General features: G+C 32.7%; 88 protein-coding genes, 1 tRNA gene and 1 pseudogene (1 of these 90 cut by a window edge). 50 read left to right on the top strand and 40 right to left on the bottom strand.

What is annotated here, in order from left to right:
- Positions 1-394: 394 nt before the first annotated feature.
- The 13 genes and pseudogenes from IPK88_09255 (at position 395) to IPK88_09195 (ending at position 10,792) form a co-directional block, all read left to right on the top strand.
- Complete coding sequence (locus IPK88_09255) at positions 395-1,519, top strand: hypothetical protein (protein MBK8243601.1); 1,125 nt, start codon at positions 395-397, stop codon at positions 1,517-1,519.
- Positions 1,520-1,840: 321 nt separating this feature from the next.
- Complete coding sequence (locus IPK88_09250; GenBank protein ID MBK8243600.1) at positions 1,841-2,287, top strand: hypothetical protein; 447 nt, start codon at positions 1,841-1,843, stop codon at positions 2,285-2,287.
- A 233-nt stretch (positions 2,288-2,520) separates the two neighbouring features.
- A complete protein-coding gene (locus tag IPK88_09245; protein ID MBK8243599.1) occupies positions 2,521-2,934 on the top strand; it encodes a VOC family protein in 414 nt (137 codons plus the stop codon).
- Between the two features lie 248 nt (positions 2,935-3,182).
- Positions 3,183-3,557, top strand: coding sequence for a cupin domain-containing protein (locus tag IPK88_09240; GenBank protein ID MBK8243598.1), 375 nt, complete (start codon positions 3,183-3,185; stop codon positions 3,555-3,557).
- 189 nt (positions 3,558-3,746) lie between these two features.
- Positions 3,747-4,796 carry a hypothetical protein gene (locus IPK88_09235; GenBank protein ID MBK8243597.1) on the top strand — a complete coding sequence of 350 codons (1,050 nt, stop codon included), beginning with the start codon at positions 3,747-3,749 and terminating at the stop codon, positions 4,794-4,796.
- Positions 4,797-5,110: 314 nt separating this feature from the next.
- Positions 5,111-6,040, top strand: a complete 930-nt coding sequence (locus IPK88_09230; protein MBK8243596.1) for an alpha/beta hydrolase — start codon at positions 5,111-5,113, stop codon at positions 6,038-6,040.
- A 174-nt stretch (positions 6,041-6,214) separates the two neighbouring features.
- A complete protein-coding gene (locus IPK88_09225) occupies positions 6,215-6,709 on the top strand; it encodes a DUF1905 domain-containing protein (protein MBK8243595.1) in 495 nt (164 codons plus the stop codon).
- Positions 6,710-6,713: 4 nt separating this feature from the next.
- Positions 6,714-7,135: pseudogene (locus IPK88_09220) on the top strand (HTH domain-containing protein).
- 201 nt (positions 7,136-7,336) lie between these two features.
- The gene (locus tag IPK88_09215; protein MBK8243594.1) at positions 7,337-8,218 is read left to right on the top strand and encodes a helix-turn-helix domain-containing protein; all 882 of its coding nucleotides are present in this window, start codon (positions 7,337-7,339) and stop codon (positions 8,216-8,218) included.
- Positions 8,219-8,283: 65 nt separating this feature from the next.
- Positions 8,284-9,021, top strand: coding sequence for an SDR family oxidoreductase (locus IPK88_09210; GenBank protein ID MBK8243593.1), 738 nt, complete (start codon positions 8,284-8,286; stop codon positions 9,019-9,021).
- 196 nt (positions 9,022-9,217) lie between these two features.
- Positions 9,218-9,664: an SRPBCC domain-containing protein gene (locus IPK88_09205; GenBank protein MBK8243592.1), complete on the top strand. Its 447-nt coding sequence runs from the start codon at positions 9,218-9,220 to the stop codon at positions 9,662-9,664.
- 7 nt (positions 9,665-9,671) lie between these two features.
- A complete protein-coding gene (locus tag IPK88_09200; protein MBK8243591.1) occupies positions 9,672-10,049 on the top strand; it encodes a VOC family protein in 378 nt (125 codons plus the stop codon).
- A gap of 152 nt (positions 10,050-10,201) precedes the next feature.
- A complete protein-coding gene (locus tag IPK88_09195) occupies positions 10,202-10,792 on the top strand; it encodes a DUF998 domain-containing protein (protein ID MBK8243590.1) in 591 nt (196 codons plus the stop codon).
- A gap of 18 nt (positions 10,793-10,810) precedes the next feature.
- Here IPK88_09195 and IPK88_09190 read toward each other — a convergent pair whose 3' ends face one another.
- Together IPK88_09190 and IPK88_09185 are read right to left on the bottom strand one after the other, a co-directional pair.
- Positions 10,811-11,767 (bottom strand): aldo/keto reductase, encoded by a 957-nt coding sequence (locus IPK88_09190; protein ID MBK8243589.1) that lies wholly within the window; start codon positions 11,765-11,767, stop codon positions 10,811-10,813.
- Positions 11,768-11,852: 85 nt separating this feature from the next.
- Complete coding sequence (locus IPK88_09185; protein ID MBK8243588.1) at positions 11,853-12,782, bottom strand: helix-turn-helix transcriptional regulator; 930 nt, start codon at positions 12,780-12,782, stop codon at positions 11,853-11,855.
- Positions 12,783-13,108: 326 nt separating this feature from the next.
- On the opposite strand from IPK88_09185, the gene IPK88_09180 reads away from it, so the two are divergent.
- The 9 genes from IPK88_09180 (at position 13,109) to IPK88_09140 (ending at position 23,299) form a co-directional block, all read left to right on the top strand.
- Positions 13,109-14,224, top strand: coding sequence for a regulator (locus IPK88_09180; protein MBK8243587.1), 1,116 nt, complete (start codon positions 13,109-13,111; stop codon positions 14,222-14,224).
- Between the two features lie 238 nt (positions 14,225-14,462).
- Positions 14,463-15,848 carry a beta-lactamase family protein gene (locus IPK88_09175; GenBank protein MBK8243586.1) on the top strand — a complete coding sequence of 462 codons (1,386 nt, stop codon included), beginning with the start codon at positions 14,463-14,465 and terminating at the stop codon, positions 15,846-15,848.
- Between the two features lie 183 nt (positions 15,849-16,031).
- On the top strand, positions 16,032-16,502 hold the full coding sequence (locus tag IPK88_09170; GenBank protein MBK8243585.1) for a hypothetical protein: 471 nt from the start codon (positions 16,032-16,034) through the stop codon (positions 16,500-16,502).
- A gap of 679 nt (positions 16,503-17,181) precedes the next feature.
- Entirely contained in the window at positions 17,182-17,640 is a 459-nt protein-coding gene (locus tag IPK88_09165) for an SRPBCC domain-containing protein (GenBank protein ID MBK8243584.1), read from the top strand.
- 328 nt (positions 17,641-17,968) lie between these two features.
- Positions 17,969-18,667 carry a hypothetical protein gene (locus IPK88_09160; protein ID MBK8243583.1) on the top strand — a complete coding sequence of 233 codons (699 nt, stop codon included), beginning with the start codon at positions 17,969-17,971 and terminating at the stop codon, positions 18,665-18,667.
- A gap of 308 nt (positions 18,668-18,975) precedes the next feature.
- Positions 18,976-20,373 carry a hypothetical protein gene (locus tag IPK88_09155; GenBank protein ID MBK8243582.1) on the top strand — a complete coding sequence of 466 codons (1,398 nt, stop codon included), beginning with the start codon at positions 18,976-18,978 and terminating at the stop codon, positions 20,371-20,373.
- Between the two features lie 179 nt (positions 20,374-20,552).
- A complete protein-coding gene (locus tag IPK88_09150; protein MBK8243581.1) occupies positions 20,553-21,080 on the top strand; it encodes a lipocalin family protein in 528 nt (175 codons plus the stop codon).
- A 188-nt stretch (positions 21,081-21,268) separates the two neighbouring features.
- Positions 21,269-22,066 carry an alpha/beta hydrolase gene (locus tag IPK88_09145; GenBank protein MBK8243580.1) on the top strand — a complete coding sequence of 266 codons (798 nt, stop codon included), beginning with the start codon at positions 21,269-21,271 and terminating at the stop codon, positions 22,064-22,066.
- 57 nt (positions 22,067-22,123) lie between these two features.
- Positions 22,124-23,299, top strand: coding sequence for a T9SS type A sorting domain-containing protein (locus tag IPK88_09140; GenBank protein MBK8243579.1), 1,176 nt, complete (start codon positions 22,124-22,126; stop codon positions 23,297-23,299).
- 178 nt (positions 23,300-23,477) lie between these two features.
- On the opposite strand, the gene IPK88_09135 is transcribed toward IPK88_09140, so the two are convergent.
- Both IPK88_09135 and IPK88_09130 read right to left on the bottom strand, forming a co-directional pair.
- Positions 23,478-24,083 carry an HmuY family protein gene (locus IPK88_09135; GenBank protein ID MBK8243578.1) on the bottom strand — a complete coding sequence of 202 codons (606 nt, stop codon included), beginning with the start codon at positions 24,081-24,083 and terminating at the stop codon, positions 23,478-23,480.
- On the bottom strand, positions 24,080-26,215 hold the full coding sequence (locus IPK88_09130) for a TonB-dependent receptor (protein ID MBK8243577.1): 2,136 nt from the start codon (positions 26,213-26,215) through the stop codon (positions 24,080-24,082). The genes IPK88_09135 and IPK88_09130 overlap by 4 nt, the downstream gene beginning before the upstream one ends.
- A gap of 157 nt (positions 26,216-26,372) precedes the next feature.
- Between IPK88_09130 and IPK88_09125 the strand changes: the two genes are divergently transcribed.
- Positions 26,373-27,239 (top strand): helix-turn-helix transcriptional regulator, encoded by an 867-nt coding sequence (locus tag IPK88_09125; GenBank protein MBK8243576.1) that lies wholly within the window; start codon positions 26,373-26,375, stop codon positions 27,237-27,239.
- Between the two features lie 61 nt (positions 27,240-27,300).
- On the opposite strand, the gene IPK88_09120 is transcribed toward IPK88_09125, so the two are convergent.
- A complete protein-coding gene (locus tag IPK88_09120; protein ID MBK8243575.1) occupies positions 27,301-28,143 on the bottom strand; it encodes a TerC family protein in 843 nt (280 codons plus the stop codon).
- 319 nt (positions 28,144-28,462) lie between these two features.
- Between IPK88_09120 and IPK88_09115 the strand changes: the two genes are divergently transcribed.
- Positions 28,463-28,537 (top strand) — tRNA-Val (locus IPK88_09115).
- 23 nt (positions 28,538-28,560) lie between these two features.
- On the opposite strand, the gene mnmG is transcribed toward IPK88_09115, so the two are convergent.
- From mnmG to IPK88_09090, 5 genes are all read right to left on the bottom strand, one after another.
- Positions 28,561-30,426: a tRNA uridine-5-carboxymethylaminomethyl(34) synthesis enzyme MnmG gene (gene mnmG, locus IPK88_09110; protein MBK8243574.1), complete on the bottom strand. Its 1,866-nt coding sequence runs from the start codon at positions 30,424-30,426 to the stop codon at positions 28,561-28,563.
- 59 nt (positions 30,427-30,485) lie between these two features.
- A complete protein-coding gene (locus tag IPK88_09105) occupies positions 30,486-33,302 on the bottom strand; it encodes a TonB-dependent receptor (protein ID MBK8243573.1) in 2,817 nt (938 codons plus the stop codon).
- A 10-nt stretch (positions 33,303-33,312) separates the two neighbouring features.
- Positions 33,313-34,563, bottom strand: coding sequence for a hypothetical protein (locus IPK88_09100; protein MBK8243572.1), 1,251 nt, complete (start codon positions 34,561-34,563; stop codon positions 33,313-33,315).
- Positions 34,564-34,685: 122 nt separating this feature from the next.
- Complete coding sequence (locus IPK88_09095; GenBank protein ID MBK8243571.1) at positions 34,686-35,705, bottom strand: HlyD family efflux transporter periplasmic adaptor subunit; 1,020 nt, start codon at positions 35,703-35,705, stop codon at positions 34,686-34,688.
- 13 nt (positions 35,706-35,718) lie between these two features.
- Complete coding sequence (locus IPK88_09090) at positions 35,719-36,408, bottom strand: DUF4956 domain-containing protein (GenBank protein ID MBK8243570.1); 690 nt, start codon at positions 36,406-36,408, stop codon at positions 35,719-35,721.
- 135 nt (positions 36,409-36,543) lie between these two features.
- Here IPK88_09090 and IPK88_09085 point away from each other — a divergent pair, with 135 nt between their 5' ends.
- The 9 genes from IPK88_09085 (at position 36,544) to IPK88_09045 (ending at position 48,238) form a co-directional block, all read left to right on the top strand.
- Entirely contained in the window at positions 36,544-37,782 is a 1,239-nt protein-coding gene (locus IPK88_09085) for a CinA family nicotinamide mononucleotide deamidase-related protein (protein MBK8243569.1), read from the top strand.
- Between the two features lie 99 nt (positions 37,783-37,881).
- Positions 37,882-39,189, top strand: a complete 1,308-nt coding sequence (locus tag IPK88_09080) for a 2-oxo acid dehydrogenase subunit E2 (GenBank protein ID MBK8243568.1) — start codon at positions 37,882-37,884, stop codon at positions 39,187-39,189.
- Between the two features lie 10 nt (positions 39,190-39,199).
- Positions 39,200-41,374, top strand: coding sequence for a PD40 domain-containing protein (locus tag IPK88_09075; GenBank protein ID MBK8243567.1), 2,175 nt, complete (start codon positions 39,200-39,202; stop codon positions 41,372-41,374).
- A gap of 9 nt (positions 41,375-41,383) precedes the next feature.
- Entirely contained in the window at positions 41,384-41,935 is a 552-nt protein-coding gene (locus IPK88_09070; GenBank protein MBK8243566.1) for a ribose ABC transporter permease, read from the top strand.
- A gap of 68 nt (positions 41,936-42,003) precedes the next feature.
- The gene (locus IPK88_09065; GenBank protein ID MBK8243565.1) at positions 42,004-44,259 is read left to right on the top strand and encodes a peptidoglycan DD-metalloendopeptidase family protein; all 2,256 of its coding nucleotides are present in this window, start codon (positions 42,004-42,006) and stop codon (positions 44,257-44,259) included.
- A 92-nt stretch (positions 44,260-44,351) separates the two neighbouring features.
- Positions 44,352-44,810, top strand: a complete 459-nt coding sequence (locus IPK88_09060; protein ID MBK8243564.1) for a DUF1569 domain-containing protein — start codon at positions 44,352-44,354, stop codon at positions 44,808-44,810.
- 160 nt (positions 44,811-44,970) lie between these two features.
- Positions 44,971-47,079, top strand: a complete 2,109-nt coding sequence (locus IPK88_09055) for a M3 family metallopeptidase (GenBank protein MBK8243563.1) — start codon at positions 44,971-44,973, stop codon at positions 47,077-47,079.
- 170 nt (positions 47,080-47,249) lie between these two features.
- Entirely contained in the window at positions 47,250-47,618 is a 369-nt protein-coding gene (locus IPK88_09050) for a DoxX family protein (GenBank protein MBK8243562.1), read from the top strand.
- A 62-nt stretch (positions 47,619-47,680) separates the two neighbouring features.
- Complete coding sequence (locus IPK88_09045; protein MBK8243561.1) at positions 47,681-48,238, top strand: hypothetical protein; 558 nt, start codon at positions 47,681-47,683, stop codon at positions 48,236-48,238.
- A 46-nt stretch (positions 48,239-48,284) separates the two neighbouring features.
- Here IPK88_09045 and IPK88_09040 read toward each other — a convergent pair whose 3' ends face one another.
- Positions 48,285-49,130, bottom strand: coding sequence for a hypothetical protein (locus IPK88_09040; protein ID MBK8243560.1), 846 nt, complete (start codon positions 49,128-49,130; stop codon positions 48,285-48,287).
- 143 nt (positions 49,131-49,273) lie between these two features.
- On the opposite strand from IPK88_09040, the gene sucB reads away from it, so the two are divergent.
- Positions 49,274-50,398 (top strand): dihydrolipoyllysine-residue succinyltransferase, encoded by a 1,125-nt coding sequence (sucB, locus tag IPK88_09035; GenBank protein MBK8243559.1) that lies wholly within the window; start codon positions 49,274-49,276, stop codon positions 50,396-50,398.
- A gap of 9 nt (positions 50,399-50,407) precedes the next feature.
- A complete protein-coding gene (locus tag IPK88_09030) occupies positions 50,408-50,911 on the top strand; it encodes a hypothetical protein (GenBank protein ID MBK8243558.1) in 504 nt (167 codons plus the stop codon).
- 2 nt (positions 50,912-50,913) lie between these two features.
- On the opposite strand, the gene IPK88_09025 is transcribed toward IPK88_09030, so the two are convergent.
- Entirely contained in the window at positions 50,914-52,152 is a 1,239-nt protein-coding gene (locus tag IPK88_09025; protein MBK8243557.1) for an ABC transporter permease, read from the bottom strand.
- A 93-nt stretch (positions 52,153-52,245) separates the two neighbouring features.
- Here IPK88_09025 and prfA point away from each other — a divergent pair, with 93 nt between their 5' ends.
- Positions 52,246-53,331: a peptide chain release factor 1 gene (prfA, locus tag IPK88_09020; GenBank protein MBK8243556.1), complete on the top strand. Its 1,086-nt coding sequence runs from the start codon at positions 52,246-52,248 to the stop codon at positions 53,329-53,331.
- Positions 53,332-53,404: 73 nt separating this feature from the next.
- Here the strand turns inward: prfA and IPK88_09015 are convergent, their stop codons facing one another.
- Both IPK88_09015 and IPK88_09010 read right to left on the bottom strand, forming a co-directional pair.
- Positions 53,405-54,310 carry a hypothetical protein gene (locus IPK88_09015; GenBank protein ID MBK8243555.1) on the bottom strand — a complete coding sequence of 302 codons (906 nt, stop codon included), beginning with the start codon at positions 54,308-54,310 and terminating at the stop codon, positions 53,405-53,407.
- A gap of 31 nt (positions 54,311-54,341) precedes the next feature.
- The gene (locus tag IPK88_09010) at positions 54,342-54,899 is read right to left on the bottom strand and encodes a hypothetical protein (protein MBK8243554.1); all 558 of its coding nucleotides are present in this window, start codon (positions 54,897-54,899) and stop codon (positions 54,342-54,344) included.
- A gap of 208 nt (positions 54,900-55,107) precedes the next feature.
- Between IPK88_09010 and IPK88_09005 the strand changes: the two genes are divergently transcribed.
- Positions 55,108-56,193, top strand: a complete 1,086-nt coding sequence (locus IPK88_09005; protein ID MBK8243553.1) for an anhydro-N-acetylmuramic acid kinase — start codon at positions 55,108-55,110, stop codon at positions 56,191-56,193.
- A 147-nt stretch (positions 56,194-56,340) separates the two neighbouring features.
- The gene (locus tag IPK88_09000; GenBank protein MBK8243552.1) at positions 56,341-57,507 is read left to right on the top strand and encodes an alpha/beta hydrolase; all 1,167 of its coding nucleotides are present in this window, start codon (positions 56,341-56,343) and stop codon (positions 57,505-57,507) included.
- A gap of 331 nt (positions 57,508-57,838) precedes the next feature.
- Here the strand turns inward: IPK88_09000 and IPK88_08995 are convergent, their stop codons facing one another.
- The 7 genes from IPK88_08995 to IPK88_08965 form a co-directional block, all read right to left on the bottom strand.
- Positions 57,839-59,689 (bottom strand): T9SS type A sorting domain-containing protein, encoded by a 1,851-nt coding sequence (locus IPK88_08995; GenBank protein ID MBK8243551.1) that lies wholly within the window; start codon positions 59,687-59,689, stop codon positions 57,839-57,841.
- Between the two features lie 10 nt (positions 59,690-59,699).
- A complete protein-coding gene (locus tag IPK88_08990) occupies positions 59,700-63,203 on the bottom strand; it encodes a M36 family metallopeptidase (protein MBK8243550.1) in 3,504 nt (1,167 codons plus the stop codon).
- 62 nt (positions 63,204-63,265) lie between these two features.
- On the bottom strand, positions 63,266-64,795 hold the full coding sequence (locus IPK88_08985) for a serine hydrolase (GenBank protein ID MBK8243549.1): 1,530 nt from the start codon (positions 64,793-64,795) through the stop codon (positions 63,266-63,268).
- A gap of 708 nt (positions 64,796-65,503) precedes the next feature.
- Entirely contained in the window at positions 65,504-66,394 is an 891-nt protein-coding gene (locus IPK88_08980) for a hypothetical protein (protein MBK8243548.1), read from the bottom strand.
- 4 nt (positions 66,395-66,398) lie between these two features.
- A complete protein-coding gene (locus IPK88_08975; GenBank protein MBK8243547.1) occupies positions 66,399-66,992 on the bottom strand; it encodes a sigma-70 family RNA polymerase sigma factor in 594 nt (197 codons plus the stop codon).
- Between the two features lie 371 nt (positions 66,993-67,363).
- Positions 67,364-69,952, bottom strand: a complete 2,589-nt coding sequence (locus tag IPK88_08970; protein MBK8243546.1) for a tetratricopeptide repeat protein — start codon at positions 69,950-69,952, stop codon at positions 67,364-67,366.
- A gap of 272 nt (positions 69,953-70,224) precedes the next feature.
- Positions 70,225-70,680, bottom strand: a complete 456-nt coding sequence (locus IPK88_08965; GenBank protein MBK8243545.1) for a 3-oxoacyl-ACP synthase — start codon at positions 70,678-70,680, stop codon at positions 70,225-70,227.
- A 791-nt stretch (positions 70,681-71,471) separates the two neighbouring features.
- Between IPK88_08965 and IPK88_08960 the strand changes: the two genes are divergently transcribed.
- The 5 genes from IPK88_08960 (at position 71,472) to IPK88_08940 (ending at position 74,744) form a co-directional block, all read left to right on the top strand.
- The gene (locus IPK88_08960) at positions 71,472-72,278 is read left to right on the top strand and encodes a hypothetical protein (GenBank protein ID MBK8243544.1); all 807 of its coding nucleotides are present in this window, start codon (positions 71,472-71,474) and stop codon (positions 72,276-72,278) included.
- 9 nt (positions 72,279-72,287) lie between these two features.
- A complete protein-coding gene (locus IPK88_08955) occupies positions 72,288-72,620 on the top strand; it encodes a hypothetical protein (protein MBK8243543.1) in 333 nt (110 codons plus the stop codon).
- Positions 72,621-72,831: 211 nt separating this feature from the next.
- On the top strand, positions 72,832-73,383 hold the full coding sequence (locus IPK88_08950; protein ID MBK8243542.1) for a DUF1003 domain-containing protein: 552 nt from the start codon (positions 72,832-72,834) through the stop codon (positions 73,381-73,383).
- Between the two features lie 156 nt (positions 73,384-73,539).
- A complete protein-coding gene (locus IPK88_08945; protein MBK8243541.1) occupies positions 73,540-73,947 on the top strand; it encodes a hypothetical protein in 408 nt (135 codons plus the stop codon).
- A 50-nt stretch (positions 73,948-73,997) separates the two neighbouring features.
- Positions 73,998-74,744 (top strand): T9SS type A sorting domain-containing protein, encoded by a 747-nt coding sequence (locus tag IPK88_08940; protein MBK8243540.1) that lies wholly within the window; start codon positions 73,998-74,000, stop codon positions 74,742-74,744.
- A gap of 75 nt (positions 74,745-74,819) precedes the next feature.
- On the opposite strand, the gene IPK88_08935 is transcribed toward IPK88_08940, so the two are convergent.
- Positions 74,820-75,371 carry a YceI family protein gene (locus IPK88_08935; protein MBK8243539.1) on the bottom strand — a complete coding sequence of 184 codons (552 nt, stop codon included), beginning with the start codon at positions 75,369-75,371 and terminating at the stop codon, positions 74,820-74,822.
- Positions 75,372-75,527: 156 nt separating this feature from the next.
- Complete coding sequence (gene ruvC, locus IPK88_08930; protein MBK8243538.1) at positions 75,528-76,094, bottom strand: crossover junction endodeoxyribonuclease RuvC; 567 nt, start codon at positions 76,092-76,094, stop codon at positions 75,528-75,530.
- A gap of 76 nt (positions 76,095-76,170) precedes the next feature.
- Here ruvC and IPK88_08925 point away from each other — a divergent pair, with 76 nt between their 5' ends.
- The 3 genes from IPK88_08925 (at position 76,171) to IPK88_08915 (ending at position 78,615) form a co-directional block, all read left to right on the top strand.
- Positions 76,171-77,136, top strand: a complete 966-nt coding sequence (locus IPK88_08925; protein ID MBK8243537.1) for a hypothetical protein — start codon at positions 76,171-76,173, stop codon at positions 77,134-77,136.
- Between the two features lie 8 nt (positions 77,137-77,144).
- Positions 77,145-77,945 carry a DUF3108 domain-containing protein gene (locus tag IPK88_08920; GenBank protein MBK8243536.1) on the top strand — a complete coding sequence of 267 codons (801 nt, stop codon included), beginning with the start codon at positions 77,145-77,147 and terminating at the stop codon, positions 77,943-77,945.
- Between the two features lie 70 nt (positions 77,946-78,015).
- Positions 78,016-78,615, top strand: coding sequence for a DUF4230 domain-containing protein (locus IPK88_08915; GenBank protein MBK8243535.1), 600 nt, complete (start codon positions 78,016-78,018; stop codon positions 78,613-78,615).
- A gap of 179 nt (positions 78,616-78,794) precedes the next feature.
- Here IPK88_08915 and IPK88_08910 read toward each other — a convergent pair whose 3' ends face one another.
- On the bottom strand, positions 78,795-82,715 hold the full coding sequence (locus IPK88_08910; GenBank protein ID MBK8243534.1) for a gliding motility-associated C-terminal domain-containing protein: 3,921 nt from the start codon (positions 82,713-82,715) through the stop codon (positions 78,795-78,797).
- A 136-nt stretch (positions 82,716-82,851) separates the two neighbouring features.
- Positions 82,852-85,695 carry a T9SS type A sorting domain-containing protein gene (locus tag IPK88_08905; protein MBK8243533.1) on the bottom strand — a complete coding sequence of 948 codons (2,844 nt, stop codon included), beginning with the start codon at positions 85,693-85,695 and terminating at the stop codon, positions 82,852-82,854.
- 336 nt (positions 85,696-86,031) lie between these two features.
- On the opposite strand from IPK88_08905, the gene IPK88_08900 reads away from it, so the two are divergent.
- Genes IPK88_08900 through IPK88_08890 form a run of 3 tightly spaced genes read left to right on the top strand, consistent with a single transcriptional unit; the run spans position 86,032 to position 88,851 of the window.
- Complete coding sequence (locus IPK88_08900) at positions 86,032-87,171, top strand: BtaA family protein (protein MBK8243532.1); 1,140 nt, start codon at positions 86,032-86,034, stop codon at positions 87,169-87,171.
- Between the two features lie 10 nt (positions 87,172-87,181).
- On the top strand, positions 87,182-87,808 hold the full coding sequence (locus tag IPK88_08895) for a methyltransferase domain-containing protein (protein MBK8243531.1): 627 nt from the start codon (positions 87,182-87,184) through the stop codon (positions 87,806-87,808).
- 11 nt (positions 87,809-87,819) lie between these two features.
- Positions 87,820-88,851, top strand: coding sequence for a glycosyl transferase (locus tag IPK88_08890; GenBank protein ID MBK8243530.1), 1,032 nt, complete (start codon positions 87,820-87,822; stop codon positions 88,849-88,851).
- A 73-nt stretch (positions 88,852-88,924) separates the two neighbouring features.
- Here the strand turns inward: IPK88_08890 and IPK88_08885 are convergent, their stop codons facing one another.
- From IPK88_08885 to IPK88_08870, 4 genes are all read right to left on the bottom strand, one after another.
- Positions 88,925-89,251: a hypothetical protein gene (locus IPK88_08885; GenBank protein MBK8243529.1), complete on the bottom strand. Its 327-nt coding sequence runs from the start codon at positions 89,249-89,251 to the stop codon at positions 88,925-88,927.
- Between the two features lie 121 nt (positions 89,252-89,372).
- On the bottom strand, positions 89,373-90,167 hold the full coding sequence (locus IPK88_08880) for a UDP-2,3-diacylglucosamine diphosphatase (protein ID MBK8243528.1): 795 nt from the start codon (positions 90,165-90,167) through the stop codon (positions 89,373-89,375).
- A gap of 177 nt (positions 90,168-90,344) precedes the next feature.
- Positions 90,345-92,165 carry a T9SS type A sorting domain-containing protein gene (locus IPK88_08875; GenBank protein MBK8243527.1) on the bottom strand — a complete coding sequence of 607 codons (1,821 nt, stop codon included), beginning with the start codon at positions 92,163-92,165 and terminating at the stop codon, positions 90,345-90,347.
- A 37-nt stretch (positions 92,166-92,202) separates the two neighbouring features.
- Positions 92,203-94,995, bottom strand: coding sequence for a carboxypeptidase-like regulatory domain-containing protein (locus IPK88_08870; GenBank protein MBK8243526.1), 2,793 nt, complete (start codon positions 94,993-94,995; stop codon positions 92,203-92,205).
- Positions 94,996-95,274: 279 nt separating this feature from the next.
- Here IPK88_08870 and IPK88_08865 point away from each other — a divergent pair, with 279 nt between their 5' ends.
- Positions 95,275-96,384 carry an alkaline phosphatase family protein gene (locus tag IPK88_08865; protein MBK8243525.1) on the top strand — a complete coding sequence of 370 codons (1,110 nt, stop codon included), beginning with the start codon at positions 95,275-95,277 and terminating at the stop codon, positions 96,382-96,384.
- 85 nt (positions 96,385-96,469) lie between these two features.
- Here the strand turns inward: IPK88_08865 and IPK88_08860 are convergent, their stop codons facing one another.
- The 11 genes from IPK88_08860 to IPK88_08810 form a co-directional block, all read right to left on the bottom strand.
- Positions 96,470-98,017, bottom strand: a complete 1,548-nt coding sequence (locus IPK88_08860) for a GH3 auxin-responsive promoter family protein (GenBank protein MBK8243524.1) — start codon at positions 98,015-98,017, stop codon at positions 96,470-96,472.
- Between the two features lie 267 nt (positions 98,018-98,284).
- Entirely contained in the window at positions 98,285-101,689 is a 3,405-nt protein-coding gene (locus tag IPK88_08855) for a T9SS type A sorting domain-containing protein (GenBank protein MBK8243523.1), read from the bottom strand.
- Positions 101,690-101,721: 32 nt separating this feature from the next.
- Positions 101,722-103,359, bottom strand: a complete 1,638-nt coding sequence (locus tag IPK88_08850) for a hypothetical protein (protein ID MBK8243522.1) — start codon at positions 103,357-103,359, stop codon at positions 101,722-101,724.
- Positions 103,360-103,675: 316 nt separating this feature from the next.
- Positions 103,676-104,401 carry a fibrobacter succinogenes major paralogous domain-containing protein gene (locus IPK88_08845; protein MBK8243521.1) on the bottom strand — a complete coding sequence of 242 codons (726 nt, stop codon included), beginning with the start codon at positions 104,399-104,401 and terminating at the stop codon, positions 103,676-103,678.
- Positions 104,402-104,439: 38 nt separating this feature from the next.
- Complete coding sequence (locus tag IPK88_08840; GenBank protein MBK8243520.1) at positions 104,440-105,783, bottom strand: T9SS type A sorting domain-containing protein; 1,344 nt, start codon at positions 105,781-105,783, stop codon at positions 104,440-104,442.
- Between the two features lie 13 nt (positions 105,784-105,796).
- Positions 105,797-108,853: a carboxypeptidase-like regulatory domain-containing protein gene (locus IPK88_08835; GenBank protein ID MBK8243519.1), complete on the bottom strand. Its 3,057-nt coding sequence runs from the start codon at positions 108,851-108,853 to the stop codon at positions 105,797-105,799.
- Positions 108,854-108,901: 48 nt separating this feature from the next.
- Positions 108,902-109,981 (bottom strand): T9SS type A sorting domain-containing protein, encoded by a 1,080-nt coding sequence (locus tag IPK88_08830; protein MBK8243518.1) that lies wholly within the window; start codon positions 109,979-109,981, stop codon positions 108,902-108,904.
- 49 nt (positions 109,982-110,030) lie between these two features.
- A complete protein-coding gene (locus IPK88_08825; GenBank protein MBK8243517.1) occupies positions 110,031-110,750 on the bottom strand; it encodes a T9SS type A sorting domain-containing protein in 720 nt (239 codons plus the stop codon).
- A 695-nt stretch (positions 110,751-111,445) separates the two neighbouring features.
- On the bottom strand, positions 111,446-112,696 hold the full coding sequence (locus IPK88_08820) for a hypothetical protein (GenBank protein ID MBK8243516.1): 1,251 nt from the start codon (positions 112,694-112,696) through the stop codon (positions 111,446-111,448).
- Positions 112,697-112,894: 198 nt separating this feature from the next.
- Positions 112,895-114,709, bottom strand: coding sequence for a hypothetical protein (locus IPK88_08815; protein MBK8243515.1), 1,815 nt, complete (start codon positions 114,707-114,709; stop codon positions 112,895-112,897).
- Between the two features lie 537 nt (positions 114,710-115,246).
- Positions 115,247-115,343: the 3' end of a T9SS type A sorting domain-containing protein gene (locus IPK88_08810; protein MBK8243514.1), read on the bottom strand. The gene runs 758 nt beyond the window's last position; 97 of the gene's 855 nt are visible here — the last part of the coding sequence; the start codon falls outside the window, past its right edge; the stop codon is at positions 115,247-115,249.

Genomic DNA, 115,343 nt, shown 5'->3' with positions numbered 1-115,343 from the left:
GGTTTCATGAATTGGCGGTTAATGTTTAGGCAGGAAACCGATTTTCCACTGGTAAATCATATATTAGCAGAAACAAAATTACTCATGAAGTCCTCACTTCATGATGTCACGTGACTTTCAATGCAATGAAAAAATGCCCCGTTCATTAATTAAAGAATAGGGCGATGGACCATGAGCTAAAGAAATGAAAAAATAAAATATTAACTTTCAAAGTTACCACGCTTTAAAATATAAAATTTCACTCCTTAATATTTCACTTAATTCTTTTTTATATTTACACGTTTTTACGGATATAAAAAGTTTTCCTTTAAAACGCAACAATGTCTAACTTAGACAAGAATTATACTTCCATAAAGACTCTTGGTAAAACATTTTTCATTTTTTTAGTAAAATAATGGCATATATTTCTTACGTATTAACGCTTCTGTTTTTTTTCGGGATAAGCCTTATCAATGGTTATTTTTCAAAGCCTCACAGGGGGGAGGATGGGATAGCCCTTGGTATGATGCTCCAAGTCGTAGTCATTGGCTTCACAATCTGTAGCTTGATTTTAACTCTTTCTATCTGGTGGAAAGGCGGTTTTGATTGGGTATCTCCCCAAGGCAGGACACGTAATATTTTGGTAGGTATCGGTTGGTTATGTATGGTGGTTGCGATTTTTGATTCTTCATTCTTCGAATCAGGATGGTATCATGATTTACCGGACTTTTTCCGTTTGTTGATTAAGCGTATCGGACAGATATGGATGCCCTTATTGGTGTTTGCATCCTGTTTTTTTCTTTTAAATACAGAGTTAAAAGCACGTGTTTCACCTTATTTCTATAAAACTCCTATGGCGATTGCCTTTGGATTAGCAGCTTTAATGGTATTAGGAATATTGTTTGGTTGGGCACGAAGACAAATAGAGCACAAGATAGCTGTGCGTGAAGCCAGGCAGGAGGAAATTCGCAAGTATGGAGGTGATCGGTCCTGGTATTTTAAAACCTCGATGGATTTTATTAATGCACATAACGACACAACAATAACACGACTACTATCCTACGCAGTTATGGATAGGGATAGGGATAAAGGTGAAAATGACGAAATTCGTAAGGCAGCAGTCGCTAAAATAAAATCATATGAACATTGGGAAACCAACTTGATACGGATTTTGGAAAGTAAAGATATAGGTGATATTTTCAATGCGTATGGATTTTTAGAGGCTAATACATTAGAACATCCTAAAGAATTCATTATACCTATCAAAAACAGCATTACTTATGTAACCACTGTCTCTAATGAATCTATTAAAAACCCAGATAATTTTTTCTTAGGTTCTACCAATATTGGCGCATTGTGTCATATACTGGAGGCGCAATTTAAAGGCGATGCTGCAGATTTTAGACCAAACATGGTAAACCTTCAAAAAGTTTTAGATATACCGCCTGCAAAACGCAGTGATAAAAAATATGCACAAGGGTTTGATGAAATTCTTCAAAAATCTCGCCTTGTTGTTAAAAATTGGTTAGAAGCCAATTAATAGATTGCGTATTATTAATTTAAAGTTCATAAATCATTGAAAAAAATACTGCATCGAACAATGTATTTGCGTCCATGCTGCCCAAACACATGGCTCGACAAGGCAGCAAAGGTATAAATACAAACGTTAACAGAGACATTTATGAAAACCTTATTACTATCAATAATCGTTTTTTGTTTTCCACTCCTTATGATCGGTCAAATTCGTTTATTCACAAATAATGCTACCAATTCAGATACCTTAGAAAGTATTGTATTTAAGGAGTTCTCGAAAAAATATGACTTTTTAATGAGTTATTCTGCAAATAGTTTTTGGTGAAGATTGAGAACTAGAAATATCATCATTGCGAACAAAAAGAATAAATGGTCATTAATTTTTTATGATAGATTTTATTCTGAAGATACATCAGGTTATATAATTAAATCGCAGCCAATTAAAACTAAAATATATAAGAAAAGTATAAACAAAAGAAAGGCAAACGAACTTTTGCTTACTTTCGATGCTGAAAGAATTTGGAGTTTTGATACTGACTCTTTGAATATAATGGAAAGAAAGATAAATGATTCTATGTCAACTTTTATTTCAATGACACATGGTGTATCACATAGATTTGAATTCATTAACAAAGATGGTTACCGCATAGTAAAATGTTACAATCCGGAAGGTTATCTGGAGGAATTACCAGAAATAGTATTAAGACAAAATTTTATCAATTGTATCGAGAAATTTTGGAAAGTGACAAATAGTAGAAAAAAATACCTCCGGTAACTATAGTTTTGGATCAGTAGGGCTTTAAGTACAGGGGTGAACATTATTACTTTCTATTTACTTTTGTGCTAAATTTAAGCTATAGTACTTTATACTACACACAGCATGCAAAACCACAAAACGTTACGGTCATGGTATACTAACACAAATCTGATAAAGTACAGAAGGTTTGGACAATAATTTTTTCCAAAAATGAGCAGCCAAAACAAATCCATAAAAGTAAAACTGAATATATGTATCAAAGAATAGCACATATTGCATTAATAGTAGACAATTACGATGATGCTATTGAATTCTACACCCAAAAACTCGACTTTCAAGTAATCGAAGACACCAAGCTAAGTGAAGAAAAGAGGTGGGTAATGATATCACCCAAAGGAGCAAAAGAATGTTGCTTATTACTTGCTAAAGCTGCCAACGATAGACAGACAAAAAGTATTGGTAATCAAACTGGCGGACGAGTTGCTTTTTTTCTCTTTACAGATGATTTTTGGAGAGATTACAATAAAATGATAGACAGACAAATAAAGTTTGTAAGACCTCCTGAAACCTTTGAATATGGAACAGTCGCTGTATTTGAAGATTTATATGGGAATTTGTGGGACTTAATTGAACCCAATGAAAATAACAAAGGAATAATCAATTGACAGATAGAATACCTAAAATCACAAAACAATGTCAGTCCTAATTCTATTAACCATAAAAAAAAACCATTAACATGGGTTTGGTAATATGGCGGCTGAAGTGCTTCAACAAAACATTTCTGCAAAGTTCAAACGTAGTAAATCTTTTGAACTTTAGTGTTAAATACCACCCACATTACCAAGCCCAGAATCGTTATTGGTCATTGTTAAAATCGACACCTAATTAAGAATAATATTAAAATTCAAAGAATATGAAAGAAATCAATTCTATTAACATTATGGAGAAGTTTTCTCTATTTGAAAACGAATGGACACCACATATAATTGGTGAACTTAATGAACAATATGTAAAACTATGCAAACTTAAGAACGACTTCGTTTGGCACAGTCATGAGAACGAGGACGAACTTTTTATGGTATTCAAAGGAACATTATTGATGGACTTTCGAGATGGGAGAACTGTTGAAGTTAAGGAAGGCGAAATTTTAATTGTTCCAAAAGGTGTAGAACATAGACCACACACAAATGGAGAAATTGTATTTAATCTTCTCTTTGAACCAAAGGCAACTTTGCATACAGGGGCTATAGAAAGTGAAATGACAGTAAAAGAATTAGGTTGGATTTAGAATAACAAAAACTACGAACCACTAACAAGCGTTTGGCAAAAAAGCGGTTTCATTGGTTAAATAAAGATATTGCTACGAATATTGATTATCTAAAAAATTTACTTAATACTACTATATCCAATTATTCGCCAAGTGCCAAAACGTTAGTGGTAACTTTATGCCAACATTTCAAACACTAATCAGATGACAATGAAATTGAACTTACATTTATTTTTTAGCATGTTAACTTTATTGACATCGTGCAATGGGCAGACCTCTACTCATAAAAATAACACAAAACAGTCTAATGAAAAGCTTGTAAAGGGCGACACCTTAAATGAACTTGGCAGCAGTATAATGGTTGTTTATCAGGACAAAAATAATATTTATTGGTTTGAAAGCTGGGAGACTGGGGTGTATAGATATGATGGAAAGACATTGATTAATTATACCACAAAACATGGCTTACCAAACAATAGAGTAGATGAAATTAAAGAAGATAATTCTGGCAACATTTATTTCAATGGTTGCTATCCGAATTCGACAATAACTAAGTTTGACGGATATACATTTACTATGTTATCCCCAATCCCGAGTAATGATTGGAAATTCCAATCCAATGATTTGTGGTTTAAGCATTCATATCAAACTGAAAAAGTATTTCAATATGACGGTATTACTTTATATGAGTTACCTATTCCAAAGCCCCCGAAACTTTCCAATCCATTCGAAATCTACAGCATCTATCAGGACAGTAAAGGAAACATTTGGTTTGGCACTAATCCATCAGGTGTATGTCGATATAACGGAAAATCATTTGAATGGATTACAGAAAATGATGTGACTGAATTTGGTGATGGCGGGGCAAATGGAGTTCGTGCAATTACTGAAGATAAAAATGGAGACTTATGGTTCAATACCGCATTTCGGTATACTGTTTACGACAGTGTTACAGTAAATAGCACAAAATTTTACAAACGACAAGAAAGCATAGGCAGTTTAGACGGGAAGAAGGACGGTAGTATAAACGAATATTTATCCATTGTAAAGGACAACAATAATAACTTGTGGATTGCAACATTTCGCAATGGCGTTTGGAAATATGACGGAACAAAAGTCACACATTATCCTGTTCAGCAAAACGCTAAAGACATTACGATTTTTAGTATTTACAAAGACAACAGCGGAGAACTATGGCTTGGAACACACGAAAACGGAGCCTATAAATTTAATGGGACAACATTTAAAAAGTTCAAATAATGACAAACGGAAGAAGAGTTACCGCTAAAAGCACATTTGCAATAGAAGGGGTTTCGTGCTCCGAAAACAGCTTTGTAGTATAAGAACGTTCAGTTATTCGCATCAACATTTGATTTGAATAAACATCCCAGCGCAAATCTGCAAAATGTCAGGTTGTGCAAAAACCGCCTAATAGGTTTAATTTATTTGCATACCTATCTGAGAAATTTTCTATTATTGCATTCTAACCTCATTGGATTTAGGTATTTTCACACTCTGACGTTAGCACAAATTATAGATTACAAACAACCACATAAAAACTAATAGACAACAGAATGAAAACAATCATCACATCGACAATTATTCTTTTAACAACAATGTTTGCAAACAGCCAAAATATTTATACCAAAACTTTTGGTAAAAGTAAAGATAAGCCAATTATCTTTCTTCATGGTGGACCTGGCTACAATTGTGTAAACTTTGAAGGTACAACAGCACAACAACTTGCTGACCATGGCTTTTTTGTAATTGTTTACGACAGACGCGGAGAAGGACGAAGCATTGATCCAAATTCAAAATTTACTTTCAAAGAAACTTTTGAAGACTTAAACAACATATATCTAAAATATAGTCTGACAAAAGCAACTTTAATTGGACACAGTTTTGGCGGGGTTGTTGCCACACTTTTTGCTGAAACTTATCCTAAAAAAGTTCAATCAATTATTCTTGTAGGTGCACCTGTTTCTTTGCAATCGACTTTCAAGAACATTATCTCAAAATGTAAAAGTATTTATCAAACAAAAAAAGACAGCCTTAACTTAAATTACATTTCAATGCTTGAACATATGGACATAGCCAGTATTGAATATAGTTCCTATTGTTTTGGACACGCTATGTTAAACGGTTTCTATACTCCCAAAAATCCATCGGAAGAAGCTAAAAATATTTATTCAAAATTCAGATCTGATACCTTATTGACAAAATATGCAACTCAAATGTCTTTTGCAGCACCACAAGGTTTTTGGAAAAATGAAAATTACACAACTATTGACTTGACAAAAAATTTGCAAGCATTACAAAAAAAGAAAATTCGACTGTTTGGACTTTATGGCAAAGATGATGGCCTTTACTCAATACAACAAGTAGCTGACTTACAATCACTATTAGGTTCTAATAACTTAAAGTACTATGACAACTGTTCTCATAATGTTTTCATAGATCAACAGACACAATTTATTGAACAAATAAAAACGTGGTCAAAATAAAAACTGGTGCTAATAAGGGTTTGGCAAAAGGCGGGCTGAAGTGCTTCTTAGAAACGTTTGTGGTTAAACAGACATTTGTCCTTCATATAAACATTTGTACTAAAAATCTCACCCTTAACCAAGCTTCAAAACGTTATCTATCATTCAAAAACACCATCCATAATACTAAAGCGTATGGAATTTAAAAAGTATAAATTTAATGCAAAAATAGAAATCATCGGAGTCAACCCGTTTGTTTTTGTGCCTAAAGACATACTTCAACAAATTTTTATACAAGCTAACAAAGACATTGGACATATTCCAATAAAGGGTACAATTAATAACAAGCCCTATAAGCAGTCTTTAGTTAGATATAGTAGAGAATGGCGACTTTATATAAATACAAGTATGCTAAAACATTCACCTAAACATATAGGTGAAACCATTGAAATTACAATTTCTTTTGACGCAGAAAGTAGGGATATTTTACCACCAAAGAAATTCATAACGGCTTTGACAGAAAATGAACTAGCCAAAACTGTTTATGACCGTTTATCAGCATCAAAAAAATTAGAAATAGTAAGATATTTGGCACGCCTTAAAACAGAAGAAAGTTTGGAAAAAAATATTAAAAGAGCAATCAATTTTTTATTAGGTAATGAAAGATTTGTAGGTAGAGATAAACCATAATAAAATGAACAAGTTTGATAGAATTACAGCAATACTCATTCACTTACAATCAAAAAAATTAGTAAGGCAAAAGAACTTTCTGATAGATTTGAAGTGAGTTTACGAACTATCTATAGAGACATTGAAACGCTTATAAATGTTGGTGTTCCAATTATTGGAGAAGTGGGTGTCGGTTATTCCATTATGGAAGACTATCGCCTGCCACCAATAATGTTTACGCAAGAGGAAGCAATCGCTTTTATAATGGCAGAGAAAATAGAGGAAAAATTTGTGGATACTCAGAATATAAAGAATTTTGAAACTGCACTATTTAAAGTAAAATCAGTTTTAAGAAATTCCGAAAAAAAAAACAACGGAAGAGATGAACAATTGGGGAGCTTTACAATACTTTCATACAAATCATCATTTGACACAATTTTCAGCTAGATAAACGACTCTATTAAATGTAAAGTTGTTAACAACAATTCTAAGAAATTGGGATTTAAGGCATATTTTAAAGTTTGTTTTGTATTTTTGGCTTTCGATGCTATTCGAAAATTTTGGACTTAAAAATTCATATCATCTTAAAGCTTGGAAACATTAGTGTTCATTGTAAAACGACACACTGCAAACATTGAATAGATAAAAATGCAAGAAACAAAAGGATTACTCGACAAAATAAAACAGCACGAAAAACTTGCGATTAGGGCAAACTCTAATTCAAATAATAATTTGTCTGCTGATGTAATGAGAATGCTTACCCAACCTCACAGAAAAGCAAATTATTTTTTTGTGTTTGTTGAAAGAGGTTCATTAACTCATAAGGTTGACTTAAATGATTTGACCATTACAAATCGGCAATTGTTTTTTGTTTTACCTAATCAAATTCATTCTGTACCTGCTCAGAATAAAGACGACATTGAATGTTTCAAAATGAGCTTTGACCAAAACTGCTTATCTTTACTTCCAAAACCATTTTCCTTTTTAATCAATCCATTAAATTCACAAATCATTTCATTTGACATTGATTCAAAACAAAGAGTAAAAATACTTTTTGAAATACTGAACAAAATTTTGCATTCAGACAATGACAAAAAAGATGCTGAAATTATTTTGGCTCATCTTAATTCGCTTTTGACAGAAATAAACAATGCATACTTTAAAAGTGTTGCAAAAGAAAAATCAGAACCAAATAAACTTTCAAAATACATTGAGTTTAAAATTGCAGTTGAAACTCATTTGACAGAACAACCTTCTATTAACACAATTGCCGGCAACCTTTCAATTACGACAAATAATCTGTACAACATTGTAAAAGAGTTTTCTGGAGTTTCGCCAAAAGAATTTATCACAAACCGCTTGATATTAGAGGCACAGCGAAAACTATTCTATTCCGAAACATCGGTAAAGGAATTAGCTTATGACTTGGGTTTTAACGACCCCGATTATTTTTCAAAGATTTTCAAAAAGAATACTGGAAAAAGTGTTACACAATTTGTAGAAAGCATTCAAGATTTGTCAAGAAATTAAAGTGAATCGTCCATCTCACTTGATTTTGCGCTACCGAATTTTGCGGTTCATCAAAAAATATAATAATGAAATCAGCATTAGTAACAGGAGCTAACAAAAGCATCGGTTTTGAAGTTGCGCGACAACTTGCTCAAAAAGGGATATATGTCTATCTTGGCTGTCGAAATTTGGAGCGTGGTATAGAAGCCCTTAACAAATTAAAAGCAGAGGGATTAAACAATGTAGAAGTCATTCAGCTTGACATTACAAACGACGAATCTGTAAAAAATGCCCGAGCAGAAATTGGCAAGAAAACGCAAGTATTGGACATACTAATTAACAATGCAGGCATCTTTGGTGGCTATCCACAACAAGCCCTTAATACAACAATTGACCAATTCAAAGCCACTTACGATTCAAATGTGTATGGTGTCGTAAGAGTTACGCAGGCATTTATTGATTTATTGAAATTATCAACTGAACCGCGTATTGTAAATGTAAGTTCAAGTCAAGGTTCTGTAACTTTGCATAGTGACCCTTCCTACAAATATTACGATTACAAAGCTGCTGCTTATCTTTCTTCAAAAGCAGCCATGAATATGTACACAGTTGTATTAGCTTACGAACTGAGAGACAGCAACTTTAAAGTGAATTCGGTTTGTCCTGGATATACCAAGACAGATTTTAACGGACATCGAGGACCTGGAACCGTTGAAGATGCCGGAAAACGAATTATAAAGTATGCTTTGATTGATAAAGATGGCCCGACAGGGAAATTTTTTAGTGAAGAAAATAATCCAGAAACGGGAGAGATTGCTTGGTAATAGAGAAAAACAATTACCACGAACGCGGGTTTGCCAAAATGGCGAGTAATGTGCTTCGTCAAAACATTTTTTCTATATTTGCAGTGTGTGTTTCATAGGAACATTTGTGGTAAAAATCCGCCGCTATGTCAAGCCAGGAATGAGCGGTCATTATAAAAGGAAAACCTAAACAATTAACAGACGAATAAAATACACCATGCAAAATCAAAATTTTAACATTACATTTTTATTAGACCAAACACCAATTGAAGTTTTTAATGCAATTAATAATGTTCGTGGTTGGTGGTCAGAAGAGTTGGAAGGTGATTCCGAAAAACTGAATGACGAATTTATTTATCGCCATGGTGATTTTCATTATTCAAAACACAAATTGACAGAAGTAATTCCCAATGAAAAGATTGTTTGGCTTACATTAGAAAGTAAACTAAGCTTTGTTGAAAAACAAAACGAATGGAACGGAACAAAAATGATTTTTGAAATTTCAAAACAAGGAGATAAAACCAAGTTGGACATAACTCATTCGGGTTTAGTTCCAGGCCTTCAATGTTATGATGGTTGTTCAAAAGGTTGGACCCATTACTTGAAAAATAGTTTATTACCATTAATTACAATAGGACAAGGTAAACCTGACCTTAAAAAATAGTTTCAAAATGAATACAATCGGTTATTTTGAAATTCAATCTTCAAGTCCGAAAAGAGAAATTGAATTCTACAAAAATATTTTTAATTGGACATTTATAAGAGAGTATAATGTGCCCATTGAATATTACAGAATTGAAACAAATAGTATTAATGGAGGTCTTTTTGCCAGACCTGCAAAAACGCCACCAACTGAATTTGGCACAAATGCATTTACTTGCTCTATAGAAGTGGAAGATTTTGAAGAAACAGCAAAAAAGATATTAGACAATGGTGGTAAAATTGCAATCCCAAAATTTGCAATTCCGACACGTTGTTGGCAAGGGTATTTTATAGACTTAGATAATAATACATTTGGTATTTTTTCAGTTGATGAAGATGCAAAATAGAAATGACCAACCGTTAACATCTAAATGGTAATAGTGGTGAGGACCGTTGTAAACTCACCATTTGTAATACAATCGGACATTTGTGTAAATGTTAGACTAGAACATTTCAAATACTCCATCATCGCCAATATTTAAACATTTTGCATCACCCAATGACCGACCATCAAAATAAAGACTGGCAACAAAAAATAGACTACATAAAAAGCAATTACAACATCATCTCGACCGCAATTTTCGTACTGGCAATTGTGGTAGCTCATATTTTTTCAACTAACAATTACGACTGGACAAAAAATACGATTAGCGACTTGGGTTCACAAGGCTATGACAAAAAACTAATTATGCAATTTGGATTTTTAGCGTTTGGACTGACATTATCGGCAGGAATTTTAGCCAACAATTTAATATGGCGGACAACACCCATTTTAATCTTTGGCTTGTTTGTTGGTTTGACAGGTATTTTTTGCACGAAACCTTTCTTCCCCCAAGACAACTATTCTGCCATACAGGCTTCAATTCACTCTGCATCAGCTCAAATTGCAGGTGCTGCTTTTACGTTTGGTATTGTATTACAACTATTTTACTCAACTGCCAAAAGTGAAAAATGGATTCACTTTGTGTTTTTCATTTTGGTTGTTGGTCTTTCTGCATCATTCGGACTTTTGAAAAATTACCAAGGCATTGCTCAAAGACTTTTATATTTGATAAGTTTTATTTGGCTCATCAAATTTTATAAACCTTAAAACAAAAAAGGTTTATTATTAGTATCGACTTCCAATGGTTATTTCAGGTATGGATGTCTCAATAAGTTCCATATCGGCTTGAGTTAGCACAACATTATAAGCGCCTAAATTTTCCTCGAGACGATGAATTTTTCTTGTACCGGGAATGGCTGTAATTTCATCATTATGACTCAATATCCAAGACAAGGCAATCTGTGCTATTGTTACTCCTTTGGCTTTAGCTAATTGGTCAATTACTTCTACAAATTTGATATTTTCATTGATTGCTTTTTCTGTAAATCTTGGGTTGCTTAATCTAAAATCACCAGCCTCAAAATCAGAACGATTTTTAATTGTTCCTGTTAAAAAACCTCGTCCTAATGGACTATATGAAACGAAAGTAATTCCAAGTTCTTTGCAAACCTCAAAGATTTCTTGTTCTGGTTCTCGACTCCATAATGAATATTCAGATTGAATTGCTGTAATTGGATGCACTTTGTGTGCTCTTCGTATCGTTTCGGCATTTACTTCAGATAAACCTATGTATTTTACTTTTCCTTGTTTGACTAAATCAGCCATTGCCCCAACTATCACTTCAATATCAACATCAGGAGCTTGACGGTGCATATAATATAAATCTATTGACTCTGTCCCTAAATTTAAAAGACTTTGTTCACAAGCTTTTTTGATATATTCGGGTTGTCCATTCAGTCCAAGCCATTCACCATTTGAACCTCTCATTACACCAAATTTGGTAGCCAAAATGACATCAGACCAACGACCTTTAAAAGCGTTGCCAATTAATTTTTCATTTGCTCCACTTGCATACATATCGGCAGTGTCAAAAAAATTAACCCCTAAATCAATTGCTTTATGCAAAGTTTTAATGGATTCACTTTCATCAAATGAACCATAAAACTCTGACATACCCATACAACCAAGACCTATTCGGTTCACACTTACTGTGCTGTTTCCTAATATTGTTGAATTCTTCATTTTGTTAAAATATTTAAGCCACAAAGATGAGTTATTTTGTAATCAAGATACTTGTAAATTGCAATCCACTATTTGTAAATTTCAATCAATTTCTATATTTCAAAGGAGAAAGGGATGTTTGTTTTTTGAAAAAATTAGAGAAATGTGCTACTTCATCAAACCCCAATGAAAATGCAATTTCAGACACATTCCATTGCGTTTGTTTAAGCAATATTTTGGCTTCTTCTGCTATTCTGCCATTGATAATTTCCATCGTGGTTTTACCTGTAGTTTCTTTTAATACTTTATTAAGGTGATTGATATGTATACCCAACACTTTTGCAAAATCTATAGGCGTTTTGAGTTGTACCGCTTGTGAATTGTTTTCAATCGGGAACTGCCTTTCCAATAACTCTATGAACAACGAAGATATTCTGCTTGCTGCATTAGTAGCCATATGAGTACTTTTTATAGGTTTCAACTTTTGTCCTGTGTGTATCAGTTCCAATACATAATTACGTAATAAATCATACTTGAACGCATAGTCCGAAGACATTTCAACATTCATTTTCTTAAATATCAATTCCATTACAAGATATTGTTCATCATTTAATTGATATACAAAATCACTATTAGGCTGATAAATTGGTAATTCATCAATAAGCAAACCTGTTTTCGATTTTGATATAAACTCTTTTGTAAATACACAAAAAAAACCCGACTGATCTTTACTCTGTGGCGTGTATCTATATGGAATTTTGGGTGTTGCAAATAAAATTCCTTGTTGTTCTATCAAAACTGTTTTGTCAGCATACTCGACAAGGTTTTTACCTTTAATCAAACTGATTTTATAATACAACCTTCGGTTATATGTCATTTCAGATTTCTTATTACCACTGAAATAAAACTTTTCCGTTTCGAATACATTAAAATGACCTAATTCAGCATTGCCTTTAAAATCTAAAATGTAATCAAGTTGGGAATCACTTCTATCAAAAATATCCTTGTAAAAATCTCTAATACTTACGTTTTTCATTTTTGTAAAATTCAAATAGTATCAAAGGTAGATTTTTTTACTATGTTTGTGCATATAAAATTAGACAATTACATAAGGTAGACAAACATAGGAAGACCGAAGAAGAAGTACAAAAGCATAACATAAGTTTGGCAAAAATGGGGTTCAGAGCTCCACTGAAACATTTGTGGTTAATCAAACATTGGTTTTCCGCATCAATACTTGTAGTGAAAATCGCTACCTTCGCTAAGCCTGTATATGTTATTCGTCATGATTGGGCGACCTGCATACTTGAAATTTTATACCTATGTTGAACATTTTTTTTGATACAACTAAGCCAAAGGCGAATGACAAAATACTACTTATACAATCCAATTTATTCGCTGCTTTTGGTATTAATATATTTTACTTCCTGCAACGGACAAGAAAAAACAAACACACTTAAATACCCAAATACTTCCATACAAAGTCCAACAGTAATAAGAAACTTTAAAGCGGTTGCTGTGCCTCCCGATTTTGACACTACCTTAGTCAGTCAATATATCCGAAGTATTTTTCAGGATTCGAAAGGGAATTTATGGTTTGGTACATTAGGAGAAGGCGTGGTGAAGTATGATGTAAAAACATTGACCTACTATTCTAATCCTGAAGGTTTTAATTGCACTTCTGTTTATGCAATTAATGAAGATAAAAAAGGTAATCTGTGGTTTGGAACCGACCAGGGAGTGTATAAATATGATGGAAAAACATTTAGAAATTATAATCAAAAAGATGGATTAAATCATATTGATATAAGCCGAAAAGGTATTCTTGTTGATAAATTGGGTACAATTTGGGTAGGCACTCACAGTGGCGTTTACCTTTACAACCCATCATTAGATAGCAAAGGCGGTCAATGTTTCTCGCTATTTCCAATACTTCCTCCTATAAATGTTGCGGGTATTATGGAAGACAAAAATGGAAACATTTGGTTTGCTTCGACTGATAAAGGTGTCTTTCGCTATAATGCCCGTCTGAAAGACGAAGTCGGGCAGGAAAAAACTATTGTAAACTTTAATGATAAAGAAAATTTGAGTGAAAACTATGCAGGTGGAATGGCGCAAGACAAACTTGGAAATATATGGTTTACCATGAAAAACGGTATTTGCAAATTTGACGGCAAAACTTTTACAGAATATACTCCCAAGGACGGCTTAGGAGGAACAGAGTTTTGGGGAATAATTATAGAACAGTCAGGTATTATTTGGATTACAGCCCGAGGTTGTACAACGAGATTTGACCCTTCCGTTCCCTTACCAAATCCGAAAGCATTCACCGTTTTTACACCTGCTAATGGTTTAAATTGTTGTGTTCAAAGCATGTATCAAGATAAATCAGGAAATATGTGGTGGGGTGCAGGAAGTGGACTCTTTCGATTTGATGGCAAACAATTTTACCAAGTTAAACAGAAAGGACCTTGGTAGTTATGAATGGACAAATGAAAATTAAAATAGACAACCTTGCAAAGAATAGCACGTACGTATAAAACAGGTTTGGCAAAAGTGGCAGCCCAGTTCTCCGTTGAAACATTTGTAGTTAATCAAACATTGGTTCTCCACATCAACATTTGTGGTGAAAATCGCCACCATAGCCAAGCCAGAAACTGTTAGCGCATTTATACCAAAAAACAGATCACATAGACCATAATAAAAAACCAAAAAAATGAAATCAACAATAATAATGATCATACTTTTCATTGGACAAAAAGCTTTTGGACAAGACCACATATCAAAAATGGATAGTTTATTGACTTCAATGTATAAAAATGGAAACCTCAATGGGAATATATTAATCGCCGAAAAAGGAAAAGTAGTTTATAAAAAATCTTTTGGTTTTACAAATGACAGCACAAAAGAAAAATTAAATGAGCATTCAATTTTTGAATTGGCGTCCATATCCAAACAATTTACAGCGATGGCTATTGTAATACTTAAAGAAAAAAAGAAATTAAATTATGACGATAAAATGTCCAAGTATATTCCTGAACTTTCACATTATGATAATATAACTATAAGACATTTGTTAAATCATACAAGCGGACTACCCGACTATATGGAAATAATGGATACCGTATTTGATAAAAGTAAAATCGCTATTAATGATGACATTATCAACCTATTTGCAAAATTTAAGCCATCCGTTTTATTTGAATCCAATACCCAATGGCAGTATAGCAATACCGGATATGCACTTTTAGCAACAATAATAGAACGAGTCACTGGTATGTCATATGGAGCTTATTTAAGTAAAGTATTATTTAAACCCTTAAAAATGACTAACACATTTGTTTACACAAGAAGATATGCACCTAAAAAAGTAGCCAATTATGCTTATGGTTTTGTTTATTCCGATAGTTTGAAAAAGTACACCTTACCAGACTTCTTAAATGAAACAAAACAGGTTGTATGGCTGGATGGTATTGTTGGAGACGGAACTGTAAATTCAACAGTTGTCGACTTACTAAAATGGGACCGCGCTTTGTACACAACCCAATTAATTTCAAAAGAAAGTAAAAATGAAGTATTCACTTCATCCGAGTTAAATGATAAAACCAAATCAAATTACGGATTTGGGTGGTTTATAGAAGATAATGGAGTCTATGGAAACATCGTAAATCATAGTGGTGGATGGCCCGGATATTTAACATTTATTGACAGGCATATTCAAAATGATAAGACCATTATAGTACTTTTAAATTATTCCAATGAAAATACATATATACCCGTAACAGATTTGAGGCGCATGCTATATCATATTGAACCCATAAAATACATTGAACTTACTAATGAGGAAAAAGAGATATTTGCAGGTGAATATAAAAATAGTAAAGGAAAAATCGTGAAACTGATTTATGAAAATGGAACACTTTATAGAATAATAGACGATGGAGAAAAATTTGAACTTAAAGCCATATCAAAAACTAAATTTCAATTGATGAGAAATAGTCCAGATGTATTCTATGAATTTATTATTAAAGACAATACAGTCGAAAAATATATAATGACACAACCTGAAACGAAAGTTCATAAAGAATTAATTAGACAATAAAAACCACCATCTACATGAGGTTTACCATAGCATGGCTGCTGGACATCTCAGTCAAATTTGTATGTGGAAGAAGTTCAGTTCTCCACCGCCTGAATGAGGCAGTCGGGAAAAGAATGAAGCTTAGTACTAAAACTCCCATCTTCGCAAATCCAAAAAACCGTTTAACAACTTTAACAAAATAAAATGCTTTCAAAATATATATCATTCAGCATTGCAATAACATTTATTTCATTCATTGTTGGAATGACTGTCAATGCAATTTTGAAAAAAACAAAATTCTACAACAATCGATTATCCAAGTTAAATTTAATAAAAAGTGAAAAATTGAATAAATGCTTAGGAGTTGACATTGTTAAGTGGGTTGTGAAAAATACCCCATTTAAATACTTCAATCAGAAACTTAAACTTAGAAATAAAATCGAAATAGCGGACTTGCATGTTCTTCGTGTAGAAATGACGAGCTCAGAAATTGACCATTTGATAGGATTTGTATTTGTAATGTTTTTTGTATTGATGAAATTTTATAAAACAGAATGGCTGTTTGGCTTAACCATTCTGATCGTGAATATATTGATGAATTTAAGTCCATCTTTATTGCAACAACAAAATAAAAGACGTATTGATAAATTAATAAAAACTTTAGCTAATAGCTAAGAGTACCTCGCCATATAGCCGAGGCAAGCTGTTAGATCCAGAAGCCTGCTTGTCTCCTCCTAAGGAAAATTATGAATATTTTGTTACACGGCTTGACTTGCAATAAAGAAGGGAACAACTGAATGGATGAAGCCATGGAATTGGCGTCTATGATAAAATTCAAATAAAAACATAAACTGTGTCTATTTTCGCACAAAGAGACTAGGCATATAAAGATCCCATTATTTACTATAACAACGAGATCATTTCAACTCAAACTATACAAACAGTGCATGATAATGAAAGTCCGGAAATATACTATTATTTGCTAGGTATTAATAAAATTTGTTACCGAAATAATATTTTTTAAATAAATTATGAAAGTTATAAACGTTGCGCATTATTTTTATGCCTTACTAAAGAGTAAGGCTTTAAAGATGCAATCAATTTGAAATATTCTATGAAATATTTTCCTACTAAATCAGTGCCATTTAACTGCTTTTTAGCCTTATGGACTAGACTTAAATTCAAAGGTTTATCGATGGTGAAAATAAAGATGTATCTACATAATTTGACCCATTCATTTTATTTTATAAATTTGAACTTATCAAATCCCATGGAGTTAAAGACTACGTTAATCGACCACCAAGTTTAACAAAAAAATAAAATCGAAAAATTCAATTAAACAAATATAAATATTATGACAAAATTACAATTCAAAGTAAGTATCAATGCACCTGTGTCCAAGATTTATGATATTATGCTCGGCATTAGTAATAAATCAACTTATGAACAATGGACCGCAATCTTTAACCCTACATCAAGTTATGAAGGAAATTGGGATAAGGGAAATAAAATATTATTTATTGGAGTCGATGAGAAAGGAGAAAAAGGGGGTATGGTTTCTAAGATCGTTGAAAATATTCCCAACCAATTTGTTTCGATACAACACTATGGACTTGTTAAAGGTGACAAGGAAATTACCGAAGGACCAGAAGTGGAAAAATGGGCGAATGGATTCGAAAACTATACCTTCGAAGTAAACAACGAATCTACAACCTTAATTGTTGACCTAGACACCACAGAAGATTTTGAATCTTTCATGAACGAAACCTACCCAAATGCATTAGAGAAATTGAAAGAACTTTGTGAACAATAAGAATTTAATGAACAGCTTTTAATTTCAAAGAATTAATCACAGTTTTAAACATTTTGTAGAAGAATTGTGCGCTATGTTGATTCATAGAAGCTTTATACTCCGAATTCAAAAAAGTTAGATCATACCTTTATGTTATTTGGAATCGATAACTTTTCGTATCTTTAAAACCCCATACTGAAGTATGATAATCTGGCTAAAAGAAATAAACTTTAAGAATAGAGATAAAACTATACTATTCAATTTTAGCTTAATTTCTTATAGCTCGATGATTGTTATAGTCATGATTTTCTAGTCATTTTAAAAAACATGCTTACTAATATTACCCAATATGTCAGATAAAAATTACGATGAGCATCACATTCAATATGTTACGAATTTTCATGATCTCGTTAATACAACTTTTCATGGAAGCATGAATGCCATATGTTGGAATCGTAAACTCTCAGGTGATTTTTTAGAGATTGTTAAAAAGTTAGAACTACACGATAATATAAGGGTAATTGAAGAAGATGAACTTGTAGAACTTCAGTTGAGCGAATCAGGACAACAGGCCCGTGATATACTCTTACATGACTTGAATCAATTACGGAACCATGGTGCATCCCCAATACTTAATTTGATCAAGTGCTATGACAGAGATGATCATTTTCCTTTTTTTCCGACCGATGTTTATTCATTTCATGTAGATCGCTCTCCCATTCCTACAGATACATTTTTATGCACCTATTGTGGTGAATCTAGTGAAATAATATCCAATTCACATGCGGAACAGAAAATTCTGGTTCCTGAAATACGTAATGAACTTCAAAAAATTTATTTTGGACCAGATGAAGGATTTGAAAATTTTTTAAGGGAACATTTTTTTGATCTTCATTATCAGGCTAAACCAGATGCCCACCCGGTGAGTTTGGGCATTGGCAATATTTGGAGGCTAGCGGTAGATCATCCTGAGAGCAAGGTACTCCCTTGTGTTCACCGTGCACCAATTGAAGAGGCTGGAGTGTGTCGATTATTATTGATTTGTTGAATGTAAATATGATCATTACAATAATTATTGTCAAGAATTAGAGAAGAAGTCCGAATGTTCGATGTAGCGTTGTATTTGTGCTTTGAAGCTATTTTTTATGAATGCAATTGCATTACGTCGCATATAAATTCGACGGACAGCATACGAATAATATCAGTGTATTATAAAACGATATAGAACATGATTTCATATAAATAAAAGAAGTAAATTTGAAGTGCGATTTTAGATTCTGCCAATCATTAAAATGGATTGTCGACATGATCTCCAAATCAAAATAATTATCTCTAACCACAAGCTTCCGTTATCCTATGACAAGACAAATTGTAGTCATAATTCTGACCTTTCAATTTTTTATTAGTACAACATTTGCACAAAAAAATGTTGCGCCAAATTTGTTTTATTCAACAAATGAACTGAAAACTGATTTAAAATATTTAAAAAACAAACTTGAAAATAAGCACCCAGGTCTCCATTTATACACATCAAAATCTAATATGGATCAGGTGTTTGACAGTTTAGAAAATGGAATTTCTAAACCAATGACAGAATTGGAGTTTTATAAACATATTGCTATCATAAGTTCAATGATAAAAGATGGACATACAATATTATTACCAAGTCCAACAAATATAAATTTTCATTTCAGCATGAGTCATTTTCTTCCCTATCATTTTGCAATTCTAAACCACCAATTATTCATAGATATGGTTTATACTCATGATGGATCAATACCAATAGGATCAGAAATTATCAGGATCAACCATGTTGAAGTTAGCGAAATTATCCAACAATTAAGCACAAGACTAGTAAGAGATGGCTACAATTTAACTTATCCCAATTGGATATTAAATAACTATTTCAGACAATATTATAGTTTAATTTATGACCACCCAAGCAATTATGATATAGACTATAAAACAAATGGACAAGTATTTACTGCTTCAATAAAAGCACTTCCAATAGATAGTATTTTTTACTACCGTCAAAAACATTACCCTAACAAAACCTTTTCAAACCTACCGAGTGATGGACTGAAACTTAATATTATAAACGAAAACAACTACGCTATACTTACTATAAAAGATTTTCATAATGATGCTTTAAAGAAAGATTATAAACAAAATTTCAAATCAGTCATTGCATCATTCTTTGAGCAAATTAAAAACAGCCAAACTGAAACTCTCATATTAGATTTAAGAAATAATCAAGGTGGTGATATAGAGAATGGAGTGTATTTACTTTCCTATTTGTTAGACAAGCCTTTTTCAATCGTTCAGAAATATTATCGCGTAGATAAAAATAAGTTAAAACAATGTAAAGGGCCTTCCTTAGGACAGCATATACCAGAATCAAATCCATTTAAAGGCAAGCTGTATGTTCTAATAAATGGTGGTAGTTTTTCTAATTCGGGTATTGTTGCATCATGCTTACAATCCAACCATAGAGCTACATTCATAGGGCAAGAAACAGGTGGCAATCCGCATGTAATTGCAGGATTTACTAAAGATATAACGCTTCCAAACACTAAAATTCAGGTTCAACTACCTACAAAACAATTTGTCATCACAGATAAATTAAATAATGATGGTCACGGAGTTATACCTGATCATAATGTAGAACCTATTCTTAAAGACATTTTAGAAAATAAAGATACTGTATTGGATTACACCATTGAACTTATTAACAAGACGAAAAAGGACAAGTAACATCTAAAAATTATATATTAAACCGCAGATACGTGTCTCATTAAAAAGAACACTAGTCTCCACAATTCGACCTGAAAAAGTCTTACGGCAAATGTCGATATATTTCATTTTTATGGATCTTTTTTAAAAAATTTAAATATAATTACATTATCTTCGTATATCACTTTAAATCTTAAACTATGAAAATAATCAAATTAACCGCCTTAGCATTTTTTTTAATGTCTATTTTTGCCTGTAATAAGGATGAGGACAGTATTAGTAGTGATGAATTGGTTGGTACTTGGAATTTGACAGATTATCACTACACTGGATCCAGTACAACGACTGTATCTGCAACTGGACAAACACTTACTGTCTTTTATACAGGTGTAGCTAATAACTTTGTTGATCCAAAAATGATAATAACTAGTAATCCAAACACATTTACCACCACAGGTTCTTACAATATTAAACTCACAAACAATCCTGGTTCAGGAGAGGTTATAACGAACCAACCTATAAACTCAAATGAAACTGGAACTTGGGTTAAAAATGGCAATAAATTAATTTTTTCGAGTGCTTCCACAAAAGACGTTGCTGAGTTTGAAATATTAACGCTCACAAGTACAACATTGAGTTTGAAATTTCAAAAGGAGGTCAATCAGATTTTGGGCGCGGGGGTCACATCGAAATCAAATACGACAGGATTTGGGACTTATACACGTTAATAGAAACACTTCCAATATTGTGCTTAAATATTGAATCCACACAATTGGAAGTAATTTTATTGATTCGAAATCAATGAACTTAAAGATCATTTCCTAGAGTAGGCATCTATTGAAACAATGATTTAAGTGTGAGGGTTAGATCATTGCAATAATCAACAATTCAACAATAAGATCAGTATTAATTTCGTATGGCAAAGGAATACGCTCCTAAAATAACATCGAATCGAGGGCATACTGTAAAAATTAGAAATATTGATTTGTATTACGAAGCATTTGGTGTCGGACAGCCATTAGTACTCTTGCACGGTTTTGGTGGTTGTTCACAAAATTGGCTACCATTTAGCGATAAGCTTTCAGAAAATCACAGACTTATAATTGTTGATCTCCGAGGACATGGTCACTCCTCCAATCCCGACGAAGGGTTCACTCACATGGAAGCTGCTCAGGATGTTTTCTTATTGCTTGAAAAATTAGGGATTAATCAGTTTTCAGCTATGGGAATGAGTACCGGAGGTATGATATTATTACACATGGCTACTTCTCGCCCGAGCCAAATTGAATCCATGGTATTAATTAGTTCCACGTATTATTTTCCCAAACAAGCCAGAACCATTATGGGTAGAGCTTCGTTTGAAACATTACCAAAAGAAGTTAAAGACATGTATCAGGAATGTGCAAAACGAGGTGAGGAGCAGATTCGCCAACTTATAAAACAGTTCAAAGCATTTCAAGAAAATTATGATGACATGAATTTTAATGAACAAAATTTATCGATCATTACTGCACTAACTCTTATTGTTCATGGTGATCGTGATCCATTTTTTCCAGTTGATATTGCTTTAAGTATTTACCGTTCAATACCTAATTCCGCTCTATGCGTTATCCCCAATGGGGACCATGTTCCAATTTATGATTCCATCATTGAATTTTTATCAATAACTTTAGATTTCATTGATGGACAACGGGTGCGTCAAATCAATACCTAAACAATGTAGCTACGCACCAGTCAATGAATAAAACTTTCTTGTAAAAAAACATTTGACATGAAAAATCTAAAATTACTTTCGCTCCTATTGATTACACTACAAACCTCAATATTTTCACAAGGTGAGTTTTTAATTCAAATAGATACTTCAACGGGTTCATTCACAAAAATCGGTGGTCCGATTAATGGGATAAATTGGGTTCTTCCGAATATAAGGACCTATGACGAAAAACATGGCGTATATATTTTTCAAGGAGGATTGGCAATTGTTGATCATTTATATTCCATTGATGTTACTAATGGTTCAATTATATACAATCCCAGCTATTCACAAAATCTTGCAAGAGAATTTAAGTATGACCATACTAATGATTCCCTTTATGGTTTATATCGGGACAATTCCTCATCCTCACTCTTCATGGCTAGTATAAGTCCTTCGACTGGAATGTTAACCAGTATTTCTAATCATTCCATACCGGGCCTTGGAGGAACTATTCAGGGTGCCACTGCCTATGACGATACGAATCATCGCTATTTTGCAATGTCTGGAAATCAATTGTTTTCGATTGATGCCATTAGCGGAACATTAATTTCTAGCCCTGCATTGGGACTTTCCTCTGGCGATCAACTTACACATTTTTACTACAATAGCACCCTGAACACTTTAAATGGTCTTGTCCAAAATTCAAACACCCAATTGTGCTACCTGGTTTCAATAAATACTGAAACTGGTGCCATAAATAAAATTGGCTCCGGAAAAACTTTCGGTTTAGGTGGGGGAAGTTCTTCAATAGACAAAATAAATCAACGATACTTATTCACTTATTCAACTGGAGGCTCTACGTTTTATATTGCAACTATTGATATTGCTTCCGGTCAAACCATATCAAATCAATTAATTCCTCTATCGTCTGGTTCCAATATTCATAGTATATCATTTGATAATCAAAGAGGCAAGTTGTTTGCAATTCACTGGGATCCAAATGCGACTGCTGTTCATGATAACATTAGATCTCACAAATACATGATTTATCCCGTTCCCACAAACGACATTTTACATCTGGAATCTTCAACAATACTAGGTACCATTAAGATTATTGACCTCACAGGCAATGTAATCATTCAACACAGTACTACTGATACCCATGCACATATTGATGTCAGTAATTTGAGAACAGGCTTGTATTATATTGAAACGAACAGCCATCATTATACCTTCTTAAAAGACAAATGAATAGGCATAAAATATTCTTATATGATCATTGCATCCGACCATAATTGAGATTAATTTCAAATCATATTTTATCTAGATAAAATAATCAAATTGTATTTATCAATATACAGCCAGATCTTCAAGTCAGTATTAATATAACAATTACAATACTAAATAATTTCTTACTTAATTGATTAATCTACTCAAATTTTGTAGTTCCATTTCCTTGATAGAAATATCGGAAAGTATAATATCGATCAGCATCTATAAATGCATTTGGTGATGTTGGTGCATTTTTATAATAAGATAATATTTCTAATTTAGCGTAATGCCCTTGAGTTGTTTTTAAAACAATGAATCTTCCAGGCACAGGTGCTATCGTCATAGCAGCCGGATTATAGGCATACCAAGATTTATTAACAACATAGTTAGGCGCACTGTCTTTTTTAAAAATACTATCCAATGGAACTTCTTTCAAATCATTATAAATTCCATTAAAGAAAAATCCTGCTGTTTGTCCAGGACCACTGGTACCGCCATTTAAAATAATCGTAGAACCTTTAAATCCAATATCCCACTTAGTCGTCGCACTATCTGAATTAGATACCACAGTACTATCTGAAAGTCTAAAAAAAGTGAATAATTTTTTGTCACCTATTAGATTTCCAACAGAATCCCGACCCGTACCCGGATCAGCAGGGAGATTTTTAATTGTAAAAGATTTACTAACTACAGGTTCTACTTTTTCATCGTCACACGACACAAATAAGATCAACGCAATGGAGAATGTCAATAAGTATTTCATGATTTTTTTCTTTTAAATTGATATAATAAAGTAATAAATAAATGTCTTCCGATTTGGTTAGGAATATAAGTAGGGTTTTTATAATTGAAAAGATTATCTGCACCCAATTGCAAAGTCAAAGATTCCTTCCATATTTTTGATACTGTGAGATTAAATAAAAAGTATCCATCAATAAAACGATCATTTCGATCTAAGATATTGTTTCCATTAATATCAGAACTGGGGATAGATATTCCGGATACATTACCCGCCGTTCCTGTGACTCCAAATTTACCATGATATAAAAGCCTCGCACTTATATTCATATCCTGTTTTGGAAAATGATAATCTAATTTGATACTCGTGTTGTGTTTGGACCGATTGGTCAATCCAAAATAATCTTTTTTGCTTATTCTATAAGATTCCAATGTCACCGGATCACGGCCGTATACTAATCCATTTTTAATATCTTCAATAACTGCACGATCTTTCGCATCTAAAAACTGATATGAAACACCACATTGCATTCTCTGATTCAATCTGGCATTTACATTCAATTCAATTCCTTGAGTGTAGGCGCGATTAATATTGGAATAACTATATATCGTCCGTTGATCCGTTGTTAATGCAACTGCACGCGTCTCAATTAATCCATGTAAATTATTTCTAAAAAAATTAATATCTGCATTCAAATGTGAATTAAACTCATGATGTGTTCCAAAATTAATAGCAAAGGATATTTCCGGAGCTATTGAACCGATCAGATTGGTATCAAAAAGATAGGCTAACAATCGACCATCTTTTTCTAATTGATGAAGTTCATTAACAACAATGTCAGAACCAAAAACAGCATAAGCAGCAGCCGCATTATTAAAATTAAAATACAATTGTCTGAAATCAGGGGCTTTAAATCCAGTACCTACAGATGCTTTGAATGAGTGATGTTTAACAACATTATACTGCACTGCTAACTTCGGACTCCACTGTGAATGATAACTTGAATTATAATCATACCTCACCCCACTTACTATATTTAATTTATCAACAGGATCCCATTCGTGTTGCAAGAATCCATAATAGGTATCCTGATAGCGATTAAACAAATCACCATAGCGTGATGTGTTGACTATTTCGTACACGGTACCTGCGCCTGCAGTCCATTTTTGTTTTTTGTTAAAATAGCATGTAGATTGAATTTCAGGTCGGAGGAAGGTTTGTTTAAATGCATCTGAATAATGCAATTGACCTGTTCCTTTTTTAAATAGCTCTGTTTCGGATTGATATATACTAGAATAAATGCGTGCTACAACATTGGTCTTATTGGTAAGCTTATAGGTATAGTATGGATTGAAGCTGAAATTATTCAACCGACCAGTTCCATCCACTTTAATCGAATCACGTCCAGAAATTACATGATATGCGTTCGTTTGAAATTCTGTAAAATAGTTCATATTCAAATTGAAAGAACTTTTTGCAGAAAATTCATAAGCCAATTTAGATTGTATAGTATAATTGGAGAATGGTGATACGGTCTGACCATAGACATCAGGAGATAAATCATATCCTTGGGTGCCGAAGCGATTGCCGAATAAATAGAATCTCCATTTATCATTGGCAAACTGACCACTTAAACTCAGATCAGTAGATTGGCGGGAGGCATATTTAACAGATGCATTAATTTTATTCTCAGCTGCATTATTGGTTATGATATTCACCACACCTGCCAATGCTTCTGAACCATACAGGCTCGAAGATGGTCCTTTGACAATTTCAATTTTTTTAACATTGTGAATACTGATACGACTTAATTCAAGAGAACCGGTATAACGTCCTATTACAGGTTCCCCGTCAATTAATATCATGGTGTAATCCGGATTCAACCCTTGCAATTGTAAACCGTTACCAAGACCATTAACCTGCGACACGACATTAAGTCCCGCCTGTTCACTCAATATATCTTGTAGGCGGCTACCTCCAGTATTTTGAATTTGTTGTTTTGTTATGATTTGAAAAGGCAATGGCACAGATGATAATAAGCGATCCGTTTTGGTTGCAGTTACCATAATTTCGTCTAATTGGACTGAATCTCGTTGGGCTGCTAATTGGCTTAGAACACAAATGGATAAAAAAAGAAGATAAAGGTCTCGTTTCATTTACAACGCAAAGTTGAACCCTTAGATAATTATAAAATACCCCAATCGGGAATATATATAACCCATTATGGATATAATCTTTCACTATATTTCTTGTAAAAACTAGGTTAAATGCCTATTTTTACAATATATTTCAATAATATTTGACGAATTAATTATGGATACATTTAAAAATAACCCAAAAAGTAAAGAACCTGAAGTCTTAAGTGAAGCCCCGGAATTAATACTTATCAATGATACTAATGGTTCGGCTTTTCAGAAATCATGTCTCAACAAAGGTAAAATTCACCTCATTTTTTGTCTTGAGGGTCACTCGAAATTTGGCTTTGGACCCGTGTATACCCGGGAGTTAAAAAGCGGCAAGGTGTTTATGATTTATAATCCCGACGAAGATCTCAATACGGAATTATCGCTCTCTTCTGATGCTAAAATGGTGTGGTTGAAAGTATCTCTAATTCATCTTCATCAATTATTTGTTCCTGAACTTCAGGAAGCTCCTTTGTTTAAACCTGAAAATGCAAAACGAAAATTCTATGAAGAAAAAGAAATCAATCCTTCACTTTATATCGTCCTAAATCAGTTATTTGATGTGAATTTGGGTCAAAATTCTCAACGACTTTATTTTCAAGCGAAAGCTATAGAAATTCTGAGTTTGTTTTTTTCAGAACAAAAACCGGATACTGAAAATTGTCCATTTCTTAATGACGAACATGTCGTACGAAAATTGCGAAATGCTAAAGATATCTTGATCAACAATTATGTAAATCCTCCCACAATAGTTGAATTGTCGAAACAAATTGGGCTCAATGAATTTCAACTTAAAGCCGGATTCAAAGAAATCTATGGCAATACACCATATCAATATCTATTGGATCATAAATTGGAAATCGCCCGTCAACTCATCATCTCCGGTAAATATCAAGTCAATGAAGTAGCTTTTAAAATAGGATATAATAACATCAGTCATTTCATTGAAGCATTCAAAAAAAAATACGGCGTAACCCCAAAGAAAATGATGGATTAAAACAATCATGAAAAAACTAATCCATTCGAATTAAACAATCTTCTCTTAAAGGACTATAAAATTACTCATTTCCTTTAAAATAACCTGCATCTTTAGCATCTTCACTGATTCCATGAAGTTGTATAGCTTTAAGTCTTTTGCGTTGTCTGATATTAAGCATTTCAACCAACAGCGAGAATGCAATAGCAAAATATAAATAGGCTTTAGGCACATTTCCAACTTCTTCTCCCGCCATTTTAAAATGAGCCAAATGAGCACCTTCTGCGATGAGCATAAATCCAATGAGTAGTAAAAAAGAAAGACCCAACATTTGAACCGTAGGATGATCATTTACAAATTTCCCCACCGGATGTGCAAATGAAATCATGATTATAATGGATCCAATGACGGCTAAAATCATAATCCATAGTGCACCATGTATTCCATTAGTCATCCCTACTGCTGTTAGAATGGAATCTAAACTAAAAATAAGATTAATTAATGTGATCTGAATTATAGCTTGAGTCAAAGTAGATTTAGTTTTTTTGGAATTCGACACAGTATGGTCATCGGCTTCCAGTTTATGATGAATTTCAGTAACACTTTTATAGAGTAGAAAAATTCCTCCTAGAATTAGAATTAAACTTTGAACAGAAAAACCACCTTCAACCCAACTTCCAGATATGTAAAACAAAGGTTCTTGTAAAGCAGTGAGAAATGCCAATCCGAATAATAAAACAATACGCAAAAGCATTGCAACTATTAAGCCTATATTTGTCGCTTTTTTTCTATTTTCTTCAGGCAGTCTTCCTGATGTTATAGAAATGAAAATGATGTTATCAACACCTAATACTATTTCTAAAAAGGTCAGTGTTAGAAAACTCATTATAACCTGAGTACTGGCGAAATCTGGAAATTCAAACATAAAACTGATATTTAATAAGAATGCAATGATATATAATATATTTGAAAAATTTCATCGAATTAAATTAAAATGCAAAATAAAATTAAAAATAGATTACATATATAAAAATTATACATTTAACACCATGGGTATTTTTAATACAGTAAATGATCACCGTTCAGCACATTACTTATTTGACATTGTTTCAACACGTAAAGACACACAGAAAAGAACGTTTGAACTTCAATTGACAGTCATCCATTAAATGCAAAATACATTTGGTTCCTGTTTATAAAAATTTAAATAATTTGAATTTTCAATCTACATTTGCACAGTTTTAGGGTGTTTAGCTCAGTTGGTTCAGAGCGCCGCCTTGACAGGGCGGAGGTCAGCAGTTCGAGCCTGCTAATACCCACTTCATCACAGGTCAAGAAATTATTAACGACCCAGATGTACCAGTAAAACTGATATGTCTGCAGGAGAAACTCCACTGATTCGACTCGCCTGGCCAATACTTTGGGGCTTGATCTTTGTCAATTTTGTTTTTGCTTCATTAGATAAGGCATTTATACCATTGAAGTTGTAATTTGGCAGAATTTTAACAGATTCCAAACGAGACATTTTTTCGACAAATTCTTGTTCTTTTCTAATATAACCTTCATATTTAATATTGATTTCAGCGCCTTCCAAAGATTCATCATCGATGGATTGCAACGCCTCTTTCAAACCTGCATGTTGCTGCATAAGACCACTTAGGGTAACATTAGGTCGCGTTAAAATCAATGCCAATTTGGTTTTAGTTTCAATGGGCGTAGAATCTAGACTTAATAAATAAGGGTTAATGTCTTCTGGTGCTATCGATGTTTTTTGCAATAAATCGTTGATTCTATCAAAATTAAGTTGTTTTTGTTGGACTTTTTGAAATCGCTCTTCCATATTCAACATCCCACATTTCATGGCCAATTCAGTAAGCCTTATATCAGCATTATCTTGTCTTAATAATATCCGGTATTCAGCCCTTGAGGTAAACATTCTATAAGGTTCTTCCGTCCCTTTATTTACCAAATCATCAATTAAAACTCCAATATAAGCCTGTGATCTGGTTAGTATTAGAGGAGCTTCATTCTTAACATTTAAAGCAGCATTTATACCGGCCATCAAGCCCTGACAAGCTGCTTCTTCATAACCAGTAGTTCCATTTATTTGGCCAGCAAAAAACAAATTTTTTATGCGATGCGTTTCTAAACTTAAAGAAAGCTGAGTTGGTGGAAAATAATCATATTCTATAGCATATCCGGGTCTAAACATTTTAACATGTTGCAAGCCAGGAATTTTTGTCAAAGCTTTGTATTGGATTTCTTCAGGTAATGATGAAGAAAAACCATTGAGATATATTTCATGCGTATCCCAACCTTCGGGTTCAATAAATAATTGGTGGCGATCCCTTTCGGAAAAACGATCAATCTTATCTTCTATAGATGGACAATACCTTGGACCTAAACCTTGTATTCGACCTGCAAACATGGGACTTTTATCAAAACCGGTTTTCAATATATCATGTACTTCGCTATTGGTATAGGTTATATGACAAGACAATTGCTTAGTCAAAGGAGGTGTATCTGTAAATGAAAATTTGCCCGGATGTTCATCCCCATATTGAATTTCTGTCTGACTGTAATCTATGGATCTACCATCTAGACGAGGTGGTGTCCCGGTTTTCATCCTGCCGGATTCAAATCCCAATTCGATTAATTGTTCCGTTATCCCTTTAGCAGCATTTTCTCCAGCTCTACCACCGCCAATTTGCTTTTCACCAATGTGTATTAAACCATTTAAGAAGGTACCATTGGTAAGAATGACACATTTAGATCGAATCTCAATACCCATTCCGGTGATGATCCCTTCTACGCAATCGTCTTTTATTAATAAGCCTTTCACCATATCTTGCCAGAAATCAATATTTGGTGTTGCTTCAAGCATATTACGCCACTTTCTGGCAAATAAATTGCGATCACTTTGAGCACGTGGGCTCCACATAGCAGGGCCTTTAGAGCGATTCAACATTCTAAATTGAACAGTCGTATGATCCGTAACGATGCCTGAATATCCACCCATAGCATCTATTTCTCTTACGATCTGACCTTTAGCAACGCCTCCCATAGCGGGATTACAGGACATTTGTGCAATGGTTTGCATGTTCATGGTCACCAATAAGACTTTAGAGCCCATATTGGCAGCAGCTGCCGCAGCTTCACATCCTGCGTGACCAGCACCTACAACGATAACATCATAATGTTGAAACATAGTTTACAAATTCAAAGGCAAAGGTAACTAAAAAAAGATAAAGGATTTTTCTGTATCTATTACTTATGACCAGACTTGGAAGTGGATTTAAATTTTTTCAAATTGTAACTGGCTTGTATTAAAAAGTATTGTTGCAATACATTAGTTTGTTGATCTTCATAATAAGCATCATAATTAATGCGATTAAAACTAATATTTTGATTCAACAAATCAAATACAGAAAATCGGATATCCGCTTGCTTTTGTTTAAGAAATTTATATCCAATCCCGGCATTCCACAAAGAAAAATTCAGATTAGCAAAATCTGAATTGCCAGAATAAAGTTGGTACGCATAATCTGAAAAGATAAATAATCCTTTATACAATTCAATTTGAAATTTAACTTTAATATTCTGACCATAGTATTCATTACCTGTCCCTTGTCGAATCGAATTTGTATTTATATTATATGAAGGAGCAAATGTCAGATTTACATCCCACTTTTTACTCGAAGTACTAGCCAAGGTAAAACTGCTATTATAATTAGAAATCCTCGAAATATTTAAATTGCCATTAATAAGACTGGGTTGTTTTGAATAAACCCAACCTACATTCATATTGAGTGTTGAACCCAATTTCTTTAAAGGTAACCCATAAGATACAAAAGTTCTCAAATTCAAATAAGCATCTAAGTTCAAAGGCCTAGACCATTGTGCACCTGGCCTTAATAAGACATCCGGAAAAATGAATGTGTCTTTAACTGCAACAAAAACAGAATTAGCAATATAATTTGTAACTCGTGTGCCTCCCAAATAAAGAAATATATTTTGACTAGTTTTTGTCATTACCTTATTGAATCGAATACTGATATTACGTCTGTATTCTTGACCTAATGATAATGATCCACTCTTAATATAAAATGGATTGATCAAATTTGGTGTCTCTTGTAATTGTTCTATAGTCGGTATAACTGTATTCGTCCTATAATTAATTCTAATATTATCCGTTCGGTTTAATTTTCCTTGTATTGAAAATTCGGGTAGTATGTTTCCAAACGACCTACTTTTATTATACATTGATGGAAGCTCTTGTAGTATTCTAAAATGACCCCATTGGTATGACAATCCTGCTGAAGCATTCCATTTCAAATGATTCCATTTATATGTAATACCCGGTTTTTCAACAGTATAATAACTTTCCAATTGATTTGATAAAATACTATTGAATAATGAATACGATTTAGAAAGCGTGTCAAAATCCGACAATGCTGTTTCATTAAAATTAATACTATGACTCACCAATAAACTGAGTTGAATTAAACTTCGTTTGTTTAGAGGTTCTGTATAATTCACACTTGTTGAATAATTATTACTCATGCGTTGTCCATCTGAATGTTGGTCGATTTTCTCAGCATTCACAGTATCCATTCTATTGATGGTAATAGATTGATATTCATCTGTGGATCGAAATCTCAAGAAAGAAGGTTGAAGATTTAAGGAAAAAGTTCTTTGGTTTTTTTTGAAATTATATTTATAAAGCAATGGAAAACTATAACTATAATTAATTGGCTGAGCAGTTGATTCTATCGAACCAGAAGTCAAGGTAAATAATTCGTTTTTTCGTTCACTTTTAGAAGAACTAGAGGTAGAAATGCGTTGCATTGAAAATTTAGGTTGAAATAAAACCGAATGAGCAGAGTCTATTTTCCATTCGACTTTTAAATTAATCTTATGTGCTAAACTTTTTGAATGACTCAAATTACGCTCTATTTCTTGTGGTGGTTTGTTCAATTTAACAATGTAATTTCTTTCCCAGGTACTTTGATTGACATTATCAAGCTCATTAATAAAATAACTTCCTGTATATTCAATGCGCTTCCATTGATTAGAATAATTCACTCCGATGGAATTGGTTTTTGAAATACCCAGTTTAGGATCTATTAAAAAATTCTCAATAGCATTTCCTTCTCGTCCACCTCCCCCACCTCTATTTGATCTGTTTCCACTTGGATTTTGAGGCCGATTGGGTCCGTTTTGTCCCGGAGCAATATTAGTAAGGTCTTCTTGCGAAAAATTTTGTTCGTTAACATTATTCGAAATACCCAATAAGGTAAATCGTTTTTTTCCATCAAAATGATTTAAACTAATACCTGATCTCCATTTATCATTTAGATTGGTGCCAAAATATACTTTACCGAACTGACCATTTCTAAATTCGGGACGCGTGGTGATATTTATTGTTTTGGAAGTATTTCCATCATCAAAACCGGTAAAAATACTTTGATCCGATCTACGATCAAAAACTTCTATTTTGTCAATAATGTCAGCTGGGATCTGTCTTAAAGCGGCACTTTGGTCATCCCCAAAAAAAGGCTTGCCATCCAAAAACACTTGCTTAAGTTCTTCTCCTTGAACTTGTACCTTTCCATTTTGAACTACCATACCAGGCATCTTAGTAATTAATTCTTCTGCGGATGCATCCGCATTGGTTTTATACACTGATGCATTATAGACTAATGTATCACCTTTCAAGTTGGTTTTGGATCCTACAGAAACTATATCCACTTCGGGCAATTGGAAAGACTGAGTCGTAAGTACGATCATACCTACATCAACTCCAGGTGGTTCTATTTTCAAAAAAATATATTGATTGGTATAATTAAGCTTTGTACATTTCAATAAAATAGATTGTGGTTTATTAAAATTAAATATAAATCTTCCATCAGCATCACTAAATTGAGTTTGTAGTATACTGCTGTCAATAGTATTTAAAGCTGAAATATTAACTTGTTCCATGGGTCTGGAAAAAGTATCTAAGGTTCTACCTTTCACAAAAACATTTTGCCCTTGCAGGAATGAAAAACTCATCATCAAAATCCATACAAAGTTCCATTTCATTAGTGCCATATTAACGGATTGGCAACATTTGGTCTGTTAAATAATCAGTTAGTGGTTCCATCACCAATTGATCATTTATAGATAAAAAATTTATATAAAGACCAACTATTTCAAGATATGATGTGGTCAATTCATAATTCTGCTTTAATTTGTTGATCCTAATATCAATTAGATCTTCCGAAGTCAATTGATTCAATACACTTGGATTTAACAGAAGTTTGTCTATAATAGAATGATTCAATTGATCTTTTGCTTTTTTATAGTCTTCAATTTTTGATTTTAAAAAATTCAAATTAACTCTTTGGCTAAACACACGAATCGTATCCAAAATTGAAATCTGATCTTCAAGAGATCTGGCATCAAGTTCTAATTCCCGAATCTTTTTATTAGAGGAACCACCTAAAGGTAATTTTATCCCAACTCGCGCAGATAAATTCTCATTTAAGCCAAGTGCTTTATCGGAGTCTGTATATTCCATTTGAAAATAACTTAACCAATTGCGCTCCTTTCTTTTCTCTAATAAAATATTTTGTTTGGTTAAATTTAATTCGCTTGATTTTTGTAGGGCAACAATTGAAGAATATGTGATGTTTAAATTTAAATTTATTTGTTTCTCAATCGTTTGCAATGTTACCAATTGTTCATAACTAACTTCGATAGGGTCTGTTGTATTCATTAAACTTTTAAACTTTTCCAATAAGTTGGATTTCAACAATTGGGTCTGATTGCGATCTACAACCCATTTATCCATATCTTCAACATTATTGACAAGGTCTTTCAATTTGATCTCGGTGTTTTGATTTAAATAGCGACCATATAAATCATTTTTCAATTTTAAAAAATAGATCAACGAGTCCTTATATTGCAATTCTATATTCTTGGAAAAATATTCTAAAATGAGTTTGTTGTAATCCAGTAATTTACTATTCAACTGATTTAAATATTCGGTGTGAATCACGTCTGAATGCAATTTCGGAAATTTTCGAAGTGCCTGTCGCTCCCTAAAACTATTAAAACCAAAGCGCATACTGTAGCGACTTTCATCAAAAATTAAAGTTTTAGTGCCGGCCCGCAATTCTGTGGAACTTAGAAATGGCAATCGATATTTTTGTTGCAAAGCATATTTCTGTAGATCTTGTTTTGACTTTAATTTAGGATCCTGGATAGCTTTTGATAAAATTTGGGTGGAGGATAATACTACAGGATCTCCTACAAATATAGAATTAAAAAAGAGACATAATATTATTAAATAATTAGACATGATTACAATTGACTTAAAGAATTCATTGTATTATACCATTGATTAAACCAACAAACAAACAGTAAAACGATTTACCATCACTGATTCTCCAAATGTTAAAAAATATTTTTTCATCTGATATTTTATTTATTGACTGCGACAAATTCAGGAACTGTAATAATTATTTTTTCGCCAATAAAAAAAACATTTGATTCCGAAATACGGATGTATACTTCCCTTCCCCAAGCTTTGATTTCAGGATTTTTACGTAGCCTGGTTGGGAGTTCCACAATCCTAGGATTGCAATAAATGATTTCACCATTAGTCTTAATTTCAGGTCTTGTCGCAGAACTCAATTGGACACCTTCACTTAATGCAAATGAAGCATCTACAGTCTCTGGAATAAATCCTCGAATATAGTTAGGTTTCTGGGGTGTAATTTTAAGTAATTCTGTGTTAGCATTGATATAGTCTAAAAGATGAATTTGGTAATCCTCAACAAATCCATCGATGGGTGAACATAATGTGAGTTGCTTTCTCTGATTATCAAGAAAAATTCGATCAGATTGCACAAGTGCTGATTTTGTACTATTCCACCTTTGATTGGATCGAATTTCTGCATTGAGTTTGTCTATCCTTGTATTTTTTTCAATTTCTAATTTTTGAATCTGATCTATTATTCCTTTTCGGTTTGTTTGATAAGAAGTATTGGGTGATTCATTATGGATATTTAAGGATTCATTAAATGCTTTTTTTATTTGATCTAATTCACCATTTCTCACATCTAAGTTATCTAAGTCCTTGCGCAGCTCTGTAATTTTTGAATCATACTGGGCGTTTATGATGTTGATTTCATTTTTAGAAGATTGAATAAAAAGGTCGTGTTGTATTTTTATCTGATTTATATCTAAGGATTGATCCGTTGCTTTTTTATCAAAATCTATTTTAATTAATCGGATCAATGTATCCCCTTTTTTAATCAATTGACCTGCTTTAGGTCTTATATCTACCAATTGTCCACTTAATTCAGATTTAATAATAATACTTTCTGCTTCTGCGGTGCCGAAATAATTATTTAGGCTTTGATTTTGAACTCTATTCTTAATCATATAGAGCGTAGCAATCGCGAGAATTAAGCAAATATAAAGCCAGTTTATCTTCATTCTGTCCTATTCATTATTCTGTTTCAAAACCTTCATTTTGTTTATTGATACGTTTCACGGTAAGACCGTATGCTTCTAAAATATCAATAAATTTTTTATGATTTACACCTGATTTTAAAATAACTTTATAATCCATTTCTTGAAATAATAAATTCTCCTTTGTCATTTCATTTCGGAGAGAATCAATTTGTGACAAGGAACAATAATCGCGCATCATTTGATCCAATTCTGAATTCATTAAATGCTTTGGACCTCTGAACCGAATTTCCCAAATGGTTTGTCGCCCTAAATGATATGGCGTGATACTTAACAATATAGCAATTACACAAAAAATTGTAGAACCAAATATGGCGATATAAAATCCAAATACACCACATGCAATACCATTTCCCAAACATGCAAACATAAATATGATATCCCTGGGATCCCTAAAAGAAGTTCTAAAATTGATAATACTCAATGCCCCGAGCATCCCAAGACCTACACCAACATTATCTCCAATGGCTTGTATGACGGTGGTTGAACCGATAGAAGCTAAAATTAATGATTGGACAAAGTTTGCAGTTCGAATAGAATTAGGTGTCGTTTTTACATAAACTATTGCTATAATACTGCTTAAAATAAAAGCTAATAAGAAAGTAAAGAAAACCATCTCTAGTGTTGGGTTTTCTATATTTTTATAAAGGGCTAAAAATTCTTGCATAATCTATTAAAACACTAGAGAAATAAACTCCTTAAAATTATGAATAAGGACACCAAAGATAGTCTTTTACCAATAATTTATCGTTATGATAAGTAGCTTTTCAACCATTTTGTACTATGTTGAGTTTAATATTTTATGAAAATCAGTATAATAACCATAGGAGATGAATTATTAATTGGACAAGTTGTTGATAGCAATTCTGCTAAAATAGCCACCATGTTAGGCAACCTAGGTCTTAGTGTTCATAGAAAATGGTGTGTTGGGGATTCAAGAGAAGAAATCGAATACGCACTAGCCCAGGCTGAAGAATCAGCTGACCTTATACTTATAACCGGCGGGCTGGGTCCTACAAAAGATGACATTACTAAAAAAATTATGGCTGAATACTTTAACAATGATTTGGTATTTAGTGATCAGCATCTTTTACATTTAGAAAAAATGTTAAAACCTCGAGGTATTGAGATAACAGACGCACACAAAACCCAGTGTTATGTTCCAGCCCATGCTGAATTATTAGATAACCAATTAGGGACAGCATTAGGTTTAAAAATGGAAGCCAAAGGAAAAACATGGATAAGCATGCCTGGTGTGCCGTATGAGATGGAATACATCATGGAACACTCTGTGTTACCGTATTTAATGACCATAAACCAAGATAAACATTGGTATGCCTATACCATAAATTCCATTGGAATGGGCGAAACTGAGATTGCTTCTATTATTGAACCCCTTCTCGAAGACATGCCATCTTATATTTCGATAGCTTATCTGCCTTCCATTTCGATGGTTAGAGTCAGATTAACTGGGAATCATTCAGATCCGGTTTCCCTAAAAAGCCAGGTAGATGCTTATGCCAAGATCGCTGAAGATTCATTGGGCTCAAAAGTTCTAAACAGAAACAATAGCACTATTGAGGCGGAAATTGCCCATTTATTATTAAAACAAAATAAAACCATTGGCACTGCTGAAAGCTGTACAGGAGGGAATATTGCCTCTAAAATAACCAGTATACCCGGAAGTTCTAAATATTTCATCGGAAGTATAGTTGCCTATTCTTATGAAGTCAAAACCCATTTACTAAATGTTTCGAAGGAGCGATTGGTAGAATTTGGCGCTGTAAGTGAAGAAACGGTAATATCTATGATGGTTGGAGCTTGTGAAAGTCTACATGCAGATTTCACTATAGCCGTTTCCGGTATTGCAGGACCAGATGGTGGAACCCCTGAAAAACCCGTTGGAACCGTTTGGATTGCAGTTGGAAATGCGTTGCGATACAAGACCAAAAAATTAAAATTAAGCAGAGACCGGCATCGAAATATTGAAGCTGCCAGTATTCTAGCCTTAATTTTAGCTCGTGAATGGTTGTTAGATTGAGGTACTTATACTTTACTTTTAATTATCTTTGCCCAACAAATAAACCCCTAGGGGAATTATTCAGCATTTAACTGATAAATATCAATAAAATATCAATTTATGGCTCAGGTAGAATTGATCATGCCCAAAATGGGAGAAAGCATCATGGAAGCAACTATTTTAAAATGGTTAAAAAAAGAAGGTGATACCATTGAACTTGATGAAACTATATTAGAAATAGCAACCGACAAAGTAGATAGTGAAATTCCTTCACCCTCCAAAGGCACCTTGGCTAAAATACTATTTAAAGAAAATGACGTAGTCCCAATTGGTAAAGTCATAGCCTATATTGAAACATCATCTGCAGCCGATGTCCAATCCAAAGCACCCGAAATTAAAGCAAGTTCTGAATCCATTACCAGTTCACCTGCTCAGCCAATACAAGTCCAAAATGTTCCTTCAACTGAATTAAATCCAATTAAATCCAGTCAACAGCGTTTCTATTCTCCGCTTGTCAAAAACATTGCAAGGGAAGAGCGAATATCTCAGGCACAACTTGACCAACTCGATGGATCAGGACATGGCGGTCGTGTCACCAAACGCGATGTTTTGAATTTTCTTCAACAAAATAATACGAACACAACAATCAGTACTCCCGAAGTTTCTAAAAAAGAGACCATCATTCCACAAGCTACTGAATCTGTTAAGATTGAAGGTGGAAATGTTGAAATCATTGAAATGGATCGCATGCGTAAATTAATAGCCGATCATATGGTTATGAGCAAGCATGTATCACCTCATGTTACCTCATTTGTTGAAGTAGATATGACCTCTGCAGTGTTGTGGAGGGACAAAGTAAAGGACCAGTTTTTAAAAAAATACAATCAAAAAATAACCTTTACCCCCCTATTTATTCAGGCTGTTGCTAAAGCCATTCAGGATTTTCCAATGATAAATATATCTGTAGATGGTCAGAGAATCATTAAGAAACTGAACATAAATATTGGAATGGCTGCTGCTTTACCTACAGGTAATTTAATTGTACCAGTGATCAAAAATGCGGATCGTTTAAATTTAGTCGGTTTAACATATCAGGTGAATGATCTTGCTGATCGTGCAAGAGCGAATAAACTAAAACCGGAAGAAATTCAAGATGGTACTTTTACTATAACCAATGTTGGTGGTTTTGGTAATGTCATGGGGACCCCGATAATTAATCAACCTCAAGTTGCAATACTTGCCACTGGAATCATCAAGAAAAAACCAGCAGTAATAGAGACTCCTACAGGAGATTTAATAGGAATTCGCCATATGATGTTTTTGTCTCTGTCTTATGATCACCGAGTTGTGGACGGATCTTTAGGTGGAAAATTTTTAAGAAAAGTTGGGGATTATTTGGAACAATTTGATGTCAACCAAACCATCTAATTGATTAGCTATGAATTTTTCAGGCTACATGTTATTTATTTTATGTTTTGTAGCGTTTTTACGAATCGGAAATTCACAATCCCCTTCTAGTATACTCAAAACGGCCAATGATTTTTTTGATAAAAAAGAATATCGAAATGCCGCAATCTATTATGATAGATCCTGGGACAAATTAATTAAAAGTAATAAGTCCATATATAAATCAGGCATTTGTTTCTTTGAAGTCAATGATTTAGATAAATGCATAAAAGCTTTTGAATTGCTTTCTGATTCAAAGAAATATCGAAAACAAAGTAGCTGGTATTTAGCAAAATGTTATCAACAAAAACGAAATTTTAGATCTGCAATTGCTCAATACAAAAAATATTATAAAACGCTTGACAAAGATGATCTGGAATGTCAAAACATAAAAAATGAAATTACCAGATGTATCAATGGAATTCAATGGAATAAAAAGGATCCCATTGCTTTAGTCGAACCCATTGGAGGTAATATTAATACTCTTGAAGATGAGTATGCTGCTTTTCCTAGTATTCATCATCCGGGTAGATACTATTACAGTGCAGTAACTAAAGACAATGAAGGTGGAAAAAGAAATCACATTGGTGAAATTGACAAACAGGAAGGAATTATCAGATCGGACCTTTTTAAAATTGAAGAAAATCAAGGAATATGGTCTACCAAAAGTGAAATGAGCACATTATTAAATAGTAGCCGAAATGATATTTTGCTTGATTTTGCAAATAATGGTTCTGTAATTATATTTTTACAAAGTTGGAATGAATCTGAAGGACAAATACTCACCGATACATTCTCAAATCAAAATAAACGCATCCAGTTCATTCCATTTGAAAGTCCTCTTTTTGGTGAAATTGGAGATCATAGCTTAAGTTTATTCCAAGATTCCATTTTGATTTTTAGCAGCAATAGAATTGGCGGATTTGGAGGATATGACTTATATCTAAGTGTTTATAGAAATCATAAGTGGATAGAACCGATAAATCTAGGTGCAAGTATAAATACTCCTTTTAATGAAATAACACCTTTCATTGCTAAAGATGGGCATACCTTATATTTCTCATCGAACAATTTAAAAAGCATTGGTGGCTATGATATATTTAAAACCAGATATCAAGCTGAATCGGGTAAATGGCTTGAAGTAGAAAATTTGGGAATTCCAATTAATAGTTGCAGTGATGATGTACATTTTAAATTGAATAGCGATGGCCTTAATGGTATTTTCACATCAGACCGCAAAGATGGGAGCAAAGGAAAAAGAGATATTTTTATAGCCTATTTTAAAGAAGAGTTAGAAGAACAAATCTATCCTTCATACGGATCTGTACTTTCCAATATTTTGCTTCCAATGAAAGCCTTTAATCCAACAACAGATGTATTGAGTTCCAAATCACCAATCAATACCAATCCAAGCCTTCGCGAATACGTTATAGAATCCATCAATTATAATGACGACAATTTTATTAATGATCAAAAAAATATAAAAATTTTAAATCAATTGGTTTCTATGATGCAAATCTATCCTGAAACCAATCTTGAAATTATAGGGCATTCTTATGAAGAAAGTCCAACCGCTATTAATTTGTATTTTTCTGTTAAAAAATCAATCCAGGTAGCTGATTACCTTGTTTCAAAAAACATATCTCTGGGAAGGTTGAAAATGATAGGTGTAGGAAATGATTATCCAATATCTAAAATAGATCCCAATGGATTAAACAATGGATTAGCAAATAAATATAATAAAAGAATTGAATTTAAGGTATGGTTAAGCGATACTACTGAAGTTAATATAAATTATCTACAACCCAAAATAAATGCATCACTTATTTATACTAAACCCAATTTGTTCGGAACCTTACGAGAGCATTTAAGTTATTCCATATTTCTAGGAGACGCAGAACAAGTATTGAATCATCCATTATTTCTACAAAAAAATATAAAATTTTGGGTAGAAAAAAATCCTGTAAATAATAAATTCAATTATTATATAGGTAATTTCAACGATTTCAAATCTGCAAAAAAACAATTTGATGATTTATCATCTAATAAATCTCTGACCATAGTCCCATTTATTAATGGTAAAAAAATCGATAGAAAAAATATCATTGATTATGTGATTTCATATCCTGATTTGATTTCAATCATTAAATATTATAATCAAAATTAAATACAGAACATGGCAAATTTAGATTTCCTCCGTGAAGGAATTAAAAATATGAAGACCATAGGTTCTGTATCCAGAACCTCCAAGTTTGTCAGTAAAATGATGGTCAATCAAATTGACTTTGTTCATTCACAAGTTATCGTAGAACTTGGAGCTGGTGATGGTGCTATAACACATCATATATTAGAAAAAATGAGCCCAAATGCCAGATTACTTGTCTTTGAGGTCAATCCTGCATTTTGTTTGATTCTTCGCAATATAAAAGATGACAGGATGGAAATTATAGAAGATTCTGCATTATTTATTGAAAAACATTTAGCATTAAGAAATATTAAAAATATAGATATCATTATTTCCGCCATTCCATTTGTTATATTACCAAAAGATGAAGTTCAGGGAATTTTAAAAGAAGTTCGCAAAGCAATGACATCTACTAGTATTTTTGTTCAGCTACACTATTCATTAGTTCTTAAAAAAATATACGAAAAAATTTTCACTAAAATTAAAATCGAATTTGTAGCGCTCAATATTCCTCCCGCATTTATTTTTATTTGTCAAAGATAACTAAGAAGTATAAATATTTAACAGCACAATAAGACGAACCAAATCAATTTGTAATCGAAATTTAACCGATGAAAAAAATAATATGCTCTATTAGTGTTTTTTTTATTTTAAATCAATTAAATGCTACCATTTGGAATGTGGGAAATACCCGAACTTACAAAAAACCAAGTGCTGTTTCAGGACTCGTACAAAATGGTGACACTGTACTCATTGATGCTGGTATTTATACACAAGATGTGTGTCTATGGAAAGCTCATCACTTATACATTAACGGATTAGGAGGAAAAGCTCATTTGAAGTCTGAAGGTAAGGCGTATGGACAAAAAGCGATTTGGGTTATTCAGGGAGATTCAACAATTATAGAAAATATTGAATTTTCGGAATGTAAAGTTCCGGATAAAAATGGAGCAGGAATTCGTCTAGAAGCTACACATCTTGTCGTGAGATCTTGTTACTTTCATAACAATGAAAATGGAATATTGGCAGGTGATAATATCAACAGTCAAATCATTATAGAATATTGTGAATTTGCCTTTAACGGTTATGGAGATGGTCAATCCCATAATTTGTATATCAATCATGTAAAACATCTTTTGTTTCAGTATAATTATTCACATGACAGTCATGTTGGGCATCTTATTAAATCAAGAGCGTATGCTACTACCATTCAATATAATCAATTGTCATCCGAAGCTGGTGATGGCAGTTATGAAATAGATCTTCCCAATGGTGGTCAAGCCATTATTTTAGGAAACATCATCGTGCAAGGAACAAATAGTCAGAACAGTGGAATCATTTCATATGGTTTAGAGGGCCTCTCAAATCCAGGTTTACAACAATTAGTGCTGAGTCATAATACCCTTGTAAATGAAAAATCAACTGGCAATTTTATTAACATTGATTCCAAAACCAATCTATTGGTTTTATTCAATAATATTTTTGCAGGAGCCGGACAAATCATGAGCAACATACCACAGCAAGTTCAAGATATAGGAAACACAAAGGCTAAAAATATAAGTTCAGTTGGTTTTGTAGATCCGAGCAAATTAAATTACAAATTAACTTCAAAGTCAAGTTCATTCAATGCAGGAAAAAGCTATTTTGGAATTCAAAATTCATGGATACCAATACATGAATACGCACATCCAGCGCAAAAGATTCTCCGCGACATTGAATTTCTTCCTGAACCAGGTGCATTCGAAACACATACGATTCATAAATTTCTTCAACCTGTCGTGGGAACATATGGACGTGATTATATTATAGTCAACTACGTGAATTGGAGCGATTCAATTTTGTCAGATGCTTATTGTGGAGACAAAACGTATTTAGGTCATTTGGGGACAGATTTTGTAATTAGTGGATTTCAACAGATGGATTCGAGTGTATACATTCAAGCTGTAGATTCGGGAATTGTTACAAGCATTAAGGATGGTCTTTTTGATCGTGAAACGATAGCTGATACATCGAAACGTTTAGGTAATTATGTTGCCTTGAGACATGGAGATAAATATTATACCTATTATGGACATTTAAAAAAGAATTCCATTTTAGTAAAACCCGGAGATGTTGTTTATCCTGGTCAAATCATTGGTGAAGTGGGTTCTAGCGGAGATGCCAGTGATCCTCATTTACATTTTGAATTGTGGTATGATAGTTTGTATGTGATTGATCCCTTTGAAGGATCATGTGGTAATGTCAATAGTTTTTGGGCTCAACAAGATCCTTATGATACTAGTTTTCAGATTTGGCGAAGTGGATTAATTGCTACCCTACATGTATTGGATACATTAAGATTTAGAAAACACGATATTAGAAATTACACGCTACAAAAAGACCCAATTGTTACTTATTGGAATCTACAATACGGATTAAAAGCTGGAGATACATCTTCAGTCTTATGGTATAATCAAAACAAGGAACTAAAATTCAGATATGATTATATTCAACCCAAAAATGCTTGGTTCCAATACTTCTGGACCTATATGACCATTCCTGAATTGGGCATTTGTAATTCTTGTACTGCAGTATACATGAAAAATAGTAAAATAATCGAACAGAAATCCTTTAGTATAAGTCCTGTAAACCAAAACTTTGATTCTAAAAAAGATAGTCGGTTGGTTATTGCCAATCAACAAATTACAAATTTATATGATCATGAAATAGTTGGAACCATCTACAGCATTTCCGGAAATTTAATGACCACATTCAAATTAAATCCAAATGAAACCCTTGATGTGAATCATTTGATCAGTGGAATGTACATTATTAAATACTATACAAATCATCATGAAAATCAAATTAAATACCTTCTAATCCATTAATTTTTATTTCCAAAAATAATCTGCCGACTAAAAATATTACTGCTAATAAAAATTGGATTAAATACTTAAATAATTATTAAAAATAATTTACCATGGCCTTACCAAATATTTTTACCAAAGCCATTTCTGATTCGATCATTCAACGAATAGAACTGTTAAATCCGGATACAAAAGCACAATGGGGTGTGATGACTGTAGATCAAATGCTTGCTCATTGTAATGTTACCTACGAAATGGCTTATGAAAACATTCATCCCGAACCCAACTTTATATTAAAGCTGATCTTAAAAGCCTTTGTCAAAAAAAGAGTTGTCGGGGAAGACCCATATCCTAAAAATAACCCTACTGCACCTGCCTTCATTATTAAAGGTAGAAAAGATTTTAACCAAGAAAAAAACAGGCTTATAGCTTATATCAATAAAACTCAAATCTTGGGTGAACAACATTTTGAAGGAAAGAAATCACTATCATTTGGTGTTTTAAACAAAACCGAATGGAATAATATGTTTTACAAACATTTAAATCACCATCTAACACAATTTGGAGTATAACCATTTCTAACCTACAAATATAAAAGTGATAAATTGGTTTGTATATTACTAAAAGATTTTATCTTTATTGAATTTTTAACTCAAAACTAAATTCTATATTATGACCGCAAAATTTAATATTCTTGAAATTGTTAAGGCGAGCATTGTTGGCCTTTTCCTCATGTGCTTTGTAAGTTGCACTTCTAATAAATCTACTGAAATGAAAGACCAAAGTGCCACAGCTGCAAAAAATATATTATTAGAGCCATGGACAGGACCCTATAATGGTATTCCACCTCTAGATAAAATTAACATTGCAGATTTTAAACCTGCACTTTTAGCTGCTATGGCTGAAGACAGTATGGAGATCCTTAAAATAACTTCTAATCCTGATACTCCCACATTTGAAAACACCATTGCAGCTTTGGAACTTACGGGATCAACATACCTACGAGTATTCAATCTATTTAACATCTGGAGCTCTAATATGAATACGCCTGAGTTTCAAATTATTGATACTGAAATGCAACCCATTATTGCTGCTTTCAATGATCAAATCAATCAAAATGAAGCCCTGTTTAAAAGAATAGAAGTAGTATACAATAGTCCTGAGAAACAAAAATTAACTTCAGAACAACAACGATTGGTATGGAAATACTATACTGATTTTGTATATAATGGTGCACAATTAGATGCCGCTGTTAAGAAAAAAGTTGCAGATATCAATCAAAAATTGGCTTCATTAAATACAAAATTCAGTCAAAATTTATTGAGTGATGAGGGTGATCTATTCATGGAATTAACAGAAGCACAGGTAGCAGATTTACCGGATGCTATTAAAAATGATGCTGCCGAAATGGCAAAATCAAAAAATAAAACTGGATGGTTAGTAGCCAATACGAGATCATCCATTGAACCGTTTCTAACCTATTGTTCAGATAGGTCATTGAGAGAAAAAGCCTGGCACATGTTTATTAATAGAGGCGATAATGGTGGCGATCATGATAATAATTCTATAATCACAGAAATACTTGCACTTCGCGCCGAAAGAGCTTCATTATTAGGATTTCCGACTCATGCGCATTGGAGACTCAGTAATAAGATGGCTAAAACCCCAGAGAAAGCTATCGACTTATTATTACAAGTTTGGAAACCAGCAGTAGCACGGGTCAAGGAAGAAGTAGCAGATATGCAAAAAATTGCTGACCAGGAAAAAAAGGGAATCAAAATAGAAGCATGGGATTACAGATATTATGCTGAGAAAGTACGTAAAGCAAAATACAATCTGGATGAAAATGAAGTAAAGCCTTATCTTCAACTTGAAAAAATGCGCGAAGGCATGTTTTGGATGGCCGGAGAATTATTTAATTTTGAATTTACACCATTATCTGATGTTCCGGTTTTTCATCCGGATGTAAGCGTTTGGAAAGTGAGCGATAAAACAAGTGGAAAACAAATCGGCTTATGGTATTTTGATCCATATGCTCGCACAGGAAAACGATCCGGCGCCTGGATGACGGCTTATCGTGAACAAAGTAGAAACAATGGAGATATTACGACTATCGTTTCTAATAATTCTAACTTCATCAAAGGTAAAGAAGGTGAACCTATATTGATTTCCTTTGAAGATGCAAGGACTCTTTTTCATGAATTCGGTCATGCATTGCACGGTCTTTCATCGAATGTTACTTATCCAAAATTAAGCGGGACTAATGTATCGACAGATTATGTAGAATTTCCATCACAAATTTTAGAACGTTGGTTATCCACTCCAGAAATCTTAAATAAATTTGCATTGCATTATAAAACAGGTGAAGCCATTCCAAAAAATTTAGTTGATAAAATTGAAAAAGCTGCTACGTTCAATAAGGGATTTAGTACAGTGGAATACCTTTCCAGTGCATTAATTGATATGAAACTGCATCTTGCAGGAGCAATAAAAATTGACCCCGATGCTTTTGAAAAAAAGGAATTAGCAGCTTTGGGAATGCCAAAAGAAATCGTTATGCGACACAGAACACCGCAATTTGCACATATTTTTGCAGACGATGGATACAGCGCAGGATACTATAGTTATTTGTGGTCTGATGTTTTGAGTGCGGATGCCTATGAAGCCTTCACAGAAGCCGGCGGAGCTTATGATAAAGAAGTTGGAAAGCGATTAAGAGATCATGTATTCAGTGTTGGGAATACCGTTGACGAAGCAGAAGGATATAAAGCTTTTAGAGGTAAAGATCCAAGTATAGGAGCCTTGATGCGTAATAGAGGATTTCCGTATTCGGGAAAGTAATACATTTGATTAAGTTAGGCCATTCAATGTAACCCTTACAAACATCGATTAGGATTACAAAATGATTTGACAAAATGTAATATTATACCTTAAGAAACTCATTCCATGAATAATTAATACATCCATATTAATTTTAAAATTATTTATTACTTATATTAAAAAAAACAAACATGACAAAAAAAACAAAAAGCATTATCGGTTGGGTTTTATCAGGCTTTATAGCTGCACTATTTATTTTTAGTGCTTTCGGTAAATTATCTGGATCTGCAGAAGTTATGGAAGGTTTTCAGAAATTTGGATTAAATGATACACACCGAATTGGGATTGGAATAACTGAGTTATTATGCATTATTTTATTTCTGATTCCAAGAACCGGAGTATTAGGAACTTTACTTTTAGTGGGATATATGGGTGGTACAATAATGGCTCACTTTCAAGGAAATCTACCCATTACACTTAATATCGTAATTGCTATCGTAATTGGAATAACAGCATACATTCGTTTTCCCGAATTGGGAAGTAGGTTATTTGGAAAATAAACTGCTAGTAAAGAAATTATTGTTCATTTTTTTTCGGGCTATTTGGTTATAACATATTTAAAATGATAACTCATATTTCGAATTTTTTTCATGCAATCACCAAACCAAAAAACATATTGTTAGCTTTCCTTATCAATATGTTTTTTGGAATGTTCGTTATGCCCTATTGTAAAAACATCATTGATCCAAATAACTTAATACAAGTATTGGATCTCAAAATAACAGGCTATACTACCGAAGATGTATATACCATATTTGATATCATAGGTGAACAAGGTCGCAAATATTATTTACTTATTGAATCTATCATTGATTCGGTTTATCCCTTGACCTACATGATACTTTACGGTTTATTGTTAAGTTTTTTACTCAGCTTGGTTACAAGCTCAAAATCGAATTTATGGAAATTAAACGTACTACCTTTATTGGCCGGTGCCTTTGATTATTTAGAAAACATTAATATCATTACCTTACTTTCTAATTATCCCAAACAATTACCAACTCTAGTGTGGATGAGTTCGACATGTTCTATTCTGAAATGGTTAACTATATTTATGTGTTTAATAGTTGCTATTATATGTCTTTTTGTTTGGCTTGGAAGAAAATTATTTCTTAAATAATAAACAGGAATATTTTTAACTTGATTTATTTATTGTAAATCATAGCTTATCTCTGATTAGTTTTCAAACTTAAAAAATAACCTCCACCACCAGCTCCACAAAGTTTAAGATAATAATCATTAATATCCAATCCTTGTTGCCAATATTTTTTTACATGTATTGGAATAAATGCATCGTAAATCTTAAGACTATTTATACTCAATTGTTTCCAATTTTGAATGACTAAATCTTCATGCTGATTTAATAAGGCATCAATTAAATGATGATTCACTTGAATAATTTCTTGTTGGTAAAGTTCACGGAATAAAGTTGAATTTATTTTTTCCTTAAACAAATTTACCAATTGTTCTGTATGACGTCTTTGGCCGGAATCATATAATGAAATAGAATATTTCTTTGCATTCAATTGAATATGATTAGGAATCAATTCAACGTAGCCAGTGTGCTTGACCCATAAGGTTTTATCCATATAAGAAACTAAAGGATCTAAACCGGAACTCTGTCCATGAAAAAAAGATTCCATCATTCCAAGAATCGATTTGATTTCATTTAATTCTTTAAAATGAGCTTTTGAAAATTGATCTAAAACTGCTGCACACAACGCCCCACTACTTCCTAATCCATAGCCTTCCGGAATATTACTTTTGAAAAACAATCCTTTAGACAATTCATTTTCAAATTGAGAGTGCAATATAATCTTACTTAAAGTTTCATGATTCCGAATATAATGCAATAAAGGATGCAAACTGGGATATTCATGGACTCCATATTGCCACACACCATAAAAAGTGTCATAACAAATACTTAAGGCATCTCCACCCACTAAAAGTGCATATTCACCAACCAAAAGTAATTTAGAATGATATTTCTTATTTGTATTCAATGTCTCCACGAATTGCAAATCTAAAACATTTCACTAAAAAATAAACTGAATTGGCCCATTCCCCAATAATTAAGATTTTGATAATTAGAATAGTTGGAATTAAGTTCGATATCCATTGACATAGTGATATCTTTGTGAAGTAATATAAAACTATGGCAATAATTGATATAAAGGTTCCGTCCATTGGGGAATCTGTAACTGAAGTAAGTCTTTCTAAGTGGCTTAAGGAAAATGGTTCGATGGTTAAATTGGATGAGTTATTATGCGAATTTGAATCCGATAAAGCAACTTTCGAACTTCCAGCAGAAGTAGCTGGCAAGCTTATTCAAATGGCTAAGGAAGGGGATGATCTGACTGTAGGAGCGATAGTAGCCCAGATTGATACATTAGATACAGTTAAGTCAAATGTAGCTCCTAATCCCAAAGAAACTCAACCACAAATTACTCATATCCTACAAAACTCGCCTGCACCAGAAATTCAAAAAGATATAGAAATTCCATCAGAAGCAAGTCCTTCCAACCCAAATATTCCACCACATTTTACCATAGAACAACAAGGCGAAATCATCGCATCAAATCCATCCGTAAGGCGTGAAAAAATGTCCAGAATGAGAAGGACCATTGCCAAGCATTTGGTGGACGCAAAAAATCAGACTGCAATGCTCACCACATTTAATGAGGTGGATATGTCTGCTCTAATTTCCTTACGTACGAAACACAATGAATGGTTTTTAGAAAAATATGGAATTAAATTAGGATTTATGTCCCTTTTTGCCAAGGCATGCGCTCAAGTATTATTAGAAATGCCTTCTGTGAATGCTTATATTGATGGAGACGATTTGGTATACCATGATTATGTTGATATTTCTGTTGCTATCTCAACGCCCACAGGTCTTGTAGTTCCACCCATTAGAAATATTGAAAGCATAAAGCTTCATGAATTTGAGTTAGCTCTCAAGGAATTAGCTGAAAAAGCAAAGAATGGAAAATTATCTATTCAGGAAATGAGCGGTGGCACATTTACCATAACAAACGGGGGCGTCTTTGGGTCATTGTTGAGTACTCCCATTATTAATATTCCGCAATCCGCAATTCTTGGAATGCATGCCATTAAAGATCGTCCTATTGCTCTAAATGGTGAAGTTGTGATTAGGCCCATGATGTACCTAGCTTTATCTTATGACCATCGTATCATTGATGGTAGCACTTCAGTAACTTTTTTGGTAAAACTCAAAGAACTTCTAGAAGATCCCATTCGAATTTTGTTAAAACAATAATATATAGTCATGACGCTCCAACAATTTTTTGATTATGTAGTAAGCAATCCATCGGCTACGCTTTGGTATTTTTTGGGAGTTCCATTGATTGCCTTTGTTGCCGGAATTTTTTCTAAAAACGAAGGACATTTAAGTCCTTGGAATTATGTCTACGCTGTATTGATCTATATGGTTTGTCTGCCGGGAATTTTTGCCGTTACATTGAACATCTATTTTTTCTTTTGGGAGCGAAGAAGTATTCTGGATACTGAATTATTTATCCAAGTCATACCTATACTTTCCATGATCGTATCATTGTCCATCATAAAGCAAAATGTTGATTTAGATCTCGTTCCCGGGTTTGATAAATTAAGTGGATTGATGATCATTATTGGAACCCTCTTAACGTTGATGTGGATACTAGAACGGACCCATATTTATGCCATTAGCTTTATGCCTTTTCCAATGGTTATCGGTATTATTGTAGGCGGCGTATTACTGGTCAGATATTTTTCGAAAAAACTGATAGCTTAAAATTATTCGTATCTAAGTGCTTCTATCGGATCTAAAGATGCTGCTTTTAGAGCGGGATATAGACCTGAAAGAATTCCGACAATCGTACAAACAATTAATCCGAGTGTAATCCAAGCCCATGGAATAAGGAAGCTTCCACCCATGATAATAGTTACAATATTCCCCAGTGGGATCCCTACTAAAATACCCAGTATGCCACCACATTGACAAATGATAATGGCCTCCATAAGGAACTGAGTTAAAATCATTTTTTTAGTCGCTCCCAATGCTTTAGATATGCCAATTTCCTTGGTTCTTTCAGTTACAGAAACGAGCATAATATTCATCAACCCGATGGCGGCACCTAGTAATGTCATGAGTCCAATAGCTATGGTTGCCGTTCTTAGTTTAACAGTATTGTCTTTTAAAAAAGTAATAATGCCATCACTTTTATTCACTTCAAAATCATTTTCTTCAAATGATTTTAAAGACCTAACTATACGCATTTCTCCAATAGCTTGAGATATGATTAAATCCAACTGTGAAGCCACACCAATACCTACTGTAATATCAAAATCAGATTCACTGGTAGCATATTCTAATTTAGATTTTGCTAGTGGGATTAATACTCTTTGATCGGCGCCCTCATTCATACTTGAACCTTTAGATTTTAGGACACCAACGATTTGATATTTCTGATCGTTGACTGTTATGGTTTGATTTAAGGCCTTTAAGGGTTGATCATCAAATAAGGTTTTGACAATATCGTTCCCTACAATTATTTTATTTATGCCGTATTGTTGTTCATGATTAGAAAAATTCCGTCCATAAGCTATTTCATTTCCGGTCACTTGAAAATAAATATCGTCGACGCCCCTAACCCTGATCGTTGGATTGGTTTTATTATTCAAATACTTAATCACTGCATTTCCTGATGCACCAAAAGATATCGAAACCAGGGCTTTTGATGAAAATCGATCCTTGAATTCAGTAGCTTGAGCAAAAGTAACGGGCAAGGCAGTTTTAGCTTGTTTCCCACGATCATGACGCCTAAAATTCTCATTTTTACGGTCAATACTGAAAGAATTGGCTCCCAGATAACTGAAATTACTGCTCATGGAGTAAATGATGCCATCAATTGAGGTAAGTATTCCCACCAAAGCCATAATGCCTATAGCAATGATGAGCAATGTCAGCACCGATCTAAGCATATTATGCCTAACAGTCTGAAATGCAAGCTTAAAAATCTCCAATAATGACATCTCGATCCAAAGGTACAAGTTTTGAATTTAATATATCATCAAAGAACGTACCTTTGCGGTTTTAACCCATTTTGGTAGATCGGGTAGTTATTAATAGGTATGAATATTATACAGAAGTTAGAGGCCGTACACGAACGTTATCAATATCTTGAGGAACGCATGTCAGATCCTGCTATCATGTCAGATATTGGCGAATACAAGAAAATAAGTAAGGAATACAAGGATCTTGAACAAATCATCAAGTATTACCTGGAATATAAACGCACCCTTAACACGATTGAAGGAGCTAAAGAAATGCTCTCTTCCAATGATCCGGAAATGATAGAATTGGCTCAAATCGAACTGGATGAATCAGAAGCACGGTTGGTTACTTTGAATGATGAATTGCGCTTATTACTCGTTCCTAAAGATCCTGATGATAGCAAAGATGTTATTTTTGAAATTCGTTCCGGTACCGGAGGTAATGAAGCAAGTTTATTTGCCGGAGATTTATTTAGAATGTATACCCGATATTTTGACACTCAGGGCTGGACCCATGAAGTGGTTACAGAAAATGAAGGGTCTGTTGGTGGATTCAATAAAGTAGTTATTGACGTAACAGGAGTCGATGTTTATGGTAAATTAAAATTCGAATCTGGTGCACATAGAGTCCAAAGAGTTCCGGATACAGAAGCTTCGGGTAGGATACACACCTCTGCTGCCACAGTAGTCGTCATGCCCAAATTAGAATTAGAAGATGTTAATATCAATAAAGCCGAACTCAGAGTTGATACCTTCAGATCAAGTGGTGCGGGTGGTCAGCATGTCAATAAAACAGAATCCGGAGTGCGGTTTACCCACTTACCTACCGGAACCGTAGCTGAAAGTACAGACAGCAGAAGTCAACATAAAAACCGCGAAATTGCAATGGGACGCTTGATTCAAAAAATCAGAGACAGCCAAATTGAAAAATACGAAACTACTGTTGCTGCAGAACGCAGATCATTGGTTGGTTCCGGAGATCGATCAGATAAAATTAGGACTTACAATTTCCCTCAGAATCGGATGACAGACCACCGTATTAATCTAACCATGTATAATTTAACAGATATCATGAATGGCAACATAGATGATATCATTGAAGCCTTGCGTGTAGCCGAGAATATGGAGAAGATGAAGGCTGGAGATAATGCAGAATAAAAAAATGAACTAAATAAAAAAAACCGACTGAATAAATCCAATCGGTTTTTTTTATTTTATATTTAAATTCTAATTATCTCTTAATTGATAATTCAAAATAATCTAAATTATCTCCACCCATACCTAGAGGTGGTGTAACTACTACTTTAGTAATTTTTACTGCCCAATAAAAAATGCCGCTTTTAATTAAATAAACATCATCTTTATTGCCTACAATATTTGGATTAGAAATATTGGTTCCTGCATCATATGCTGATTTAATAGCATCTGCATTAAAAACAGAACTGTAATCAAAACCAGCTAAAGGCTTACGAATAATAGTTTCTACAGTTGCTGCTTTGAATTGTTGTTTCCAAGTACCATCAGAAACCGGATTAATTACACCTAGATCTACTAACTCTGCAGTAGGATCTGAAGAACCTACTTCGTTTCCAGTATGTAAATCAATACCACCCATTCCAGCAGGACCAGACGCATTAGATAGTTTCTTTCCGGTTAATTCAAAAGCTTTAGTACCCGTAGTAATAATCGTGAAAGAAACAAAATCAGAGTATCCCTTAGAATCTTCTAATGAAAAAGTATAAGTGATGGTATCTGCAACATCAGCAGTTGGAAATTCAATACTGTATCTTAAATTTTCGCCATCTGCGCTAGGAATAGAAATTGGATTTCCATTAGCAGGAGCTCCGTTAACAAGTATCACTGAAGAAGGAACATGTGTAGCCGTATCAGAACCATTTTTTGATTCAATATGTAAAGAAGTAAGATCTTTATCTGAATCAGTTCCATCTAATTTTAATTTGATCGTTGATCCGGCTTCCACTGTTTTGTCTCCATCAATAAATCCAGTTCCAGGATTCAATGTAAAAATTAAAACGGGCGCGTTGTCTCCCACAACAGGATCTACAGGATCATCTGTACAAGAATTAGTAAATAATGATAGAGAAATAAAAGATAAAAAATAAAGTAATTTTTTCATGATGTATATTTTTTTTAATTATTAAATATAATTATTTAATGAGCTGTTTGATTTTTTTAATGATTGCCATTTCATCACGCATAAGATTGCTGCTTGCAGGATATGCCTTGAATTTAGCTTTATTCATTTTCATTTCGAGATTAGCTTCATCAGCAGGTTTTAAGGTAACTGATTTCTGAACTGCACTTAACACTTTTGAATTGCCAAAATAATGTTTGGTTGAAGTGAACACGATTTTTCCTTTTTCTTTAGCCGTATTTCTTTCGAAATGGCTGCTGTGAATTAAATTGGATCCATCATAAAAGAATTCAGATAATTTCTCACTTGTGCTGGTAGTCACTTTTTTAGAAACTTTTACAATTTCGCCAGTCTCATTTGTAAAAATGGACACCTTCCCTTTTTCTGCACCTTTAAGATCTGCAAATTTTTCAGTTATAGAACTATTAGCAACAATAGCTGCTACTTTAGTATCGATATCACTGATCTCAGTAGAAGCAGGAGCGCTGGCAGCTTTCTTAGAACCTCCACATGAAGCTAAAAACAAGGATGCCGAAATAAAAAGTAAACTAGATAATAAATTGATTTTCATATTTATTTTGTTTTAATTAGAATGCAAATTTCCAAATAAAGATGCAATTAGTACCCAATGTTTGCTTATTTTTTGCGTAAATATTTGTTAATTTATCTGTTTAATGCTTGAGTCTTAGCCTTTTTTGCAACTCTGGTTACTATTGTTTGGACAATCGTTATGCATTTTATATCCTCAAATCACCCCAAATGGCTATATTTAGCCGCTTATGGAATTCGAACAATTACATGTATTAGGCATGATGTCAGGTACCTCATTAGATGGGCTTGATATGGCTTTATGTAAATTTATACCCCATTCAACTGATGATAAATATCAAGTTGAAGTTTTATATACTGAGACGGTACCATATGACTCCAAATGGTTACAAAAATTAAATGGGGGATTTTATTTAGAGCCACAGAAACTTGAGGAATTAAACATTGAATATGGACATTACTTAAGTGAACAAATATTAATATTTAAGAAAAAATGCCCTTACCCGATACATTTGATCGGTTCACATGGCCATACCATATTCCATCGACCTCAAGAAGCTTATACTTTGCAAATTGGAGATGGAAAAACCATTCGTGATGAATCTGGAATCCCTACCGTTTGTAATTTCAGAGCTCAGGATGTTAAATTAGGTGGCCAGGGTGCGCCCTTGGTTCCCATAGGAGATGAACTCATCTATTCAGAATTTGACTTTTGTCTGAATTTAGGTGGTTTTGCGAATTTGAGTTGGAAGCATGAAAATAATAGACTGGCTTGTGATATTGGCCCATGTAATATGTTGCTCAATACCCTATCAGGATTACTGAATAAACCATATGATACAGATGGAAATTTGGCCAAGTCGGGGAATGTAATTCTAACGTTACTTGAAAAATGGAATTCCATACCCTTTTATTCAGCTCCATTTCCTAAAAGTCTAGGCAGAGAATGGTATCACAAACATTTTGATGATGATTTAAAAAGCACGACCAATGTACGGGATGCTTTACGAACCTCTGTAGAACATATCTCTGACCAAATAGCCGCCATAATTAAAAATCTTAGTAATGAAGAACCTCAAAAATTATTCATTACTGGAGGTGGCGCATATAATCGATTTTTAATAGAAACGCTTCAAAAAAAATTACCACCTCAAGTCCAAATTGTAATTCCTGATGCTACCCAAATAAATTTTAAAGAAGCCATCATATTTGCATTTCTAGCTTACTTAAGAATTCAAAATAAAAATAATGTTTTAGCCTCAGTAACAGGTGCTCAAATGGATCATTGTAGTGGCGATGTTTATGGTGTTTGGTAACTTGGCTTTAGCCAACAAAATAAAGATATAAGCAAGAACCTAAAAAACCAGAACACAAAATTTAGTGAAATTTTTTATACACTCAATGTATTTGTTTAAAATAAAAAAAATGTATTTTTTAATTACTTTTACTTTATTTCTCAAATTATGAAAATCATTCAAATCTTCTTTCTTCTGCTATTTTTATTGTTTAGAGTAAATGGACAAGGGACCTTTATTAAAAATATCTCCTATGGACCAGATAGTTCGCAAAAATTTGATTATTGGCAGGCGGATGCATTGCATTCAAAACCTGTAGTCATTTATTTTCATGGAGGGGCTTTCATATCAGGAGACAAAGAATTAAACGAAAGGCATGAATGGGTTAAAAATTTCTTTTTATCAAAACAGGTTTCATATATCTCATCTAATTATAGATTCTCTAAGACAACGCGAATTGATAGTATTTTTCAAGATGCAGAACGGTTAATTCAATATTTAAAACACCATCATCAAGAATTAAAAATCGATACCGCTAACATTGGAGTTTATGGTTCTTCAGCAGGTGGATGTTTAGCCATATGGTTGGCTTTCAATCCTAAGCTTGGAGATCGTTCATTAAAGGATAGCATATTCCATTATAATACGCATATTAAAGTGGTAGGACACATGACCTCGCCCGCCACTTTGGATTTAACGCAATGGTATTCCATAACAAAATCTGACAGCAACTGGATGGAATTGTACAACTTTAAAGATGATTACGCTTTGTATAAAATATCCAATAGATCTGAATATTTCAGTCCTGAAATTATTGCTTTGAGAGATTTTGTAGATATTCCCAAATATATTGATGCACAAGATCCACCAACTTTTTATCACAACAACAATGAATTAGATCCAACTCCCCCAAATGGTGATATTGCGCATCATGGAAGACATGCTGTTTATTTAGATTCCATCTCTAATTCTCGAAACCATACTCACGAATTAAATCAAGATCTTAATGCTGAGGTTGTTTATCAAAAAATGGTGGACTATTTCTGTCAGTATATTCCTTGTATAACCACAAAGACCATAAATCAAAAAAATAATATACTTCAACTTCAAATAAATGCAAACATACTTTCTCTAAAAAATGTTGGATTCAGTTTGGGTTCCGGCACCATCCAAATCATCAACCCGGTTGGAACTATTTTATATAATGAACATTTTGATCACATTCCTGAAACTGTAAATATTGATATTAAAAATATTTGCAAATCTGGTAAAGAAATCTATTTTATCACAATAAATTCTGTGTCCAATTCATTGGTCAAGAAATTTATATATTGATGTTATCTCAATGATCTATTGAGGATTTTAAGACATAAATTCTAAGGTTACATTTAATTTCCAGAAAGGAATGCTTATCAACCTCGGAAGTCAGATTTTGAAATACAAATTAATGTTCAATCCAAAATATCATCCTAAACCAAATTCAGAAAATTCTAACATTCAATAAATCCTGACTCAGACCAATTTGAGTTACTGCTTTTGCTGTTGGTAGCGATACTAAAAGGGTAACTATAGGAAAAATAAGAACTATTTTGATATTAGACTTGATTTGAATTTCTTACAAATAATTAATATAAACCAATATCATTTCTAGAACTTTAACTACAACTTATATTTTAACAAATTTCTGATATTCCATATGATCGGCAAACTGAAATTGCAAATAATAAATACCAGGACTAAACATGGATATATCAATTTGTTGGCTTTCCCATTTTTTTTGTGAAATTTTATTTCTATAAACCTCCACGCCATCATTGGAGAAGCAGCTAATGGATTGAATGCATTGTTTCTTATCATTTAGGTGAATATCAATATAAGTCTTAGCAGGATTTGGTACAATAGAAACGATATCTGGAATTTTTATATCAGCCGTATGTGTAACATTAAAAAGTATATTTTTATCAAAGCTCATAAACATCACATTACTTTGTGCAGATCCATGATTATTATTACCAGCAGAACCAGGCAAAAAATCTCTTAAGTATAAAATGGATACTGTAGAATCTATTGAAGGATTCAACTGCGGATATGTCGCTTCAATTTTATTTGTCAAATTGGGGAGGTTGATGAGGTCTTTATTAATGACATCGTAAGGCTCAGACCAATTCTTACCTTCATTCATTGAATACTGAATAAACACATGTCGGTATTGTAGTTGATTTACATCACTGATATAATCTGTACCTTCTCTCAAAGAAGAATAGCATATATACATTATATTATTTTTATCAAATGCTATACTTGGCCAATTAGCAATTGAATTGACAGGATAATATCCGCCAAAAGGTTCACCTATACAATCCACATCGATATTCTGATTCTTATTCATGTCTGGAATTCCTGTAATGCGAATACTTGTTTCTGCTTTCATTGATTCATTCCAATAATATAAACCTGTTGAACAATATGGAATTTCACTTCTATTATCATTTGCAATAGCATCCCTATAGTAAATCCCGTCAAATACAAGATGTAATTTCTGATTATTATCAAACAATAAAGTACCTTGACCTCCACTAGTAAATATATATCCTGGATCGAACCCTGGAATCCTAGGAAGCAAAGTACTATCAATTCCTTGATCATAAATATATCTCTTTTTGGGAAATTTATTTATGATTCTTTTCTCCCAAGTGTTTCCATTGTCTTCGGAAATATATACTAATATATCATTAAAGTAATTAAACAATCCGATAGCGACACGATTGCCTTTTGAGGCAATTTGAGTATATGTAGAATAAGCATAAAATTCTTTCACATCATTCGAATCTAAACCAGGAAGTAACATCCTCGTTTTATCCCAACTCTTTCCTTTGTTTTGTGATCTGAAATAAAATGGTGCAAATCCTATACCTTTAAAGGGTAATAAACTAGTACCAACAAGATGAAGTGTTTGATTATTAGATCCCCCAACTATAGCCTGATGGTAGGCTAAAATATCTGAATTAGGAATGTTTTTTAAAATAAACGTATCTGAAATTGATTTTCGACTTAGTATCTTTAATGGTGTTCCATCTAATGGATTGCCAATTACGACTTGCGAGCCATCTTCAAACTCATTAATGGTTGGATGAAATACATGTATTGGATACAAATAATTTGTTGGAATTTTTCCCCATTGGCTTCCATTAAAGAAATTATATCCAATTCCAAATTGATCTGTTGAAGCACTTAAACGCAAAGTATACAATACATTGATTTTTCCTTTTGAATTCATTTGCAGTTGATGCAAATTACATCCATAATTCTGATATTCTTCAAATGTTGCTCCCACGATTACCTCTTTGTTTTGAACAACAGCAGAGAGGCTTAATGCTCTCTTAAGATTTTCATAAGCCTCGTCATTAAAATAATGTCTATCATTAGGCTTAACCAACTGACCTTGGAGCTTGAATATTCCTAAACTTATAAATAGAAATAAACAACATATCTTATTTAATAAAAAGTAACTACGCATAATTTGTATTTTAAATTTTTATAAATGAAATTTCAGCTATTCGATAAAATGGAGTATACACTTTCAGAATATATAATCCAGAAGATAATGCAGTTATATCAATATCTTCCCCATTTTTAATGGGTTGATCAAAATTTGAAATTACCTTATGTCCCATTAAATTATAAATATCATATGTTGAATTTTTGGGAAGTTCACTATTTGAAACCAATTTAAATTTCGATTGTACCGGATTCGGAAAAATGACTATCGTCTGTTTATTATCTCTATTATTGAATGTATGAGTTGGTGGCAAGGTGTTTGGGATTACCAAAATACCCTTTTCTCTCATTTGAACTGAACTCAAACTTTTCCCGGAAATTTTGGTATTTAATCCGCTTTGATAAAAATAGGGATCTCTTATAAATCCAACATTATCCAATATCCAACCATTAAAATTTGAAGAAATGGGTAGTGAATATTGATCTAACACGAGATGAAATCGAATTTTTACATCCTTCCCAATAAATGATTCTAAATTCATGATTCCCATCTCCAATTCAGGAGTGGAAATGTTATTATAACAATAAAAATTTTCTTTGCCATTTACCGTAGGGTTAAGTTTTCCCTTATAAGTGGAATACATAATATCATGAGCGGGAACATAATTCCAGGTCTGTCCATGGTCCGTTGATACTTCTACAATAGCACCATGGTGTTTATATTTTAAATTATAATGGTGAAAGAAAACAAACAATTCCTTCCCACTTTCTATATGAATGGTGTTTTTTAAACTTAGAATGGCCTCAGATGGAATTCCAATTTGATTTAATTCATACACCCAACTATTTGAATGATCTATTACATTTTCTTCATATTGCCACTCTGCCACCCCTTGAATAAGTTGAGTCTCCCATTGATCCAATGTTACAACATCTGAAAGACTATCCATCCAATAGAATTTACTTTGAAGCATTGGATCACTGTATAATAAATAATTGATTTGAATCGAGTCACCAGATGCTAATCCTGGAAATTGGAAATCAATCGCTTCTTTGGAAATACTAGTGAATGGATAATTGGATGAACCATGAACAACAGTACAATTAGAAGGTATACTATCAGCAATTGTTATTTCATTAATCTGATCTTTTGTATTATTATATATGCCAATATTAATTCTAATAGTGTCTCCGGCAAATATAAAATCTGGCGCATTCTTAACAATAGATATTTGATGACTACATTGTGGACATGATTCAAAATTAATCGATTCATCAGATAATTCTAATGAAGATCCTTGTGACGCAAAATAACCGACCCCTCTTCTTGCGAAAGATTCCCAAATCTGACAAGCATTTTCTGAATTATTGATTAACGTGTCTGCTAATAAAATGGCATTTCTACCATCAACTATTCCAGGTTGGCAAGCTTGCAATTTCATACCTTCCATGACTAATTGAAGTGTTTTGGCATTTCCACTCTTTTGATTGGACCAATTAGGATCAAATCCATATTTTGTTACCATACTTCCAAGCAAATCAAACAAACATAATGCCCACACCTCGCCCACTTCATATCTTCCATCGATATCATTATAGTCAAAATCATTATACTTTTTATCAATAGAATAAGGGGCACGTCTTATTCCTGAATATACATCATGATTCGGAGCATCCATAGTTCCTATAGAATGTAGTCCAAATATTTCAGCTTCATTTTTAAAAGTCAATAATCCTCCTAAAAAATCACTCCACCCTTCACCCATTTGTTCTCCTCTTATTAAACAACTTACACTATTAGGTCCTCCAGTTAATCGATTAGAAACACCATGCATGTATTCATGTGCAATAATTCCATTATCAAAGCCAGAATCAAAAATTAATTTTTTACTACGATCTTCTTCTTCATCCAATAAAATTAAATTCTGTTTCTCAAGGTAAATTTTTAATTGTTCATATACACTGAGTCTGCAAGAAAAACACATAATATTCACCTTATTACTTTCACCTAATTCTGGAATACTAAATAGTTCATCATTAAAATTAACAATAATAACAGCTGCCGCTCCTGCACGCTGGACGTTTAAAATTTTCTCTAAGAGTTTGCAAGCTCCTCGCTTTATCAGCACAATGGTATTATTGAGAGATATTGGAATTGGATTACAAGCATAAGGATCCTCTGGAAATAGTTTTGCGTAATCTTGTAGGATAAACTGTTGCTTCTTTGATGACGGTGCAAGTCCGAATTTAAATCTAAGTATATCCATAGCTTTCCATGCACCATGTTCATCCAAAATTTTTAAATCATAACTGTAGTATCGAGTCCAAGGGAACATCTGAATTCTCAAGTTATCTCCATCGACACCAGTCCAAGCATTGGCATTATCAATTGCAAATAAATCCGGACACTCAATAATCGTATGATCATTTCCGAATCCACCTTTATCAAAATTATTAAACTGATAATTTCCAGCTTGCTCATCAAATCCATAATGGTATAAGATATCGTGTATTCTATTAGCTGTATAAAATGCATTTACAGTACCTGGATTAGGATTTAATTTAGGGTGCGTAGTTTGGTTTGGAGATAGTGGAAAATCAAATACTAGTTTATCTCCTCCACTAGGTTCGTTACCAATAGATAGGTCTGCTAATAAGCTATCAAAATAAGCATGGACATTATTTCCCTTGGTTATATCAATTTGCATACCTGTTTCAATGCTTTGCCAACCCAAAGGAGATGCAATAGTATCCTGGCCATCCGTCTCCATAGTCCTTTGGCCATGATTCGGATTTTCAATGGGTAATGCATACACATGATATTGGGCCTCAATCAATGAACTACTTTGATTTGTAGACCAAGGATTAAAACTTGTATATTGCTTATTTTGATCCCAATCCACACAGCTCTTTTGCGCATCGAGCGGACTAAATGAACAACTAAGTTTTCGATTTATTTTTTGAATTATTGATCCAGAGTTAATGTCTATAAATATTTCCCAAATGTCAGATGATTCTTTCGGTTCCAATTGCCAATTGTAACAGAGAAATAACTTACCGGTGGAATCAGTTATATAATTCAATTTAACTTTTGCTTCTTTCTTTAATAATTCACTATGTACAATGGCTTCATAACCTACATTCTTTTGAATTGAAAAATCAGAAAATATTTCAGCTAAAGCAATTTGAACAGACTGCTCGTGCTCTATTCTGGCAATTGTAGGAATTCCTTGTAACACAGAAATAGGAAAAAATCGATTAGGGCTATAATACTTGTTATTTGCTTGTAAATGTACTGAATTGATGGCTGACATTATTTCAATATCATTCCATTGTTGTTGAATATAATAATGTTGGATTTCTCCTATTTTTGAAACAGTCCGACTAATTTTTACATTTGATCCATCTAAAAATACTTCTCCGGGCCAATGATTGTGAATTAAACTTAAAATGTTTTGATCTACTACAGATTGACAAAAACCATCAGACAAACAAAAGAAAGTCCAAATAAAGAAAAGTGTACATCTTCGCATATTAATAAATAGTAAATTGATGATTGAATTGGATTAAAATCCTAAGGTCTTAAAACAATATTCTATTCTAATACAATAAATTTTTGCAAACCAATAGTTCCAGCTCTTTTAGTTGTTTCCAGATAATACAAACCTGGCTGAAGATGATGAATTGATATTTTTTGTTTTTCCTCATTAATTTGAAAAGTACTTAATCGATTTCCCAATGCATTCAAAATGCTCATATTAGTATTTAAATAGTCAGCCGAAGGAATATCGATTTGTATAAAGTCTTTACAAGGGTTTGGAGACAATTTTAAATCTGAGTTCTTCAGTGAATAATGAGTCCCGGTGCCAATGTCTAACCATAATTTATAGGCATTGATCAAACGATATTTTAATACCAAGGAATAATAAAATAATGGATCATTAATCCACGTTTCACGTCCATCATTATTCAATACAACAAAACTTGCATCCCAGTCCGGACAATAGGCACCGCTTGCATTATAAAATAAATTTCCATCATGTCCATAAAAATCATGCCCTAATACTTTTTCATAACTCAATCCCAATCCATATCCAAAATCCTGAGTACCGAAAGGAAAAACGATTTCCTTTTGTTTGGCCTTAAATTCAGTTGATAAAAAATTCTTATCCAGAATTCGCAACCACCTTGACATGTCATCCAAATTGGAAAAATAAGCTCCACTACTCCAGTAAGCTGAAAAGAAAGGTTTGTGATAAAATGGATCATCTGCAGGATCCGCAAAATCAACAAATGGTCCAGAGGTAAGGTCATAATAAGACCAATAATGAACCGGTAAAATGTCTTTTTCTTGAGGAAATAAAAAAGTATGATTTAAATTGTGCACTTGTAATATTTTTTCCTCTATGACTTCATGATAGAATTTACCTGATACTTTTTCAAGAATAATAGCGAGTATGATGTAATTTGTATTTGAATAGTAAAATTTAGCTCCTGGTGAATACAAAGGTTTACGTAAATTGAAGGTATCTAAAATCTGTTGTGATGTCCAAATTCTATTGGAATCACGCAGGATAATATTCCAAAAATTAGGATTATTAGTGGTCTCATGTCCAGCAGTCATATTTAATAATTGATACACTGTGGCATTTAAATTAACATTTTTCTGATTTGGCAAATACTTTTTGATACTGTCGGTCAATTTCAATTTGCCTTCTTCGGCAAATTTCAATATCGCTGCAGCCGTAAATAACTTTGTCATGGAGGCGATACCCATAATATCATCAGGATTTATTTTAGTTTGACCATGTGAAATTCCCATACTAGCTTTCCAATATTTATCTTCCCCTAATCTTACTTCTGCGCTTATACCAATAGGTTGATACTCACGGAAAGTAGAATCTATGATGCCATTAAATATTTTTTCAAGTTCCGGATCCAAATTGGAAAAATAATTAATTTCTGTTTGCTGTACTTTTTCTCCAATTTTAGAAAATAGATCCAAACTTGGACGTGTAAAATAGTACTCCTTAATGTGGTTAGATAATTGATTATTACGCTCTAGATTTTGGGCACTTATTACATTGAGAATAAGTAATAAAAAAATTGAATAAAAGTATTTCATAATAACAAGATTTAAATATTTGAATTTAATAAATTTTTGTTTTTTATATCACAATGGTCCAATAGTAAGATACTCATACAAGTACCTTAGTCCTGTATGCCTGCTGTTGGATCCATACTAAATTTAAAATACGCTTCGTCGATAGATGTAATAAAAAAATGTCTTTTAAAGGCTTTCAAGGTCACTAATTAAGCACCTACTTGTTCATTACAAATCTTTAGTACCGCATCGAAATTTGTTCCTATTTGTCTTGATTCTATAATTAGTAATTCTCAAGCTCAAATTCTTAACATGAACCAAGTAATATTTTCGGATTTTCTTTTGTAGTCTATTCATTTGTTAGTTAGTCCGGGCTAAAACAGACAAAAGAGTCCTTGGTATTAAAGATGAGGATTTAAAAAAATACATGGTGGTATATTTATATATATTCCCCGATATTGCACTAGGATTTCTTAGGGGCAATAAATATATATATTATTAATTTTTTCTTGCCGCTATTTAAATTAAACGGTGTGTATGATAGCAGATATTGCCATAGAATTTAGATTTTGAAACCCAAATCAAAAAATTTGGCTTATGAATTGACTCCATTTAAATGAGTTAATGAAGTTTTGTAATTTACATTTTGATCCAAAATATCTCAATAAGGAAAAGTTGCCTAATCAGAAAAAAAATAACCTTAGTGCTTATCGATTAAGTCAACTCTTATTATTTCTTTCCATTTAAAATGTGCGCGAGTTGATTCAATATCTGTTGTGTGTTCTTTGATTCTACCTCACCAAATACTTTTTTTGCTTCTTTAAGCTTATTCTCCTTCAAATAACACATGGCTAGGTACCATTTCGAAGCATTAATATACCTCGATTTATTTCTGTTAATGATGTTAGAAAAAAGAGATTGGGCTTCATCAATTTCATTAAGAGCCATTAAAGCATTAGCCTTAATAAATAACACATTATCACTCTTCTGTAATGATACGCCCAGAGAGTCAAACGCAGAAAGGGTCGCTTGATAATTGCTTGCTAAATAATATTGTATAAATTGAGTATAAGATGTCATTTCATTTTGTCCGCGTAAACCGATATGGAGTGATTCATCTTTAAATGGCGTATAATGCATTGCATAAAGCTCTCCAGCACTTTCAGGTGTTTTGGCTATTTCATTCTCCTTATTATTAGGTACTATTTCTTTTTTAGCTATCGGATAAGGATGCTTAGGAATGCTCATCGTATCATTTATGATCGGTTTATCTGTATTCATTAATGCAGTATCTATTTTTGAGTCCATGTATTGAATGGTCTCGGGATTAGATTTTTTGTAACTCATAAACCATAAAACAGAAACAATTAACAAAACAGCAATTACTCCAATAAAATACTTACTGGAACTTCCCACTTTTATTTTATCTCTGTGACTAAAATGCGCCTTTAACTCTGCCCTTTTTGCCAATCGAAGTGAGCTTAATGCCAATTTAGAAAGTTCAACTTCTGAATTAAAGGCAGGATCTTCCATCATCCTTTTATGGAACTTCGCAATTTCCTGTTCAGACAATTCCCCCGCTAAATAGCGCTCTATCCATATTAGCTCTTGCTCATCCATCCAACTATAATTCTAGGTTCATTTTAATATTTTCCTTTAATCGTTTCAAGCTTCTCGAAATTGTAGCACTAAGCACATTTAAAGAACCGTAATTCAAAATTTGAGATATATCCTTTAGTGATTTTCCCTCAATAAATCTTAACATCAAAACCTGTTTACTTTGGGGTGGCAATTCGTTGATTGCATTTAAAAGTAAATCCTTTCTTTCTTCTGATAAATCTTCTGTAGCCGTGAAATATTCCATAGACTCAATGCTCATTTGTGTATCGATATATTCATCGTCAATGATTTCCTGCATTTTCTTATGTTTTCTTATCAAAATCCGATAACCAATTGTAAATAAATAAGTCTTTAATTCATATTGTATGGATTTTAATTTATTTGCGGCTACTTGCTCATAAAATGCAATAATGGCATCATGCCAACTATCTAAAAAATCCTCTGGGTTAAGTCCTGGATACTTCTTCTCCGCCCATTTTAAATATTCAGGCTTGTAATGATCATAAACCTTGTCTAATATCGACATTTCGCCCTTAATCAGCTGAGCAATGATCGCATTGCCATCCAAATGGCTGGTTTTAGATTTAGAGCTAATCATATCCTACGAAAGACATTTGAGCAAAAATAGTATAATTCAAGCTAAAATTAATTATTAAAACTATTTAGAACTCAAAGTTGTACCGTTTCGACAAATAATTTATTTCCCTATTGTTAATCATACCAACTTGCTTGTAAACTCATATATACAATATGAAATTTATTTATACGATGGTAAGATTAGAAATAAAGTCAAATTAAATTCTTGATCCTAATATCTGTTTAAAAGCAATAAATGCTCTATACTTACATCTAGTTTACTTGATAAAAAATAATAACTAAGTTATTGTTTTCCAAACTGATATAATTCCTATTTAAATCTCAGAAAGTTGAATCCTTTCAATTGCATTAAATATATACATAATCCCTTTTTTAATCTTTAATTTTTCCTGGAAAATGTTTTGCCATCATTTCCTTCCAAATCGTTTGATCCTTTAAAGACTTTAATTCTTCATCATTGTCTAAATACTCAAAAGTAGTTCCCGAATCAATTGCTTTTTCTATATTTTCGATTGCCTTAACAGTGTCATTTTGTTCTATCAACAAGTATGCTAGACCTATATATGCTTGAGCATATTTGGGATTGATTTTTAATGCTTTGTTTAAAAATAATATTGCTTCTTTAGGACGCTTAGTTTTAAAATATACCAATCCCATGATTTGATATGGATTAGCGAAAAAAGTATCCATTGCAATTGTTTTATTTAAGATCTGCTCAGCCTCATCGTATTTTTGCATCGTATAGTATAGTAGACCAAGATTGTTCCAAGCAAAATTATAAGTTGAATCCATCGCAATAACATTTCTGATTTCTTGTTCCGAAAGACTATATAGTTTCATCTTTCTGTAAGCGGTTCCTAAATTAAGTCTATGAATAAACCTTGTGGAATCAATAGAAATACATTTTTTATAAATACTAATCGCCTTATCCAATTGGTTGAAGGTACTGTATAAAGTTCCAAGATTCCCCAATGCGGTTAGAAATGTGGAATCTATGGATAATGATTTTTTAAACATTGATTCAGCTTCATCAATACGCGCTGACTTCATGTATAATGACCCAAGATTGTTCCATGCACTTTTATTGGTTGAGTCTAAATGAATGGCGGTTCGATATTCAATTTCACATGCTTCAAATTGATTTACGGCCAATAATAATAATCCGTAATCATTATGCCAACATGAGTACATTGGCCCTCCCTTATCCCTGTATTCTTCAAACAGTGCTAATGCCTTTTCTTTATTCGGTTTTCCAGCCTGATTACTATACCAAAAGGCCCAACCATTAATGACATAGGGGTGTAACGAATCAATGGATTGTGCTTCCAATAATGCCTTTTTGGCATACTCGAACTCTTTCAATTGAGTCGCGGTGTAAGATAAATCTGCAAATGGCGTCACCCAATTAGGAGCAAGTTTTCGTGCTTCTTCAGCACAAATGTATGCCGAATCAAATTTTCTCAAATTCTTTAAATAGATAATACTCTTTACATGCCATGCTAAAGGTGATTCAGGTTCCAGTAATAAAGATTGCTGAATTAAAGAAATACCTTTTCTGGCTGCTTCTTCATTAGGGTTTTGCCCATAACCAATAATTAATGCTTCAAAAAATAATTTTCGAGCTATTAAATGTGAATACATATAATGTTTATCACCAAGTAGTTTCGCCGCTCGTTCGACATTTTTAGGTATGATTTCAAAATTAATATTTTTACCTATGCAGTCTAGCTGCTTAACATCAGCATTTAGGAAAGTATTAATATATTGTTGGGCATCGTCGAGCAGAGCAGCTGCATAAGTGCGACGCATCGAGTTAACCAGTCTACTCAATTGCGGCTCAGCGATTAGTTTTTCAAATATTACATCAGCATAATTTTCATTTGTATTTGGGTTAAAAAAAAATTGCTTCTTCTCAATTGCTTTTTGAAAAGAATAATACTTCCGCCTTAAAGTATTATCAATATTCGCCAACACATCCTCTTCCAGTCCTCGACTATCTGTTAACGAAAATACAGGTAAACTTTGATTTTTATTTTTTCGCAATGCAATCAATATTTCTGGAAATACTGTTGAAAACTGCTCCCATTTATTTCCGGAAACGTATGGTGTTTGTATTAATGGGTCTACTTCAGACGAAACTTTCTGTTCCAAAAAACGGTCCAATTCAAATAAAGTAACTTTGAAATCCAGGTCTTGATCTGCCATTCCGTACAGTCCTTCAACCAAATGAAATGAGAACACACCTCTACCTCCACCCCATTGTTCACCTTCAATACTAACCTCACCTGGTTGACATGATAGAATTTTTGTTTCGTTGGCAAATTGTTTTGAAAGATTTGCATTGGTTAATTGAGTTCCATTGACTTCATTTCCAGCTAGCTTACCAGCATGACAAGCATCTGTAATAAGCAAAACTCGACTCTTGTTTTGCAATGAAAGTTTGGAAACTATGGATTGAAGATATGAAACCGGCAAAGTACCATAGATATATGGTAAAGGCGGAGAATCCCATGCAAGTAAATATCCTAATTGAGTAGCCGAATTAGTCTCCACATCTCCGTGTCCAGCAAAATATATTATAGCTTGATCTCCTTCTGTGCAAACATCTAGAAGCCAATCTAAAGCGGCTCCTATCTGAGCTGTTGTGGCCCTATTATTTATTAAAAGCTTATATTGTTCCTTATTCAATGAACCTCCTGATGGGGATGTTAAGAAAAGAGCAAACGCTTCTGCATCGCGATGGGCATAACGCAGATCTGGAATTTTAGGATCTTGATAATCTGAAATACCAATGACTACTGCGAATGTCTTTTTAACCTTTAAACTGTGATTGTCTTGAATAGGAATAAAACTTACATTTCCAAAAAGCATGTGATCTTTGGAAATAAGGACCTGACTCGAGAAGCAAATCCATATAAACAAGATCATTCGCTTCAAAAAATATATTAATTTAAGTTTCATAAGCTAAAATAGTGAACTACATATCCCAAAAGTTTAAAAATAAGCTATTAGGATTTAATTTAGTACATATTAAACTAAGAATATTAACAAACAAGATAAAAAAAGTAATGGACAATCCAACTTCAATTCAATTAGGAAATTAATCTAGTAACGACACTTGATAAAGTACGAATGAATAATTCATGATTGGCCATGACTCTTATAATGCAATTCTACAAAGCTTTAATCTTATATACTTAAATCTTATGCAATAATCCATTTTAAGATTTACCTTATTCCAAATTGTTTATTTTATACTTAATGGCATTGAACTCAAAAGAGTCCTTAAGTGTTTTATTCAGCATGGCTAATGCCAAAGGTGATTGTTCAGAAATCACCCAAACTTCATGACCTTCCACCATGATCTTTCCTAATCCCAAAGCTATAAAAAATATCTTATCTTTAGTATAAATGAGTGTTCCCAACTCAACTTCAGAATGACGCTTAAAAGCTTGAATTCCATTAAGGATTTCCATATCTTTATTGGCTTGCTCCCATTGTTTAGCAAACATATCTCTATTGAGATGACCCATGGCTCTGCCTGTCTCAAATTTATCACCTGCACTGCTCTTTTCCTCATTCAAGGTGGACTCATGAGCACTGTTCATGGCTTCCTGGGCATTGTCCATCCGAACTTGTACCATTATTTTACAAGCATCTAAAACTGATTTTTTATTGATTGTTTTCAAAATCTTTAATTTTTACTTTCATAAAAGGAAATAGATTTCAGAAAAGTTCCCTATTTATCTAGGTCGCAATATAATAAGACAATGTAATATTCCCAGAATTTACCAGAATAAAAAAATTTGATTAAATAATATGACACAATTGATTGAATAAACTGAACACCTAAATATCAATGCTTTAACTTCACTTCAATGATATAAAAAGACTAAATTAAACGATGCTATTGAGTCTAAACTACTATTTATTTGATCCACACCAAGTATATCATCTGATCTCACAGTAGTCATTGAAATGAAGTTATCGCCTTAATATGCTGAATCCATTAAAGAATCATTTGTCCTCTACACTTTAGGCCTTTATCTCAAAAATGAGCCAAAAAATGAGGTTTGATATATGCTTTGCGCGTGAAACCGATAATTAAGTTTAATATATATTGGTAATTGTACACACGAAGTGTATTTAAATCAAGAACTAAGGACATAAGCTAAAGTGAAATGATTAAATGGTTTAAATATCAATTTATGGTCAACTCTATAGGCGACGTCACTGAAAAAAATAATATTGCTTCAAATATTTTTCTTATAAAAATCATTTTCTTAAACAACGTGAATTTCATACAAAATTTGTTGGATTCTGTAAAACATATCGCTTTAGCTCGACTTTTCAGAAATATCCAATTTTATTAAGTGAATTGAAACCATAATTTTCTTCCTCACTAATTAAAATTTCTTTAAAACACAAATAACATATGCTTAAATATAATCAACTTTGCGAAATAATAAATAATTTATATATGAAAATTAATCTTATCTTTTTCCCATTCCTCTTGACAAGTTTAATGTCTGTAGCTCAAGATCGATATTTCGCTAGAGCTTACACATCCAATGTCCTTCCTAAAGGTACTATAGACCTCGAATTCTGGCATACTTCCAGATTTGATCGCAAAGATCAATTTTATTTCGCCCAAGATCAAAGAATAGAGTTTGAAGCAGGATTAGGTCATAATATTCAAACTTCCTTATATCTAAATAACAATCATGTTCGCTTTAGTGAATCAAAAGATGAGACCATAACGAAATCAGAACTCGGATTCAGCAATGAATGGAAATGGAAGCTCTTTGATCCAACAGTTAATAAAGTTGGGTTTGCATTATATGGTGAGTGGGGAATAATAGGGGGCGATGAATTGGAATTAGAAGCCAAGCTCATTTTTGACAAAATATTTGATAAACATATTTATGTATTCAATGCTGTATATGAATACGAAAAAGAATTTGAATGGAAAAATAATCAAATAGAAAGTGAACAAGGTAGCCAGACTACTGAATTCATTGTCGCCTATCAATATTTAATAAAACCAACTTTCGGATTAGGCTTTGAGATTCAAAATGAAAATGCCATTACAAATGATAATATCTGGGAATATTCGTTAGTCTCTGGAGGACCAACGTTGAATTTCAGACAAGGTAAATGGTTTGCTATTATCAATTATTTGCCACAGTGGAGCAACTTACATAAGACTGCAAATGCTCCTTTTAATAAAGTATTAGATAGAAAAGAAAATCATAATGTGCGTTTAGTGTTTGGCGTTAATTTATAAATACTATCCATGCCATTAACTTCACATTATCGCATATTACTTTCCGCATTATTATGCATTCTAGCATGTTCGAGCTTACAAAAATGGCAACCTCTTGACACTGACTTAGTGAACGTACAACATCATCATCCAAACATTAAAATTCAAGATCTAAAAACTGGATATAAGCTTTATATAGAAAAGTGTTCCGGATGCCACGCTCTTCATCATCCTTCAGAATATTCAATAACTCAATGGGATTGTATTCTACCTGAAATGTTTAGTCAGGCAAAAATAAATAATCCCAATGAAAAATTATTCATCAAACAATATTTATATTCAAAAACTAAATCTCAAAATTAAGTTTGTTTTTGTCTAAATGTTTCTAAAATGGATTTAAAATTACTCTTCAACTTATAACCATACATGATAATATCAGATTATCTTAATCTTAAATAAACTAGTACCAAATAAGGATTATCCCTTATTCATACTCAATTATAACATTACTCGTTTTTTATCCAAACTTTGTATTAACTTAGCTGCCTAATCAGTAGATTTAAAATATATACTTATGGATAAAGACATAGAATTACTTCTCGATGCAGAAGCAATTCAACTTAAAAAATTACAAGAAATTGTAAAAAAAACAATTGCCGAAGAAAGCTTGATTATCAATAATCTTCTGAATCAACCTCAGGAAATTTTAACCAGAGGCCAATCCATTTCTGACAAAGTAGCTACATTTGGTGGCAGTTGGAAGTTTATTATTACTTTTGGATTTATCCTGTTAGTATGGATCATTTATAATTCCGTAACAATAATTAACCAACGATTTGATCCCTATCCATTTATCCTTTTGAATTTAATATTATCTACCATCGCAGCTCTTCAGGCTCCCATAATTATGATGAGCCAAAACAGACAAGAAGAAAAAGATCGCAAAAGAAGTGAAAACGATTACTTGATTAATCTAAAAGCAGAATTAGAAGTTAGAAGTCTACATCAAAAAATTGATCTGCTGCTCGAAGAACAAATTAAGATATTGTTTGATAGTCAAGCTAAACAATTAGAAATACTCCTTGGCATTGAAAAAAAAATATCCGCATTAAAACAAGATCTTTGAAACATAAAATTTTGACTTTCGACACCCTAATCATTAGTAGCTTGATCGCATCATTTTAAGTTAAGCTTAAAAGTTAAAGTTATAGGTATAATGAACCATTAACATGAATATTTATTAGTTGTCATAATCTTAAATGCTAAATTAATTGCTTATCATATGCTTAAATATTATACCCTATTTTTCTTGGTGACTATATCATCATCTTATGCCCAATCTTGGTCCAAGTTAAATGACCTCCCCAATTCGATTTTGGGTAGAGATCATCCATTTACTTTTGCATTAAATGGTCATGGTTTCATGGGTGCCGGCAGTACGATAGATGGCTTGAAAAGTGATTTTTATAAATATGATCCATTGACTGATCAATGGACTGAACTGGATAGTTTTCCTGGAGGTCCTCGTGGATATTCTTATGGTTTTAATTATAAGGGGTACGGGTATGCCGGGTTTGGAATATCTACGACGGCCTATTTAAAAGATCTTTGGCGCTTTGATCCAAGCACTGAAACCTGGATGGAATTAGCCAGTTGCCCTTGTGAAGGAAGGGGTCATCCTGCATTTTAGCAGCAGATGATAAAATATTTGTTGGCCTTGGATCATCCAGATTAGGAAATTTGAAAGATTGGTGGGAATATGATATTAAAACTAATCAGTGGCAACAAAGGGATAGTTTTCCCGGAGTCAAAAGACACCATCCCTATTATTTTGAAGTGAACGAAAAAGCATATGTAGGATTTGGCCATGGAGAAGGCATTTTTAAAGATCTATATGAATTTGATCCCAAGTCCAATACATGGACACAAATGAATGACTTACCGGCACAGGGACGCGTTGCAGGAACTCAATTTAGCTATCAAAATAAAGGTTATATATTAAGTGGCCAAGGTGAAGATCATGATTACTTAGGTGAGGGTGAATTCTGGGAATTCAATCCATTGACCAATGATTGGAAACAACTCACCTCGCATCCTGGACAAGGCAGATGGGCTCCAGGTTCATTTGTTATAGGGAACAAAGTATATTTTGTTACTGGAGAATTAAAAACGTATATGAATGATGTATTGAGCTATGAACTGAGCCCTTTTGTAAATACAAAAGAGTTAACATCAAATATTGACATCCCTTTTGAAATATCACCCAATCCAACCCATCAGATATTGAATATAGAAGCCAAGGCTGGCTATGATTTAGTGGGAAGATTCGATATAAAAAACAATCTTGGACAAACCGTCATTTCAACAAACTCAAAAGAATTAAACCACATTAATTTTGATCTAACTTCGTTCTCAACAGGAACCTATTATCTGCATTTCAAAAATCAAATAGAACGATTTACAATGCGTTTTTTGGTTGTAAAATAATAAACCTATTTTTTGAGTCATCAAAAAATAGGTTTACTGTGAAATCTAATAGATTATAAATTGAAAGTAAGAGAATTACTTCATTTTCTGGTAATCAGAATTTATGGTGATGTCAATTTTGTTTGAAAGTTTGTCTTTAACTAATGCAGGTATAGTGATATTGTAATCTGAACAAAGTATTGAGAATTTAGAGATGGCGTGAATTCCTTTTTCATCAATTTTTAATTCTGCAGGAAATGTTACTTGCTTGGTAACTCCATGTACTGTCATATCTCCTTTTACATTTATTTTATAGGTCCCATTGGTGTTGTATTTAACAGCATCATTATTTTCTATAGAACCTTTGAACGTAGCTTTTGGATATTTAGTGGACTCCATATAATTCTCATTAAAGTGTTCTTGCATTAATGACTTATCAAATTGGAATGCATTAACCAATACTGCGAATTCTAATTTGCCGGAAGAAGCATCGATAACTGTTGATGATTTTGAATTGGTTCCTTCAATTTTTTCCATTTTAGAATCAGAATGAAACTTAACCGTTGCCGTCTTTGAAAAATATTTTTCCTGGGCAAATAGAGAACTGATTCCTAAAGTGAAAAAGATAAATACAACTAATTTTTTCATAATATTTTTTTTGTTTTTTTTAATAGACCTCTCAGCAAATAAAGGGTTTAATTTGATTTGAACTAAATTAAATCATTCGTCTACACTTAACGCTATAAAAACCCTTTCCATTACCCCATCGTTCAATAAATCAACATAAATAGTTCAAATTATATGTTAAAGTTTAACGATCCGATCCGGATGAGCCGCCATGAATCCGGACCAAGATTTAGGATCACCTTTTGCCCCTTTTATGGGCAGTTTATTCTGTGAGGTATAGCAAAACGCTGCTCCCAAGGCGTCAGAAGCATCCAGATATTTAGAATCTATTTTATAATTTAAAATTCGCATCAACATATCAGCAACTTGCTCTTTTGATGAATTCCCATTGCCTGTAACGGCTTTTTTAATCTTTTTTGCTGAAAATTCGTGGATTTCTACCCCCATGATCATCCCGGCAGCCATTGCTACCCCTTGCGCCCGACCCAATTTCAACATGGATTGGGCATTTTTACCATAAAACGGCATCTCTATGGACATTATTCCTGTATGGTAAGTTTCTATGATTTCCTGAATTTGTAAAAAGATTTCTTTCAGTTTGGTTTGGTGATCCTCATGGCTATTAAGATGTATTACATTACAATCCAGCACTTTAGATTGGTTGTTGTTAAATTCTAATATACCGAAACCCAAAATATTTGTACCCGGATCTATACCAAGTATTCGATCTTTGCGTAAATTCATTAGACTTTAACAAAACAATAAGGGCATATGTTGGATAGAAGGATTTACTTTTTAAAATAAAAAGAGTTTAAGTAATATGTTAAATTGGATCCTGGACAGAAAATTCAAATTGTTGGCACTAGCGAGTGCTATTTGCCTGCTTTGGATGGGTTCTAATGCGTACCAGTATCTTTCAGAACTAAACTTTAATGATGCTCAGAATGGATGGACCCTGGTTTTAATTTTAGTTTTAATGCCCATTAATTGGGGTTTAGAAACGCTAAAAATCTATAAAAGGGCGAAATTGGATTTAAGTTTTGTGGATAGTTATAAGACGGTACTAAAAGGTGTAGCCTTATCCTTCTTTACACCTCTTGGTCTTGGCCAATATTTAGGCCGATTGGGTCAACAAACCGAAACTAATGCCTTACGTCTAGTTCCATTGAGCTTGATGGGATCATTGATTCAAACCATTACGAATGTGAGTTTTGGAATTCTAATGGGGTATCCCATCTATTCTTTATGCTATTCAAATCAACTTCAAAACGATAGTACATCTATTTATCTTACATTATTCGTTTGTGTTATTACTTTATTGGTGATCATTTATTTCTTATCCAAAAAAGAATCCAAGTTTAAAACCTTAGTCGGATCTTATTTTCCGGATATTCATACCACCATTATTTCTACTCAAGACATCATATCTATTTCTGTGTACTCGATATTACGATATGGTGTTTTTGTTTTTCAGTTTGCCCTGTTAATCAGTATACATGCCAATGTCAACTGGATTGAAATAATCTCAGCTGTAAGTCTGATTTATCTAATCCAAAGTTTAATCATACTCCCTGTATCCTTAAACGGATTGATTAGAGGCGGATTGGCAGTTTTTGTACTCAATCTATGGATGAGTTCAAATTTGGCTTTAGGAATATCATGGACACTTTTTTGGATAAATATTGGTTTACCTGCAATTTTTGGGATCGTAATATTGTTTATTGAATCAAAAGATAAAACGCGAACAAATTTTAATAAGGTTGAATGGTATCAAAAAATAAAATAAGCTACATTATGAAGTCAATTAATAAAAGAATATTCTATTTCTGCATTTTTATTTTCTTATATCAAGAACATATTAACGCTAAAGAAGCGCCATTTAATAGTGGAGAAAAAATAACTTACAAATTGTATTACAACTGGAATTTTGTGTGGTTATCAGCCGGAGAAGTAGCCTTTGAAGTTAAAGATGAAGGTGATGTTTACCATATTGAGGTTACTGGAAAAACATACTCTTCCTACGAATGGTTCTATAAGGTTCGGGATAAATACCATTCCTATATTGACAAAAAAACGCTATTGCCTAAACTTTATATCCGTGATATTCATCAAGGATCCTATGTACATTATGAAAAAGTGGTTTTCGATTATCCCAACAATAAAATGATATCATCCATAGGTAAATCCATGTCACAAACTACAACCAAAGAAATACCACTGACAACAGATGTTTATGATCTGGTTTCTTCGATGTACTTCTTGCGCCAAACCAATTTAGACATTTTAAAAATAAATAAAACTGTAAATTTCAATATGATACTCGACAATGAAATTTATAATTTAGGCATGAGCTATCTTAAAGAAGAACCCAAATGTTCAGTTAAAGAAAACGGAAAATACAGTGCGCTATTATGTAATGCGGAAGTGATATCAGGAAGCGTATTTAAAGATGGAGCTAAAATGAAAATCAATATTGGTTATGATGAAAACAAACTTCCCCTCATCATAGAATCACCATTAACGGTAGGCTCTGTTAAAGCCTTATTAATGAGTTACGAAAATTTAAAATTTCCATTGAATTCAAAACACAAATAAAACCTGAATCAAAAACCAAAATATTTAATACTAAATGATCATTTCATATTTCAACTACCAATGATTTAACATGCGTTTACTTTCTATATTAATGGCTTGTCTTGTTTGTTTTGGGATCGGATTCTACGTAGGATCCGGTTATGAAAAGAAAACCAATCATACCAATACTACATCTTCGGTAATGCTTGAGCGAATAAAAGATGTATTTAAAATAGTCAATATTGAAGCTCAATTCAATGAATTATACAGTCATAAGGATTATACTTGGTTTGATGTGAGCCCATTTAGAAAAACGGCCATCATAAGAATTCAAGCCAATGTCCTTGCAGGGATTAATGCAGATACCAGCAAAATGATTATCGACGAAAAAACCAAAACCATTAAATTAACAATTAATCTCACACCCCAAATACTCGCCATTGATCATAAATTAGATTATTATGATCTTCAACAGGGCACTTTTAATTATTTCTCACCCAATGAGATGACTGAACTTCAAGAAAAAGCCAAAGAGCAAATACTTCAAAAGGCCTTAACCTCCGATTTACTTCAACGCACCTCCAAACGAATGAATGAAATGCTAGAAATGCTCCAACAACTAGCCATACATTCAGGTTGGAATTTAGAAATTAAAGATGAGCAAGGAAAGCAGATTCCATTTAAAAATTAAAAGATTTCACAATTAATGGTTAATGGTTAATGATTAATGGTTAATGATTAATGGTTAATGGTTAATGGTTAATGGTTAATGGTTAATCGTAATTGATATTCGCTTTTCGAAATTCGTAATTGACAATTCGTAATTGATATATCCGTTCCCGTAATTCGTAATTGACAATTCCTAATTGTTTACCGCATCACCGTCACATCACCCTTCTCCACAATAACACTTCCATCGCGTAGTAGTAACTCCGCATGCCATACATAAACGCCAGGCATTACATCTTGGTCTTTGAATTTCCCACCCCATCCTTGCTGGAGTTCGTTGGGTGGGAAATTGTGTTTTTGCCAAATGCGTTCGCCCCATCGGTCGTAGATAGATAGGGTTTTGATGGTTGCTGAGGCGCCGTAAACGTAAATTGTAAAATAGGAATTCAGACCTCCAGGATGAATGATATTTGGATAATATATAGAAACATCTTTGTTGATGGATAGGAGTAGTAAGTGTATGGAATCGCAACCATTTTGGGTTTGATAAACCTCTTGGTAGGTTCCTGATGAGGGATATGTTTTTTGGTTGACTGGCCAGGTATAAACATCAGTGGTAGATACTGTGTCGGTATGTTGGAATTCAGGGTTAACGAAAAGATTTAATTTGATGATGGAATCGCATCCTTGATTTGTTTTTAGTGGATAGATATAATCCCCAGATTGAGTGTATAATTCTTTATTTACAGGCCATAAATATTCATTGCAAACTTCTGCTTTTTCTTTGATTTCGTAATTCTTGTGTATGGTTAAATCCAATTGATAGGTGGAATCACAAGCTGATTGGTTCGTATATTTTGCGATATAAATTCCAGAACTATCATAAGTGATGCCATTTACATTCCATTGATAAGATCCACAAATTGAAACATTGGCTTTAAAGTTTTGTGAATTGATATTCAGATTCAGATGGATCACTGAATCACAGCCTTGAGTATTTTTTAGAGTGAATGTATAATTTCCTTTAGTGTTTAGTGTTTTATTTAGAAATATGATGCTGTCACAAATAGTGATCGAAGTATCTTTTAGACTTGATGGAATAATGTTTAAATCCAGGGTGATTATACTATCACATCCAGTAATATTTTTCGTTTGATAATTATATAATCCTGATTGGGTGTAGGTTTTACCATTCCAAGTATAGGAATTACACGCAGTTTGTTGGATGTGTATTTGATTCGTTGGATTAACAATTAAATTCAATGTAGCGATACTATCACAACCGGATGCATTCAATGTTGTGTATTGATATGTACCACTTTTTTTATACACTATATTATTCCACATTAGACTGTCGCATGTAGTCATATTTGTCGTTGAATTCGTTGATTTATTAATTATCAGTTGTAGTGTTTCGATACTGTCACAACCATTAACATTCCGATTAGTAAATGTATATGTTCCACTTTGGGTGTAAGTAGTACCATTCCAATGATAACTGTCACAACTGGTTTGTTTTGTTGCTGCTTGATTTGATTTAGAGATCGTAAGTTGGAGTGTAGTAATACTATCACAACCTTTAAAACTTTGTGTCGTATCATTATATATTCCTGATTGAGTGTATGTAACTCCATTCCATATCAATGAATCACAAGCTGTCTGTAATTGGGTAATTTTAATCTCTTTAATAATAGTCAACCACAAATTAATCATACTATCACATCCAAATCGATTTACCGTATCAAACTTCCAATATCCACTCATATTATAATAATATCTACCCCAATAATAATCATTACAGGATTCAACAATTAAGTCTGTTGTATCAGTCTTATAGATGAAAAGGTCTAATGTTGTTGTGCTATCACATCCAGAATTATTTTTTGTTTGGAATGAATACGATCCTGAATTATAATATGTCTGTCCATTCCAGTAATAAGAATAACACGCTGTATCTTTAATTTTTAAGGAATTGGATGTATTGATGACCAGATCTAAACTTATAATACTGTCGCAGCCGAATTGATTTAAGGTATCAAATACGTAGATGCCACTATGGGTAAGTAATTTATTATTCCATTGATAATCATCACAGGCTTGTATTGATTGTTTGGTATAAATGGTATCTACTGTATTTAGATTTAAGATATGTATCAGACTATCACAACCTTTTATATTACTTAATTTACGATAATATTTTCCAGGATCTTGAATGGATGTATCTAAGAATTGATATGTTGCGCCCTTACAAATCGTAGCCTGAATAATATCAAGTTTTGGCAATTCCAGTGTACGTGAGATATTATCTGTGTAATCACATTCAGCTTGATTAAAATCTTTATCATCGAATACACCCGATCCATTTTTAATCGTATTCACTACCATAAACAGATCCTTAAGATTAGAAGCCGTGAATCGATATTCCAAATTCAGTAGACTATCTCCTGCAAGGATTGTTTTCAATGTATAATAAATCCCAATCAATGTTCCTGAGCTCGTAGGGTCTCCATTGTAGAAACTAACCGCTAAATTGGAATCTGCTTCATTCGAAGCGTCCTTGCGATTGTATAGGTCAAATACTACTATGTATTCATTGGTTAGAGGATCGTAATTAATGCATTTGATGTTGCCTGTGAGACTAGCTGCTGGTTTTTTAGACATACCATTACTATCGAGCAAGGATTCTTGGACATAAAAATTATTATATTTTCCATTCTTATATGTAGCATTGTTTTTTTGAACACGTGGTACTGTGAGGTCGTCATTGATATTTAGAACATGATAGTTGTATTGATTCCAGATACCACGTGATGGAGCCCATCGGCGAATGCTATCTGGCGGCCCGAAAATAGTGAGCTTTCCGTCTGTGTTGTAAATATCAAACGAACAAGGCACACAAATTTTTGCATGCCCTGTGTTATCAAGGTCACCTACAATTGGGCTCTCATACCAGGTAGGTGAAAAGCAATTAATTGATGCAATTATAACCGGGTTAGAAGATCCATCTACAATATTGAGAGAATTCATATCTCGATAAATTAATTCTTGAACCCCGTCATTATTTAAGTCAAACATTGTTATTCCCATTACGCCAGATGTATCAGTTGTGGTCTGACTCCAATCTTGTTGAAGAAAACCAGAACCGTTATATGAATATGAATATATTTTAGATACTCTGGAAAACACAATAGAAGGTTTTCCAAAACCTTTTATGTCTCCTAATAGAGGAGAACCTATTACTGTTTCAGATCCTCCTGGTGGATATGCTTTTGCTATAAGTTTTGGAATGCTATTTGATAAAGTATAAACATAAACTAATCCTTCATTACTTACTCCCGGTGAAGTCACTACAACATCCAATCTTCCATCGAGATTTATATCGGATATAGTGGTTGTGCCATCCCTTAACTCATTATTTATTTTAATATTCATTGCAATCATATTGTTGCCGGCCATTCCACTAATATTAGAGATAATCACTTTATAAACAGAATATCCAGCAGCTAATTCTAAATCTGAAAAGTCCTCATCTAATTGAGCTGCAATCGAGAGTGGACTAAAATATGATGGGTTGATTTCACTTCCAATGCCATTCGGCCCTCCATCTGCTAATTTTACACCAGTTTGTGAATTAAATATTTTATTACTAATATAAATTTCTGGTATTCCATCTTGGTTAAAATCTGCTAATCCCGGAACCCCAAAAATTCTAATAAGGTTACCAATATAATTCAAATCTACTCTCTGATCAGAAATCCAAATAACATCTCCTTTTAAATTGTAACAAATTAATTTACCTTGTATGTTAACAGGGTTTTGTGAATAAGGGCTTGCTACAACAAATATTTCAGGTGTGCCATCTCCATCGATATCACCAATACAAAAATTGTTTGAAAAAGGATAAAGTTCAAATGTTGCTATTCTATATTTTGTGTTTCCTGATTTTGTATTTATAATGAGAATATTTTGATTATTGATATCCGGAGTAATTAGTTCAGGAACACAATCACCATCTACATCAGCTAAAAGTGGAGTGTAAGTGCTGTAAATCAACTCATCACTTTCAATTTTTTTTTCAATTACCAATTCAGAACCAGAATATTTTTCTTTGATGTAGCACAAATTGGTATCATTTGGGATACAAGTTTGTCCCTGTCCAAAGATTTGACTAAAGATTGTTATAATTATGAAAAAAATGAAGAACCTATACAATCTGAAATTTTTTAAAATATTGGAATATAATATTTAGGACATTGCATTACTTTGAATAATCACTAATTACAATTTTATGGTACGATGATATTCCATCCTTTTCCAATTTCAAAAGATATGTTCCAGAGGAAACATTTAATGTCATGTGATCTGTATTAGTTGTTTCTTTAATCCTTTGACCGTATAAATCTAATAATATACATCTTTCCACATATTTGCTGAAATATATCATTTTAGATGCAGGATTTGGGTAAACTACTATAGTGTTTTTAATTGGATTTCTAACACTTGATGGAAAACTTACCACAACTATATTTTCTATTGTATTGGTTATAATTGCAGGATTAAAGTCAAAATAAATATTTGCAGTATTTTTTACAATGGTTTGTGGCTTAGATCCTTTATTATAGGCTAATGAATAAGTAACATTTCCATTGCTGCCTGATCTATTTGTTGTACTATCAGGTAAAAATATATTTTTAAATGAAAAGATTACTTCCCTGGAATCACTATAAGTTACAGTCAATTCATTTGGATGACTGGAATGCAGCACTTTTAATGTACTCAAGTCGAATGCTGGATCAATGGTATCTCTAATAATAACATTTCGGGCATAATCATTACCCGTGTTTTGAAATCGAATGGTATACGTTAAAGGCTGATCAATTAGTGCGTAGTGATCAGCTCTTTGTGGAATCGAAAACTTGTCATTTGGATCAAACGAACATCTTAGCTCAGCTTTATAACAATCATTTTCTCGAAATGGTAACGCAGAAATTCCATGACAAAAAGTATATATTTCACCTACTTGTTCTCGTTTTGTAATTTGTGGAGCAGTTACTATGAATTTAATCATTACACTTTCCCCAGGGTATAAATCACTATATCGCCATTCAAATCTATTGGCTGATAGTGTTATATCTGGATTATTTATAAATTTAAATTTGTCTAATCTAGGATCTATATCTAACCAAAAACTACCAGACTCGATTGAAGTACCATAATTCGTTAATGTCAGTGTGAACTCCACATCCTCGCCACACCTAAAATTATTACCAACAACCGTAGTAGATACTTGAGCAAAAATATTTACTGGAGTCAAACCTATATCTACTTTTTCTGCGAATTGAGGTGTGTTTACATCAAATTGGAAAAATCCTATACCAGACAATTTCCACTTTGAATCAAACCCATCTACATGTTCTATAGATGCGAAGCCTTGATTAAGGACGATATAGCTCCCATTTTCTGAGAAATTTAAATGGATTTGTTTGTTATGATCCACCACACTTCCAAAGCTTAAATATCTTTCATCACTTTCTTTCTTACCATTCTGATTCTTATCATAATAATATTTTACCAGCACATGAGCAAAATATTGATCCATTTCATAGGCACCAATATCAGGCAGGCTATTTACAGGCATAGGTCTTGGATTACCTGTAATATCTTTATCTATATTTGGGATCATAATTCCATGATTAAGACATGGCGAATTACTACCAGGAACAGGTAGTTGATCGCTTATCATCAATGGGTCAGTATCCAGATTACCCGTTCCTGGATAACCTCCTTTAACAATGCAATTGTTTAATTTAAAGTTAGATTGGGACATGAATTCTTTGGCAGGTTTGTTCCAGAAGATTGAATTCTGCGCATGAATATTTGAAGAAATTGCGCTTAGATTCTTATCATTATTATAAAACGTACAATGGAACAATTCAATGTTACTTTGATCATCTGAAATATAAATTGGAACAGATTTATTGTTATCAATTATTGTATTCACCATCGATAAATCAATTGGATCATAACTTACATCTATAGCACTACCGCTGTAAGTACCACCACCCAAAAGTATATTTTTGCTAAAAAATGAATTTTCAACCCTAGCTTTAGTTTTTAATCCATTAATAATACTCGTATAAAAATACAATCCTCCTCCTCTTTCAGCAGAATTTTCAATAAATTTAGAATTCTTAATTAGAACATTAGGAAATTCAATGTAAATACCACCGCCATTGCTCCATCCAGATTCATTTGTAGTATTGCCATAGAATAAACAAGAATCTATTAATGCTAACATATTACTTTTATAAAAAACTTTTGGAATATACAACCCACCACCATAGGACCAATTTTCTGTTTGGGTGGAATTATTTAAAAATTTGCAGTTAATAACTGATAAAATTATTGAATCCATTCCTGAATTTAAGTCACTATATTCAAAATCAAGACCACCTCCATCACACCAATTATGAGTCTTACCGTGATTATCTTCAAAATTACAATTTCTAATGGTCAAACTTGTTAAACTTCTCAGGTATAAACCTGCCCCGGAAGATCTTGAATCTGTTGTCAGCATGTTACCGATAAAATGGCAGTTCTCAATTAAACCAGAAAAATTATATAAGTATGCGCCTCCACCATAGCTAGAGTTACCTTCACCAGTGTTTTGTATAAATCGAAGATCAAGCAGTGTTGGACTAGCATATTTACAGCTTAAGCCCGCACCATTTAGATCACTTATTTTACCATGCTGAATCGTAAATCCTTGGATTAATGTTGCCAAAGTAATCTCTTGAGGAAGGCCAAAACTAATATTAGCTTCCATTTTAATTACCCTACCTTTTTCATTTCCATCAATAATGGTTTCCATACTACCTTTAATTCCAATAAGTTTAATGCCATCTATCGTAGATGGCCATATTAGATTTTCATAATAAATGCCGGGTGAAACTAAAATAGTCGTGTTGGATGTAGCTGCATTCAATCCTTGCTGAATAGTAGGATAATCCTTAGGTATTTGAAAAAAGTTCTGGCTAATTAAAGGAAGCGTACAGAGGCCAATTAACATAGTAACTGACAAGAAGTAATTAAGCATTTTCATAAGTTGTTATTTTGTGTTAGCAAATTTAAACTTTTTCGAGAATTTCTCCCATTTTATGTTGAAAAAATTGAGTTTGAGCAAATTTTAACTAAAAGATACAATCAAATAGCATTTAACTCGCTTATCTAAAAATTAGTAGAATTCGCAAATTACCCAGTAATTGTTAATTATTACTGGTAAATGATTAATGGTTAATGGTAATTGATATTCGCTTTCCGTAATTCGTAATTGAAATTTCGTAATTAATTTCCCATAATATTCTCTTAACAATTTGATCATGATTTCTTCATCATGACGTGATTGATCATCTCGTAACTTTGTACTACAATTGGATACATGAAAAATCACCTATTCAACCTAGTTCACAAAAATAAATTAGTCTATAATCAGTGCTGGGAAGATCCGCGATGTGACAAAGCGCTATTAAATATAGATACGAATAGTGAGATCCTCATGATAACAAGTGCTGGGTGTAATGCCTTGGATTATTTGTTGGATGATCCCAAAAAAATACATTGCGTTGATATCAATCCAAGACAAAATGCACTCTTACAATTGAAACTTAAAATGATTGAAAACAATCATTATGATGTGTTCAATTCGTTTTTTATGAAAGGCCAATATATTCATGCAGAAAGATACTATTGGACTCAAATCAGATCCAAATTGCCCTATTATGCTAGTGAATATTGGGATTCTCATATTCAGTATTTCAACGGTAAGGGTATCCGTAAAAGTTTTTATTTCAGAGGTGCAACAGGTATTTTAGCATGGGTACTCAAACATATTTTAGGACATCAATCATCTATAAAATCTGCATTGCAAGAACTTTGGAAATCTCAGTCTCTGGAAGAACAAAATAATATTTGGAATCACATCAAACCTAAACTACTCAGCATACTTTCACATAACTTGTTTCAGTCTCAGGCTGTACTTTCTCTTGCAGGGGTTCCGACAGAACAATATCATGTTGTAGTCAAAAATGAAAACAAGAGTATATGGAATTATTTAGAATCCATGTTGGATCATGTCTTTACGCAAATTGACATCAAGGACAATTACTTTTGGCATGTGTATTTGTTTGGACATTATACTGAAACATGTAGTCCAAATTATTTGAAACCTGAGTTTCAACCCACATTAATCAACAATACATACAAGATCAACACTTTCAATAACCATCTCAATGGATTTCTCGAAAAAAGCCAAAGTACATACTCACATTTTGTACTGTTGGATCACCAAGACTGGTTACTCAAATATGATCGTGAAGCACTGAACAGAGAATGGAAATTAATTCTGGATCATAGCCAACCGGGAACTAAAATATTGATGCGTTCTGCAGCTTCCAATATTGATTTTATACCTGAATTCGCCAAAGAAAAAATGAATATAGATCCATACTTCATCCATCAAATTCAAAGAAAAGATCGAGTAGGAACCTATGCTTCTACATTGCTTGCCACCATAAATTAAAATTTAAAAAATGGATTTTGTTGATCATCAACCCATTAATCATCATTTAAAAAAATATTACCAATTCCAATCAAAAATATATGATGCCACGCGTTGGGCTTTCCTGTTTGGAAGAAACCGATTGATCGATAACTGTCCTTGCTTTGAAGATAAAGCGCTTAACATTCTAGAAATAGGATGCGGAACCGGATACAATTTACTTCATCTAAGAAAAAAATTCCCATCATCCAAAATATTCGCTGTAGAGCTTTCACCGGACATGGCTCAAATAGCTAAAAGCAAGGTGATCCATGATAGCCACACTATGATTATTGAAGGATCATATCATGCTTCATTAATTGATATTAAAATGGATGTATTGATCTTTTCTTATATGTTAAGTATGACAGATACTCATTATAAGGCATTAATACAAGAAGCCAAACAACAACTCAAACCAGGCGGTATAATAGCCATTGTCGATTTTAACCATAGTTCATTAAATCTTTTCAAGAAACACATGAAAAATAATCATGTAACTATGGATGGTAAGCTTACACCATTTCTGGTACATAAATTCCCTAATCAAGAACTCAGAATTCATAAAGCGTATTTTGGTCTTTGGACTTATTTCACATTTTATGGAATCAATAATTAAAAATATTCAACATGAAAATATTTTATGCCGTTCAAGCTACTGGCAATGGCCATATTAGCCGGGCCTATCAACTCATGCCCTATCTGGAACAATATGGTGAAGTGGATGTGTTTCTATCGGGATCAAATTCTAACTTAAACGTTCCACTCCCCATAAAATACCGAAGTTCTGGAATTAGTTTGAACTATTCAGAATGTGGCGGATTGGACATCCAAAAAACCTGGAAGGACATGAAGCTCCTAAATGCTATGAAATTGGCAAGACAACTTCCCGTAGAACAATATGATGTCATTATCAACGACTTTGAATCCATTACCGCACAAGCTTGCAGAATTAAAAATGTACCTTCCATTCAATTTGGTCATCAAGCCAGCTTTCAATCATCATTGACACCAAGACCAACAAGCAAAAATATCCTTGGAGAAATGATCTTAAAATATTATGCCAAATCAGCACATTATATTGGACTTCATTTCGATGCGTATGATGATTTTATTTTTCCACCTGTTATCAAACAGGAAATACAAGATGCTGAAGTCGTTGACAAGGGACATATCACAGTCTATTTACCTGCATATCAAAAATTTTGTTTGGTTCACTTTTTTAAAAAATTAAAACACCTTGAATTTCAATGGTTCTTGCCAGAAATAAAAGAACCTTATCGTGAAAACAATATTCACTACTTTCCAATAGATAATCAATCATTTAATAAAAGTCTTATAAGTTGTCATGGATTAATTACAGGAGGCGGATTCGAAACACCTGCAGAAGCCTTATATCTAAATAAAAAATTAATGTCCATTCCCATCTCTAAACACTATGAACAACAATGTAATGCAGCAGCTTTAAGTAAATTAAAAGTACACGTATTAACAGAGCCGGGTAAATATTTTGATTTGGAAATCATCAATTGGTTAAATCAAACACACGAATTACCCAAAATTCATGCTAACAATATTGAGAAAACTTTGGAAAAATTATTTGCCTTAGCTAAAAATCAAAAACATGCTAATTTAGTTGAAGAGTTGGCATTATCGAATTGATATCCATCCATCATTTTTTTGTAAAAATGTTTATTTAGTAGATACAATAATAGTATTGTTCAAAACGTATATACTACTTTCTTTTTTCAAAAAAGTCCTTTGGAACATTGGTTCTGATCCAACTATTCAACATAAATTTTATTCGTTTGATTTCCAATAATTGGAGCTTATATTTCAAAGCATTTTTAGCAATATGATAATCGAGATCAAATTGTTGATGCTCATTCAATGCCTTATATACACTGCTTTCCCGGATGTTCTGAACTTGGATATACTTTTCATTCAATAGTTTCTTCTTCTCCAAATTTTTTTCCAACAAATGGAAATATTTTATAAAGCTTCTATCTTTATTATATTCCTTATGATGGTTTACCAGATTAATTTTTTCCATTAATTTCATAAAAAAATGTTGATTCAGAAAATAAATAATACAGAAAAATATTTAATAAATTTCAATTCAAGATATAGGATTTCGCATCACCTTAAAACTTTAAATCTTGTACAAATGAAATCAAGTTTACTCATGCTACCTCTTGAATTTTATTATTGTTGATATTTATTTTAACCGGCATAATAAAATCTTTTTCATGATAATAAATACGCCAATTTCCTTGATCATATTCCAACGCAGATAGGTTCTCCACCCAATCACCACTATTCATGTAAGTAACTTGCTTATCATCACGGACGATCGTTTCAATTTTGGGCTGGTGAATATGTCCACACACTACAAAATCAAATTGTTCATTGAATGCATGGTCAATAGCCATTAGTTCAAAGTCCCCTATAAACTTCACAGCACGTTTGACTTTAGATTTAACAATTGCTGATATGGACATTTTTTGTCTTCCCATTTTGACTAAGATTCGATCAATGACCCGATTCAATCGAATGAGCATATCATAACTCTTTCCCCCTAATTTAGCTATCCAGGGGGAAATGAGTACGCTCGCATCAAAGACATCTCCATGAAAAAACCAATACAATTTTCCTCCTAATTTTATAATAAGTTTATCTCTTAAGTAAATATTTCCAGTTCTAAAATTGGAATACTTTCTTAAATGATCATCATGATTGCCTGTCAAGTAATAAACTTTGGTACCCTTTCTGGATAACTTCAAAATATATTGAATCACTTTTATATGCTCCTGTGGGAAATAAGATTTTCTAAATTGCCACATATCAATAAAATCACCATTGACGATAAGTACATCGGTGTGGATGGAATGCAAATAATCATTCAGCTCCTTTGCATGACATCCATAAGTACCTAAATGAACATCGGATATAACAACACAATCTAAATTTCTTTTCAATGGAATTTTTTTCAAAATTACTAGATTAGCAATAACTAAATTTTACTTATATATTAAATAAATATTAAATATATTATTAAGGCCTATTTGGTAAAACAAAATGAGATAATTCATAAAAAAGAAAGCATATCAGGAATGATCTGATATGCTTTCACCACAAATGAAAAAAACAATGTACTATTCTACAATCAGTTTCTGAGCAATGCCATCTAATTTAATAATATATATTCCAGAAATTAAATGATCCAAATTTACATGATCAGTATCTACGCCATGCAACAAAAGATTTCCTTTAATGTCAAATATCCCAAAAGAATTTACTTTATGTCCAAAAGTTAATTGACCATTAGATATTGGATTTGGATAAATGAAATTACGGTTTAAGGCATTTTCAATCTCTTTGGTAGAAGTAGTTAAGTTTACCAATATCGGATTATCTAAAAAATTAGCCCCGGATAATGCTGGTGAATTAGCAACAGGTTTGAAATCCGGTGTAGTGGATGCAGCAACTGGATTAACCAATAAAGTACCAGCTGTAAAGTCTACTGGATTGATATTATTAGCCAAAGATCCAGCTTGTCTCAACCAAGCATTAGCAGCTTCTAATTTATTTTTTGAATTAGCAGCTCTGGCTACTTCTACTAAACCATTTGCTGTAGTATCCGTAGTAGAGGTAAATGCGCTCGCTGTATTACAAATTAAATTGTTCGTAAAAAAGATTTGTTCCTTTACATCTACAGGAGTATTTGGATTAACCAAATTCAATGCTGCTGGGAAATTGGTTTTTCTTAAACAGCTATCGCCATCCATTAATAGAAAGTTTCTATATCCCATGAAGATACTATTCACAATTCTAATACTTGAATTTCTACGAATTCTTGCACCACGTCTGAAAGCTGCTTTAGTTACTGTGTTCATTTGAGAATAAGTTGATCCAACAGGAACTGGGCCAACCATAGTAAAATTAGAAAAGATTGCAGATGTCACTGGTCGAACCGCAGCAGTACCAGTAGCTTCATTATCACTTTCAAAACCTTCAGAAGTAGACCCTCCAGATGTAGCTCCATAAGTCAAATCATAATAAGCAGAATCTCTTACACCAAGACCAAATTGATTTAAACCAGAATATCCATTATCTGTATCAAAATCATCATCTGTTCCTTTGTATGCGATGAGATGATGTCCATTTACACTTCCACCAAACCATTCGAAAGAATCATCACCAGAATAAGATACTTGAACATAACCTAATTTAGTAGCTGATCCAACAACACCTAAAGTTAATCCATTAATTTCCTTATTGGTCTCGAATGCTAAGCCACCAAATTCAATTCTTAAATAACTGATTTCACCTGAATTATCATTATTATCCGTTCCTCCAAATCTTGCTAAGGTTGGATCAAAGGATACATTATTAAATCCTTCCATCTGAATATTATTATTCGTGGTACCATCTAATAAATTATGATAGGCTTTGCCAGCAATTAGAATTCCTCCCCAATCTCCTCGATCTCTTAATCCAACACCTCTATTAGAAGTAAAAACAACTGGTAATTGTGATGTTCCTAAGATATTAATCTTAGCTCCACGTTCTACAACTATACAAGCATAATTTTTAGGTGTTGAACTAATGTCAGATTGTGCTCTAATTATAGTTCCAGCAGGAATAGTTAATTCGCCACTATTTCGCACTACAATGATACCTTTCAAAAGGTATACAACATTAGCATCCAGAGTAACTGATCCCAATATTTCCTTTTCTCCAAGAATGGGTAGTCCTGTTACCATACCATTTAAAGTGGTGGTATCAGTAGCGGCAGGATAAGCTGTATTTTTTGGATCCCAATTAGTCCAATTTTGTGTCCAGTCAGTTGCAGGATCACTTGACAATGCTCCGACATATGAAGTAGCCTTCAATTTAAAGCCTGTTTGAGCATAGGAAACGGAAGTCATCAAAAGGGTGAACAATAAAACAAAACATGTAAATACTTTTTTCATAATTAAACTATTTTTTATACTTAATAAATATTATTCATTAAAAATTATATGACAGTGATAAGGTAGATTGCCAGGCTGTACTATATTTAAATAGGGTACGATCACCACCGACTTCATCAAAGTGCTTATTATTATTTGTATCCTGATAATACAATTGTTGTTCATGAAAAAGATCTGAACAAGTAATTTTTAGACTAAATTTCTTGAATGACCTGGAAACCTGAAGATCTAATACAGATCTTGGAGCTTCAAAAATATCTTGTCTGGTTTGACCATATTTAGGATCTACACCAACATATGCTATCCTTCTTCCAGTTCTATTCATCATAACATTTGCAGACCATTTTTTATCTTCACTCTCATATTGTAATCCTACATTGACAATATAAGGAGACTGTCCTTGTAATGATCTATTTGCTAAAGCTTTAGAACCTTCATTGAATTGTAGCGAAGATTTGACTAAGGTAAAATTACACAATACGGCAAATTGATTAAACACCTTATGTCTTCCTAAAAAATTCAAATTTTTTCTCATTTCAAATTCCAATCCTGAAATTTTTGCTGATTTTTCATTCTGATAAGTAAATGTTGTAAAAGGTTGAGCTATATCAATACTAAATTCCACTGGGTTTTGAATATACTTTTGGAACACACCCAAAGAAATGAGTTGAACTCCCGAAGGATAAAATTCCCATCTTAAATCTATATTGTGAAGTGTTGCTATTTTTAAATTTTTGTTTCCCTTAATATCAGCATTCTTGTCGAACACATAAAAAGCAAATGGTGCCAATTCTCTAAACTCTGGTCTATTGACCGATGCAAAATATGCAGCTCTCAAATTAACGCGTTCATTTAAATTATAAGTTAAATTGATGGATGGCAATAATGAAGATTTTAGTATTTGTGCAATTTCTGTATTAAATTTTTGGTTATCAACTTGTATATCAACCATTTCATATCTAAAACCATAAGAAGATCTTAATTTACTCATCCATCTTTGATCGACGGATAGGAAAGCAGCAGAAACATTGGATTGACCATGATAATATGCTATATCATCAGAAGTTTTCTCCACTAAATATAATTGATCAGCGCCTATATGTTTACCAGATAGATCAATAGCAGGATTCAATGTAATTTCATCATTCAATACACCACCATATACAAAACTTCTACCATTGAAATCACGATTTCTATATTGATAAAATCCTCCAATTTTAACATTAGATTTAAATCTATCATTAAAACCTTTAGAAAGTTCAAGTGAAGACCCAACAACATCTTCTAACAATTCAGAATAATACCTGCCAGTACTTGAATTAAAAAAATCGCCTGTAGATAAATTAAATTGGGAATCATCTTGTGATTTAGTGTATGAAGCAATTCTATAATCCGGAGTCTTACGACAAATATTGGAATAATTTACACTTGCATTTAGATTCAAGGCTGTAACTGAAGTCCCGAATATTTGTTTAAAAGAAAGTATGCTATTCGTAAGTCGATTAAAATTAACAAAATTGGCCACGTTGTTTACATCTATACCATCTGTTATATTAGCTTTACCTGTACGTACAATAGTATTTCGATCTAAATTTGAATTGAACAAATTTCTAAAACTCAATTGACTTTTTGCACCAACAAAATTAATATTAAAAATAGCTCCCTCACTTGTATTTCTCTGATACAATTGATCATTAAAATCTGATACTTGACCACTACCATCATATGAGCTAATTTCACCAGATTGTACTTTTCTCGTGTCGGAATAATTTAAAGCTAACAAAAACCCTAGTTTATTATTATTTTTCAGAGCAATTGGAAAACCCAACACATACGAAAATCTTGGATTGAGCGGTGCATTTATTTCTTTATTCTCCCAATCATGATTGAATAACTTCGATGTTTCTCCTAATCTTTGTTTTTCAAGTAATGAAGGAAAACTGGTAGTAGTCTTTAATTGTCCTTCTTCCAAATTAGGTAAAGATCTTTTGGAATTCAAAATATTAAATTGTTCTCCGGGATACGAAGAAAATTCTTTGAAATTCTTAAATGTTCCTGTGGATGTGTAATGGGCTCCAATAGAAATACTTTGAGTATATGCTTCAGGAACGGCCTTAGTATTGATTCGAATGATACCTCCACCAAAATCACCTGACAATTCTGGAGAACCAGCTTTGATTATCTGAACATTATCAATTAAAGCTGCGGGAACAACATCAAAAGAGAAAGCTTTTCGATCAGCTTCTGTGGATGGTAATAAAGTATTATCCAAATATCCGGCATTATATCGATCATTCATTCCTCTAATTATAGCAAATTTTCCCTCTTGAATCGATGCTCCTGTCACACGTTTTAATACATCGGAAACATTTCTATCCGGGGTTTTGCGAATGATATCTGATGAAATTCCATCAGAAATGACTGCTGCATTCCTTTTAGCCTGAATGAGTGAAAGTGAAGATGATTTTTCAATTTTAGATGTAATTACTACTTCATTTAAATCAACTTTTTCTTCCTCAATGGCCATATCAAGATGCGTAATTTCATTGGCTTGAATTATTATTGGGGCTTGCTCCGTTTTATAACCAGTATATTTTATAAAGACGTTATAATTTCCAACAGGCAGTTCTAAATTATAATTCCCTTCTACATCTGTTGTTGTTCCAAAAGATGTACCTTCTACTATGATTATTGCACCTATTAATTCACCAACAGACGCTGTAGATTTATCGACAATTTTCCCTACTAGTTTTCCTTTGCCAGATTGTGCTTCAACTGAAATATGGAAAGTAAAGAATAAACTTAATAATAATAGGGTATACTTTCTCATAGATTTCAGGTTTGTGAATATAATATTGATGATTTTCAAACTTAGCACAAAAGTGATACTTCAATATTACCAAATTGTTAAGCCAATATGTTGTTTGTGTTAAATGTGTCGTTCAACGTGGAATTGCTATTCCAAATAATATAGCTGAAGGCTTACTGTATAGGTCTTTAGCAACATTAATGAATCATATTAAATAATTTCATAATATAATATTACAATAATATTGCCTTAAAATTCAATTAACATTGATCCTATAGATTTGTGTCAAAATTAAACGTATTGAAAGTCTGGATCTATTTTGCTTTAATTATTATTCCTAACTTCATCATTGCACAACATCTTGATAAAAATACAAAAAATGTATTTATTGTGACCATTGATGGACTGCGTTGGCAAGAAATCTTCAGAGGAACGGATTCTTTGCTAATCCACGATATAAATTATACTGAAGATACTACACTGACCAAAGAACTTTATTGGGAACAAACAGAAGAACTAAGAAGAAAGAGATTAATGCCATTCTTTTGGAATACGATAGCAAAGAAGGGAAATATCTATGGAAATAGAAATTTTGATAATCAAGTCAACGTTGAAAACTTATATAAAATATCTTATCCAGGATATAATGAAATATTATCTGGAAATCCAGATTTACAAATTTTTTCGAACCGTTCGAGATGGAATCGAAATCCTAATATCTTAGAACAGTTAAATGAAAAAGAACCTTACAAAGGTCATGTAGTCGCATTCACTTCCTGGGAACTTTTTCCTTATATATTAAATACAAAACGAAATCAATTGCCATTAAGTTGCGGATACAATAAAAGCCAAACGGGTTCATTCAATGATAATTATCGCATTTCCTCATTTCAAAAAATGATCTCAAATGATAAATGCACCAGAGAAGATGTATTGACATTTATTGAAGCCAAAGATTATATTATCAAAAATCATCCTAAAGTTGTTTTATTGGGATTCGGTGAAACAGATGAAGCAGCGCATGACAAAAAATACGATGAATATTTAAGTCATATAGCCATGATCGATAAACTGATTTCAGAATTATGGTATTTCATTCAGACTGATCCCAATTATAAAAATAATACTTCAATCATCATAACTACTGATCATGGACGCGGCAATAAAACAAAAACTTGGCATAAACACAATATGTTCACCAAGGGATCTGAAGAATCATGGCTTGCAATTATGGGTCCGGATTGGCAGGCACAAGGAGAAATTAAAACAAAACAAACGATTACTCAAAGTCAACTAGCCATCACTATTTTAGATCTATTAGATCAAAAATCAATATCCTCAGAAATGAATCCTAAAATTATTGAATTCCCATTAAAATATACCTCCGATATTTTAACAGCTAAGAGATAGTTTTTCAATTTGGAAACTATTGAATCTATTGCTTAAAGTTCATAATGCAAATAGAGTCATTCACAAATTAAAAAACAAGGATTTATTAATGAATTCCTTTACTTCCTAAAAAAGATTTCCAGCTTTCCCAATTCCTATTCTTCAAAACTCTTGGTACCTTATGCTGTCCTCCTGATTTACCTAATGACTCCATCCATTCATAAAAATATGAAGTAGGAATGACATCAATCAATATTTCTTTCAAAGCAGCAGATCGTTCTACCGCATAATCATCATTCAATTCCATTAAAGCTGCATCTAAGGCTTCTTTTAATTGATCTTTACTTACAACATCATCCGTACCGATATACCAATGATGTGCAAAGAGAGAATCATAAGGTACACCTACTACAGTGAATTCTGAAATAGTAATGTTAAATTGATTTGAAACTTGCATAATAGCGCGATTCATATTATCAATGGATAGGTGCTCACCACAAAGACTAATAAATTGCTTGGTTCTTCCTGTAATGATTATTTCATTCGCTGAAACAAATTTGACGACATCACCTAACAAATACCTCCAAGCGCCTGTGCAAGTACTTATTAATAGCGCATATTCTACACCTATGGATACTTCTCCTAATAATTTAGTTTCGGCAGATTCTTTTATTGTTCCATCAGATGTAAAATTAGACTCATCAAATGGGACGAACTCGTAAAATATTCCATTATCCAATACTAATGACATTCCAATTTGATTGGGATACTTTTGAAAAGCAATAAAACCTTCTGAAGCAAGATAGGTCTCAATATATAACAAAGGTTCTGACAATAATTTTTCGAAACCCTTACGATATGGCTCGAAACTTACACCTCCGTGTACATAAATTTTTAAATTCGGCCAAATGTCATGAATGGTTTCAACATTATAGTAGGCAATAATCTTCTCCATTAAAATTTGAATCCAAGCAGGTACACCAACTATGATTCCAATGTCCCAATTTTTTGCATTTCTAGTAATTTCTGTAAGTTTATTCTCCCAATCTTTATTTGAAGCAATTTTTTTTCCTGGCTTATAAAAAAGTTGGAACCAAAAAGGAAGTTTTGAAGCTTGAATACCTGACAAATCACCTTCATAATATGAAGTAGATTGATTCAATTCAGTACAACCACCAAGCATTAAAATACCTGATTCGAAAATTTTAGATTCCAATTTAAAATTAGATAAGGAAAAGATCTGTCTGATGCTGGCCTTTCTAATGGCATTAAACATATCCTTTGTTAATGGAATGTATTTTGTAGATGCCTCAGAAGTTCCTGAACTCAATGCATAATATTTAATTCTTCCCGGCCAACATATATTTTTATAACCCAGAAGACCATACTTCCACCATTCATTATAAATCTTATTGTAATCATGAATAGGAACTGTTTCTTTAAATTGGTCGTATAAACTTACTTCTCCAACATGAGCCGATCTAACAATACCCTCAAAATCATATTGTCTACCAAATGCAGTGTGTTTAGCTTTCAAAATGAGTTTGGTAAGCACAGCTTCTTGTTGCACCGAATCATGAGTAGGAATTATTCTTTTTCTAATTGTTTCGCCAAAGTGTATTGTACTTTGTAACAATGAACCGAGTATCGCCATTTTGATTCTAATTATAAATAGTTGCAAGATTAATATGATCTGAAAGAATTATTTGAAATCCAACATTAAATTTGTGTTTAGAGAATATTATTAAATTGTTACCAAGCCTTGAATTGGATATGGAAATAAGATTTCATGTTATGTAAAAGTGAATCTCTCAACATTTCACAATTACGACAAGACATAAAAAAAGGCTGCAATCTTAACGATAGCAGCCTTTAGTCTTATTTGGGAGAAAAAATAAAACTTAAACGGGGTGTTTAAATTTTATTTACTGATAACAACTTTTTTCGTTGATACGAAATTATTGTTAAAAAATTTGATGATATAAACTCCATTTGGAAGATTAGATACATTGGTTTCAAATACTTTATTTGCTAAAACATTTCCTTGCATGTATATTTGTTTACCATTAACATCAAGAATTTGGATGTTCGCATCTTCAGTAACGAATATATTTAACATTCCGCTAGTAGGATTTGGATACACCTCAGTATTTATAACTTTAGTATCATTGTTTGTACCCGTAGAAACATCTAAAACTTCTACATCAACAACATCTCCATTTAAATAACCAACTAGAGAATATAAATCTTTAGTAGTTACTTCTCCTTTATTCAAATTAAAACGAACAGAAACTATTGGTTTATCAACATTATATTGTAATAAACTGTTAGAAGTAAATCTCAACGTTTGATCTACTGTATTAAAATAATCTAAAGCTTGAATAGCAGATGAATGATTAACCATTGAATTGAAAGTTAATTTTCTTTCATTAAATTGCATAGAAAAATCAAGTGCATAAACTGAATTAGCAGATAAGAAAGAAACTGGTATTTCAATAATATTATCAACAGTAACAGCATGAGCTAAATCAAAAACAATTTTTTCTTTGCTTCTAAGTGTACCGTTATTAAGAATGTTTTGGTAATTACCATTTACGTCTCCTAAAGCAATACCTTTATAAGTTTCACTAGAAATCAAAGGGCAAGAAGCAGCATTTTGAACTGTTACTGGTAAGCAAAATGGAACAACCGGTACTCTGTATTTAGAGAATCCTACACCATTATCTAAAGGAAAAGTTGGTGATATTTTGTAATGATTATCATTTGCCAAAGTAGCTGCATCTATGAATAACCAGTCTTTTGAAGGTTGACCATTTGATACGCCACCATTGGTATAATTCCAAGCTTGTCTGTACTCAGGTAAAATTAACACAGCTCTTTGATTGATTTGAGATAAATCACCTGAACTAATTACTCCATCAGCATTTACATCCATAGCAATCATTTGGAAAATCGTAGGAATAAAACTTGGATCATTGATAAGTAATTTTCTTACTTGTAATGCATCAAATCCATTAACGATGGGTTGTACGCTAGTACCAGAAAGAATATCTCTCTCAATCATTACATCTAATCCATTTAATATATTGTAAGTAAAATTACCTGTTAAATCTGGTTGAACAGAAGTTAATGATTTATTTGTACACGCACCGTTATTTCCAAAAATATTCGTCACTAAATAATCATTAGGTAATGCTGCATTATATTTAATTGGACTATTGTCAGCCCAAAATTTTAAAGAAGAAGTAAATAAGCTATCTCTGTAAGTGATGTACTTACCTGATTCAACAGGTTTAGTAGCTACACCAGTAATATAACTTTCTTGAAGTGAAGAAACAGTAAATACCGCTGTATCAACATTTGCAAAACCTGATGTTTTTGAAAATTCAACATCAACTATCTTACCAACTCCATTAAATTCTGCGTTAGAAGGCGCTGTACCATTGAAGAAAAGTGAAATGTTTATTCTTCCAACATTTTCATCAATACTATTAGATGCATCAACAATTAATGAATCTACCAATACATTTCTAACAGTAATGGTACCAGTAGGAGAAACCCTTGTTTTATCATAAAACATAACGATGTCATAACCTATAACGTTGTCAACAGCGTCAACAGCTGAAACCGGAATGTTAAAAGTTGTTGGAAGACAAGTTTGAACTAAAGTATTCACTCTATATGGTAAAGCTAATGGATCTGCTATAGTAAGTAAAACTGGAGCAGAAGTAGTTATTGCTCCTTTATTATCAGTAGATTTAACAGTAAGACTTGCAGCTCCAATAACACTTGTCCAATTGAATGAATACGGTGAAGTAGCATCAACTCCAACAGAAATATTATTTACAAAAAATTCAACCTGAGTTACAGTTCCATCCACATCAGTTGCAGTAGCATTTATAGTTACTACCGCAGGTGCTGTGAAAGAAGCGCCAGTCACTGGTGAAGTAATTGCAGCGGTTGGAGGTGTATTCGCAACAACATTAATAGAAATAATAGAAGAAGTTGTTGTAGCATTTAAATTATCTGTAGCAACTCCTTTAATGTTATGACTTCCCAATACGGCAAGCCAGTTAAAAGTAAAAGGAGAAGAATTATCAATACCTATAGAAACGTTATCTACAAAAAATTCTACCTGAGAAACCGTTCCATCAGCATCTGCAGCAGTAGCTGTTATAGTTACGTTATCACCAACAATAGCTGGAGAAGGTGCAGCAACAACTGAAATAGTTGGAGCTTGATTAGCACCACCTGTTACAGTAATCGTAGAAGAAGTTGTAGAATCACCTAAGTTATCAAAAGCTCTTGCAATGAAACTATTTGCACCTGCAACAGCTGCAAAAGTTGCATCATAAGGTGAAGATGCATCAGTTGAAATTAAAGTTCCGTTATGGTAGAACTTAACAGATGCTATTGTACCAGGAGCTACATCAGTAGCAACTGCATTTAAAGCGATATTAGTACCTACGATTACACTACCATTTGGAGTAGCTGTAAAGCTACTAATAGTAGGTGGAATGTTTGGTTCAAGGATCAAACTTGAAATCGTTTGCTCAGTACCTTGTGGATTTCTTGCTACATATCTTTCTACAACATTTGTAATGGTGTTTTTGATTTGAACATTTAATTCAAAACCAAATACACCATCAGTTGTAAATTGACCTAACAATACTCTATTGTCTGCAGTTGGACCAGAAGATCCATTTAAAGAAGCAACAGATCCATTGAACGTAGAAAATGAACCACCAACTTGACTTGTTCCATCAAATACATCTAACTCTGTAGTAAAACCCACAAAAGTTACTGCTTCAGGAGTTCCGGCAATCATACCGTCTTTAACGCTAATAGCTACTCCTGCAGAAGGATCTGCATTCTGTAACATTATAGGTGTTGTATTATTTACAACAGCACCATCTGTATCATCATTTTTTAAAATAGCTACTTTAGCAGAAGTTGCTCCACCTACTGAGAACCAAGAATCCAACATCACTGAATTTTTTCTGATGTTAGTTAAACTTGTTGTAGGAGGTGTTTTTCCACCGAAATCTTCATTGTTAAAAAATGTAGTTGAAGAAGTAACTTTTAGTTCATGACTTGGAGATAAATTTCCATATATAGCTTGAAATACATAATTCGGAGCTAAGTCAGCATATACTCTGTAAGTTACAGAACCTACAGGTAAAGCACCTGAACTTCCGGCAGCATCAACTGCATCAGAAACGTAATATTTTTCTACTATGATATTCTCTAAACCCTGAGCGTAAGAGTAGGTACCAAGTAAGGCAAATACCAGCCCTAAAAGATATTTTTTAAATATATTTTGCATTGTTATTTTTTTTAAAAAATTAAATAATTAAATTAATCGCAAGATTGATTAAACGCCCCTAATAAATCTAAGAAGTCAGAGATATTCGTTGTTCCATCTTTGTTCACATCTGTTGGACATGGTATTAAATCATTTTCAAGATCAATTAATGCATTCAATGAATAGATTGATAACCAAGATTTTTTACCAGCTTCGAAAGCTCCACGGTATAATGCGGGCGTAAAAAATCCATCAACCGGTGCAGCTGTACATCCTGATACAGATAAATTTGGATTAGGAATTGCATCCATAACATCAGTAACTGCATTTGTAGAAACGTTCATTCCATGGATATAATCAAACCCTGGAATTGAAGTTACTTTAAGATTTCCATCATTTAAGAATTTTAGTGTATCAGAAGGTGCTGGAGTGGTTGCATCTACCTGTAATAATGTTGTGTTACCAACAAATGTATTGCATTCAACTTTTAGTGTTCCTGCAATCCAATTATCATAAGCATCTAAACCTGATGGTCTTGAAGCATCATTTTGAAAGTTAGCACCAACTTTATAATTTGCTAATACACAGTTTCTCATGGTTCCTGCAGTATTTTCTTTGCATTGAACAGCAATACCTTTCTGAGTTCCGTTTCCGTTAATGTTATTTGATCCTATAAACGTTGCATTATAAACCGTTGGATTAGATAAAGTAGCAGAGTTGGTTTTATTATCATCACTATCACTTTCAAAACCATTATCTCCTCCAGATGCAGTACCTTGATCTGTTTTTACAACTACCCAGAATTGACCTCTTCCAGAATAGCCTAAATCCCAATCAAATCCATCATCATCATTGAATAAAACAGATGCATATTTTACGTCTACAGTTCCACCAAAAAATTCGATACCATCATCTAAATTAGAAACAACTTCTATGTGGTGAATGGTTGTTCCTCTACCTACAGAACATAAAGTAAGACCATTAATTTCATTAGCAGCTCCAATAATTTCACCACCATGACGGAAGGAGCAATAAGTAACAATTCCTGAATTGTCATTATCATCGAATGTAGTTGCGATTGGATCTCCTGCTCCAGCACCAAAATAAATTCTAGATTCAACATTTGTAAAACCTTCTACAAATCCTATACCTGTAACTCCAGTACCTAAGAATCCGTTTGTTCCAGTATAAGTATTTGCTGGATGAACTAGATTGTTTGTAGCAGTTCCACAAATAACTACACCACCCCATTTACCCTTGTTGGTAATACCATAAGTACCATCCATAGGATCTAATGTAGTAGTGAAAACAATTGGACAAGATTCAGTACCAGCAGCAAAAATTTTTGCTCCGCGAGAAATAACAAGAACACCACCATCACGGCTAGTTCCTGGCGTTGTTTCGGGTTCTCCTTTAACTACAGTACCAGGTTGAATGGTTATATCCTTACCATTTCCAACATAAAATTTTTGGCTTAAAATCCATGTTTTATCACATGTTAAAATCGTGTGAGTAGCTGTTAAATTTTGTGATCCATCAGCTAGTGTTGCAAAGTCTACAGTAAGTCTGCTAGCAACCGGAGGACAGCCGCAAGCTTCTCCTAAATTGTTTTGAGCATATGTATTTGCTATGGTTAGCATTGCAATTACTGCTGTTGCGAAAAAATTTGAGATTGACATTTTTGTTTTCATTTTTTTTTTGATTTTTTTAATTAAAATTTGAAACGATAATAAATAATTATTTATACGTCAAAGGTAGAATAGAATAAAATTGAAATAAGAAAATGCACATTATCAAACCTTTACTAAATTGTTATGTGCATTCCTATTATGCATTAAAAAAATAAACTAATTATGAATTTTATAAATACTTTGAATGTAAAGCAGGATGAATTAATATAACAGCCTTATGAAAACATGGCTTAACAATAATTTAAAATAGAAATAAAATTCAAAAAATCAATTCGATTTTAAGTATAAAAAATATTCTATAAAGTAAATTCAAATATTAATCCTTAATACATCGAACACTAAATCCATAATTTTTGGATCCAAAATATCTAAAAACATTAGCCGTTTTGTAGTCAAGATGACGATACCAAGCCTCAGTTTTATTTTCGGAAGAAGACCACCAAAAACCATTATTATTAAGACCCGGATTTCCATAAACTCCATTAAAAAGTCTACATGAGCCGGCAAGAGCAGAAAAACCACTTTCATTAGTTCCCCAAATATTATTATAGACTATCCATCCTTGAGGTGCTTCAATTTTTAATTTATCACCTTGGCCTGAGCCTCGCCAATTAACAAGATCTGTTTCTGAAGAACTCATTCCCAAAAACGTCTCCAATGTCTTCCATTCCTCATCTGTAGGTATATGCCAACCCAGAGGTGCAAGTTGATTGCTATCAATTACGGCATAATAATTATATAAATATCCAGGGGCAGTCTTATTATTTTCATAAATACAATATGCCGCTGTTTTATGTTGCCAGAGCATTGGATCTTGAGATTGATTAATTGTTGTACCATTGCGAAATTTAGACACTTTTAGATTTTCTGCCATCCACCATTGATTTCCAATTTTAACTGTTTTATAGGAATTTCCATCGACGTCACTTACAGTTCCAAATTCTTTGGTTACGGTAGGTTCTGTATGATCCTCACAACTGAAAATCAAAATCAATACACAAAACAAACAAATACAAGTATATATTTTATTAGACCAATACATTATTAATATTTTTGAAGAAAATCAATCAATATGCCAAATTAGATTTTAACAAATTTCTTTTCAACATATCCGCCATTTGAAAATATTCTAATGAAATATAATCCATTTTCAAAATTCTTTACATCAATTACGTTTCTTGATGTAACTATTTTATTTTTCTTATTTACTATTCTACCATAAGAATCATAGATTTCAAAAAAAGTTTGATCATGAACGGCTGAAACAAATTGAATTTCAATTTGATCTTGAGCAGGATTTGGAAAAATTTTATATTGTAAGTATTCTTCTGATTGATCGCGAATTTTCAAATCAGGACAAACTACTTTTAAATCCAAATCATTACAAAAACCCACATAACAACATAAGGTAGAAATTTTAAAATTAGCCTTTGAATTGTAATTGCAAGCTAAGGTATCCATACAACCAAACACGATTAAGGTTTTGCAAGAATCCTTAGATTCACAAGCATAATTGGATTGCGCCTCAAGGTAATTCGGATCTTTGCACCCGCATACTTGTGGATATTTTAGAAATGGACTAAAGATTTCATCAGTCAGAAGGACTTGATTATTCGCAACATATTTAACAACTTTTTTATTCGCTCCATCTATTTGTTCCACTTCCAAATTCAGTTCAAAAGAAATGTCTCCCAAGGTCGTGAGCTGTGCGATCAATACATGGTTATTATTTGGTAAGACTCCAGCCACTCCAGAATTTTGTAATCCTATGTTATTACTGATTAAAAAAGAACGAGATGGAGTAGACCCGAAAATGGTAGTATCTTCCCCGGTTGAGATATCTTCAAATCCATAATTAGCCCATGATGTAGGAACATTCGACATGGTATCCATTCCATCAGCTACAAATAAAGGAATCCCTAATGCATTAGACGTATTTTTAAGAAGCCCATTTTGAACGGAAGCACTTCCTCCATCATTGTTAAAACCTCCAATAAAAGAATGATCTCTATCCCATTCTTTCAAAATACCAAAATATGTTTTTGAACTAGACTTAGTGGTCTGACCTATGGTTATCCAACTATCAAGTCCAACCGTATTATTATAATATCTACTCTTGCTGAAATCCTTTGCAAAACTTTGACCATCTTCAGTATGATTAAAAAAAGGAGCTGTACTTGAAATTTTCAATGCATGATTGGCATCACCATATATCTTCTTAATTTTTGATCCGGGTTTCAATACCACAAAAATTCTGCAGGTCTTTGATCCTATGGCTAATGGACCTCCTATCGTATTTGTCGCATCTGCTGAATCAGAAACATAATAATTTTCCACGATCACATTTTCAATTTGAGCATAAAGTATATGCTGACAAATGACGAAAAATAAAAGGGAGGAGAACATTATTTTCATTGCAGCCATTTATGAACGAATTTTAAATTTTATACGAAATTCCCAAAACATAATTTGTACCATATTGATATCTGTCAAAATCCAGAATAAATCCTTCCTTATATTTGTAAGATCTTCTTATTGGAGAATTCAATATATCTTTTATTGAAATACTTAGGGATAAATGTTTTCCAATGGATTTAGATATTTTAAAATCTAGTAAATGTCTGGGCAATTCATATACATCAGGTGCAGTACCAAATGAGGTCAGCACCAATCTTGGGCCCTGTATATTATAACCAATGGTACTCACCAAACCGATTTTTTCAAAATTATAACTTAAAATACCATTGATAACAAATGGTGCTTGACCATACATGGTTCGGGTAATGGTATCTTTGGGTGTCCATGTTCTAACGAAGTTATAAATCGTTAATTGATTAACTTCAATATTTGTTTTAGAGTCCACTAATGACACATTGGCCTTGAAATCACATCCTTTAAACAATTGAACGCTTCCATCCAATTCAAGACCAAAAACTCTGGATTCTAATGCATTGGTCCAGGTATAACCTTGAACCAATTCAATATGATTTTTAAAATTTTTATAAAATAAACTCAGCGATATATTATTTCCTGATTTGAAATAGGATTCAAATCGAATATCGTAATTATCAATTTCAACTATTTTCAACAATGAATTTCCAATCACTTGTGAATTAAGCTCATAATCAAAAACTATTGCCTCAGAATATTCTCTTAGACTTGGTCGTGCTATGGATCTACCATAATTTAATCTTAGATTGATTGGGGCAATGTCATCTTGTTTGATTTTATAAATAACATTTATGCTTGGTAAGTAGTCCACGCTATTCAATGATCCTGGATTAAAAATAAATGATTGTCCAAGACCAACTCTTCTTGGATCATCTCTTTTATATTTCAACTTATCGTATTCTATTGCATCAGTCCGAAGATCTGTATGTTCTACTCGTAAACCTCCTGAAACTCGTAAAGATTTAAATAAAGTGTAATCTAATAAAACGAAACCTGACGAAATATTACTCAATCCAAAAGTATGATTAGCCGCTACATCAGGTCTGCCGTAATAAAAGTCCAAACTCTTATGATCTGTACCACCAGAACTGCTCGTGCCCACATCAAATCGATTGGAAGCAAAGTAGGTATCCAAATCATTATTAGTAATATAAGGACTTACATTATTAAAATTTAGATTATAATTGTACTGATCATAAATTTTATCAATTCTTTGAAAGGCTCCACCAAATTTTAATTTTCTTGCTATACCAGGTTGATTGCCTAAAGGCAAGTCAAATATTAATTTTGAATCGAAAATATCTTCGGACAAATATCGAAAATCTCTATTGATATATGATTTTGTTTTATCATAGAAATAAACAAAATCATCATTGGCAAAAAACTCTAATTTTTTAAAATCTGGTGCATTACTATTTCCTTGACTATAGGAAGCATTGATATCCATTTTCAATTTAGTTTTTGGAAAATAGTGCTCCGATTTTAATTGATAGACTATCTGCTTTCTTTGTTCATAAAATTGACTTTTTGTAATTTCATATTTATAAATGATGTCCCCATAACCTATTCCATCTCGCAGACTGTTAATTCCTATGAAATTAGGCATATAGAGTAATGACAAACTGTGATTAGAATTAAATTTATAGGCTAAGGAAAGTAATGCACTCCAACCATTAACATACTTCACATTATCAAAAGCAACATCTGCATCGGTAAGTGGATTGCCCAAACTATCCAATTCAGATAATATCGTCCTTTGAGATCTAGCATTTGGATCAAATTGTATGGAACTACCATATCTAAAACCTCCATAATAGCCCAGATCTCTATTCCATAATTTGGTCAGATTGCCAAGACTGAAACTTTGAGAAAAATTAAGCGGTGCTTTTTTAGTGAATGTATTCCAATTAGTGGGAAATGATCTTCCAGATTGCCCTGCAGAACTATTTATGACTTCATAAGCTTTATCTTTATATCCTCCGGAGACATATAATTGTTTGGCCTTTTCAAAGGCTTGAGCATCATTAAAAAATGCCTTAGGCAATAAACCTAATTCTACAAGCCCCAATTTAAAATAGTTTTCTCCAACCGTAGTACCTTCTTTCCAACTACTAGTTACACCTAAAGATTTATAAAAATTGGACAAACCCAAAGCAACAAATTCTTGATAACGGGTTGGGTCTGGATTAGCATTTACAAAACTAGTATGATCATGATCTCTGAAATTATAATCAAAGCCCAACCAATCTGTTGAACTCGTTTGATTAACGAGTACATCCTTAAAACTAGTTTGTGCATTATATCCTACTTGCGTTTCCCATAGAAATGAAAATTTTTCTGGAAAATCTTTAGTTTCAACAGAAATGTAAGCACCAGTCCAAGCCCCCGATAATTCAGGACTCGCCGTTTTTGTTATCATGATGTTGTCAATCAAACTAGATGGAATCAAATCCAATTTAATATTATTTGTAAAAGGATCTAGCGTTGGAATTTGCATTCCATTTATAGAAGTTTTAACATATCGGTCTCCGATTCCGCGGACTGTAATAAAACTACCATTAGTAGAAACGCCTGTTACACGCGCTAATGCTGAAGCAGCATTATTATCTCCGGTTAACTTCATAGATTGGGACGAAACATAATCTATCGTGTTAGCCGATTTTTTCTTAATACTTTCCATGTAATAGGTCCTATCCTTTTCCTTCTTGGCTACGATTTCAACTTCTACAAGGGCGGTTGATGTATCACTCATAACAAAATCTTTAACTACAATTTGATTTTGTGATAAGGTAATTGGTTCTTCAATCGTAGCATAACCAATGTATTTGATGAGTATAGTTTGTTGGTTATTTGAAGCGATTTTAAGCGAATAATTCCCATCGTAATCTGTGACGGTCCCAATGGTTGGATTTGATTTTAATATCAAAGTAACGCCAATTAGTGATTCACCATTTGCATCGGATATTCTCCCTTTTATTGTTCCTTGAGCACTACTTTGTTGCAGCACCAATATAGAAAATATGAAAATATAAAAATATTGCATAAGATGTTAAGCAGTCAATTACCGAGAGAAATATTATACAACTTAATCCTAATTCAATCTTACAACTTTTTTTACGATACGTTCACCATCCAAAGAAAGCACTAAAAAATAGAGTCCCATTGGAAGACTAGACAGATCTATATTTTGCTTAATCTTTGATGATTCTGATTCGAGAACTCCTTGAGTAAGCAATGTTGATTTAGCATCATAAATTTGATATTGATTATGAACAGATTTAATATGGTCCATTGAAATACTTATCAAATTAGCCGTTGGATTAGGATATACATGTATTGTTGGATTTGATACGGCAATATTTTTAGCATCAACAACATTCGGATAAATTAAGCTCGTAATTGATTTTTCATTTCCTTCAGGATTTCTAGCCACGTAGCGCTCAAATCCTAATGAAGGTGTTGATATTTGAATATTTAATTCAAACTCAAATTTGCCATCAGTCGTGATCTGTGCGATCAATACTTTGTTATCCAAAGAATCAAATCCAGTAGATCCATTCAATGAAGCCCATGATCCATTGTTTGTAGAAAAAACTGGACCATTAGTACCATCATTTTGATTATCGAACATGGCAATTTCCTTAGTAATTCCGACAGTTGTAACTTGTTGTGTGATTCCGGATCTCATGCCATCCTGACTGGTTAAAGGAATTCCTGCCATTGGATCATTATTCTTAAGTAATCCGGCACTATTAACTATGGTTGAAACCCCATCATCGTCAGATTTTAGTACGCCAACTTGTCCTACACAAGCAGCACCAACTGATAACCAAGAATCCAACATAACAGTATTATTCTTTGCTTGATTTTTGGTGTATGAAGGTGTTGTAGAACCACGATCTTCATTATTAAAAAAAGTAGTACTGGTTGCAATCCTTAATTCATGTTTTTCAACGCCATAAGCTGCCTGGAATTTATAACCAGGAAGCATGTCTACATAGATTCTATAAGTAGTAGAATTCACAGGTAGAATTCCATCTGTTCCATTGGCAGATGCATCATTAGCATCAGTTATGTAATACTTTTCGACTATAATTTTTTCTAATCCATTTTGCGAATAAGACAAAAAAAAATTAAATAATAAGACCATTGTCATTGGAATTTTTTTCATAACACTATTTTTTTATATTTTATACACTATTTTTTTGTTTCAACTGAAGTTACATTTTTACCAACTTACGAGTAGATACAATATTTTCATTGAATATTTTCACCAAATAATTTCCGCACATAAAATTCTGTATATCAATATCCAATTTTTGATTGGCATAAAGACATGAATTAAACAATATCGTCCTTCCATATCCATCATACAACTCAATGAAAGCGTTTTCAGGAACTTCGACTGAGACTATATTGGATGCAGGGTTCGGATACATTTTTGCAAAAATTTTCTTACCCATCATATTGTTTGTGCTACTAATTAATGAATCTGGCTCAGTTATCAAAGTGCTGCAATTTTCTCCATTCAAATAAGCCATAACAGAGTGCAAATCATCGATTTGCAATTTATCTTGAAAAAATTTAAACCGGATATAAATTAATTTAATGGTATCTTTAGGATACTGCTTAAAACTGTTGGAAGTAAACCTCAAAGTAGCATCAATAGGATTATAATAGTCCGTCATTTGGATATTACCTGTAATGTCTAATATGGAGTCATATAATAAATGATCTGGATTAAACTGTAATGAAAAATCAAGAGAAAAAACATCTTCATCAGACTTAATGGACACTGGAATATCAATAAATTGCGTACCTACCAACCGTGCTTTTGCCATATTGAAAATGACGGTATCCTTTAGATCAATGCTTTTTGTTGCTTTAATTTGGTAGTTCTTTTCAGATAATAAATAAGGTGGTTGTTGTGATTTTACCATAAAACAATTCATTAATAATAAGGCCTGTAATATTATAACTCTCATTTATAAAGCTTAAACTTTATGCAAAAGTGCGTCGAATTCAACCAATTCTAGTCCATTCGAACATTATGATATTGTTATCTAAATATTAAGCAAAAGACATATATTATTTTTCGTAATATAATAAAATAAATAATTCCTTATAATATTTGAGTACTCATATTACAGTTTGATGGAGGAATTAGGAATGCTACTTCGAGAAAATAATTAGCTAAATAAAATAATATGCATGAAAAATGTTGTCGATAAAATTCTTTTAGAAAAATAATAGCTAAGTTCTTTAGCTATTATTATATGTGAAGCATGGTTCAATATTAATCAAATCATCCAAACGCAAAGTAATGGAACTATTGTATCATATTATAAAATAGAATTTAGATATTAATGCAAACTATATTGCAAATCCATCACCAATAATGATATTTAATGATTTACAAAATACCAATAGATAATATTAATTAAATCTTTGATTGATTGATTAAAAAATTCAAATTATATAATTCTTAATTTGAAATTCGTAATTGATTTCACTCACATAATTTTTAATTCAAAATAGTAATATGAAACTCCGTTTCGTAATTCGTAATTCGTAATTTGAAATTCGAAATTGTTTCAATAATTCGTAATTGACAATTCGTAATTCTACTTTCGTATTAATTTCCTGTAAACAAATGAAACGTCTCTTCACCTGATTGCACGAACACTTGTCCTGAATACGACAAGTCATTCAGATTGTATTCTGGTACGTTGGATTTATGAATGAGTCTGCCAAATAAATCGTAGATAAAAAACATGGCGTGTTCCGGATTAAAAATACTTAAATCATGAATCGCAAAAGTTCGTTGATTCTTGTATGCAATAGTCTGGATGGGGCTTTCAACAATGGTTTGATCTTTACAGATAGCTTTGATTCTGTAGTAATACTTTCCTTGTTGTGATAATTGATCTTGGAAAAAATGGGTCGATGTTTTTTGCTTGTTTTCGATGGTATTCAATTGAACCCAATCTGTAGTAGTTGAACTTCTCTCTATGATCATTTTATTAACATCCAATTGAGCATTGAGACTCCAATTTAGATCAACGGATTTATTATTGAGATGTGCATCAAAATGGATAAAACCAAAAGCCATGGGTGGTTGGAAATTCGCAACGCAAGTCTGATTATCCAGAAAATCCTGGATAACAACTATGCTTGGATTATTCCATGGTCTGCTGGTATTGGAATTCATTATATTAACTTCCGTGTTATAATGATTGGAGCTGGCACTATGACCAATCCATTCATGACTGGATAAATCTACATTGGGATTTTTACTGTTGACAAAACCCACCAATGAGCCTCCTGGAAGGCACAATGTTCCTAAAAAGGAAACACCTCGATTGGTATAATTTCCTGTATAAAAAATATAGTTATCATCATTACCCGGATACCCTTGAGCATCCACCCAATCATAAAAATTAATTAATGATGCAGCGATATCTGCACCATAAGAAAAAGGTGTTGCCCCATCAAAGAATACAATTTCTGCTTCAGTGACCACATCCCAGCTTGCAGAGGCATTATTAAATAGAATCTGTGCGTCTGTAAACACACCATTTAAATAATTTCTTACACTGTCATTATTATTATATCCACCAGTTCGGCGTCGTTCGTAACTGGTATCCACATAAATATGTAATTCCAAATTGCCATTGTTAGAACGAGTTTGAAATCGATTCTGATTTTTTTTCTCCATGCTTGAATAATATGCATCTAGTGGCTGCTTATAACGATCATATTCACAGGTTACGTGTGTCGGTTCAGCCAATTTCATTTCTTCAACAACATGAACTTGACCAAACAGTGATGACATAATTAGAAAAGGAAATATTCTTAATGTCTGAATTAAATATAACTTTTTCATAGCAAGAAGGTTTTAGATGATTTACATAAATAATAATTTTTAATATCGTATTTTCATATTTTAAAACTTTCAAAAATTATAAATTTATTCATGTCGAATAAACTAAATTTATAAATTAATACTTTCATTCTTTTTTATACCTGAACAATCCTATTTATTACTTTTATAAATAGGAATCAATCGTTAGTAAAGGGTCTATCAATGATTTCCATAATAAAATGTTTTACTACATTTTTCATTTCCAACACGACCAACCATAATATAAATTTCTGGACTTAATAATGGTAAATCAAAAAAATTAGGGATGTTCTCATCAAATGGCATACTACGGCGCCAGATCAAACGCCCTGTAAGGTCATACATTTCAAATTCTGCGTTTAAAGGTGGCCTATTTACAATTTGTATTTGTTTGTTCACGATATTAAAATCAATGACCTTGTTTTTCATGGTCTCTGATTTTGAGATGTTGTGTTGAGGATTATTAATAGATTTGGTAGGAATAAATACTGCAGTTTCATCATCTCCTATCAATTCATCTGTAGCGATTGCAGTGAATCCTTCATCTGAATAATTTCTTAATCCAACATCACATAATAAATAATTAGTGTTAGGCGATATGTACATGGTAGCACTCGTCCATCGACCATTGGATCCATCAATATCTGAATCCACATCTTCACTACCTACTCCAGGTATAGTAAAATAGAAAAGCAATGGTCTAGACACTTGAATATAATAAGATCCCGCAACCAAATTATTAAAATAATAGAATCCATTGGTTCCATCGTATGGATTTATCTTAGATACCGTCTCTGCAATTTTGTTACGGGACACTGCATCGAATAAAGAGATAACGACACCATTAACTCCGGTTTCGTTTGGATCTTGCATTCCATTCAGGTTGATATCGCGCCAAACATAATTTCCAATTGCATTATTAAGAAAATAACCAGCATCGATCGAACTCAAATAAGCTCCAATTCCCAGTGTAAATATTGCCGTTGTATTATTCCCATTTTGATCCGTAATGTCAGAATCCAATTGATCATTTTTACCGACATAAGGATTGGAGTGTTTGTAACCTTTGTTTGAACCAGGAAATATTTTTATGTAATATTCTCCGGGAAATACGGATTGAAATTCATACCAACCAGCTTCTCCAGTATTCAAATTATTAGAACTTATTACCTGATCAACAACTACATTATTTTTATTCAATAATTGAATGGTAAATCCATTAATTCCGGGTTCATTCTTATCCTGAATTCCATCCAGGTCCTGATCATTCCAAACAAAATCTCCAATTGTCCCTTTTGGAACTAATCCAAGATCAATCGATAAATCATTGGTTTGGGATATATAAAATATCGTTGAAGTATAACCGAGAGATTGCACGTCGGAATCAACCATAGCGTCACTTCCAGCTCTAAACACCGTAGGATAATATTGTTTTGAAAAAACAAATTGCAAAACATAATATCCTGTCTCTAAATTTTCGAAATGATAGTACCCACTGGTAGAATTATGAAAAGAACTTACAGTACTCTGGATGACGACACCATCAGGAATACCATTCTGATCTTTGTCTGAAAATAAGTTAATACTGATTCCGTTAAGTCCAATTTCCTTAGGATCCTGAATTCCATTTCCATCCATATCCAACCACACGCGGTCGCCGATACCTGTGGTGTCATTTTGGCTGTAAACCTGTGTACAACACCAAAATCCTATTCCGATAAATAAAATAATACGTTCGATAGTTTTCATATATTTCGTAGTTAGTCGAGAACTTAGTATATCACTTAGCCCGTATTTCTTATAAAGTGGTCGTGTAATCAAGCTATTTTTCTGATAAGTCTGCAATTGATATCCGTGGATAAGGCTTTCAGATTCATTGGCTTGAGCTGATCTATTGCTCCTATCAAAATATTTTTCTAAGAATTTTCTAATAAATTGATAAAAATCACTTTGATTTTGAAAATCAAATACAACCAAATTAAATACATATATCATTATACTTTTTAAGTATAAATGACTGAAATCATGGGATAAATTGCTAAAACATTTCGTAATCAAAGCTATACCTTTTTTGAACATTATAAAATAATTCAAAAAACAGCTTCAGAAGAGAATAAAAAACCATATTTTTACAGCCTAATTTTGCGGTTAGGAGGCCTACTATCCCGTTTCGATGGGTGCTGTGGGCTTTTTTATTTCTATTCCTGACTGTTTAGTGATGGCTTTTTAAATTGCTCTACTACTTTTTACCAAAGCAACGCAACCACCACATTAATAATCATTCACTTGTTTCTACTTAATTCTAGGTGAACTACTATTGTCTATCCTTCTAATTATTAAATAATGCTCTATTATTTAATTAAACCAGTACACATGATTGAATCAATTCAAAGTCAATGATATGCATGTTTTTGCTTTATAGTATTTCGTCTAAAATGTCGTTATTGTTTACCATGTTGTTTGAATTTAAAAATGATTGATGTTGGATTAACTGATTTTTCATAATTTAAATTTATTGGTTTAATGTATGATTTAAAGTTTAATAATATTTATTCTTTGAGTAATGCTTTCTTGATTTGATTGAGTTATAAGGAAATAGATACCAGAATAAGTAACATTTACAGTATTG

The sequence above is a fragment of the Candidatus Defluviibacterium haderslevense genome, assembly GCA_016712225.1.
GTDB classification, from domain to species: Bacteria; Bacteroidota; Bacteroidia; order Chitinophagales; family Saprospiraceae; genus Vicinibacter; species Vicinibacter haderslevensis.
This window is presented reverse-complemented; position numbering and strand designations above follow the sequence as displayed.

Excerpts from the sequence above, each read along its gene's own strand:
- ruvC (MBK8243538.1), bottom strand. The coding sequence starts at position 76,094 with ATGAATTTACGCAAAGATCGAATACTTGGTATAGATCCGGGTACAAAT.
- IPK88_09060 (MBK8243564.1), top strand. The coding sequence starts at position 44,352 with ATGGCCTTACCAAATATTTTTACCAAAGCCATTTCTGATTCGATCATT.
- IPK88_08905 (MBK8243533.1), bottom strand. The coding sequence starts at position 85,695 with ATGAAAATGCTTAATTACTTCTTGTCAGTTACTATGTTAATTGGCCTC.
- IPK88_08980 (MBK8243548.1), bottom strand. The coding sequence starts at position 66,394 with ATGGATGAGCAAGAGCTAATATGGATAGAGCGCTATTTAGCGGGGGAA.
- IPK88_08975 (MBK8243547.1), bottom strand. The coding sequence starts at position 66,992 with ATGATTAGCTCTAAATCTAAAACCAGCCATTTGGATGGCAATGCGATC.
- IPK88_09050 (MBK8243562.1), top strand. The coding sequence starts at position 47,250 with ATGACAAAAAAAACAAAAAGCATTATCGGTTGGGTTTTATCAGGCTTT.
- IPK88_08820 (MBK8243516.1), bottom strand. The coding sequence starts at position 112,696 with ATGAAAAAGTTATATTTAATTCAGACATTAAGAATATTTCCTTTTCTA.
- IPK88_09090 (MBK8243570.1), bottom strand. The coding sequence starts at position 36,408 with ATGCAAGAATTTTTAGCCCTTTATAAAAATATAGAAAACCCAACACTA.
- IPK88_09010 (MBK8243554.1), bottom strand. The coding sequence starts at position 54,899 with ATGAAAATCAATTTATTATCTAGTTTACTTTTTATTTCGGCATCCTTG.
- IPK88_09105 (MBK8243573.1), bottom strand. The coding sequence starts at position 33,302 with ATGAAATGGAACTTTGTATGGATTTTGATGATGAGTTTTTCATTCCTG.
- IPK88_09030 (MBK8243558.1), top strand. The coding sequence starts at position 50,408 with ATGACGCTCCAACAATTTTTTGATTATGTAGTAAGCAATCCATCGGCT.
- IPK88_09095 (MBK8243571.1), bottom strand. The coding sequence starts at position 35,705 with ATGAAGATAAACTGGCTTTATATTTGCTTAATTCTCGCGATTGCTACG.
- IPK88_09205 (MBK8243592.1), top strand. The coding sequence starts at position 9,218 with ATGCAAAATCAAAATTTTAACATTACATTTTTATTAGACCAAACACCA.
- IPK88_09255 (MBK8243601.1), top strand. The coding sequence starts at position 395 with ATGGCATATATTTCTTACGTATTAACGCTTCTGTTTTTTTTCGGGATA.
- IPK88_08935 (MBK8243539.1), bottom strand. The coding sequence starts at position 75,371 with ATGAAAAAATTAGTTGTATTTATCTTTTTCACTTTAGGAATCAGTTCT.
- IPK88_09120 (MBK8243575.1), bottom strand. The coding sequence starts at position 28,143 with ATGTTTGAATTTCCAGATTTCGCCAGTACTCAGGTTATAATGAGTTTT.
- IPK88_09065 (MBK8243565.1), top strand. The coding sequence starts at position 42,004 with ATGAAAAAAATAATATGCTCTATTAGTGTTTTTTTTATTTTAAATCAA.
- IPK88_08815 (MBK8243515.1), bottom strand. The coding sequence starts at position 114,709 with ATGATATATGTATTTAATTTGGTTGTATTTGATTTTCAAAATCAAAGT.
- IPK88_09200 (MBK8243591.1), top strand. The coding sequence starts at position 9,672 with ATGAATACAATCGGTTATTTTGAAATTCAATCTTCAAGTCCGAAAAGA.
- IPK88_08885 (MBK8243529.1), bottom strand. The coding sequence starts at position 89,251 with ATGAAATTAATGGAAAAAATTAATCTGGTAAACCATCATAAGGAATAT.
- IPK88_08860 (MBK8243524.1), bottom strand. The coding sequence starts at position 98,017 with ATGGCGATACTCGGTTCATTGTTACAAAGTACAATACACTTTGGCGAA.
- IPK88_08830 (MBK8243518.1), bottom strand. The coding sequence starts at position 109,981 with ATGAAAAAAATTCCAATGACAATGGTCTTATTATTTAATTTTTTTTTG.
- IPK88_09085 (MBK8243569.1), top strand. The coding sequence starts at position 36,544 with ATGAAAATCAGTATAATAACCATAGGAGATGAATTATTAATTGGACAA.
- IPK88_08890 (MBK8243530.1), top strand. The coding sequence starts at position 87,820 with ATGAAAATATTTTATGCCGTTCAAGCTACTGGCAATGGCCATATTAGC.
- IPK88_08950 (MBK8243542.1), top strand. The coding sequence starts at position 72,832 with ATGGATAAAGACATAGAATTACTTCTCGATGCAGAAGCAATTCAACTT.
- IPK88_08895 (MBK8243531.1), top strand. The coding sequence starts at position 87,182 with ATGGATTTTGTTGATCATCAACCCATTAATCATCATTTAAAAAAATAT.
- IPK88_08920 (MBK8243536.1), top strand. The coding sequence starts at position 77,145 with ATGAAGTCAATTAATAAAAGAATATTCTATTTCTGCATTTTTATTTTC.
- IPK88_09235 (MBK8243597.1), top strand. The coding sequence starts at position 3,747 with ATGAAATTGAACTTACATTTATTTTTTAGCATGTTAACTTTATTGACA.
- IPK88_08870 (MBK8243526.1), bottom strand. The coding sequence starts at position 94,995 with ATGAGAAAGTATACCCTATTATTATTAAGTTTATTCTTTACTTTCCAT.
- IPK88_08945 (MBK8243541.1), top strand. The coding sequence starts at position 73,540 with ATGCTTAAATATTATACCCTATTTTTCTTGGTGACTATATCATCATCT.
- IPK88_09045 (MBK8243561.1), top strand. The coding sequence starts at position 47,681 with ATGATAACTCATATTTCGAATTTTTTTCATGCAATCACCAAACCAAAA.
- IPK88_09190 (MBK8243589.1), bottom strand. The coding sequence starts at position 11,767 with ATGAAGAATTCAACAATATTAGGAAACAGCACAGTAAGTGTGAACCGA.
- IPK88_09140 (MBK8243579.1), top strand. The coding sequence starts at position 22,124 with ATGAAAAATCTAAAATTACTTTCGCTCCTATTGATTACACTACAAACC.
- IPK88_08995 (MBK8243551.1), bottom strand. The coding sequence starts at position 59,689 with ATGCGTAGTTACTTTTTATTAAATAAGATATGTTGTTTATTTCTATTT.
- IPK88_09175 (MBK8243586.1), top strand. The coding sequence starts at position 14,463 with ATGAAATCAACAATAATAATGATCATACTTTTCATTGGACAAAAAGCT.
- IPK88_09170 (MBK8243585.1), top strand. The coding sequence starts at position 16,032 with ATGCTTTCAAAATATATATCATTCAGCATTGCAATAACATTTATTTCA.
- IPK88_09215 (MBK8243594.1), top strand. The coding sequence starts at position 7,337 with ATGCAAGAAACAAAAGGATTACTCGACAAAATAAAACAGCACGAAAAA.
- IPK88_09125 (MBK8243576.1), top strand. The coding sequence starts at position 26,373 with ATGGATACATTTAAAAATAACCCAAAAAGTAAAGAACCTGAAGTCTTA.
- IPK88_09000 (MBK8243552.1), top strand. The coding sequence starts at position 56,341 with ATGAAAATCATTCAAATCTTCTTTCTTCTGCTATTTTTATTGTTTAGA.
- IPK88_09225 (MBK8243595.1), top strand. The coding sequence starts at position 6,215 with ATGGAATTTAAAAAGTATAAATTTAATGCAAAAATAGAAATCATCGGA.
- IPK88_08840 (MBK8243520.1), bottom strand. The coding sequence starts at position 105,783 with ATGGCTGCAATGAAAATAATGTTCTCCTCCCTTTTATTTTTCGTCATT.
- IPK88_09080 (MBK8243568.1), top strand. The coding sequence starts at position 37,882 with ATGGCTCAGGTAGAATTGATCATGCCCAAAATGGGAGAAAGCATCATG.
- IPK88_09180 (MBK8243587.1), top strand. The coding sequence starts at position 13,109 with ATGACAAAATACTACTTATACAATCCAATTTATTCGCTGCTTTTGGTA.
- IPK88_09070 (MBK8243566.1), top strand. The coding sequence starts at position 41,384 with ATGGCAAATTTAGATTTCCTCCGTGAAGGAATTAAAAATATGAAGACC.
- IPK88_09150 (MBK8243581.1), top strand. The coding sequence starts at position 20,553 with ATGAAAATAATCAAATTAACCGCCTTAGCATTTTTTTTAATGTCTATT.
- IPK88_09185 (MBK8243588.1), bottom strand. The coding sequence starts at position 12,782 with ATGAAAAACGTAAGTATTAGAGATTTTTACAAGGATATTTTTGATAGA.
- mnmG (MBK8243574.1), bottom strand. The coding sequence starts at position 30,426 with ATGTTTCAACATTATGATGTTATCGTTGTAGGTGCTGGTCACGCAGGA.
- IPK88_08960 (MBK8243544.1), top strand. The coding sequence starts at position 71,472 with ATGAAAATTAATCTTATCTTTTTCCCATTCCTCTTGACAAGTTTAATG.
- IPK88_09160 (MBK8243583.1), top strand. The coding sequence starts at position 17,969 with ATGTCAGATAAAAATTACGATGAGCATCACATTCAATATGTTACGAAT.
- IPK88_08850 (MBK8243522.1), bottom strand. The coding sequence starts at position 103,359 with ATGAAAACAAAAATGTCAATCTCAAATTTTTTCGCAACAGCAGTAATT.
- IPK88_08925 (MBK8243537.1), top strand. The coding sequence starts at position 76,171 with ATGTTAAATTGGATCCTGGACAGAAAATTCAAATTGTTGGCACTAGCG.
- IPK88_09240 (MBK8243598.1), top strand. The coding sequence starts at position 3,183 with ATGAAAGAAATCAATTCTATTAACATTATGGAGAAGTTTTCTCTATTT.
- IPK88_09135 (MBK8243578.1), bottom strand. The coding sequence starts at position 24,083 with ATGAAATACTTATTGACATTCTCCATTGCGTTGATCTTATTTGTGTCG.
- IPK88_08915 (MBK8243535.1), top strand. The coding sequence starts at position 78,016 with ATGCGTTTACTTTCTATATTAATGGCTTGTCTTGTTTGTTTTGGGATC.
- IPK88_08900 (MBK8243532.1), top strand. The coding sequence starts at position 86,032 with ATGAAAAATCACCTATTCAACCTAGTTCACAAAAATAAATTAGTCTAT.
- IPK88_09025 (MBK8243557.1), bottom strand. The coding sequence starts at position 52,152 with ATGTCATTATTGGAGATTTTTAAGCTTGCATTTCAGACTGTTAGGCAT.
- IPK88_09155 (MBK8243582.1), top strand. The coding sequence starts at position 18,976 with ATGACAAGACAAATTGTAGTCATAATTCTGACCTTTCAATTTTTTATT.
- IPK88_09165 (MBK8243584.1), top strand. The coding sequence starts at position 17,182 with ATGACAAAATTACAATTCAAAGTAAGTATCAATGCACCTGTGTCCAAG.
- IPK88_09230 (MBK8243596.1), top strand. The coding sequence starts at position 5,111 with ATGAAAACAATCATCACATCGACAATTATTCTTTTAACAACAATGTTT.
- IPK88_08990 (MBK8243550.1), bottom strand. The coding sequence starts at position 63,203 with ATGCGAAGATGTACACTTTTCTTTATTTGGACTTTCTTTTGTTTGTCT.
- IPK88_09075 (MBK8243567.1), top strand. The coding sequence starts at position 39,200 with ATGAATTTTTCAGGCTACATGTTATTTATTTTATGTTTTGTAGCGTTT.
- IPK88_08825 (MBK8243517.1), bottom strand. The coding sequence starts at position 110,750 with ATGGTAAAATCACAACAACCACCTTATTTATTATCTGAAAAGAACTAC.
- IPK88_08970 (MBK8243546.1), bottom strand. The coding sequence starts at position 69,952 with ATGAAACTTAAATTAATATATTTTTTGAAGCGAATGATCTTGTTTATA.
- IPK88_08845 (MBK8243521.1), bottom strand. The coding sequence starts at position 104,401 with ATGTATTGGTCTAATAAAATATATACTTGTATTTGTTTGTTTTGTGTA.
- IPK88_09005 (MBK8243553.1), top strand. The coding sequence starts at position 55,108 with ATGGAATTCGAACAATTACATGTATTAGGCATGATGTCAGGTACCTCA.
- IPK88_08955 (MBK8243543.1), top strand. The coding sequence starts at position 72,288 with ATGCCATTAACTTCACATTATCGCATATTACTTTCCGCATTATTATGC.
- sucB (MBK8243559.1), top strand. The coding sequence starts at position 49,274 with ATGGCAATAATTGATATAAAGGTTCCGTCCATTGGGGAATCTGTAACT.
- IPK88_08835 (MBK8243519.1), bottom strand. The coding sequence starts at position 108,853 with ATGCAATATTTTTATATTTTCATATTTTCTATATTGGTGCTGCAACAA.
- IPK88_09195 (MBK8243590.1), top strand. The coding sequence starts at position 10,202 with ATGACCGACCATCAAAATAAAGACTGGCAACAAAAAATAGACTACATA.
- IPK88_09210 (MBK8243593.1), top strand. The coding sequence starts at position 8,284 with ATGAAATCAGCATTAGTAACAGGAGCTAACAAAAGCATCGGTTTTGAA.
- IPK88_09015 (MBK8243555.1), bottom strand. The coding sequence starts at position 54,310 with ATGAAAAAATTACTTTATTTTTTATCTTTTATTTCTCTATCATTATTT.
- IPK88_09055 (MBK8243563.1), top strand. The coding sequence starts at position 44,971 with ATGTGCTTTGTAAGTTGCACTTCTAATAAATCTACTGAAATGAAAGAC.
- IPK88_09130 (MBK8243577.1), bottom strand. The coding sequence starts at position 26,215 with ATGAAACGAGACCTTTATCTTCTTTTTTTATCCATTTGTGTTCTAAGC.
- IPK88_08855 (MBK8243523.1), bottom strand. The coding sequence starts at position 101,689 with ATGCAAAATATATTTAAAAAATATCTTTTAGGGCTGGTATTTGCCTTA.
- IPK88_08985 (MBK8243549.1), bottom strand. The coding sequence starts at position 64,795 with ATGAAATACTTTTATTCAATTTTTTTATTACTTATTCTCAATGTAATA.
- IPK88_09245 (MBK8243599.1), top strand. The coding sequence starts at position 2,521 with ATGTATCAAAGAATAGCACATATTGCATTAATAGTAGACAATTACGAT.
- IPK88_09100 (MBK8243572.1), bottom strand. The coding sequence starts at position 34,563 with ATGTCTAATTATTTAATAATATTATGTCTCTTTTTTAATTCTATATTT.
- IPK88_08875 (MBK8243527.1), bottom strand. The coding sequence starts at position 92,165 with ATGAAAAAAGTATTTACATGTTTTGTTTTATTGTTCACCCTTTTGATG.
- IPK88_09145 (MBK8243580.1), top strand. The coding sequence starts at position 21,269 with ATGGCAAAGGAATACGCTCCTAAAATAACATCGAATCGAGGGCATACT.